The sequence below is a fragment of the Rhodoferax ferrireducens genome (assembly GCF_003347515.1).
GTDB lineage: Bacteria > Pseudomonadota > Gammaproteobacteria > Burkholderiales > Burkholderiaceae_C > Rhodoferax.
The window spans coordinates 1-114154 of the sequence record NZ_QEII01000298.1; the positions used below are offsets into that span (position 1 = coordinate 1).

The 114154-nt window shown below is 60.4% G+C and carries 113 protein-coding genes and 1 pseudogene (1 of these 114 cut by a window edge); 86 read left to right on the forward strand and 28 right to left on the reverse strand.

Features of this window, described 5'->3' with window-relative positions; genetic code table 11:
• The coding region (locus C5P05_RS20440; protein ID WP_157979406.1) for a putative bifunctional diguanylate cyclase/phosphodiesterase at nt 1-695 on the forward strand (695 nt) is incomplete at its 5' end.
• Nucleotides 696-850: 155 nt separating this feature from the next.
• Nucleotides 851-1066 (forward strand): hypothetical protein, encoded by a 216-nt coding sequence (locus C5P05_RS20445; protein ID WP_114971690.1) that lies wholly within the window; start codon nt 851-853, stop codon nt 1064-1066.
• Between the two features lie 38 nt (nt 1067-1104).
• Here the strand turns inward: C5P05_RS20445 and C5P05_RS20450 are convergent, their stop codons facing one another.
• From C5P05_RS20450 to C5P05_RS20460, 3 genes are read right to left on the reverse strand one after another with little or no spacing between them, the layout of a single operon-like run.
• Complete coding sequence (locus C5P05_RS20450; RefSeq protein ID WP_232834597.1) at nt 1105-2478, reverse strand: sensor histidine kinase; 1374 nt, start codon at nt 2476-2478, stop codon at nt 1105-1107.
• Nucleotides 2459-3127, reverse strand: a complete 669-nt coding sequence (locus C5P05_RS20455) for a response regulator transcription factor (RefSeq protein WP_114971692.1) — start codon at nt 3125-3127, stop codon at nt 2459-2461. Before C5P05_RS20455 ends, C5P05_RS20450 begins: the two co-directional genes overlap by 20 nt.
• An 11-nt stretch (nt 3128-3138) precedes the next feature.
• Nucleotides 3139-3777 (reverse strand): MipA/OmpV family protein, encoded by a 639-nt coding sequence (locus C5P05_RS20460; protein WP_114971693.1) that lies wholly within the window; start codon nt 3775-3777, stop codon nt 3139-3141.
• Nucleotides 3778-4052: 275 nt separating this feature from the next.
• Here C5P05_RS20460 and C5P05_RS20465 point away from each other — a divergent pair, with 275 nt between their 5' ends.
• From C5P05_RS20465 to C5P05_RS20490, 6 genes are all read left to right on the forward strand, one after another.
• Nucleotides 4053-4904 carry a VacJ family lipoprotein gene (locus C5P05_RS20465; RefSeq protein ID WP_114971694.1) on the forward strand — a complete coding sequence of 284 codons (852 nt, stop codon included), beginning with the start codon at nt 4053-4055 and terminating at the stop codon, nt 4902-4904.
• A 297-nt stretch (nt 4905-5201) separates the two neighbouring features.
• Nucleotides 5202-5819: a DDE-type integrase/transposase/recombinase gene (locus C5P05_RS20470; RefSeq protein ID WP_114971695.1), complete on the forward strand. Its 618-nt coding sequence runs from the start codon at nt 5202-5204 to the stop codon at nt 5817-5819.
• 319 nt (nt 5820-6138) lie between these two features.
• Entirely contained in the window at nt 6139-7581 is a 1443-nt protein-coding gene (locus tag C5P05_RS20475) for an efflux transporter outer membrane subunit (protein WP_198674805.1), read from the forward strand.
• A 13-nt stretch (nt 7582-7594) separates the two neighbouring features.
• Nucleotides 7595-8680 carry an HlyD family secretion protein gene (locus tag C5P05_RS20480; RefSeq protein WP_114971696.1) on the forward strand — a complete coding sequence of 362 codons (1086 nt, stop codon included), beginning with the start codon at nt 7595-7597 and terminating at the stop codon, nt 8678-8680.
• A 3-nt stretch (nt 8681-8683) separates the two neighbouring features.
• Nucleotides 8684-11443: a ribosome-associated ATPase/putative transporter RbbA gene (gene rbbA, locus C5P05_RS20485; RefSeq protein ID WP_114971697.1), complete on the forward strand. Its 2760-nt coding sequence runs from the start codon at nt 8684-8686 to the stop codon at nt 11441-11443.
• A gap of 1 nt (nt 11444) precedes the next feature.
• Complete coding sequence (locus tag C5P05_RS20490) at nt 11445-12569, forward strand: ABC transporter permease (RefSeq protein WP_114971698.1); 1125 nt, start codon at nt 11445-11447, stop codon at nt 12567-12569.
• A gap of 61 nt (nt 12570-12630) precedes the next feature.
• Here the strand turns inward: C5P05_RS20490 and C5P05_RS35140 are convergent.
• Nucleotides 12631-12738: pseudogene (locus tag C5P05_RS35140) on the reverse strand (hypothetical protein); the annotation flags it as partial.
• 407 nt (nt 12739-13145) lie between these two features.
• Entirely contained in the window at nt 13146-15011 is a 1866-nt protein-coding gene (gene glmS, locus C5P05_RS20495; protein WP_114971699.1) for a glutamine--fructose-6-phosphate transaminase (isomerizing), read from the reverse strand.
• Nucleotides 15012-15309: 298 nt separating this feature from the next.
• Here glmS and C5P05_RS20500 point away from each other — a divergent pair, with 298 nt between their 5' ends.
• The 6 genes from C5P05_RS20500 (at nt 15310) to C5P05_RS20525 (ending at nt 20487) form a co-directional block, all read left to right on the forward strand.
• Complete coding sequence (locus C5P05_RS20500; RefSeq protein ID WP_114971700.1) at nt 15310-16083, forward strand: ABC transporter ATP-binding protein; 774 nt, start codon at nt 15310-15312, stop codon at nt 16081-16083.
• Nucleotides 16083-16787, forward strand: a complete 705-nt coding sequence (locus tag C5P05_RS20505; RefSeq protein ID WP_114971701.1) for an ABC transporter ATP-binding protein — start codon at nt 16083-16085, stop codon at nt 16785-16787. Before C5P05_RS20500 ends, C5P05_RS20505 begins: the two co-directional genes overlap by 1 nt.
• 74 nt (nt 16788-16861) lie before the next feature.
• Entirely contained in the window at nt 16862-18055 is a 1194-nt protein-coding gene (locus tag C5P05_RS20510) for an ABC transporter substrate-binding protein (protein ID WP_114971702.1), read from the forward strand.
• Between the two features lie 77 nt (nt 18056-18132).
• The gene (locus C5P05_RS20515) at nt 18133-19017 is read left to right on the forward strand and encodes a branched-chain amino acid ABC transporter permease (RefSeq protein WP_114971949.1); all 885 of its coding nucleotides are present in this window, start codon (nt 18133-18135) and stop codon (nt 19015-19017) included.
• A 3-nt stretch (nt 19018-19020) separates the two neighbouring features.
• Nucleotides 19021-19974, forward strand: coding sequence for a branched-chain amino acid ABC transporter permease (locus tag C5P05_RS20520; protein WP_114971703.1), 954 nt, complete (start codon nt 19021-19023; stop codon nt 19972-19974).
• Between the two features lie 27 nt (nt 19975-20001).
• Nucleotides 20002-20487, forward strand: a complete 486-nt coding sequence (locus C5P05_RS20525; RefSeq protein WP_114971704.1) for an Lrp/AsnC family transcriptional regulator — start codon at nt 20002-20004, stop codon at nt 20485-20487.
• A gap of 53 nt (nt 20488-20540) precedes the next feature.
• On the opposite strand, the gene C5P05_RS20530 is transcribed toward C5P05_RS20525, so the two are convergent.
• Complete coding sequence (locus C5P05_RS20530; protein ID WP_114971705.1) at nt 20541-21284, reverse strand: sensor histidine kinase; 744 nt, start codon at nt 21282-21284, stop codon at nt 20541-20543.
• Nucleotides 21281-22714, reverse strand: a complete 1434-nt coding sequence (glmU, locus tag C5P05_RS20535) for a bifunctional UDP-N-acetylglucosamine diphosphorylase/glucosamine-1-phosphate N-acetyltransferase GlmU (RefSeq protein WP_114971706.1) — start codon at nt 22712-22714, stop codon at nt 21281-21283. The genes C5P05_RS20530 and glmU overlap by 4 nt, the downstream gene beginning before the upstream one ends.
• On the opposite strand from glmU, the gene C5P05_RS20540 reads away from it, so the two are divergent.
• On the forward strand, nt 22713-23612 hold the full coding sequence (locus C5P05_RS20540; protein ID WP_114971707.1) for a DUF6279 family lipoprotein: 900 nt from the start codon (nt 22713-22715) through the stop codon (nt 23610-23612). The genes glmU and C5P05_RS20540 overlap by 2 nt on opposite strands.
• Nucleotides 23613-23660: 48 nt before the next feature.
• The gene (locus C5P05_RS20545) at nt 23661-24074 is read left to right on the forward strand and encodes a TfoX/Sxy family protein (protein WP_114971708.1); all 414 of its coding nucleotides are present in this window, start codon (nt 23661-23663) and stop codon (nt 24072-24074) included.
• Here C5P05_RS20545 and C5P05_RS20550 read toward each other — a convergent pair.
• Nucleotides 24061-24546 carry a DUF2917 domain-containing protein gene (locus tag C5P05_RS20550; protein ID WP_114971709.1) on the reverse strand — a complete coding sequence of 162 codons (486 nt, stop codon included), beginning with the start codon at nt 24544-24546 and terminating at the stop codon, nt 24061-24063. The genes C5P05_RS20545 and C5P05_RS20550 overlap by 14 nt on opposite strands.
• Nucleotides 24547-24674: 128 nt before the next feature.
• Here C5P05_RS20550 and C5P05_RS20555 point away from each other — a divergent pair, with 128 nt between their 5' ends.
• Nucleotides 24675-25661, forward strand: a complete 987-nt coding sequence (locus tag C5P05_RS20555; RefSeq protein ID WP_114971710.1) for a LysR substrate-binding domain-containing protein — start codon at nt 24675-24677, stop codon at nt 25659-25661.
• Between the two features lie 13 nt (nt 25662-25674).
• On the opposite strand, the gene C5P05_RS20560 is transcribed toward C5P05_RS20555, so the two are convergent.
• Nucleotides 25675-26274 (reverse strand): 5-formyltetrahydrofolate cyclo-ligase, encoded by a 600-nt coding sequence (locus C5P05_RS20560; RefSeq protein WP_114971711.1) that lies wholly within the window; start codon nt 26272-26274, stop codon nt 25675-25677.
• Nucleotides 26275-26283: 9 nt separating this feature from the next.
• On the opposite strand from C5P05_RS20560, the gene C5P05_RS20565 reads away from it, so the two are divergent.
• From C5P05_RS20565 to C5P05_RS20590, 6 genes are all read left to right on the forward strand, one after another.
• The gene (locus C5P05_RS20565; protein WP_114971712.1) at nt 26284-28290 is read left to right on the forward strand and encodes a lytic transglycosylase domain-containing protein; all 2007 of its coding nucleotides are present in this window, start codon (nt 26284-26286) and stop codon (nt 28288-28290) included.
• Between the two features lie 131 nt (nt 28291-28421).
• Entirely contained in the window at nt 28422-29111 is a 690-nt protein-coding gene (locus C5P05_RS20570) for a glutathione S-transferase family protein (RefSeq protein WP_114971950.1), read from the forward strand.
• 9 nt (nt 29112-29120) lie between these two features.
• Nucleotides 29121-30407, forward strand: coding sequence for a multifunctional CCA addition/repair protein (locus tag C5P05_RS20575; protein ID WP_114971713.1), 1287 nt, complete (start codon nt 29121-29123; stop codon nt 30405-30407).
• A 40-nt stretch (nt 30408-30447) separates the two neighbouring features.
• Complete coding sequence (locus C5P05_RS20580) at nt 30448-31173, forward strand: response regulator (RefSeq protein ID WP_114971714.1); 726 nt, start codon at nt 30448-30450, stop codon at nt 31171-31173.
• Nucleotides 31170-32597 carry a sensor histidine kinase gene (locus C5P05_RS20585; RefSeq protein WP_114971715.1) on the forward strand — a complete coding sequence of 476 codons (1428 nt, stop codon included), beginning with the start codon at nt 31170-31172 and terminating at the stop codon, nt 32595-32597. The genes C5P05_RS20580 and C5P05_RS20585 overlap by 4 nt, the downstream gene beginning before the upstream one ends.
• Before the next feature lie 59 nt (nt 32598-32656).
• Nucleotides 32657-35200 (forward strand): EAL and GGDEF domain-containing protein, encoded by a 2544-nt coding sequence (locus C5P05_RS20590; RefSeq protein WP_198674806.1) that lies wholly within the window; start codon nt 32657-32659, stop codon nt 35198-35200.
• A gap of 12 nt (nt 35201-35212) precedes the next feature.
• Here C5P05_RS20590 and C5P05_RS20595 read toward each other — a convergent pair whose 3' ends face one another.
• The 7 genes from C5P05_RS20595 to trxC all read right to left on the reverse strand — a co-directional run bounded on the left by C5P05_RS20595 (nt 35213) and on the right by trxC (nt 41516).
• Nucleotides 35213-36283, reverse strand: a complete 1071-nt coding sequence (locus C5P05_RS20595) for an ABC transporter ATP-binding protein (RefSeq protein WP_114971717.1) — start codon at nt 36281-36283, stop codon at nt 35213-35215.
• Between the two features lie 4 nt (nt 36284-36287).
• Nucleotides 36288-37142 carry a carbohydrate ABC transporter permease gene (locus tag C5P05_RS20600; protein WP_114971718.1) on the reverse strand — a complete coding sequence of 285 codons (855 nt, stop codon included), beginning with the start codon at nt 37140-37142 and terminating at the stop codon, nt 36288-36290.
• Nucleotides 37132-38010, reverse strand: coding sequence for a carbohydrate ABC transporter permease (locus tag C5P05_RS20605; RefSeq protein WP_114971719.1), 879 nt, complete (start codon nt 38008-38010; stop codon nt 37132-37134). Before C5P05_RS20605 ends, C5P05_RS20600 begins: the two co-directional genes overlap by 11 nt.
• 182 nt (nt 38011-38192) lie before the next feature.
• Entirely contained in the window at nt 38193-39443 is a 1251-nt protein-coding gene (locus C5P05_RS20610) for an ABC transporter substrate-binding protein (RefSeq protein WP_114971720.1), read from the reverse strand.
• A 160-nt stretch (nt 39444-39603) separates the two neighbouring features.
• Nucleotides 39604-40596 (reverse strand): ROK family protein, encoded by a 993-nt coding sequence (locus C5P05_RS20615; RefSeq protein ID WP_114971951.1) that lies wholly within the window; start codon nt 40594-40596, stop codon nt 39604-39606.
• A 29-nt stretch (nt 40597-40625) separates the two neighbouring features.
• The gene (locus tag C5P05_RS20620) at nt 40626-40994 is read right to left on the reverse strand and encodes a phosphomannose isomerase type II C-terminal cupin domain (protein ID WP_114971721.1); all 369 of its coding nucleotides are present in this window, start codon (nt 40992-40994) and stop codon (nt 40626-40628) included.
• An 84-nt stretch (nt 40995-41078) separates the two neighbouring features.
• Nucleotides 41079-41516 carry a thioredoxin TrxC gene (trxC, locus tag C5P05_RS20625; RefSeq protein ID WP_114971722.1) on the reverse strand — a complete coding sequence of 146 codons (438 nt, stop codon included), beginning with the start codon at nt 41514-41516 and terminating at the stop codon, nt 41079-41081.
• A gap of 277 nt (nt 41517-41793) precedes the next feature.
• Between trxC and C5P05_RS20630 the strand changes: the two genes are divergently transcribed.
• From C5P05_RS20630 to C5P05_RS20720, 19 genes are all read left to right on the forward strand, one after another.
• Complete coding sequence (locus tag C5P05_RS20630) at nt 41794-43467, forward strand: sensor histidine kinase (RefSeq protein ID WP_114971723.1); 1674 nt, start codon at nt 41794-41796, stop codon at nt 43465-43467.
• A 144-nt stretch (nt 43468-43611) separates the two neighbouring features.
• Nucleotides 43612-44352, forward strand: a complete 741-nt coding sequence (locus C5P05_RS20635) for a response regulator transcription factor (RefSeq protein ID WP_114971952.1) — start codon at nt 43612-43614, stop codon at nt 44350-44352.
• Nucleotides 44353-44583: 231 nt separating this feature from the next.
• Nucleotides 44584-45225 (forward strand): methyltransferase family protein, encoded by a 642-nt coding sequence (locus C5P05_RS20640; protein WP_114971724.1) that lies wholly within the window; start codon nt 44584-44586, stop codon nt 45223-45225.
• A 97-nt stretch (nt 45226-45322) separates the two neighbouring features.
• On the forward strand, nt 45323-45829 hold the full coding sequence (locus C5P05_RS20645) for a response regulator (RefSeq protein ID WP_157979407.1): 507 nt from the start codon (nt 45323-45325) through the stop codon (nt 45827-45829).
• Nucleotides 45830-45839: 10 nt separating this feature from the next.
• Nucleotides 45840-46022, forward strand: a complete 183-nt coding sequence (locus C5P05_RS20650; RefSeq protein ID WP_114971726.1) for a Flp family type IVb pilin — start codon at nt 45840-45842, stop codon at nt 46020-46022.
• Nucleotides 46023-46145: 123 nt separating this feature from the next.
• Entirely contained in the window at nt 46146-46337 is a 192-nt protein-coding gene (locus C5P05_RS20655; protein WP_114971727.1) for a Flp family type IVb pilin, read from the forward strand.
• Between the two features lie 63 nt (nt 46338-46400).
• Complete coding sequence (locus C5P05_RS20660) at nt 46401-46973, forward strand: A24 family peptidase (RefSeq protein ID WP_114971728.1); 573 nt, start codon at nt 46401-46403, stop codon at nt 46971-46973.
• Between the two features lie 55 nt (nt 46974-47028).
• Nucleotides 47029-48387 (forward strand): ATP-binding protein, encoded by a 1359-nt coding sequence (locus C5P05_RS20665; RefSeq protein WP_114971729.1) that lies wholly within the window; start codon nt 47029-47031, stop codon nt 48385-48387.
• Nucleotides 48384-49256 (forward strand): Flp pilus assembly protein CpaB, encoded by an 873-nt coding sequence (gene cpaB, locus C5P05_RS20670; protein ID WP_114971730.1) that lies wholly within the window; start codon nt 48384-48386, stop codon nt 49254-49256. Before C5P05_RS20665 ends, cpaB begins: the two co-directional genes overlap by 4 nt.
• A 38-nt stretch (nt 49257-49294) precedes the next feature.
• The gene (locus C5P05_RS20675) at nt 49295-50836 is read left to right on the forward strand and encodes a type II and III secretion system protein family protein (RefSeq protein ID WP_114971953.1); all 1542 of its coding nucleotides are present in this window, start codon (nt 49295-49297) and stop codon (nt 50834-50836) included.
• On the forward strand, nt 50836-51108 hold the full coding sequence (locus tag C5P05_RS20680) for a hypothetical protein (protein WP_198674808.1): 273 nt from the start codon (nt 50836-50838) through the stop codon (nt 51106-51108). The genes C5P05_RS20675 and C5P05_RS20680 overlap by 1 nt, the downstream gene beginning before the upstream one ends.
• An 8-nt stretch (nt 51109-51116) precedes the next feature.
• Complete coding sequence (locus C5P05_RS20685; protein WP_114971732.1) at nt 51117-52481, forward strand: pilus assembly protein TadG-related protein; 1365 nt, start codon at nt 51117-51119, stop codon at nt 52479-52481.
• Between the two features lie 61 nt (nt 52482-52542).
• Nucleotides 52543-52959: a TadE/TadG family type IV pilus assembly protein gene (locus C5P05_RS20690; protein WP_420130765.1), complete on the forward strand. Its 417-nt coding sequence runs from the start codon at nt 52543-52545 to the stop codon at nt 52957-52959.
• Nucleotides 52956-53411 (forward strand): TadE family protein, encoded by a 456-nt coding sequence (locus C5P05_RS20695; RefSeq protein ID WP_198674809.1) that lies wholly within the window; start codon nt 52956-52958, stop codon nt 53409-53411. The genes C5P05_RS20690 and C5P05_RS20695 overlap by 4 nt, the downstream gene beginning before the upstream one ends.
• Nucleotides 53408-54598 (forward strand): AAA family ATPase, encoded by a 1191-nt coding sequence (locus C5P05_RS20700; protein ID WP_157979408.1) that lies wholly within the window; start codon nt 53408-53410, stop codon nt 54596-54598. Before C5P05_RS20695 ends, C5P05_RS20700 begins: the two co-directional genes overlap by 4 nt.
• Nucleotides 54595-55953: a CpaF family protein gene (locus C5P05_RS20705; RefSeq protein WP_114971734.1), complete on the forward strand. Its 1359-nt coding sequence runs from the start codon at nt 54595-54597 to the stop codon at nt 55951-55953. The genes C5P05_RS20700 and C5P05_RS20705 overlap by 4 nt, the downstream gene beginning before the upstream one ends.
• A 12-nt stretch (nt 55954-55965) precedes the next feature.
• Entirely contained in the window at nt 55966-56934 is a 969-nt protein-coding gene (locus tag C5P05_RS20710) for a type II secretion system F family protein (protein WP_114971735.1), read from the forward strand.
• A gap of 13 nt (nt 56935-56947) precedes the next feature.
• Entirely contained in the window at nt 56948-57886 is a 939-nt protein-coding gene (locus C5P05_RS20715) for a type II secretion system F family protein (protein WP_114971736.1), read from the forward strand.
• 12 nt (nt 57887-57898) lie between these two features.
• A complete protein-coding gene (locus C5P05_RS20720; RefSeq protein ID WP_114971737.1) occupies nt 57899-59002 on the forward strand; it encodes a tetratricopeptide repeat protein in 1104 nt (367 codons plus the stop codon).
• Here C5P05_RS20720 and C5P05_RS20725 read toward each other — a convergent pair.
• Both C5P05_RS20725 and C5P05_RS20730 read right to left on the reverse strand, forming a co-directional pair.
• The gene (locus C5P05_RS20725; RefSeq protein ID WP_114971738.1) at nt 58965-59159 is read right to left on the reverse strand and encodes a DUF2905 domain-containing protein; all 195 of its coding nucleotides are present in this window, start codon (nt 59157-59159) and stop codon (nt 58965-58967) included. The genes C5P05_RS20720 and C5P05_RS20725 overlap by 38 nt on opposite strands.
• 20 nt (nt 59160-59179) lie before the next feature.
• Nucleotides 59180-60322 (reverse strand): class I SAM-dependent methyltransferase, encoded by a 1143-nt coding sequence (locus C5P05_RS20730; protein WP_114971739.1) that lies wholly within the window; start codon nt 60320-60322, stop codon nt 59180-59182.
• Between the two features lie 20 nt (nt 60323-60342).
• Between C5P05_RS20730 and C5P05_RS20735 the strand changes: the two genes are divergently transcribed.
• Genes C5P05_RS20735 through C5P05_RS20755 form a run of 5 tightly spaced genes read left to right on the forward strand, consistent with a single transcriptional unit; the run spans nt 60343 to nt 63804 of the window.
• Complete coding sequence (locus tag C5P05_RS20735) at nt 60343-61137, forward strand: SDR family oxidoreductase (protein ID WP_114971740.1); 795 nt, start codon at nt 60343-60345, stop codon at nt 61135-61137.
• Nucleotides 61138-61165: 28 nt separating this feature from the next.
• Nucleotides 61166-61537, forward strand: coding sequence for a dihydroneopterin aldolase (locus C5P05_RS20740; RefSeq protein ID WP_114971741.1), 372 nt, complete (start codon nt 61166-61168; stop codon nt 61535-61537).
• Between the two features lie 13 nt (nt 61538-61550).
• Nucleotides 61551-62498: a tRNA 2-thiocytidine(32) synthetase TtcA gene (ttcA, locus tag C5P05_RS20745; RefSeq protein WP_114971742.1), complete on the forward strand. Its 948-nt coding sequence runs from the start codon at nt 61551-61553 to the stop codon at nt 62496-62498.
• A gap of 31 nt (nt 62499-62529) precedes the next feature.
• A complete protein-coding gene (locus C5P05_RS20750; RefSeq protein ID WP_114971743.1) occupies nt 62530-63147 on the forward strand; it encodes a DUF4136 domain-containing protein in 618 nt (205 codons plus the stop codon).
• Nucleotides 63148-63162: 15 nt separating this feature from the next.
• Entirely contained in the window at nt 63163-63804 is a 642-nt protein-coding gene (locus C5P05_RS20755; protein ID WP_114971744.1) for a histidine phosphatase family protein, read from the forward strand.
• Between the two features lie 23 nt (nt 63805-63827).
• Here C5P05_RS20755 and ruvB read toward each other — a convergent pair whose 3' ends face one another.
• On the reverse strand, nt 63828-64886 hold the full coding sequence (gene ruvB, locus C5P05_RS20760; protein WP_114971745.1) for a Holliday junction branch migration DNA helicase RuvB: 1059 nt from the start codon (nt 64884-64886) through the stop codon (nt 63828-63830).
• A gap of 252 nt (nt 64887-65138) precedes the next feature.
• On the opposite strand from ruvB, the gene C5P05_RS20765 reads away from it, so the two are divergent.
• Nucleotides 65139-66275: a carbonic anhydrase gene (locus tag C5P05_RS20765; RefSeq protein ID WP_157979409.1), complete on the forward strand. Its 1137-nt coding sequence runs from the start codon at nt 65139-65141 to the stop codon at nt 66273-66275.
• Between the two features lie 25 nt (nt 66276-66300).
• Here C5P05_RS20765 and ruvA read toward each other — a convergent pair whose 3' ends face one another.
• Nucleotides 66301-66876 carry a Holliday junction branch migration protein RuvA gene (gene ruvA, locus C5P05_RS20770; protein WP_114971747.1) on the reverse strand — a complete coding sequence of 192 codons (576 nt, stop codon included), beginning with the start codon at nt 66874-66876 and terminating at the stop codon, nt 66301-66303.
• Nucleotides 66877-66917: 41 nt separating this feature from the next.
• Here ruvA and C5P05_RS20775 point away from each other — a divergent pair, with 41 nt between their 5' ends.
• Together C5P05_RS20775 and ybeY are read left to right on the forward strand one after the other, a co-directional pair.
• Nucleotides 66918-67925, forward strand: coding sequence for a PhoH family protein (locus C5P05_RS20775; protein ID WP_114971748.1), 1008 nt, complete (start codon nt 66918-66920; stop codon nt 67923-67925).
• A gap of 78 nt (nt 67926-68003) precedes the next feature.
• Nucleotides 68004-68453, forward strand: coding sequence for an rRNA maturation RNase YbeY (gene ybeY, locus C5P05_RS20780; protein ID WP_114971749.1), 450 nt, complete (start codon nt 68004-68006; stop codon nt 68451-68453).
• A gap of 74 nt (nt 68454-68527) precedes the next feature.
• Here the strand turns inward: ybeY and dtd are convergent, their stop codons facing one another.
• On the reverse strand, nt 68528-68995 hold the full coding sequence (gene dtd, locus C5P05_RS20785) for a D-aminoacyl-tRNA deacylase (RefSeq protein WP_114971750.1): 468 nt from the start codon (nt 68993-68995) through the stop codon (nt 68528-68530).
• 16 nt (nt 68996-69011) lie between these two features.
• On the reverse strand, nt 69012-70256 hold the full coding sequence (gene tyrS, locus C5P05_RS20790) for a tyrosine--tRNA ligase (protein WP_114971751.1): 1245 nt from the start codon (nt 70254-70256) through the stop codon (nt 69012-69014).
• Between the two features lie 141 nt (nt 70257-70397).
• On the opposite strand from tyrS, the gene C5P05_RS20795 reads away from it, so the two are divergent.
• Together C5P05_RS20795 and C5P05_RS20800 are read left to right on the forward strand one after the other, a co-directional pair.
• Nucleotides 70398-71795, forward strand: a complete 1398-nt coding sequence (locus tag C5P05_RS20795; RefSeq protein ID WP_232834598.1) for a M23 family metallopeptidase — start codon at nt 70398-70400, stop codon at nt 71793-71795.
• Between the two features lie 23 nt (nt 71796-71818).
• Nucleotides 71819-72934: an anhydro-N-acetylmuramic acid kinase gene (locus tag C5P05_RS20800; RefSeq protein WP_114971752.1), complete on the forward strand. Its 1116-nt coding sequence runs from the start codon at nt 71819-71821 to the stop codon at nt 72932-72934.
• Nucleotides 72935-72949: 15 nt separating this feature from the next.
• Here the strand turns inward: C5P05_RS20800 and erpA are convergent, their stop codons facing one another.
• From erpA to rplM, 5 genes are all read right to left on the reverse strand, one after another.
• The gene (erpA, locus tag C5P05_RS20805) at nt 72950-73315 is read right to left on the reverse strand and encodes an iron-sulfur cluster insertion protein ErpA (RefSeq protein ID WP_114971753.1); all 366 of its coding nucleotides are present in this window, start codon (nt 73313-73315) and stop codon (nt 72950-72952) included.
• Nucleotides 73316-73427: 112 nt separating this feature from the next.
• The gene (locus C5P05_RS20810; protein WP_114971754.1) at nt 73428-73823 is read right to left on the reverse strand and encodes a bactofilin family protein; all 396 of its coding nucleotides are present in this window, start codon (nt 73821-73823) and stop codon (nt 73428-73430) included.
• 36 nt (nt 73824-73859) lie between these two features.
• Nucleotides 73860-74588, reverse strand: coding sequence for a DUF6776 family protein (locus C5P05_RS20815; RefSeq protein ID WP_114971755.1), 729 nt, complete (start codon nt 74586-74588; stop codon nt 73860-73862).
• A gap of 100 nt (nt 74589-74688) precedes the next feature.
• The gene (gene rpsI / locus C5P05_RS20820; RefSeq protein WP_114971756.1) at nt 74689-75081 is read right to left on the reverse strand and encodes a 30S ribosomal protein S9; all 393 of its coding nucleotides are present in this window, start codon (nt 75079-75081) and stop codon (nt 74689-74691) included.
• Nucleotides 75078-75551: a 50S ribosomal protein L13 gene (gene rplM / locus C5P05_RS20825; RefSeq protein WP_114971757.1), complete on the reverse strand. Its 474-nt coding sequence runs from the start codon at nt 75549-75551 to the stop codon at nt 75078-75080. The genes rpsI and rplM overlap by 4 nt, the downstream gene beginning before the upstream one ends.
• Before the next feature lie 162 nt (nt 75552-75713).
• Between rplM and C5P05_RS20830 the strand changes: the two genes are divergently transcribed.
• The 33 genes from C5P05_RS20830 to C5P05_RS20990 all read left to right on the forward strand — a co-directional run bounded on the left by C5P05_RS20830 (nt 75714) and on the right by C5P05_RS20990 (nt 112331).
• Nucleotides 75714-76652 carry a 23S rRNA (adenine(2030)-N(6))-methyltransferase RlmJ gene (locus C5P05_RS20830; protein WP_114971758.1) on the forward strand — a complete coding sequence of 313 codons (939 nt, stop codon included), beginning with the start codon at nt 75714-75716 and terminating at the stop codon, nt 76650-76652.
• A gap of 424 nt (nt 76653-77076) precedes the next feature.
• Entirely contained in the window at nt 77077-77607 is a 531-nt protein-coding gene (locus C5P05_RS20835; protein WP_114971759.1) for an FxDxF family PEP-CTERM protein, read from the forward strand.
• A gap of 143 nt (nt 77608-77750) precedes the next feature.
• Complete coding sequence (locus C5P05_RS20840; protein WP_114971760.1) at nt 77751-77951, forward strand: hypothetical protein; 201 nt, start codon at nt 77751-77753, stop codon at nt 77949-77951.
• On the forward strand, nt 77944-79365 hold the full coding sequence (locus C5P05_RS20845; RefSeq protein ID WP_114971761.1) for an undecaprenyl-phosphate glucose phosphotransferase: 1422 nt from the start codon (nt 77944-77946) through the stop codon (nt 79363-79365). The genes C5P05_RS20840 and C5P05_RS20845 overlap by 8 nt, the downstream gene beginning before the upstream one ends.
• Nucleotides 79366-79367: 2 nt before the next feature.
• Nucleotides 79368-80663 carry an XrtB/PEP-CTERM-associated polysaccharide biosynthesis outer membrane protein EpsL gene (gene epsL, locus C5P05_RS20850; RefSeq protein WP_114971762.1) on the forward strand — a complete coding sequence of 432 codons (1296 nt, stop codon included), beginning with the start codon at nt 79368-79370 and terminating at the stop codon, nt 80661-80663.
• Between the two features lie 12 nt (nt 80664-80675).
• On the forward strand, nt 80676-81614 hold the full coding sequence (locus C5P05_RS20855; protein ID WP_114971763.1) for an EpsD family peptidyl-prolyl cis-trans isomerase: 939 nt from the start codon (nt 80676-80678) through the stop codon (nt 81612-81614).
• A 44-nt stretch (nt 81615-81658) separates the two neighbouring features.
• Nucleotides 81659-82537, forward strand: a complete 879-nt coding sequence (gene epsE, locus C5P05_RS20860) for a polysaccharide export protein EpsE (RefSeq protein ID WP_114971764.1) — start codon at nt 81659-81661, stop codon at nt 82535-82537.
• Between the two features lie 28 nt (nt 82538-82565).
• Nucleotides 82566-83969 (forward strand): chain length determinant protein EpsF, encoded by a 1404-nt coding sequence (gene epsF, locus C5P05_RS20865; RefSeq protein WP_114971765.1) that lies wholly within the window; start codon nt 82566-82568, stop codon nt 83967-83969.
• Nucleotides 83966-84856 carry a chain length determinant protein tyrosine kinase EpsG gene (gene epsG, locus C5P05_RS20870; RefSeq protein ID WP_114971766.1) on the forward strand — a complete coding sequence of 297 codons (891 nt, stop codon included), beginning with the start codon at nt 83966-83968 and terminating at the stop codon, nt 84854-84856. The genes epsF and epsG overlap by 4 nt, the downstream gene beginning before the upstream one ends.
• A 16-nt stretch (nt 84857-84872) precedes the next feature.
• Nucleotides 84873-86054 (forward strand): O-antigen ligase family protein, encoded by a 1182-nt coding sequence (locus C5P05_RS20875; protein ID WP_114971767.1) that lies wholly within the window; start codon nt 84873-84875, stop codon nt 86052-86054.
• Between the two features lie 8 nt (nt 86055-86062).
• Nucleotides 86063-87064: an acyltransferase family protein gene (locus tag C5P05_RS20880; RefSeq protein ID WP_157979410.1), complete on the forward strand. Its 1002-nt coding sequence runs from the start codon at nt 86063-86065 to the stop codon at nt 87062-87064.
• Between the two features lies 1 nt (nt 87065).
• Nucleotides 87066-87539, forward strand: coding sequence for an acyltransferase (locus C5P05_RS35025; RefSeq protein WP_114971769.1), 474 nt, complete (start codon nt 87066-87068; stop codon nt 87537-87539).
• A gap of 5 nt (nt 87540-87544) precedes the next feature.
• A complete protein-coding gene (locus C5P05_RS20890; protein WP_157979411.1) occupies nt 87545-88462 on the forward strand; it encodes a glycosyltransferase family 2 protein in 918 nt (305 codons plus the stop codon).
• Nucleotides 88462-89538, forward strand: a complete 1077-nt coding sequence (locus C5P05_RS20895; protein ID WP_114971771.1) for an esterase-like activity of phytase family protein — start codon at nt 88462-88464, stop codon at nt 89536-89538. Before C5P05_RS20890 ends, C5P05_RS20895 begins: the two co-directional genes overlap by 1 nt.
• Nucleotides 89531-90805, forward strand: a complete 1275-nt coding sequence (locus C5P05_RS20900) for a glycosyltransferase (protein ID WP_114971772.1) — start codon at nt 89531-89533, stop codon at nt 90803-90805. Before C5P05_RS20895 ends, C5P05_RS20900 begins: the two co-directional genes overlap by 8 nt.
• A 38-nt stretch (nt 90806-90843) precedes the next feature.
• Nucleotides 90844-92295, forward strand: a complete 1452-nt coding sequence (locus tag C5P05_RS20905) for a lipopolysaccharide biosynthesis protein (RefSeq protein ID WP_114971773.1) — start codon at nt 90844-90846, stop codon at nt 92293-92295.
• Between the two features lies 1 nt (nt 92296).
• On the forward strand, nt 92297-93592 hold the full coding sequence (locus tag C5P05_RS20910; RefSeq protein WP_114971774.1) for a polysaccharide pyruvyl transferase family protein: 1296 nt from the start codon (nt 92297-92299) through the stop codon (nt 93590-93592).
• Nucleotides 93585-94766, forward strand: a complete 1182-nt coding sequence (locus tag C5P05_RS20915) for a glycosyltransferase (protein ID WP_157979412.1) — start codon at nt 93585-93587, stop codon at nt 94764-94766. The genes C5P05_RS20910 and C5P05_RS20915 overlap by 8 nt, the downstream gene beginning before the upstream one ends.
• A gap of 339 nt (nt 94767-95105) precedes the next feature.
• Nucleotides 95106-97043 carry a heparinase II/III family protein gene (locus tag C5P05_RS20920; protein WP_157979413.1) on the forward strand — a complete coding sequence of 646 codons (1938 nt, stop codon included), beginning with the start codon at nt 95106-95108 and terminating at the stop codon, nt 97041-97043.
• Nucleotides 97044-97066: 23 nt separating this feature from the next.
• Entirely contained in the window at nt 97067-97525 is a 459-nt protein-coding gene (locus C5P05_RS20925) for a UDP-N-acetylglucosamine--LPS N-acetylglucosamine transferase (RefSeq protein WP_114971777.1), read from the forward strand.
• Nucleotides 97522-98001 carry a glycosyltransferase gene (locus C5P05_RS20930; RefSeq protein WP_114971778.1) on the forward strand — a complete coding sequence of 160 codons (480 nt, stop codon included), beginning with the start codon at nt 97522-97524 and terminating at the stop codon, nt 97999-98001. The genes C5P05_RS20925 and C5P05_RS20930 overlap by 4 nt, the downstream gene beginning before the upstream one ends.
• A gap of 123 nt (nt 98002-98124) precedes the next feature.
• Complete coding sequence (locus tag C5P05_RS20935) at nt 98125-99447, forward strand: UDP-glucose dehydrogenase family protein (RefSeq protein ID WP_114971779.1); 1323 nt, start codon at nt 98125-98127, stop codon at nt 99445-99447.
• 7 nt (nt 99448-99454) lie between these two features.
• Nucleotides 99455-101461: an acyltransferase family protein gene (locus C5P05_RS20940; protein ID WP_114971780.1), complete on the forward strand. Its 2007-nt coding sequence runs from the start codon at nt 99455-99457 to the stop codon at nt 101459-101461.
• A 78-nt stretch (nt 101462-101539) separates the two neighbouring features.
• Nucleotides 101540-102430, forward strand: a complete 891-nt coding sequence (locus C5P05_RS20945; protein ID WP_114971781.1) for a D-hexose-6-phosphate mutarotase — start codon at nt 101540-101542, stop codon at nt 102428-102430.
• Between the two features lie 30 nt (nt 102431-102460).
• The gene (gene opgC, locus C5P05_RS20950; protein WP_114971782.1) at nt 102461-103591 is read left to right on the forward strand and encodes an OpgC domain-containing protein; all 1131 of its coding nucleotides are present in this window, start codon (nt 102461-102463) and stop codon (nt 103589-103591) included.
• A gap of 129 nt (nt 103592-103720) precedes the next feature.
• Entirely contained in the window at nt 103721-105016 is a 1296-nt protein-coding gene (locus C5P05_RS20955; protein WP_114971783.1) for an acetyl-CoA hydrolase/transferase family protein, read from the forward strand.
• 164 nt (nt 105017-105180) lie between these two features.
• Nucleotides 105181-106254 carry a dTDP-glucose 4,6-dehydratase gene (gene rfbB, locus C5P05_RS20960; protein WP_114971784.1) on the forward strand — a complete coding sequence of 358 codons (1074 nt, stop codon included), beginning with the start codon at nt 105181-105183 and terminating at the stop codon, nt 106252-106254.
• Nucleotides 106251-107168 carry a dTDP-4-dehydrorhamnose reductase gene (gene rfbD / locus C5P05_RS20965; RefSeq protein WP_114971785.1) on the forward strand — a complete coding sequence of 306 codons (918 nt, stop codon included), beginning with the start codon at nt 106251-106253 and terminating at the stop codon, nt 107166-107168. Before rfbB ends, rfbD begins: the two co-directional genes overlap by 4 nt.
• On the forward strand, nt 107165-108085 hold the full coding sequence (gene rfbA / locus C5P05_RS20970) for a glucose-1-phosphate thymidylyltransferase RfbA (RefSeq protein WP_114971786.1): 921 nt from the start codon (nt 107165-107167) through the stop codon (nt 108083-108085). The genes rfbD and rfbA overlap by 4 nt, the downstream gene beginning before the upstream one ends.
• Nucleotides 108085-108630, forward strand: a complete 546-nt coding sequence (gene rfbC / locus C5P05_RS20975) for a dTDP-4-dehydrorhamnose 3,5-epimerase (protein WP_114971787.1) — start codon at nt 108085-108087, stop codon at nt 108628-108630. Before rfbA ends, rfbC begins: the two co-directional genes overlap by 1 nt.
• A 27-nt stretch (nt 108631-108657) precedes the next feature.
• Complete coding sequence (gene galE, locus C5P05_RS20980) at nt 108658-109677, forward strand: UDP-glucose 4-epimerase GalE (protein ID WP_198674810.1); 1020 nt, start codon at nt 108658-108660, stop codon at nt 109675-109677.
• A gap of 66 nt (nt 109678-109743) precedes the next feature.
• Nucleotides 109744-110835: a sugar phosphate nucleotidyltransferase gene (locus tag C5P05_RS20985; RefSeq protein ID WP_198674816.1), complete on the forward strand. Its 1092-nt coding sequence runs from the start codon at nt 109744-109746 to the stop codon at nt 110833-110835.
• Nucleotides 110832-112331, forward strand: coding sequence for a mannose-1-phosphate guanylyltransferase/mannose-6-phosphate isomerase (locus tag C5P05_RS20990; RefSeq protein WP_269813954.1), 1500 nt, complete (start codon nt 110832-110834; stop codon nt 112329-112331). The genes C5P05_RS20985 and C5P05_RS20990 overlap by 4 nt, the downstream gene beginning before the upstream one ends.
• A gap of 6 nt (nt 112332-112337) precedes the next feature.
• On the opposite strand, the gene C5P05_RS20995 is transcribed toward C5P05_RS20990, so the two are convergent.
• Complete coding sequence (locus C5P05_RS20995; RefSeq protein WP_114971790.1) at nt 112338-113108, reverse strand: S1 family peptidase; 771 nt, start codon at nt 113106-113108, stop codon at nt 112338-112340.
• Nucleotides 113109-113228: 120 nt separating this feature from the next.
• On the opposite strand from C5P05_RS20995, the gene prsT reads away from it, so the two are divergent.
• Nucleotides 113229-114154, forward strand: the beginning of a protein-coding gene (prsT, locus tag C5P05_RS21000; protein ID WP_114971791.1) for an XrtA/PEP-CTERM system TPR-repeat protein PrsT. Its footprint extends 1912 nt past the window's final position; 926 of the gene's 2838 nt are visible here — the first part of the coding sequence; it begins with the start codon at nt 113229-113231; the stop codon falls past the right edge of the window.

Here is a 114154-nt window from a genome sequence, read left to right on the forward strand (position 1 = left end):
AGCCGCAGGTGGACGTGGCAACTGGTGCGATCGTGGGGGCGGAAGCCTTGCTGCGCTGGCATGACCCCGTGCTGGGCCACGTACCTCCAACAAGGTTCATACCGGTGGCTGAAGCCACCGGTTTGATTTTGCCTTTGTCGGCCTGGGTGCTGGAGACAGCCTGCGCACAGATTGCGGCCTGGGCGCAGGCTGGCTCGCCTTTGCGGGTTGCCATCAATGTTTCGGCTCAGCAGTTTCGTCAGCGCGATCTGCCGGAGCAAGTGCGCGCAGCGCTGGCGCGCACCGGTGCGAAGGCCCAATGGCTGGACATTGAAATCACCGAAACAGCGGCGATGACGCAGCCCGAGCAGGCGCGCGAACAGCTCAATGCGCTGGTGGCCTTGGGCTGTCGCGTAGCCCTGGATGACTTTGGTACCGGCTATTCGTCACTCGCCTATCTCAAGGCCTTGCCGGTGAGCCAGCTCAAAATAGACAAAAGCTTCATGGACGGCATCCCGCATGACGCCAATGACGTTGCCATTTCCCGGGCCATCATTGCCTTGGCACAAAGTCTGGGACTAACGCTGGTGGCCGAGGGTGTGGAAACCGAGGCCCAGCTGGCCTTCTTGCGCCAGTTCGGTTGTGAGGTGTACCAGGGCTGGCTGTTTGCCAAAGCGATGACGGCGAAGGATCTGACTAAACTACTACAAGCCTGACTGACTCAGAGTGGGGATTCAAATGGGTTCTGTTGCAGAAAGCATAAACGACCATCCGTGCCAGGGAAGATCACCGTCGACAAGAGTGGCGCCAACACGAACTGGATTGCGCGGTGTTGGCAAGACCGTGCGCGCTTCTGAACGAAACCGAGCGGATGGCGAAAACTGCCGGTTGTCAAACGATCCTGATTGAAGCGCATGAGGTCTTGCCGGTGCTCCCTGGTATGGCTGGCGAATCGAAGTCCTACGCCGAGCGATTGTTTAAATTCCCAGACATTGGGGCGCTGTCCGAGCTCGATGCGACCAAGGCATTGCGCGACCCTGCACGTCATGTCGGGCTTGAATTTGAGGATGATGCATCGGATGGATAGCGCCGCGGTTGGACGCCCGTTGGCCACAGAAGCCGACGCTACGGGCCGATGAAGGCGGCGAGCCTCAATCCCGGGCTCGCAGGCGCTGCGCTGAGGCGCCAGCCGTGTGCCGAGGCGATTTCCTTGCAGATGGCCAGCCCAAGTCCGGCGCCGACGTGCTGACGGTCGCGGCCGCGCCAGAAGCGATCGAAGATGAACGGCAGATCCTCCGCAGGCACTCCGGGACCCTGGTCTGTGATGGAGAACCCTGTGGCGGTAACCTCCAGCGCGATGACCCCGCCTTCGGGGCTGTGCTGGATCGCGTTCTCCAGGAGGTTCTTCAGCAGCGTGAACAGCGCCCCCCGATCTGCGTGCCAGTGATTGACGTCGTCGGCTACGCGAACGGCCAGATACACGCCGCGGCGCTCCGCGACGCGTGCCATGAACTCAAACACATCCTGCACTGTCGGTCGGGGATCGTGCGCCTCAATGCGAAAGCTCTGCAGCTCACTCACCTCTGCCAACAATAACAGCTGTTGCACCTGACGAGCCATGAGGTCGACGTCTCGCAACACGGCTGTATGATGCCCGTCCTTGGGCCCGAGCTCGATCTGTGCACGGATCAATGCAAGCGGCGTTTTCAACTCATGCGCTGCATGCGCCAGAAACTCTTGCTGAGTTTGGTATCCCTGCTCCAGCCGGTCCAATGCCTGGTTGAAGGCCTGGACCAGCGGCCGAATCTCGCGGGGCTGGGCTTCAGAATCAAGACGCGTATGCAATGTGCGCGGCGTGATGCTGCTTGCGGCCTCGGACGCGACTCGCAGGGGTTCGAGTGCCATTCGGAGCGTTAAATGCGTGGCAATCAGGAAGATCACCAGAAAGAGTGCGCAGGTCGCCGCCAAGCCCTGCGTCAGCGCAGACAGACCCACCGAGCGGCGCATCTGAAGCACCAGCCGGTCGCTCACCGCAAGCTGCACGTACCAGCGCTTGCCACCATGCTCTATGGGGACAGTCGCCGCGTGCAGGTCGACACCATCTCGTACGAACGCGAACGCCTCGACGTGCGGGTTGAAGTTGCCTTCGTCGGGCGCCAACGGGAGCGCGCCAGAGTCCTTCGGATACGCCACGCCACCTTGTGCGTCAAGAATCCGCAGGATCACCTCCTTGCCCAGGCCCGTGAAGACCCAGCCTCCGATCTCGCGCTCGTCTACGCCGATGGGAGCACCGGTGTCATCAAACGCAATGTGCGTGGCCACCGCTTCGGTGTGGTCCTTGATCCCGCTTTGCAGCATGTGCTTGCTGAATGGATTCAGCAGCAGGACGACTGTGACCGTCACCATCACGGCGCTCACGAGCATGCCCGCGATGAAAGTCGCCAGCAGACGAGCGCGCAGGCTGGACGGCCGGAGCAGCTCAGCGAAGGACATAGCCATGGTTGCGGATGTTCGAGATCTGAAGTGTCGAGCCCACTGCCTGCAGCTTTCGCCGCAACCGGTGCAACGCGACATCTAGCGCGTTGGGCGTGACGGCTTCGGACAGACCCCACGCCGCAGCCTCCAATGCGCTCCTTCGTACCGGCTGCTCAGCGCGATGAATCAAGCAAAGCAGGATCTGCAACTCTGCCGGAGCCAACGAAACTGCGGAGTGTCCGCACCGAACGGTTCCCTCGTCAGGACGCACTTGAATGTCGCCGTGTCGCGGCTGCGCAGACCGCAGGTTGGCTGGCCGCCTCATGAGCGCCCGCACCCTGGCAACCAGTTCTTCCATGGGGAAGGGCTTGGTGAGATAGTCGTCCGCACCCGACTCCAGGCCGTCGACGCGGTCGTGCAAGGCGTCCCGCGCCGTCAGCATCAGACAAGGGATTCCGTTGCCGGCCGCTCTAAGACGCTTCACGAGTGAGAGGCCGTCACCGTCGGGTAGACCTCTGTCGATGACAACCGCCCCATAGTCGATCTCGCCAAGCGCGGCCCGGGCGGCCTCCACTCTGCCGAAGACATCGACCTCAATGCCTGCGGCTTGCAGGGAAATCCGGATCAGATCGGCCAGACGATCGTGGTCCTCGATCAGTGCAATGCGGTTCATGAATGTCGATTTTAGGACCGGTAGAGATAGCCAAGCGTCACCCGCGACGTGTTGTTTCTGCCAACGATCGGTCTTTTCTTGATTTCGTCTGGAAGCGCGGTGGCGCCCAGGTCCATGAACACCGTGTTGTGTTCGGTGAGTTGGTAGTCGGGCCGAAGGCCTGCTTCGGTCGCCATCGCGGCCGCGCCCACATAGGCCGGGCGGCCCGTCGAGACCTCGGACTCGCGTACGCCGAAGCAGTAGTCGACATACTTCGCGTCCATCCAATGCGCCTGAATGCGGGGCGTGATACCAAGGCTTTCCCACTGGAATCGCCGATCAATCTGCACTTGCAGTTTTTGCCCTTTGCTGTTCCCTGAGAGGTCAGCCACCCATTCAGCGCTCAGCTTCGCAACAGGTGTCTTCCAGTCGACACCCAACCCTTCCCAAAGGCTGCTCTTGCGCTGGTCCATCCCAGCCAGGTAGGGCGAGTCGTTGGCCTCGTAGCCCGAATCCTCGTACTTCACCTTGAGGCCAGGAGAGAGCTCTCGGGAAGGCGTCAATGCAAAGTCGCCCAGTCGCAGTTCTGCGGTGGTGCCGGCAATCCGCAGCCAGCGGCTCTGATAGGAGACGATCGGGACTACATGCGCATGGGAAATGAGCGGCGGCATCGTGGACTCCGGTTTGTTGAGGGAGTCGCATTGTCCGATGTCCCGACTTACCGAAGCCTTACCGGGTTGGGTTCGTCTGGTGAGTTCCCGCAGGTCTGCAAGGCCCGGTCAGGTTGCCTTCCGGACGCCGCCGGCAAGTCGCGACAGGCTGGTGCCTGGGAAAAAAGACTGCATCGCCGCCCGGTAAGTATTCAGCAAGTCGATTGGCATCACGATGCGGGCTCGTCACTGCGCAAGCAGCGACGCTCGTCATAGTCATTTACCTGAGGTGTCACATGTCTTTACCTGTTTTTTTGATCGCTGCTGCCAGAAAGCGATTCCGGCAAGGCCGCGCTAGCGCGCCCCTATTGAACGTGGCGAACTCCGGCTTTGCTAGGAAAAAGGGGCGAACGGGCCCGTTGCTGGACGCACTGCTCCTGTCCAGCGCCTTGACCGCGGGCTGTGCGACCGTCCAGAACCCCGACCCGCTGGAGTCGGTCAACAGGAAGGTCTTTGCCGTTAACGAAGGACTGGACAAGGTCGTGCTTAAGCCAGTGGCGACGGCCTACAAGGCGGTCGTGCCGGAGCCGGCACGCAACGGCGTTTCCAACTTCTTTTCCAATCTCGGAGACCCATGGTCAGGTGTTAACTTGATGCTCCAAGGTCAGATCAAGGACGGCCTCTCCGACGTCGCACGGTTTGCAACGAATAGCACAGTCGGCCTCCTCGGCGTCATGGACGTCGCCAGTGGATGGGGCATGCCACGTCATGGTGAAAGCTTCGGCGGGACGTTGGGTGCCTGGGGGGTCGGAAGCGGAGCCTATCTCATGCTTCCGCTGATGGGTCCGTCCGATATGCGAAACCTCTTGGCATTGCCGGTCAACAGCCTTGGAAGTCCTCTGTCGAATGTCGCGGACGTTCCAGTCCGCAACAGCCTGACAGTACTCAACATGGTTAACAAGCGCGGCAAGATGCTGGAGCCTGGCAGGCTTGTCGACGACATCGCGCTAGACAAATACGTCTTCGTAAGAGATGTATATCTTCAACGGAGCAAACGCGGCGGTGCAAACGGAGAATCCAACGAAGGATCCGTGGAAAACACCGGCACGGGCAGGGGCCGCGATGCGATGGGTTCGGCGGCGCCGTGAAGAAGACGTCCCAAAGGCGAGGCTGTACCTGCGACGGCTCCCGAACGGGATCGCCGCTACGACTTGCTCGACGTTGACTGTCGCGCCAACGAAAGTGCCACGAAGTCAACAAAGGCTCGGACACGCGCGGCGGAGGGTTCTGTCGGGCTCTGTCTGGATTGGTGTTGAAAGTTTGTCTGCACTAGAGAGACCGTTCAACCTTGCCGCTGGGGAAGCAAAGATTTCAACAGCTAATCCAGACATAGCCTTCTGTTGCAATAAGCGTAAACGACAACCCAGCCCACGCTTGATTTCCGTATGAGTTCGATCAACAGCGCCTTGCCCAAGGTACTCATTCGGTTCTACTACGCCCTGGAAGTCATGCTCACCTGCGTGCGCTGGTATGCGGCCTATCCGCTAGGCTTGCGCCACATTGAGGAGATGATGCAGGAACGCGGTGTTTTCGTCGATCATGTCACGCTTCATCGCTGGGCGATCAAGGTTCTGCCGGTTCTGGCCGTCATGTTCCGCCGGCGCAAACGACCTATTGGTCTGAGCTGGCGCATGGACGAGACCTACATCAAGATTTCAGGCCAGTGGAAATATCTCTATCGCGCCATCAACCTGCACGACGTGCAAGGGAAGATCACCATCGACAAGAGTGCCGCCAACACGGCCACCATTGAAAGCGTCAAGGCCGACGCCTGTGTCGACATCCTGAGGCGCCAGAACAAGTATCTCAACCACATCGTCGAACAGGCCCCCCGGGCCATCAAGCGGATCCCCCGAGCGATGCTGCGATTCAAGTCGTTCTGCGGCGCCGGGATCATCATTGCGGGAATCGAGACCATGCACATGATTCGCAAGGGACAGTTGGATTACCCCGCTGGCCAACCCGTGTCTGCTGCCACCCAGTTCCACAGCCTCGCGGTTTGATCACAAGTCGAACCGTCCAGCTACTTTCGTCTCGACTCCACTTTCGCAACAAAACCCGCTTTCCACCCATGACATTTAGCGGGATGGCTAACCACTAATGACCTTTCGTTCGTTACATGCTACATTAACAAATGACCGATTGTTCATTTGTGACACTTTATGGTGCTAGTTGCTCCCTTGACTGGTATTGTGTACAGGCAGATATGACCACTTCCCACCCCAAAGACATCCACCACTTCGCGGCGGTGACAGCAACCAAAGTGGTTCCCCTGCTGCCCTCGCGGTGGCTGCCCCCTCGCCCATGCACGGCCGACCGCGCATGAAGGGCATGCAGCACTGGCGAGTCCCGCCTGTCATTGCCATCGCCGTCCTGCTGAGCGGATGTGCCTTGCTGGCACCAACCCACGAGCGCCCCGCGCTGCCCGTGGCCGATCGCTACCCATATGCAATCGCCGAAGGCGTCACGGCACCCGCGCTGGACTGGAAGGACTACTTTTTCGATGAGCAACTGCGTGGGTTGATCGCGCTGGCGCTGGAGCACAACCGCGACCTGCGCACTGCCGTACTACAGGTTCAGGAGGCGCGGGCACTCCATGGTATCCAGCGTGCCGAGCGCCTGCCCGGCATCAGCCTGGGCGCAGATGCGACCCGGGGCAGGACGCCCGGTGACCTGAGCCTGAGCGGCGAGCCCTCGACCGGTGGCAGTTACCAGATCGGTCTCGGCGTCAATGCCTGGGAACTGGACTTCTGGGGCCGTGTGCGCAACCTGCAGCAGGCGGTATTGCAGGACTACCTCGCCACCGACCAGGCACGCCGCATCGTGCAACTGATGCTGGTCACCAATGTCGCCGACGGCTACTACCGGCTGCGCGAACTCGACGAGCGGATCGCGCTGGCCGACCGCATGATCGCCAGCCACGAAGAGACGCTGCGCATCTTCACCCGCCGCGTCGAGGTCGGCTCCACGTCCCGTCTCGATCTGATGCAGGTGCAGACGCTGCTGAGCCAAGCCCAATCGCTGGGGACGCAGCTCCACCAGGCCCGAGCCACGCAATCCCATGCGCTGACGCTGCTGGTCGGCGCGCCCTTCGATCTCAACCCCGCGCGAGGTTCGCTCGATGGCGCCGCACCCACACGCGCGCTCCAGCCCGGCCTGCCCTCTGATCTGCTGCTCCAGCGTCCGGACATCCTCGCCGCAGAACACCGGTTGCGGGCTGCGGAGGCCAACATCGGCGCGGCCCGCGCGGCGTTCTTCCCGCGAATCACGCTCACCGGCAGCGTCGGCACCGCCAGCGCGGAGCTGGACGGTTTGTTCGCCTCCGGTAGCCGCGCCTGGAGCTTCGCACCCAGCATTTCGCTGCCCATCTTCGATGGCGGGCGTCGCCGCGCCAGCCTGAACCTGGCCGAGGTGCGCCGCGACTTGACGGTGGCCCACTACGAGAGCACCGTGCAGACCGCATTCCGGGAGGTGTCCGACGCCCTGGCGTCCAGCCGGTGGCTGGCCCTGCAGGTCAGCATTCAGCAGAACTCGCTCGACGTTCAGACCGAGCGCGCGCGGCTGGCACGGCTGCGCTACGACAACGGCGCGGCGGCCTTCCTGGAAGTGCTGGACGCGCAGCGCGAACTGCTCACCGGCGAACAGCAGCTCACCCAGACCCGCCGCGCGCTGATCTCGGCGCACATCGATCTCTACGCCGCCCTGGGCGGAGGCGCGCAGTCGCTGACTGCGGGCACTCCGGCGCCAGTGGACGCCGCCAACTGAAGGCTATTCCCCCATGACACCAACCCGCACCACGTCCCGCAAGAAGACGCTTGCCCTCATCGCCGTCATCGCCGCCGTCGGTGTGCTCGCCTACATGGGCTGGACCCGGCTCAAGCCGTCCGGCCCCGGCGAGGGCTTCGTCAGCGGCAACGGCCGCATCGAGGCCACAGAGATCGACATCGCGACCAAGCTGTCCGGCCGGCTCGAGCAGCTCCTCGTGCGCGAGGGTGATTTCGTCACCGTCGGCCAGCCGCTGGCGCGGATGCAGCTGGACACGCTGCACGCCCAGCGCGACGAAGCCGATGCCAGTCGCCAGCAGGCCGAGCATGGTGTGGCCGCGGCCGAAGCGCAGGTGGCCTTGCGCGAGGCCGATCACGCGGCGGCGCAGGCTCTGATCGCCCTGCGTGCCGCCGAGCTTGACGCGGCGCAGCGCCGACTGACGCGCTCGCAGACCCTCTCGAAAGAAGGTGCGGCCTCGGTGCAGGAGCTGGATGACGACCGTGCCAAGGTGCGCGGTGCCGAGGCCGCGCTGAACGCCGCCCGCGCACAGGCCGCCGCAGCGCAGGCCGCAGTGAGAGCCGCGCAAGCGCAGATGGTCGGTGCCCGGTCCGGCGTCAAGGCCGCCACCGCCACGGAGGCGCGTGTGGAAGCCGACATCCGTGACAGCGAACTCACGGCGCCCCGCGACGGCCGCATCCAGTTCCGTGTTGCCCAAGCAGGCGAGGTGCTTGGCGCCGGTGGGCGCGTGCTCAATCTGCTCGACCTGTCGGATGTCTACATGACCTTCTTCGTGCCCGAGACCGTGGCCGGCCGCATCGCGCTGGGTAGCGAAGTGCGCATCGTGCTCGACGCCAGTCTCGGCACAGTTGTACCCGCCAGCGTCTCCTTCGTGGCCAGCCAGGCACAGTTCACGCCCAAGACCGTGGAGACCGCCAGCGAGCGGACCAAGCTGATGTTCCGCGTGCGCGCGCAGATCGCGCCCGAACTGCTGCGCCGCAACCTGGAGCAGGTCAAGACCGGCGTGCCGGGCGTGGCGTGGATCAAGCTCGACCCAAATGCGGCCTGGCCCGCGTCGCTGTCGGCAAAGGTGGCCGAGTAAGCCATGTCCACCTCTCGCGCGTCACCCGTCGTCCGCCTCCAGGGCGTACGGCTGCATTACGGCAAAGTCGAAGCGCTGGCCGGCATCGACCTGGAGGTGCCGGCCGGGGGCATGATCGGCCTGATCGGTCCGGACGGCGTGGGCAAGTCCAGCCTGCTGTCGCTGGTCTCCGGCGCCCGCGCCGTGCAGGGCGGCACGGTTGAGACGCTCGGCGGCGACATGCGCGATCGCCTCCACCGCGAGTCTGTGTGCACGCGCATCGCCTACATGCCGCAGGGCCTGGGCAAGAACCTGTATCCGACGCTGTCGGTGGAGGAGAACCTGCAGTTCTTCGCGCGGCTGTTCGGCCACGACGCGGCTGAGCGTCGGCGGCGCATCGACGAGCTGACCCGTTCCACCGGCCTGCATCCGTTCCTCGACCGGCCGGCCGGCAAGCTGTCCGGCGGCATGAAGCAAAAGCTCGGCCTGTGCTGCTCGCTGATCCACGACCCGGACCTGCTGATCCTCGACGAGCCGACCACCGGTGTCGATCCGCTGGCACGCTCTCAGTTCTGGGACCTGATCGCGCGCATCCGCCGCCAACGCCCGGGCATGAGCGTGATCGTCGCCACCGCATACATGGACGAAGCACAGCGCTTCGACTGGCTGGTGGCAATGGACGACGGAAAGGTGCTCGACACCGGAACTCCGCAGGAGTTGCTGCAGCGCACTGGCAGCGATTCGCTGGAGACCGCCTTCATCCAACTGCTGCCCGAGGACAAGAAGCGCGGCTACGCGCCGGTGGTGATTCCACCGCTCGACGCCCACGAGGACGACATCGCGATCGAGGCGCGTGACCTGACCATGCGCTTCGGCGACTTCGTCGCGGTGGAACACGTCTCCTTCCGGATCCGCCGCGGCGAGATCTTCGGCTTCCTCGGCTCCAACGGCTGCGGCAAGTCGACCACGATGAAGATGCTGACCGGCCTGCTACCGGCCAGCGAGGGCCAGTCCTGGTTGTTCGGCCACGAAGTTGCCCCGAAGGACCTGGATACCCGTCGGCGCGTGGGTTACATGTCGCAGGCGTTCTCGCTCTACGGCGAATTGACCGTGCGCCAGAACCTGGAGCTGCACGCGCGCCTGTTTCACGTGCCTGAGGCGGAGATTCCTGCGCGCACGCGCGAGATGATCGAGCGCTTCGAGCTGCAGGCCTCGGAGGATGCGCTGCCAGACAGTCTGCCGCTCGGCATGCGCCAGCGCCTGTCCCTGGCAGTGGCGATGGTGCACAAGCCCGAGCTGCTGATCCTGGATGAGCCGACCTCGGGCGTGGACCCGATCGCGCGCGACAACTTCTGGCGCCTGCTGATCGAATTGTCGCGGCGCGACCGCGTCACAATCTTCATCTCCACCCATTTTATGAACGAGGCTGAGCGCTGCGACCGCATGTCGATGATGCATGCGGGCAAGGTCCTGGACAGCGACGCACCGGCGGCGCTGGTAACAAAGCGCGGCGCGAAATCGCTAGAAGACGCCTTCATCGGCTACCTCATCGAGGCAGGTGGAGACACGCCTGAACCGGACAAGGATCCGGAGGCGATGCCGCCGGTACAGGCAGAGACCGCAGTGAGCGCCCATGCCTCGCAGGGTCAGCGCGCCGGTTTCAGCCTGCAGCGCATGCTCAGCTACCTGTGGCGCGAGACGCTGGAGCTGCAACGCGATCGCGTGCGCGCCACGCTCGCGTTGGGCGGTTCGTTGATCCTGCTGATTGTGATCGGCTTCGGCGTCAGCAACGACGTCAACAACCTGCGCTACGCCGTGCTTGACCGTGACCAGACCACGCTCAGCCGCAATTACACGCTGGAGCTGTCCGGTTCGCGCTATTTCACAGAACGGGCACCACTCACTGACTACGCGGAGATCGACCGGCGCATGCGCAGCGGCGAGCTGGCACTGGCCATCGAGATCCCTCCCGGCTTCGCGCACGACGTGCAGCGCGGAAAATCGGTCGCCATCGGTGCCTGGTTCGACGGTGCCATGCCCCAGCGCGCCGAAACCGTACAGGGCTATATCCGCGGCATGCACCAGCACTGGCTGGCCGACCAGGCACGCATGCAGGCCAGTTCTACGGCTCGCGCAGGCGAGATTTCCGTGCAAAGCCGCTACCGCTACAACCCCGACGTCAAGAGTCTGCCGGCCATGGTGCCCGCCGTGATCCCAATGTTGCTGCTGATGCTGCCAGCCATGCTTACGGCGCTGGCGGTGGTGCGTGAGAAGGAAGTCGGCTCGATCATCAACCTCTACGTCACGCCAGTCACCCGCACTGAGTTCCTGCTCGGCAAGCAGCTGCCCTACGTGGGCCTGGCGATGATCAACTTCGCGCTGATGCTGTTGCTGACCGTGACCATCTTCGGCGTGCCCGTCACCGGCAGCGTGCTGGCGCTGACACTGGCGATGCTGATCTACTGCATCTGCGCCACCGGCATGGGGTTGCTTGCCTCGGCCGTGACCAAGAGCCAGATCGCCGCCATGCTTATCGCCATGGTCGGTACCATCATTCCGGCCACCAAGTTCTGCGGCATGACCGATCCGGTGTCCTCACTGGACGGCGTGGGCCGGATGATCGGCGAGATCCACCCGGTCAACTACATGTTCACCATCAGCCGGGGTGCCTTCAACAAGGCGCTGGCCTTTGGCGATCTGCTGCCGTCGATGTGGCCAATGCTGCTGGCGGTGCCGGTCATCCTCGGCACCGCGATCGCGCTGCTGAAGAAACAGGAGCGTTGACATGCGGATGCTGGCAAACATCTATAGGTTAGGCATCAAGGAACTCTGGAGCCTGCGGCGCGACACGATGATGCTGGCGCTGATCGTGTTCACCTTCACGCTCTCGGTGTACTCCTCGGCGTCCTCCAGCCCACCGACGCTGAACAACGCGCCGATCGCCATCGTGGACGAGGACCACTCGCAGTTGTCGCAGCGGATCGCCTCGGCCTTCTACCCCCCTAAGTTCAAGTCGCCGGCGTTGATCACGCATGCGGAGGTGGACGAGGGCATGGACAAGGGAGCCTACACCTTCGTGCTGAACATCCCTGTCAATTTCCAGCGCGACGTGCTGGCCGGACGCAGCGCCGAAATCCAGCTCAACACCGATGCCACGCGCATGAGCCAGGCTTTCCTCGGCAGCGGCTACATCCAGCAGATGGTGATGGGCGAGATCAGCGAATTCGTCAACCGTTACCGCGGACAGGTCGTGCCCGCCATCGATCTGGAGCAGCGCGCTCTGTTCAACCCGTCGCTCGACAAGTCCTGGTTCGACAGCCTGTCGCAGATCGTCAACCAGATCACGATGATCTCGATCATCCTGACGGGCGCGGCGCTCATCCGCGAGCGCGAGCATGGCACCATTGAGCATCTACTGGTAATGCCGGTCACGCCCATCGAGATCATGCTGGCCAAGATCTGGTCCATGGGATTGGTAGTCCTGCTGGCCTCGATCCTGTCGCTGAACCTCGTCGTACGCGGCCTGCTTAACGTCCCGGTGCAGGGCTCGCTAACACTGTTCTTCACCGGTGCCGCGCTGCACCTGTTCGCCACCACTTCGATGGGCATCTTCATGGCGACCGTGGCGCGCAACATGCCTCAGTTCGGCATGCTCGTCGTGCTGACGCTGCTTCCGCTGCAAATGCTGTCCGGCGGCAACTCACCGCGCGAGAGCATGCCCCAGCTGCTGCAGAACATCATGCTGGTCGCGCCCACCACGCACTTCGTCGAGCTAGGACAGTCCGTGCTGTTCCGTGGCGCCGGCATCGAAGTGGTGTGGGTGCAGCTGCTGGCCTTGGCGTTGATCGGCACCGCACTGTTCTCACTGTCGCTGATGCGCTTTCGCAGGACCATCAGCCAGATGGCTTGAAGCGGTGTGGCCCAGATCGCTCCAGTTGGCAGTTTGTCGCACGCCCAATCCATTCCAGTTCTCAGGAGGATACCCACATGCTAGGCACCGACGCTTGACCGCGAGTGGTTATCCACCGCCGATCGCGAGGCTTGCCACGCGCGTATTTGGACAGAACTGCATCGTTGGGATCGAGGGCCCAAGCCTACTGAAAAATCAATAGCCTGTCACGAGCCGCATTCAAGTCCGAAAGAATCGCAGCAAATTCTCGGCCAGTAGGACTGGTTGTTCTTCTGGGATGTAATGCCCCGAGCGCGGTATCAACACGGCGTCTGCTGCGCCACGTCGCGAACCGAATTCATCCAATCCTCCCCATAGGCGTGGGCTGCCGCAATGGTTTGAGTAGGTAGGTGTCAATTCCTCTGCATTGGGGCCGTTCAGCGGCCGCATTCACGACCTTGTTTACGACTTTACAAATTGGCATCTGAAAATCGCCTGCCCGCAAACCCGCATGGATGCTAGAGCCGTGTTTACGACTTTAATAACTTGTTTACGACTTTAATTGCTCGGAATACCACGCATCGCGTCGGCCCCACCCTACTCCACCGTCACACTTTTCGCCAAATTACGGGGTTTATCGACATCAGTCCCCTTCGCACAAGCGGTGTGATACGCCAGCAATTGCAGAGGCACCACATGCAGAAGCGGCGACAGCTCGCCGTAGTGCTCGGGCATGCGGATGACGTGCAGGCCTTCGCCCGACTCGATGCGGGTGTCGGCGTCGGCCAGCACATACAGCACGCCGCCGCGCGCCCGCACCTCGTGCATATTGCTCTTCAGCTTTTCCAGCAGCGCGTCGTTGGGCGCCACGGTCACGACCGGCATGGCGCTGGTCACCAGCGCCAGCGGGCCGTGTTTGAGTTCCCCAGCCGGATAGGCCTCAGCGTGGATGTAGCTGATTTCCTTGAGCTTGAGTGCGCCTTCCATCGCAATCGGGTAGTGCAAACCGCGGCCCAGAAATAGCGCGTTCTCCTTTTTGGCGAAGTCTTCAGACCAGGCAATCACCTGCGGCTCCAGCGCCAGCACCGCTTGCAAGGCGGTCGGCAGGTGCCGCAGGGCTTTGAGGTGGCGCGCCTCTTCAGCCTCGCTGAGGCGCCCCTTGGCTTGCATCAGCGCCAGCGTCAGCAGGAACAGGCCGGCCAACTGCGCGGTAAAGGCCTTGGTGGAGGCCACACCGATCTCGATGCCGGCGCGGGTGATGTAGGCCAACTCGCATTCACGCACCATGGCGCTGCTGGCCACGTTGCAAATGGTCAGGGTGTGGGTCATGCCCAGGCTTTGCGCATGGCGCAGTGCCGCCAGCGTGTCGGCCGTCTCGCCGGATTGGGTGATAGTGACCACCAGGGTGCGGGGATTGGGAACCGAATCCCGGTAGCGGTATTCGCTGGCCACCTCTACCTGGGTGGGGATTTTGGCAATGCTCTCCAGCCAGTATTTGGCGGTGCAACCGCTGTAGTAGCTGGTGCCGCAGGCCAGTATCAGGACCGAGTCAATGTCCTTGAACACTCGTGCTGCGCTGACGCTGCCATCAAACAGCTCGGGCACGATGCTGTCAATACCTTCCAGCGTGTCGGCAATGGCGCGCGGTTGCTCAAAAATCTCCTTTTGCATGTAATGGCGGTAAGGACCCAACTCCGCCGCGCCGCTGTGCGCCATCACGGTTTTAACCGGCCGTTCAGCGGATGCAACGGCTTTGTGGTTCTTATCCACCAGCCAGTATTTGCCCAGCTGAATGTCCACCACGTCGCCTTCTTCGAGGTACACAATTTGGTCGGTCACACCGGCCAGGGCCATGGCATCGCTGGCCAGAAAATGCTCTTGCCCATCTTTGCCCACGCCCAAAATCAGGGGCGAACCCGCCCGTGCGCCGATCAGGCGATGTGGCTCGTCTTTGCAGAACACGGCAATGGCGTATGCCCCGTGCAGCTGCTTGATCGCGGCCTTGACCGCTTCGAACAAGTCGCCGTCGTACAGGTTGTCGATCAGGTGGGCGATCACTTCCGTATCGGTTTGGCTCTGGAACACATAGCCCTTGGCCTGGAGCATGGCCCGCAGCTCATCGTGGTTTTCAATGATGCCGTTGTGCACCAGCGCCACGCGGCCGGCCCGGGTAGCGGCGTCCGCCCCCGTGCCGTTGCTGAAATGGGGGTGTGCGTTGCAGACCACCGGCGCACCGTGCGTGGCCCAGCGTGTATGGGCAATACCGGTCATGCCTTCGAGCTTGCTGGCGTTTACTTGTTCCGCCAGTTCCGCCACGCGGGAGGTACTGCGGGCTCGCTGCAAACCGTTGGCATACACCGCCACACCGCAGGAGTCATAACCACGGTATTCAAGACGCGCCAGACCCTGCACCAAGATGGGAACGATATTGCGAGTAGAAACCGCACCGACAATGCCACACATAGACTGCTCCTGAAATTAATGGCGCAATGGTAGAAGCATGAGCAAGAAATATGCAGTTGAATTTCGACTATATTTGGATTTATATTTCATAAGTAATTAAATAGTAATATTTATTTCAAAAATTAAATAAAAAAGAAATAATTAACTAAACTCACAGAAAATAGCCAACCGCTGGTGCGGCAAGTAAAACTACCTAGGTTCTAACCCGCTAACGCAGCACAGGACCGCCCCTTACCATGCAATTTCGTGTTGCGGGCTTGTTGTCCCGTCAATTCAGACTGTGTAGCGGGAGACCAATTTGTCAGCGGAGTTCATTCTTGAAACGCGTGGTTTGACCAAGGAATTCAAGGGATTCGTGGCCGTTAACCAAGTGAACCTGAAGGTTAAGCGCGGACACATTCATGCGCTGATTGGCCCCAACGGCGCAGGCAAAACCACCTTCTTCAACCTGCTGACCAAATTTCTGCACCCGACCGCCGGCACCATCACCTTCAACGACATCGACATCACCTCTGAGCAGCCCGCGCAAACGGCACGGCGCGGCATCGTCCGCTCCTTCCAGATCTCGGCGGTGTTTCCGCATATGTCGGTACTGGAGAACGTTCGCGCTGCGCTGCAGCGCAATCTGGGCACCTCGTTCCATTTCTGGAAAGCCGAACGCACCCTGACTCACTTGCACGAGCGCGTCCATGCGTTGCTGACTGAGGTTGATCTGCAGGACTTTGCCCACGAGTTGGCCGTCAACCTGCCCTATGGCCGCAAACGCGCCCTGGAACTGGCCACGACCCTGGCGCTGGAGCCCGAGCTGATGCTGCTGGACGAACCCACCCAGGGCATGGGCCACGAAGACGTGGACCGCGTCACGCAGTTGATCAAAAAAGTCTCTGCCGGTCGCACCATTTTGATGGTGGAACACAACATGAATGTGGTGTCGTCGATTGCCGACCGCATCACGGTGCTGCAGCGCGGCGCCATCATTGCGGACGGCCCGTATGCAGACGTTTCCAAAAATCCGCTGGTGATTGAAGCCTATATGGGTACCGTCAACACCGAACTGCAGGGCGCTCATTGATGAAAAAGGAGTTGCTGCGCATCGAAGACCTGCACGCCTGGTATGGCGAGTCACACATCCTGCATGGCGTGAACCTCACGGTGAACGAAGGTGAAGTTGTCACCCTGCTGGGGCGCAACGGCGCCGGGCGCACCACCACCATGCGCGCCATCGTCGGCCTGACCGGCTCGCGCAAAGGCTCCATCAAGATCAATGGCGTCGAGACCATCAAAATGGCGCCGCACAAGGTGGCCCATCTTGGCGTTGGCTATTGCCCGGAAGAGCGCGGCATTTTTGCCAGCCTGACGGCCGAAGAAAACCTGATGCTGCCACCCAGCCTGGCACCCGGCGGCATGAGCGTTGAAGAAATTTACGGCATGTTTCCCAACCTGCAGGAGCGCGCAACCAGCCCCGGCACCCGCCTCTCAGGTGGCGAGCAGCAGATGCTGGCGGTGGCGCGCATTTTGCGCACCGGCGCGCGCCTGCTTCTGCTCGATGAAATCTCGGAAGGCCTGGCGCCGGTGATTGTGCAAAAGCTGGCCGAGATGATTCTCACGCTCAAGGCCAAGGGCTACACCATCGTGCTGGTGGAACAAAACTTCCGCTTTGCCGCGCCGCTGGCCGACCGTTTTTACGTGATGGAGCACGGCGCCATCGTCAAACAGTTTGAACAAGCCGAACTGGCCCAGAACATGGGCATGCTGCAGGAATTCCTGGGCGTTTGACAACACATGCCTGGCCCGCCGATCATCCCGATTTTTCACCCCGCGCTTCGACCCTCAACTCATCAGGAAACACCATGAAACTTAACACCCTCGTTGCCGCTTTGGCCCTTGGATTTGGCGCTGGCGCTTTCGCCCAGAACACCGGCCCGGTGAAGATCGGTTTCATCACCGACATGTCCAGCCTGTATGCCGACATCGACGGCCCGGCCGGCGGTGAAATGATCAAATGGGCGGCGCAGGATTTCGGCGGCAAGGTCCTGAACCGCCCGATTGAAGTGCTGACCGCCGATCACCAGAACAAGGCTGACGTGGCCAGCTCCAAAGCCCGTGAGTGGATCGACAAGGACGGACTTTCAATGTTGATGGGTGGCACCAACTCCGGCACCGCGCTGGCCATGGCCAAGGTCGCAGAAGAAAAGAAACGCCCTTTCATCGTGATCGGCGCGGGCTCGGCCCGTCTGACCAATGAAGCCTGCTCGCCCTACACCGTTCACTACGCCTACGACACAGTGTCCCTGGCCAAAGTGGCAGGCTCAGCGCTGGTCAAGGCCGGCGCCAAGAACTGGTTCTTTCTGACCGCGGACTACGCCTTCGGCCACTCGCTCGAAGGCGATGCGGCAACGGTCGTCAAGGCGAACGGCGGTACCGTGGCGGGGACGGTGCGCCACCCGCTGAATGCTTCCGACTTCTCGTCCTTCCTGCTGCAGGCGCAGAGCTCCAAGGCTCAGATTCTAGGCTTGGCCAATGCCGGCGGTGACTTCACCAACGCGATGAAGGCCGCCAAGGAATTTGGTATCAACAAGACCATGAAGGTAGCCGGCCTGCTAGTGTTTATCAACGACGTGCACAGCCTGGGCCTGGCCAACACCGAAGGCCTGCAACTGGCCGACAGCTGGTACTGGAACCAGGACGACGCTTCACGCAAGTTTGCCAAACGCTTTTTTGACAAATACAAACGTATGCCCTCCAGCCTGCAAGCCGCAGATTACTCGGCCGCCTCAAACTACCTGAAAGCCGTACAGACCGCCGGCACAACGGACGCCGACAAGGTCATGTCCACGCTGAAGGGCATGAAGATCGACGACTTCTACAACAAGGGCCAGATCCGCCCGGACGGCCGCATGATCCACGACATGTACCTGTTCCAGGTCAAGTCGGCCAAGGAGTCCACCACGCCATGGGACTACTACAAAATGATTGCCAAGGTCCCCGGCGAGCAGGCCTTCACCACAGTGGCGGAATCCAAATGCGCGCTGAACAAAAAATAAGCTGACTCTCGGGACGGCTGGCCGCCGGTGCGGCCGGCCGTTTTTTCGCCTCACATGGCATGAACTGGCGGGACTTCATGGAAATCTTCGGCATTCCGCATCAAGCATTTCTGGGCCAGCTCTTGTTGGGCCTGGTCAATGGCGCGTTTTACGCCATGCTCAGTCTCGGACTGGCGGTCATCTTTGGCCTGCTGGGCATTGTCAATTTTGCGCATGGCGCCCTCTATATGCTGGGCGCGTTTGCGGCCTGGATCATGCTCGACAAGTTCGGCATCAATTACTGGTTTGCGCTGGTGCTGGCACCTTTGAGCGTGGGCCTGCTGGGCGTGGTGATTGAGCGGCTTTTTCTAAAACGCCTGTACAAGCTCGACCCGTTGTATGGCTTGCTGCTGACCTTTGGCCTGGCGCTGATCGCCGAGGGCGTTTTCCGCGAACTCTATGGCGTATCGGGCCAGAATTACAACGTGCCCGAACTGCTGTCCGGCGCCACCAATCTGGGCTTCATGGTGCTGCCGAACTACCGCGCCTGGGTGGTGCTGGTGTCGCTGACCGTGTGCATGGGTACCTGGTACCTGATTGAGCGCACCCGGCTCGGCGCTTACCTGCGCGCCGGCACCGAAAACGCCGCGCTGGTGCAGGCCTTTGGCATCAACGTGCCCTTGATGGTGACGCTGACCTATGGCGCTGGTGCCGCCCTGGCCGGGCTCGCCGGTGTGCTGGCCGCACCCATCATCCAGGTCAATCCGCTGATGGGCTCGAACCTGATCATCGTGGTGTTTGCGGTGGTGGTGATCGGCGGCATGGGCTCCATCATGGGCTCGATCCTGACCGGCCTCGGCCTGGGCATCGTCGAAGGGCTGACGCGGGTGTTCTACCCGGAAGCGTCCAGCATTGTGGTGTTTGTCGTCATGGTCATTGTGCTGATGATCCGGCCGGCCGGCCTGTTTGGCAAGGAGGCCTGAACCATGAACAAAGCCAATAAACTGATTGCGGTGACATATTTCGTACTGCTGGTGCTGGCGCTGCTGGCGCCCATGCTCGGGCTCTACCCAGTGTTTGTGATGAAGCTGCTGTGCTTCGCCATTTTTGCCAGCGCCTTCAACTTGCTGCTGGGTTTTACCGGCCTGCTGTCGTTCGGCCATGCGGCATTTTTCGGCTCCGCCGCTTACATCACCGGCTACGTCATCAAGTCGCAGAACTTCACGCCCGAACTGGGCCTGTTGGCCGGCGTCATCGGCTCCGGCCTGATCGGGCTGGTGGTCGGCGCCGTGGCGATCCGGCGCCAGGGCATTTATTTCGCCATGATCACGCTGGCCATTGCGCAGATGGTGTTCTTTGTTTGTCTGCAGGCGCCGTTCACCGGCGGTGAAGACGGCCTGCAGGGCGTGCCGCGCGGTGCGCTGTTTGGCCTGCTGCCGCTGGCCTCGGACACTGCCATGTATTACCTGGTGCTAGCGGTGTTCATGGCGTGTTTCCTGTTCATCTCGCGCATCGTGCATTCGCCGTTTGGCCAGGTGCTCAAGATGATCCGTGAAAACGAACCGCGCGCGATTTCGCTGGGCTACCAGGTGGACCGCTACAAACTGCTGGCCTTTGTGCTGTCAGCCGCGCTGGCCGGCCTGGCCGGCTCACTTAAAACACTGGTGATGGGTTTTGCCACCTTGTCCGATGTGCACTGGTCCATGTCGGGCGAAGTGATCTTGATGACGCTGCTGGGCGGTGTCGGCACCTTCTTCGGCCCGGTACTGGGCGCCGGCATTGTGATCTCGCTGCAAAACCTGCTCGCTGACAAGGTCGGCTCGTGGGTAACGGTGATCATTGGCGCGATTTTTGTGCTGTGCGTACTGGCTTTCCGCAAAGGCGTGGTTGGCGAGCTCCAGGCTTTCCTGGAGCGTCGGCGGCGTGTCGCCGTCAAATAACTAAAATATTCCATATTTCGTCAAAGTATGGAACAAATAACCCCGGACGCCACCGACCTTCAGTTGCTGGAGCGGCTGCAAAATGACGCGTCACTCAGCAACCAGACCCTGGCAGCTCTGGTTCACATATCACCCCCGACTTGTCTGCGTCGCGTCAAACGCTTGCGCGATGCCGGCCTGATTGAACGTGAAATTGCCGTGCTCAGTGTGGACAGATTGAGCCTGATGACGGGTCACGGCCTGTGCGCGATCGTCGAGATCACGCTGGACCGACAGGACAACGATGCACTGGAAGCCTTCGAGAAGCGCGTGGCCGATGACGACGCCGTGCAGCAGTGTTATCGCGTATCCCCCGGCCCGGACTTTTGCCTGGTGGTGCATGCGGCGCATATGCCTGACTACCTGGCGCTGGCGCAACGGCTGTTCACCAGCGACGCCAACGTGCGCAACGTCAAAACCTTCTTCAGCGTCAAGCGCAGCAAATTCGGGGCACGGGTGCCGTTGCCACTTTGACAATGGCCTGGATTGCCGCGCTACGCTCGCAATGACGAACTTGTGGAGCGCTATTAAGCCATTGGCAATGTGACGCTGACACTGCAGCCCGCATCCGGTATGCCCTTGGCCCAAACCATGCCCCCGTGACGTTCCACGATTTTCCGCGTCAGAGCCAAGCCCATGCCGAGGCCTTCAAATTCGCGAGCCCCGTGCAGGCGCTGAAACGCATGGAAGAGTTTGTCGGTGTATTGCGGGTTGAACCCGGCACCGTTGTCCGCCACGGTCAGGGCGCACTGGCCGTTATCCGTCGATTGCCAACTCACATGGATTTCGGCCACGGCGCGGGCGGCGGTGAACTTCACGGCGTTGGACAGCAGATGCGTCAACACTTGCCGCAACAGCGCCGCATCACACCGCAGTGCCGGCAAATCAGGCGCGATCTGCCATTCAATGGTTCGCGCTGCCAGCGCAGGGGCTAGAGCCGTACAGGTGTCGTCGACCAACTGCGCAACATCCACCGTGGACAGCTGCAGCTCCACCCGGGTCAGTCGCGCCAGCTCCATCAGGCCATCAATCTGCCGTCCCATCTGCCGCGCCGCCTGACTCACCGTGTCCAGGTGCGCCGCAACGGCAACCGGGGTTTGCTCGCCCAGGTCTTCCTTGATGATGTGCACATAGGCATTCACGTGGCGCAGCGAGGCCCGCAGGTCGTGCGAGACGGAATGCGTGAAGTCTTCCAGCTCCGCCCTGGCCTGACCCAGCTCGCGCCGCAGCTGCTCGTTCTCCAGCAGCAAGGCCTGGGGCGTGTCCGTCATTTGGCAGGCCGCTTCCAGTTGGGAATGCTCAGCTGTCGGCCACGCGCCACGCTCAAGGCCCCCGGCAGCGTGTCTTTGGTGATGGTCGAGCCGCCGCCCACGGTGCCGCCCGCGCCAATCGTGAGCGGTGCCACCAGCACGCAGTTGCTGCCAATATGCACATCGGCTTCAATCACCGTGCGGTGTTTGAAAGCCCCGTCGTAATTGGCGGTGATGCTGCCAGCGCCGTAGTTGACACGTTCGCCCACTGTGGCGTCGCCCAGATAGGCCAGGTGGTTGGCCTTGGCACCTTTGGCCAGTGTTGAATTCTTGACCTCGACAAAGTTGCCGATATGCACCTCGGCGCCCAGCCTGGCACCCGGTCGCAAGCGCGCAAACGGGCCGATCAGCGCCCCGGCACCGACTTCAATCGCATCCTTGCTACCGGGCTTGCCACCTTCGATATGGGTGAAGGGATGAATCACCGCGCCGGCCGCAATCGTGGCATTGGCAATCACGCAATTGGCGCCGATCTTCACGCCCTCGCCCAGGCTCACCTGACCCTCAAAAACACAGTTCACGTCGATCGACACGTCTTGCGCGCACAGCAGTTCACCGCGCACGTCCAGCCGCGCCGGGTCGGCCAGGCGCACGCCCTGCTCCATCAACTGCAAGGCGACACGCTTCTGGAACGCCCGCTCCAGTTCCGCGAGCTGCACCGGGCTGTTGACGCCGGCCACCTGCACCGCATCCGCAATCTTGTGCGCCACCACGGGCACGCCATCGGCCACGGCAAACTTCACGATGTCGGTCAGGTAGTACTCGCCTTGCACGTTCTGGTTGTCCAGACGTGCCAGCCACTTTTTCAAATGCGCCGCCGGCAAGGCCATGATGCCGCTGTAGACCTCGGTAATGGCGCGCTGCCCGGCACTGGCATCCTTGTGCTCGACGATGGCCTGCACCACCTCGCCGTGGCGAACAACGCGGCCGTAGCCGGTGGGGTCGGCCAGGTCAATCGTCAACAGGGCGAGGTGCTTGCCGGCGCAGGCCGCAATCAACTGCTGCAAGGTGTCCGTCTGCGTCAAGGGCACGTCACCCGAGAGCACGACAACAATGCCGTCATCGCGCAACACGGGCGCCGCTTGCTGCACCGCATGGCCCGTGCCGAGTTGCGGCTCCTGGCGTACGAAATTTATAGAAAATCCGGCGCTAGACCCCGTGGAATGTGCGGTAGCCGCTTCTACTTCGATAGCGCCATGGCCGGTGATCACGACCACTTGACGAGCCGACAAGTCGGCTGCCGTGTCCACCACATGCTGCAGCAAGGCACGACCCGCCAAAAGGTGCAACACTTTGGGCAGCTTGCTTTTCATGCGTGTGCCTTTGCCCGCCGCCATGATGACGACATCCACGGCGCCTGGCGTTTTGTTGTTTTCTGAAATGTTTGTCATGACTGTTTTTAATCGCCCGCCAAATCGGGTTTTTCAAGGTCTTCACATTATCGGCTCGCTGCTGGGCCTGTTTTTGGCCCTGTTGCTATCCGGCTGCAGCGCGGTGAAACTGGGCTACAACAACGCGCCCGAATTGGGATACTGGTGGTTGGACAGCTATCTGGATTTCAATGACCGGCAGTCGGTCCAGGTGCGCGCCGACCTCGCCGCGCTGCAGGCGTGGCACCGCCAAACCGAACTCCCGCTGTATGTCAGCACACTCCAGCAGTTGCAGCGGATGGCACCCTCAGACGTGACACCGGCACAGGTTTGCGAGGTATCGGCCGGGTTCAGGTCCCGTTTTCAAGCCCTGCTCGATCAGGCCGAGCCGGCCCTCTCAACCCTGGCGTCGACGCTCCACGCCGAACAGCTTGATCATCTGGCTCGCCAGTTTGACAAGCGCAACCAGAAATGGCGCGCCGAGTGGATCGACGCCAGCCCCACTGAGCGCAGCGCCCAGCGCGTCAAGCGGCGGGCTGACCGGGCCGAAATGTTCTACGGACCGCTGGAAGAGCCACAACGGGCCGTGGTTCGTGACAGCACAGCCGTGAGCGCATTCGACGCCCGTTTGAATGACCGGGAAGCCGTGCGCCGCCAGCAGGACACGCTGCAAACGCTGCGCCAAATCCAGACCAACACACTCACCGGCGCGCAGATCAGAACGGCAGTGCACGCCCTGCTGGCGCGCGCCACGGATTCTCCCGATGCGGCCTACCAAACCTACATGGAAAAAACAGGCCAGGAAAACTGCCTGACCATGGCCAAGCTGCACAATAGCACCACGCCGGCCCAGCGGCTCAAGGTCATGGAAACCTTGAAAGCCTACGAGACCGATGCACTGGCGCTGATGGTGCCCTGAGCCGCGCCACGCCCCACGGCCAACCGTTTGAAATACAAGGATTCCTGCATGGCTGCTCCGCCCAATGAATTTGCCCAGTACTGCTGCGACCTGTTGAGCGAGGTCGGCCCCTGCGTGGCACGCCGCATGTTTGGCGGCTATGGCATCAGCACGGACGGTTTGACCCTGGCCATTCTGGCCGACCTGGGGACTGGCGAGAAACTGTGGCTGAAGGCCGACGACATGTCCCGCCCTCTTTTCGAGTCCGCCGGCTGCGAACGTTTTGCCTACCTGGCCAAGGGCAAGTCCATGAGCATGAACTACTACAGTGCGCCGGACGAGGCCATGGAATCCCCGGCGCTGATGGCACCTTGGGGCCGACTGGCGCTGGAGGCGGCTTTGAAAGCGCGCCAATCCAAACCAGCCGGCAGGCCCAAACCAAAGACCCCATCAAAAACCAAGACCAGGGTCAAGGCTGGTTAGTCTCCAGCTTCGGCAAAACACGACCGCGCCCGGCCGCCAGATAGTCGCTGTAGCAGGCCAGTCCCGTGACCAGTCGCCCCAGCGCATGGCCAGCCATCAACAAAGAGCGGCCCAAATCGCGCAAGGGCTGGACCACACTCACATGCCAGCAGGACGCACTGACCGTGACGGCCGCAGCCTCCGGCGTCCACTCAAAGTAAACCGGCGACTCCTGCGCGCCACCCCAGGGTTCGAAAACCAGGCGCTGCCCGGCGCCAACCGCCATCTCTTGTCCGGCCCGCAAAAATTGGTCACCCGACTCATTGCCGTGTCCGGTGCGAGGACCGTCGACCGTGGCCCACACCTGTCCATGTGCGATGCGCAGCACGCCCGCTTCGCGCGGCAGCAGGCTGACCGCCCGCCCCGGCATCAGTTGCCAGCAACCCGACACGGCGGGGCATACATTGGATTGATGCAATTCCAGAAAACTCATGACAGACTCCTTTCGGCTACTTAGGGTTGAATGATCGTGGCAGAGTGCTTGTTCGTCCAATGAATTCGAGATAAGCTATTCATTCCGTTTACGCATTAATCGCCAAATTCAACCCGTCATCGCAGACCATGCAACATTCCGAAAATTCGCTACGCACACGCCCCATCTCGGTCGGGCACTTACGCGCGTTTGAGGCGGTGGCACGCCACCTCAACTTCCGGGCCGCATCAGAAGAACTGTCGCTCACCCAAAGCGCCGTGAGCCGCCAGATTCAGGCCATGGAAGACGAGGTCGGGGTCAGCCTGTTTTTGCGCCACACCCGCGCCGTCGAACTCACCGGTGCCGGCGCGCAATTGCTGCGCGCCGTGCTGCCCTCGCTGGAGCACATGGACAGCGCGGTGCGCTTGATCCGGCGCAGTGCCGGGCGCAAAAGCGTGGCCATCAGCACCTGGGCCTCGTTTGCGTCCATGTGGTTGATCCCGAGGCTGGAGGCCTTTCAGAGCGAGCACCCCGACATCGACATCCGCATTGACACCACCGATGTGTCGGTCGATCTGGACACCACCGACGTCGACTTGGCGCTGCGCTACACCCAGCCGGGCAACGCCCCCTCGAATGCCGTGCGTCTGTTCGGCGAACAGCTGACGCCAGTGGCCAGCCCCTGGCTGCTCAAAAGTGGACACCCGCTGCAACGCGGGGACGACCTGGCGCATTTCACCCTGATCGAGGCCGGCGACGCGCACCGCTCACAGCATATGGAGTGGTTGACCTGGCGGCGCTGGCTGGATACGCACCATTTCGGAAAAGTGGAACCCAAACGCTGGCTTTACTTCAACTACGCCCACCAGATCGCGCAGGCCGCCCTGACCGGCCAGGGCGTGGCGCTGGCGCGCATGCCGATGGTGGCGGACAGCCTGGCCAGCGGCGATCTGGTCGAGGTGTTGCCGGGCATGCGCCTGGAGTCGCCCCTGGCCTACTGGCTGATCGTCGGCCCACGCTCTGCGGCCAGGCCGGAAATTGTGGCGTTCAGCAACTGGCTGCAGGCCCAGGCGGCACTCACGCGTGTGGCCATCGGTGATACGCCCGACACCGACACGGTCGATGGCCTGGACTAGGGAAGAATCAAAGCTAAACCGGCCAGACGACGCCGTTGTCGTTCAGGATGGCGTCGAGCGGCATGTCATGCGCTTCGGGCTCGAAATCCGGCAGAAAACCCGGTGCATAGCCCAGGCCCACGGTGAAGGGCCTGGGCTCCAGGGTGGTCAGCATGCGGTCATAAAAGCCGCCACCATAACCCAGCCGGTAGCCACCGGGGGCATAACCGACACACGCCAGGAACAGCAGGGTGGGCACGATCACCTCGGTGTCCTTGGGCTTGGGAATGCCGTAGGCGTCCTCTTCCATGGGGCAGCCGGGATACCAGGCATGAAAAGTCATGGTTTTGTGAACTTTATCCACCACCGGCAGTCCAATTCTGCGAGGCTGGGGTTGATCAAGCAGTTCGCCGTCTTCCTTCCAGCGATGTAGGGCCGGCAGTGGGTCAAACTCACCCTTGATCGGCCAATAGGCCCCAATCACGGCGTCGGGGCGACCCACCAGCCAGATGCGCATGACACGTTGCAACAGGTCGGCGCGTTGCAATCGATCCGACAGGTTAAGACGTTGTTCAATGAGAAGTTTGCGAAGGGCCTTCTTGTCAAGTGCCCTTTTTTCATCAGAGTTATCCATAATCCCCACATGCAGTTTCACACCATTTTGACATCGATTGCGCTCCTGGCGTCCCTTACTTTATCCGCCACCGCCCCGGCCTACGCCCAGTCCGGCGCCGTGAGCCAAACCCGTACCGACGAGACGCTTCTGGAAATGAGCCAGGCCTTCCGGCAGGGTAACGCCCGGCGCCTGAGCGAACTGCTGCCCCAGGTACGCGGCCATGCATTGGAAGCATGGGGCGCCTACTGGGAGTTGCGCGCCCGCCTGGACACCGCGAGCCCAGGCGAAATTCAGGCCTTTCTGAACCGCTTCGCCGGCACTTACCAGGAAGATCGCCTGCGAAACGACTGGCTGCTGCAGCTCGGCAAGAACCGCGAGTGGGGCACCTTCATGGCCGAATACCCCAATTTCCGCATGAACGACGACCGCTCCGTGCAGTGTTACGCGCTGGTGACCGAATTCAATGCCAGCCGCGCAGAGGTGGTGAACCGGCTGGAAGCCTTGTGGCTGGCCCAGCGTGATGCGGATGACGGCTGTGCCACAGCGGCAGAACAGCAGCTCAAGGCCAAAACCCTGCAGCCCCATAGCGTCTGGCTGCGCGCCCGACTCGGCATGGAAAACGGCAACCAGCGCATTGCCACTCAGGCGGTTGGCCTGCTTGACGCCGAATGGGCCAACACGGTCGGCGCCATTTACGACCGGCCCGAGCAATACCTGGCAGGCAAGGTGTTGGCCCTGCGCACACGCACCAAGGAACTGGTCACCCTGGCCATGATTCGTCTGGCGGTCAAAGACCCACAAGCCGCCGCTAATGAGCTGGGCAAGCTGCGCTGGAAAACCCAGCTCACGCAGGAAGACCGCTCCTGGATCTGGGGCGTGATCGGCAAGCGCGCCGCGATGCAGATGTCGAACAGCGCCATGGCCTATTTTCAACAGGGGCAAGACGAGTTCATGCATGAGGACCACCTGGCCTGGAAGGCGCGCGCGGCGCTTCGGGCCGGCAACTGGGAACAGGTGTCAAGCACCATTGCCGCCATGCGTGACGGCCAGCGCAAGGACGTGACCTGGATCTACTGGCGCGCACGGGCACTGCTGAAACTTGCTAAAAATGAGGCAGACCGGACGGAAGCCCAACGTCTGCTGGAGAGCATTGCCAGCGTACGCGGCTTTTATGAACAATTGGCACTGGAAGATCTGGGTCAGCGCATCAGCACGCCGCCCCGCCCCGAGCCCCTGACGGCGGCGGAAAAGGACACGGCCCGCCTCAACCCCGGCCTGGCCCGCAGCCTGCTGGCGATTCAAATCGGTTTGCGCAGCGAGGGGGTGCGGGAATGGAACTACAGCACCAACCTGCATCAGAACGGCGGCATGAACGACCGTGAATTGCTGGCGGCGGCCGATCTGGCCTGCACGCGTGAGGTATGGGACCGCTGCATCAACACCAGCGATCGGACCAAAACCGTGATTGACTTTGAGCAGCGCTTTCCCATGCCGCACAAAGAGGCCGTGGTGCAGCGCGCCACCCGGATCGGCCTGGACCCGGCCTATGTGTATGGGCTGATTCGCCAGGAAAGCCGTTTCATCATGGACGCCCGCTCGGGCGTGGGCGCGGCCGGTCTGATGCAGGTCATGCCACCCACGGCGCGCTGGACCGCCAAGAAAATCGGCCTGACCGACTTCAAGCCGCACCAGATCAATGACCGGGATACCAATATTGCCATCGGCACGGGCTATCTCAAGCTGGTGCTGGACGACTTTGCCGGCTCCATGCCGATGGCCGCCGCCGCCTACAACGCCGGCCCCGGCCGGCCCCGGAGCTGGCGCGGCCAGACCGGCGGCCCCGTGCTGGAAGGGGCGATCTGGGCGGAAAATGTGCCCTTCAATGAAACCCGGGATTACGTCAAGAAAGTGTTGTCCAACACCACCAATTACGCTGCGCTCATTTCCGGCCAGTCGCAGTCGCTGAAAAACCGCCTGGGGCTGGTCGGGCCGCGGGATGCGGCAGCCCCTGATCCCAGCCTGGAACTGCCCTAGCGGGACTTGGCGGGAACGGGCCGGCGCAATATGAAGCGCGTCAGGGCTGTCGCTGCGCGCATCAAAAGTGCACCATAAATTCATCAATCGCCCGCGCGTGACGTTTTAGTATGGCGTTTTTGGAAATTTTTATGCTCAAACTCTATATCGGCAACAAAAACTATTCGTCCTGGTCCATGCGCCCCTGGGTGCTGCTCAAACAGGCCGGCATTCCATTCGACGAGGTCAAGGTCCGTTTTGATTCGTTTGACGCAGACTCCACCTTCAAGCAAACACTCAGCGCCCTGACCCCCACCGGCAAAGTGCCGGTGCTGGTGGACGGCGATCTGGTGGTGTGGGACACCCTGGCCATCGCGGAATACCTGGCGGAACAGTTTCCCGACAAGGCCTTGTGGCCGCAAGACAAGAGCGTTCGCGCCCGGGCGCGCAGCGTCTGCGCCGAGATGCATGCCGGCTTCACCGGCTTGCGCGGCAACTGTCCCATGAACATCGACGCGTCCCTGGCGGACACCGGCGCGCTGATCTGGCGTGACAAACCCGCCGTGCGCGCCGATGTCGCCCGCCTGGTGGCCATGTGGCAGGAGTTGCTGGCGCAGCATGGTGGGCCGCTGCTGTTTGGCAATTTCTCCATCGCTGACGCCTACTTCGCCCCGGTCTGCATGCGCCTGAAGACCTACGCACTCCCGGTGCCGCCGGTGATTGCGGCCTATGTCGAGCGGGTATGCGCCCTGCCGGGCGTTCAAGCCTGGGTCAATGACGCCCTGGCAGAAAAAGACTTTCTCGATTTCGAGGAGCCCTACCGTTTGACACCGGCGGGTTGACGCGCTGACATGCAGATCTACATGGTGGGTGGCGCGGTGCGTGATGCGCTACTGGGTTTGCCGGTGAAGGACCGCGACTGGGTGGTGGTGGGCGCCACGCCCGAGGCCCTGGTGGCGCAGGGTTTTTTGCCGGTGGGCAAGGACTTTCCGGTGTTCCTGCACCCCAAAACCAAAGAAGAATACGCACTGGCCCGCACCGAGCGTAAGACCGCGCCCGGCTACCACGGCTTTCAGATTCACGCCGCGCCCGACGTGACGCTGGAGGAAGACCTGGCACGCCGCGACCTTACTATCAATTCAATAGCTGTATCCGCTAATTCCACGGGGGCTAGAGGTCTATTTGACACTGAAATAGCGCTGAACCCCGGGGCCTGGCAGTCGGCCGGTGCGCTGGTGGACCCGTTCGGCGGGCAGCAGGATCTGGCGCACAAGGTGTTTCGCCACGTCACCGCCGCCTTTCGTGAAGACCCGGTCCGCATCCTGCGCGTGGCGCGCTTCGCGGCGCGATTCTCTGACTTCACGGTGGCACCAGAAACCGGGGCCCTCATGCGCGAGATGGTTCAATCGGGCGAAGTCGACCATCTGGTGCCAGAGCGGGTCTGGCAGGAGCTGGCCATCGGCCTGATGGAGAACACGCCCTCGCGCATGTTCGAGGTGCTGCGCGACTGCGGTGCGTTGGCGCGCCTGCTGCCTGAGGTGAACCGCTTGTGGGGCGTGCCGCAACGCGCCGACTACCACCCCGAAGTCGACACCGGCATCCACCTGATGATGGTGCTGGACATGAGCGCCCGGCTGCAGGCTTCCTTGCCCGTGCGCCTGGCCGGCCTGTTCCACGACATCGGCAAAGGCACGACCCCGGCCGAGGTGCTGCCGCGCCACCTCGGCCATGAGGAACGCAGCGCCCGCCTGCTCAAGGGCATTTGTGAGCGCCTGCGCATTCCCACGGAATGCCGCGAACTGGCCGACGTGGTGGCGCGTGAGCACGGCAACATCCACCGCAGCGAGACGCTGGGGCCGGCGGCGCTGGTGCGCCTGCTGGAACGCTGCGACGCCTTTCGCAAGCCACAGCGTTTTGCCGAGGTGTTGCTGGCCTGCGAATGTGATGCCCGTGGCCGGCTGGGCCTGACCGAGGTGCCCTACGCGCCCGGCCCTCGGCTCTTGGCCGCCTTGTCCACCGCGCAGGGGGTTGCTACGCATTTAATAGCTACCAACGCAATGGCAACGGGGGCCAGCGGCAAGAATATTGGTGAACTGATTCACCTGGCGCGCGTCGAGGCGGTTCGGGCACAACTGTAGGGCACCTCTGTGCTTGGGCCTGGCTTGGTATGCTCCACCCATGTCAAGTTTGCTGATTGTTGAAGACGATGAATTGCTGCGCGATGGCTTGTGCGACCAGCTGGCCCAAGCCGGCCATACGGTCACGCCTGCCGCCGATGGCGATATGGCGCAGGTATTGCTGGAATCCAGCCGCTTTGACGGCGTGATTCTGGACCTCGGTTTACCCAAAGTGAGCGGCATGGACGTGCTGGCCTGGATCAGGCGGCGCCTGCCCGCGCTGCCGGTGCTCATCCTGACGGCGCGTGATGGCGTGGAGGACCGGGTCCAGGGGCTCAACGCCGGCGCCGATGATTACCTCACCAAACCGTTCAGCATGGCGGAGCTGCAAGCCCGCCTGGCCGCCATGCTGCGGCGCGCCCGCCTGCCGGCCTTTGGCGGTTCGCTGGAGCTGGCCGCGGGTGCCAACCGGCGACTGCGTGTGGACGCCACGCTGCCGCAAGCCTGGCTGGACGATGAGCCACTGGAGTTGACGCAGCGCGAGTGGGCACTGCTGTCCCTGCTGGTGACCAACGCCGGTCAGGTGGTCAGCCGTGAGGACGTGCTGGACGTGTGGCAGTCCGAGCCCACTGACGGCATGAGTGCGGGGAGCAACGTGGCGGCGGGGGCGGGCTCCAACGCACTCGAGGTTTACATCCACCGCCTGCGCCGCAAGCTGGCCGACTCCGGGCTGAACATCCGCAACGTGCGTGGACTGGGCTACATGCTGGAGAGCGCCGCGCCATGAAATGGCGGGAGGTGGAGGCGGGCTCGGGTCCGAACCCGCCCAACCGGGGCCATGGCCTGTCGCTCAAAAGGCAGCTGCTGTTATGGCTTTTGCTGCCGCAACTGGTGCTGTTGCTGGTGGGTGGCGCGCTGAGCTACCGCATCGCATTGAGCTATGCCGAGAAAGGCATCGACCAGTCCCTCACGCAATCGGTGCTGTCACTGGCACGCCAGGTCAAACCGGTCGGCTCCGGTTTGCTGATCGACTTCCCCCGCGCCGCCCAGGACATCATCGAACAGGATCCGAAAGACCGGGTGAGTTACATGGTGTCGTCGCCGCCAGGCAGTTTTCTGCTCGGCAACGGCAAGCTGCCCGGCCCGCCGGCCAGCGCCAATCCGGTCACAGGCGAGCCCTTGCTGTACAACGTGACGGTGGACGGCAAGCCGATGCGCGTGGCGCTGCTGGACGTCAACTATGGCGAGGCAGGCTCGCCCCAGCGTTTGCGGGTGCAGGTGGCCAAAAGTCTGGCGGTCCAGAAACGCATCACCGCCGAACTGGTGGCCGACATGCTGCTGCCACTGCTCTTGCTGGGCGCTGCCCTGGGTGTGCTGGTCTACGGCGGTGTTTCGCGCGGTTTGAGCCCTTTGACACGGCTGCAGGCGCAACTGGGTGTGCGGCGCGAGCACAGCCTGGCGGCGCTATCACCGATCGAGATGACGCAGGCGCCACAGGAGGTTCACGCGCTGGCCGGTGCCGTGAACCAGTTGCTCGCTGCGGTGCGCCGTAGTCTGGGCCAGGAAAAGCGCTTCCTCAATGACGCTGCCCACCAGTTGCGCACACCGCTGGCGGGCCTGATCAGCCAGACCGAACTGGCCCTGGCGGAGTCCGACCCGCACGCGCTGCAGGAGCGATTGGCCAAGGTGCTGGCCGGCGCCCAGCGCAGCGCGCACCTGGTGCACCAGCTGCTGTCATTGGCACGCAACGAAGCCGATATCCGGCTGCAAACGATCGATGCAGCCGCGCTGGCGCGCGAGGTCGCGCGCGAGTGGACACCGCGTGCCCTCGCCGCCGGGGTTGACCTGGGTTACGAGGGGGAAAGCAGTCTTCAGGTGGAGGGCGAAAAGCTTTTGCTGCGCGAGGCGCTGGGCAATTTGTTGGACAACGCCCTCCTCTATGCTGGCACCGGCAGCGTGGTGACCTTGCGCGTCGCGCGCTCCGGCCACCAGGCCGTGATCGAAGTGGAAGACAACGGCCCCGGCTTGTCGCCGGCCAACCTGCAGCATGCGTTTGAGCGCTTCTGGCGGGCCAGCGAGTTACCCGGTGGCTGCGGCCTGGGACTGGCCATCGTGGCCGAGATCGCCCACCGCCACGGCGGCAGCGCCACCGCGCTGGCGGTCCAGCCGCAGGGCCTGCGGATCAGGCTCAGTCTGCCTCTGGCAGGATGACGTAAATGGACAACCAAAGCCCTGTTTGCCGACCGCGCAAGGCGTGGGATACTGTATTGATGAGCTCGACTTCTTCGCCTTTTGACTGTCAAGCCGCACCGGATCCAGCAGGCAAACCGTCCGCATTGAACCCATCCGGGCCGGACCGGGACGATGGCGCGAACCCCTGGAAACTGGCCCTGGAAAGCTCCGGTGACGGCGTCTGGGACTGGAACGTCGTGACCGGTGAGCAGACGCATTCCAGTCGCTGGAAAGAGATGCTGGGTTATGCGGACGATGAAATCGGCACGGGCTACCACGAATTTGTCCAGCGGGTCCATCCAGACGACCTCGCCGATGTGCAGGACGCCGCCAGGGCCTACCTGGAAGGCCGCTCGCCGGGCTACGCCGTTGACCTGCGCATGCGTTGCAAGGATGGTTCCTGGAAGTGGGTGCTGGCGCGTGGCATGGTGGTCAGCCGCGACGCCCAAGGCCAGCCCTTGCGCATGATCGGCACCCACACCGACATCACCGAGCGTAAGCAGACGGAGGCGGCACTGCACGAGAGCCACCAGCGCTTCCGCGACCTGGTCGATTGCACGGATGGCATTGTCTGGGAGGCCGACGCGGCCACTTTTGTCTTCAACTACGTCAGCGGGAACGCAGAACGCATCCTCGGCTACCCGGTAACCGATTGGCTTGAGCCCGGTTTCTGGGCCGACCATATTGATCCGCAGGACCGCGATCAGGCCATTCAGTACTGCGTAGCCTGCACCGGGCGGCTGGAAGACCACAATTTCGAATACCGTTTTATCACTCAGGACGGTCGAACGGTGTGGCTGCGCGACATTGTGAAGGTGGTCGAAGAAAACGGAAGACCCCGGTGGTTGCGTGGGCTGATGATTGACATCACCGCCAGCAAGCAAAGTGTGGCCACCCTGCGGGAAAACGAGGAGCGCTGGAAGCTGGCCCTGGAAAGTACCGGCGACGGCGTGTGGGACTGGCACATTCCAAGCGGCGAGGAATTTTTCTCGAAACGCCTGATGGAAATGTATGGCTTCGACGAGAGCGAGCTGCTCAATCGCACCGAAGAACTCGACGAGCGCACGCACCCGAGTGACCGCTCGCAGATGGACCTGGACCGGCAGGCTCACTTTGACGGCCTGACCCCGACCTACATCAACGAACACCGGGTACGCTGCAAGGACGGCAGCTGGAAATGGGTGTTGACCCGGGGCATGGTCATCAGCCGCGATGCACAGGGCCGGCCTCTGCGAATGACAGGAACCCATACCGACATCACGGAGCGAAAAAAATCAGAAGCGCTGATCTGGCAGCAAGCCCATTTCGACGCCCTCACCGGCCTGCCCAATCGCAACATGCTACGCGACCGGCTGGAGCAGGAGATCAAGAAAAGCAAGCGTGACGGCCTGCAACTCGCCCTCCTGTTCATTGACCTCGACCATTTCAAGGAAGTCAACGACACGCTCGGCCACGACAGCGGCGATCTGTTGCTGGTCGAAGCCGCCCGGCGTATCCAGCGTTGTGTACGGGAGTCCGACACCGTGGCCCGCATGGGCGGTGACGAGTTCACCGTGATCCTGACCGAGCTCACGGACGCCAGCAGCCTGGAGCGCATTCTGCAAGGACTCCTCAGCGCGCTGAAGGCCGAGTTCCAGCTGGGGTCCGAGCAGGTCTTTGTTTCTGCCAGCATTGGCATCACGATGTTTCCGCTGGATGCCACCGACATTGAAGACCTGTTCAAGAACGCGGATCAAGCGCTTTACGTCGCCAAAGGCGGCGGACGCAACCGCTTCAGCTTTTTCACGCCAGCCCTGCAAGAGGCTGCGCAAACCCGGGTGCGCCTGACCAATGACTTGCGCACCGGGCTGGTCGGTCAACAATTCAGGGTGGTGTACCAGCCCATTGTCGAGTTGGCCACGGGCGCGGTTCACAAGGCCGAAGCCCTGATCCGCTGGCTGCACCCCACTCGCGGCACCGTCAGCCCGGCCACGTTCATCCCGATCGCGGAAGCCAGTGGGCTGATTGTCGATATCGGTGAGTGGGTGTTCCAGCAAGCGGCCAACCAGGTCCGGCAGTGGCGCCAATCACTGGCGCCCCAGTTTCAGATCAGCGTCAACAAATCACCGGTTCAGTTTCACCACAGTGGCCGGACCAACCAGGCATGGTTCCAGCAGCTGCAGGCCATGGGCTTGCCGGGCGAGGCCATTGTGGTGGAAATTACGGAAGGGTTGCTGCTGGACTCCAGCGCCAGCGTGGTGGAGCAGCTAATGGAACTGCACGATGCGGGGATTCAGGTGTCACTGGACGACTTCGGCACCGGCTACTCGTCCCTGTCCTATCTGCAAAAATTTGACATCGACTTCATCAAGATCGACCAGTCCTTCGTGCGCCACCTGATCGCGGACTCCACCGATCTGGCCCTGTGCAAAGCCATCATCATGATGGCCCATGAGCTGGGGATCAAGGTCATCGCCGAGGGCGTCGAGACAACGCTGCAACGCGACCTGCTGGCGGCCGCAGGCTGCGATTACGCCCAGGGTTACCTGTTCGCGCGGCCGATGCCGGCGCCGGACTTCGAGGCCTTCATGGCCGCGAGGTAGCCCTGCGCGGGTTCACTCGATGCGCAAGCCGCTGGCGGCATTGAACCAGTTGTTGTGCTTGCTGCTCACCGTCAACCCGGTCTGATCGCCCACCTTGTAAGTCATGTTGGGGGCCACGCGTACCGTCATCAGACCGACGCCGGTCTTGACCACGACATAGGTATCGGCGCCGGTGGGCTCCACCAGCACCACCTCGCCACGCCAGGGCGCATCGGCTTGCAGGTGGATATGTTCGGGGCGCTGGCCCAGTATGAGCTCTTGCGCGGCCGGAGCGACCAGGTCGAGCGAACCACCGGCAAAGACAAACCGGCCCTGGTCCCCGGCCGTCCCCATCCGCCCGGGGATGAAGTTCATATTGGGTGAACCGATGAAACCCGCCACATAAGTATTGACGGGGCGCCGATAAATATCGTCCGGCGTGCCGATCTGCTGCAGAATGCCGTCCTTCATGACCGCAATGCGGCTGCCCAGGGTCATGGCCTCGATCTGATCGTGCGTCACGTACACGCTGGTAATGCCGCTGACGTGGTGCAAGCGCTTGATCTCGGCCCGCATCTCGACGCGCAGCTTGGCATCCAGATTGCTCAAGGGCTCATCGAACAGAAAAAGCTGGGGGTCGCGCGCTAGCGCCCGGCCCATGGCCACGCGCTGACGCTGGCCGCCGGAGAGCTGTGCCGGGCGACGGTCCAGCAGGTGCTCGATTTGCAGCATCGCCGCGACTTCGTGAATGCGCTTGGTGCGCACGTCCTTGGGCACCTTGCGCATCTCCAGCGCGAAGCCGATATTGTCAGCCACGCTCATGGTCGGGTACAAGGCGTAGCTCTGGAACACCATGGCAATGTCGCGCTGGGCGGGCGCCACGCCGATCACGTTCTTGCCGGCAATGCGCAACTCGCCTTCGGTGGGTTCTTCCAGCCCGGCGATGATGTTGAGCAGGGTGGACTTGCCGCAGCCCGAAGGCCCGACCAGGATCAGGAATTCGCCGGGTGCGACGTCGATCTCGATTTTCTTGAGCACCTCGACGGCTTTGTCGCCCTTGCCATAGACCTTGCGAATACCTGCGATGTGGAGTGAAGCTGCCATGTTTTTATCCTTTCACAGCGCCGGCTGTGAGTCCTTTCACGAAATATTGACCTGCCAGCACATACACCAGCATGGTGGGTAAACCCGCGATCACGGCCGCGGCCATGTCCACGTTGTAGCTCTTGACGCTGCTCGATGTGTTGGCCATGTTGTTCAAGCCCACCGTAATCGGCTTGCTGTCGGCACCGCTGAAGGCCACGCCAAACAGGAAGTCGTTCCAGATATTGGTGAACTGCCAGATCAGCGTCACCATCAGAATGGGCGTGGACATGGGCACCACGATGCGCCAGAAAATGCGCCAGAAACCGGCGCCGTCCATGCGGGCGGCGTTGACCAGCTCTTTGGGAATGGCGGTGTAGTAGTTGCGGAAGAACAGGGTGGTGCCAGCCAGGCCGGCAATACAGTGCACCAGCACCAGCCCACCCAGCGAGCTGGACAAGCCCAGAAAGCCCAGCACCTGACTCATGGGCAAGAGCACCACCTGAAAGGGCATGAACACACCGAACAGCATGAAGCCAAACAGCACCTCACTGCCCTTGAATTTCCACATGCTCAGCACGTAGCCATTGATGGCGCCCCAGGCGGTGGAGATCAGCACGGCCGGCACGGCCATGATCACCGAGTTCCAGAAATAGGGCTTCAAACCGCGGCAGTCCACGCCCGTGCAGGCGGTGGACCATGCCAACTGCCAGGACTCGAAATTGAGCGAGCTTGGCAAGCTCAGCAGGTTGCCAGAACGAATCTGCTCCGCGTCTTTGAAGGACGTAACGAGCATCACATAAAGTGGTGCGAGAAAGAAGAAGGCGGCGATCAGCAGGACGCTATAGATCGCGATGCGGGGAAGGTTTTTAGCGATCATGGGGTTTAGCGCGAAGCTCGCTGTAGAGGTAAGGGACCACAATGGCGGCCACCGTGGCCAGCATCATGGTGGCGCTGGCCGCACCCAGGCCGATCTGGCCTCGGGTAAAGCTCATCACATACATGAAGGTCGCCGGCACATCGGAGGCATAGCCGGGACCGCCGGCGGTCAGGGCCATCACCAGGTCGAAGCTCTTGATGGAGAGATGGGACAGCACGAGAACCGTGGAAAACACCACCGGGCGCAGGATCGGCAAAATAATGCGCCAATAGATACGCGGTAGCGAGGCACCGTCGATTTGCGCCGCCTTGATGATGCTGTCGTCAATGCCGCGCAAGCCGGCCAGTGACAGCGCCATGGCAAAGCCGGCCGACTGCCAGATGCCCGCAATCACCACGCAGTAAATGGCGGTGTCGCTCTGAACCAGCCAGTCGAAATGGAAACTGGTCCAACCCAGGTCGTGCATCAGCTTTTCCAGGCCCAGGCTCGGATTCAAAATCCATTTCCAGGCGGTGCCAGTCACGATGAACGACAGCGCCATGGGGTACAGATAGACGGTACGCAGCAAGCCCTCGGCGCGCACTTTCTGGTCCAGAAAGATGGCCAGGCCCATGCCCAGGGCCATGGAGCCCCCGACGTACAGAACGCTGAAAATACCCAGGTTTTTCAGGGCGACCAGCCAGCGGTCCAGCTCCCACAGGCGCACATACTGCTCCAGCCCGACGAATTCGTCGTAATTGGGCAGCATGCGCGAGCCGGTGACGGACAGCACGCCGTTCCAGATCATGAAGCCATAGATGAACGCGAAGCCGAGCACAAAGCCCGGCGCGATCACCAGCTTGGGCAGGATATTTTCAAAATTTTTCATAGGTAGCTACCTGAACGGTTCTAGTCGGCGAACCACCGTCGCACTGATACGCAAAGGCACTTCTGCAAATTCGTCATTGCGAGCGCAGCGCGGCAATCCATGGCTCGCTCAGCCACGATGGATCGCCACGGCCTGCGGCCTCGCGATGACGACACTGACTACTTTTTGTAGTTATCCGCCACTTACTTGGCCGCAGCCGCTTTGGCGATGTTTTTCATGCCATCGGCCACCGAGATCTTGTCGTCGTTCCAGAACTGGCTGACCGCGTCCTTGATGGCGCCTTCAGCCGCCGGACTGATGGCCATGCCGTGGGCCACGGAAGGCACCAGACCGCCGGTCTTGGCGGTGTCCACGAAGTCCTTGCTGGACAGTTTGGCGCAGTCGTCGAACTTGGCCATGTTCATGTTCAGGCGGACCGGTATGGAACCCTTGTTCAGGTTGAACACTTCCTGGAACTCAGGGCCCATGATGGCCGCGGCCAGATCGCCCTGCGCCTTCTGGGCAGCCGGGTCTTTCAGCTTGAACATGGCAAATGAGTCAACGTTGAAGGTAAAGGCATTGGCCGTGCCGGGTGCGGCAGCACACAGGAAATCTTTGCCCGGCACCTTGCCCGCAGCCAGGAATTCGCCCTTGGCCCAGTCACCCATGAACTGGAAAGCGGCTTTTTCCTGCATCACCATGGCGGTGGCCAGATTCCAGTCGCGCCCCGGTGCTGCGGGGTCGGTATAGCTCTTGACCTTGCGGAAGGTTTCCAGTGACTTCTTCATGGTGTCGCTGGTCAGGGCCTTCGGGTCCAGCTTGACCAGGGCGTCACTGTAGAACTTGGCGCCGCCCACGCCCAAGACCACGGACTCGAAAGTGGTGAAGTCCTGCCAGTTCTGGCCGCCGTGGGCCACGGGAATCAGACCGGCTTTCTTGATCTTGTCCGCCGCGGCAAAGAATTCGTCCCAGGTCTTGGGCATGCCCGCCACGCCGGCCTTCTTCAGCACGGCTGCATTGGCCCACATCCAGTTCACGCGGTGCACGTTGACGGGCGCGGCCACGTAGTTGCCTTTGTATTTCATGACGTCGGCCACGACCTTGGGCAGCAGGCTGTCCCATTTTTCGGCGGTGGCGACGCTGTCCAGATTGGCCAGCACGCCTTCCGTCGCCCATTCCTGAATGGCCGGGCCTTTGATCTGGGCGGCGGCCGGCGGGTTGCCGGACACCACGCGGCTCTTCAGCACGGTGGCGGCAGCGTCACCGCCACCACCGGCCACTGCGAAATCTTTCCAGACATGGCCCTTGGCCTGCATGATTTTCTTCAGTTCAGCGACCGATTTGGCCTCACCGCCGGAGGTCCAGTAATGCAGGACTTCGACGTCACCGGCCATGGCGCTTGTACCGGCGATCACCAAAGCTGCGGCCGTGGCCAATTTGGAAAGTTTCAACATGTTGTCTCCTGAAGGTTTGCGCTCCCCTGACGCTAAAAGGCCAGGGAGCAGGGATTGATTCGCGCTGACACCGTGTCGCCCGAATTAATTAATTGTTAATTAATTTTACCCAATCAACCATCAGGGCTTACCCTAGGCGCCGGTCTGACCGGCAAGCACTTCAGGCCACCAGCGCCAAAGCGCCGAAATCCCCCACGCGCTCACCCAGACCGGCGGGCACCAGTTCGCAGCCCTCGGTCAAGGCCGGCAGCTTGCCCCGGATGTAGGCTTGCAGCTTGGGTAACAGGAACGCGCGGTGGTGCCAGAACACACTGCCGCCGATGCTGATGCGCTGCAGATCGAGCGTCACAATCAGGTTGTACAAGGTCCGTCCCATCACCCTGCACAAGTCATCAATAATGGCTATAGCCCCCGTATCACCTGCGTGAGCCGCTGCGAAAAGCGTAGCAGAATCAGCGTATCCCAAATGCGCGAAGCGCCGGGGAATGGCATTGCCCGCCACCAGGCCTTCCACATCGCCGACATTGCCACAGCCGCACAAGGCGTCGTCGTTGTCGCTCACGAAAAGATGGCCGGCATGGCCAGCATTACCGTTCTTGCCGCGTAGCACATGGCCATCCACACACAGGCCCACACCTATGCCGGTGCTCCAGGTCAGATACGCGCAATTGGCCAATGGCTGGCCATTGAGCTGCAGCGCGCCCCAGCGTCGCTCGGCTTCCAGCGCGCCGATGCCGTCGTTTTCGACCCGTACGCCGGCGAACACCTGGCGCAAAGGCGCTTCCAGCAAGGCCGTGGTCCAGTCATTGGGCAGGCCGCGGGCTTTGCCTGCCAAGCCGCCGCAGATATTGGGCGCAGCCAATTCCACCAGCCCGTCATTCAAAACAAAGGGGCCGCATGACGCCACACCCACGGCCGACAGATTGCCCATCGCCACACCAGCTGCCTGACAGCTCTGGCCTACCAGACGGATGATTTGCTGCGCCAGCGCATCATGTGGACCGACTTTGCAGGTCGGCTCGGTGACGCGGCCGCGCACGCCCCGTTCACCGGCAATGCTGACTGCTACCTTGGTGCCGCCAATGTCCACACAGGCCACCGGCGTGGCGCCTTGGGGTAAATGAAAATCGCCAGATAAAACGTTGGGGTTCATGTCATGCATCCTGCAGGGTTGTGAGCCGATTAAACACGACCGTAGTCATCGCTCAGGCGCACGATATCGTCTTCGCTCAGGTCGTCGCCAAACTGTACTTCCACGATTTCCATGGGCTCAGACGTGAGGTTCGCGAGGCGATGCACGGTGCCCCGTGCAATATCCACATGCCCGCCGCCCCCCAGCGTCAACACCTGCTCGCCCACGGTCACACAGGCCGATCCCAACACGACCACCCAGTGCTCCGCACGTTGATGGTGTTTCTGCAGACTGATTTGCTGCCCTGGCAATACATGGATGCGCTTGATCTTGTTGCCGGGGACTTCCGAGATGGTTTCATACCAGCCCCAAGGTCGCTCGGTGCGCTCGATAGTCTCGGTTCTAAGTTGAGTTGTCATGGGGCTCGCGCGTGTTCGCAAAGCCCCGATGCTAATCCGTCACAGCGCTTCGGGTTACGGTGGCGTTACACCGTGGAGGGGCGATTAAACCCCTTGCGCCCGCGTCCAGCGCACGATGTCGGCCGCACCCATAGCCCCGGCTTGGCGCGCCACTTCCCGCCCATTGGCGAACAAGGCAAGTGTGGGAATGCTGCGGATATTGAAGCGCGCGCCCAGATTCTGGGCGGCTTCGGTATCGACTTTGACCAGCCGCACTTTGGGTTCCAGCTGCGCGGCGGCCTGCTCAAAGGCGGGTGCCATCTGGCGACAGGGCCCGCACCACGGCGCCCAGAAATCCACCAGCACCGGGATCTGGCTGCGTTGAATATGACGGTCAAAATAGGCCTCGTCCAGCGCCAGCGAATGCGCCACAAACAACGGTTTGTGACAGCTGCCGCAATCGGGCGCCTGGGCCAGATTGTCGTGACGCACACGGTTAGTCGTGTGGCAATGGGGGCAAACAATATGCAGGGAGTCAGTCATGGAAACACCTTTCAACGCATCACATTGAGGTGAAACCGGCGGGCTTCAAGACCCGTAGCCGTCCAAGGCTGCAATGGACCCATGACATCCTACGCCCCGGTCTTTCGAGCAGCGCGCCCTTTTCAGACTCTTAAACAATCGTAATCAGTTGTTTCTCATATCTATCGCGCAATCTCGTCCTCTTTACCCAGGAAGCGATAGCTGTCCCGAGAGCCTTTGATATTCATCATTAAGTTACCAACAGTTACAAAACACACTCCAACATGCATCAACCATTATGGCGACAACAATCCTGACCCTCAAAGGCATGGCAACGTCCGACCAAGGGCCGTCCGTGGAGATACGCCGTTTCTCGGCCGGCATGCGGGTCATCACCGCGCTTCTGACCACGGCTCTGCTCTTGATGCACGAAGACAGTATTGACGTCCCCACGCTCACGGTCCTGCTCACCTATTGCATGTGGTCAGCGTGGTTACTCTGGGTCGAAGCCAGTGGGCGGGCGCGCCATTCGGCGCTGTGGCCCTACTGGATCGATGCCGCCTGGTCATGTCTGATCATGAAGCTATGGAGCGCCGGTGCCATGATGATGGTCATCACGCTGGTGTACCCGGTGGCACTCGCCACCATTGGTTACGGCGTGGGACAAGGCTTGCTCCTCACGCTGTTCGCGCTACTGCTGACGATAGGCCTGATAGTGGACAACAGCAGCGAGTTGATGCGCCGCCTTGGATGGCGTGAATACATGCAGGTCCTGCTCATTTTGTCCTTGGTGCCGGCAGCCGCGTTAGTCGCGCGGCCCATGGGTCTGCGACTTCGCTGGTTGGCGATGCTGGGCGAACTGGAGGGCCAGCTGGATCCACGCCGCGGCCTCGATTCAACCTGCGCCGAGCTGGGAGAACACCTGCGCAATGCCACGCAGGCCGACGTCGTGGCGCTCGTGCTACCGAGCAGCCTGGGCGCACCCGCGATGATCGTCAGCCGCGAAGACGGCTGCTTTCGCGCTACAACAGAGGTGCACGCGCGCCTCGAACACTTGTTGGTGCAGGCGCCGGTCTGCCCGATGAGCTACGTCAAACGTCCGTGGTGGGATCTGCGGTCGAGTACGCGGCTGCACGCCGACCTGCCCTTACCCGACGGTCTCTCGACCCATCTAGCCGAACTGGCGCTGACACTTGACGTGCGCAACCTCCACATCGTGCCCTTGACCCGCTATGCCCGTCAGCACGGTCACTTCCTGGCCGGCTATCACGGCAAGCGCGCACCCGTATACGACGTCGTGGCCTTGGCCGACGCGGCGCCCGACTTGTTGCGCGTGATCGAGCGGGCAACGCTGGTCGACCAGTTGCAGGAAGAAAGCGCTGGCCACGAACGCGCACGCATTGGCCGGGACCTGCACGACAGCGCGATCCAGCCCTACCTCGGGCTGAAGTACGCCGTCGAATCCGTGGCGCTGCGCATTCCGCTCGACAACCCGGCCCGTGCCGAGGTCGACTCACTGGCGGAATTGGTAAACGGCGAAGTAGCCGCACTGCGCGAGCTGATCTCGGGCCTGCGCACCGGGAACGAACACGGGGACAGTACCCTCGTGCCTGCCGTTCGGCGCCAGGTGAGGCGCTTTTCGGTGCTCTTTGGCATCGACGTGGAAATCGACTGCCCCGACACCCTTGCCACCACGCGCGCCATGGCCAGTTCGATCTTCCACATGGTTAACGAGGTGCTCAACAACATCCGCAAGCACACCGCTGCGCGCCGTGTCTGGGTCAGCCTGTCGGTCGACGCATCCATGATCCACCTGGTTGTTCGAGACGATGCCGGCAGCATGAACGGCCGCCGGGTGAACGATTTCCGTCCGACCTCGCTCATCGAACGCGTCGCCGAATTACATGGCACCCTGCACATCAGCTATCCGGACAGTCTGAACACCGAACTCGTCATTCAGATTCCTCTATAGCGGAACTCAAGTGTTGAGAAAGTGGTTTATTCGCATGAGTCTCCCCCACGCAGGACCACATTTGATTTTCGTCAATTAACAAGTATCAATTTGTAACTCTACTCAGTACGTATGAAGTTCGATTTTGATGGAGAAGGAAAGACCATGAACTATGTCGATACCCGAAGCGCCGCACTCAATGCCCCGGCGCGGGCAATCCGGGTGTTCGTGGCTGAGGACCACCAGATCACACTCTGGGGTCTGCACCGGTTGATCGACGCGTCGAGCGTGCGCATGGAGGTGGTCGGTACCGCCAGTTCACGCAACGAACTACTGAACCACGACGCCGCCGCCACGGCAGACGTCATCCTGCTTGATCTTGATCTCGGGGGTGAAGACGCGGCCTCCTCGCTCGCCTGCCTGCGCCAGCGCTGCCCCGGTCGGATACTCATCCTGACCGCCTCTGACAACCCGGAACAGCATCGCGCCGCCATGATCAAGGGTGCCAGCGGCGTGATCCACAAGTCGGCACCGGCGGAAACCATTCTGCGGGCCATCGAGAAAGTCAACAACGGTGAAGTCTGGCTGGACCGCGCGTTGTTGGGCGAAGTGCTCGGTATGCTGACCAACGACAGCCCCACTGCCGCGCCGCGCCAGGCCGACCCCGATGCGCAGCGCATTGCCAGCCTGACGGCCCGCGAACGGGAAATCGTGGTGACCATGGTGCACCGCGCCGGTGCCAAACAGCTCGCGGTGGCCGACGAGCTCAACATGAGCGAACACACACTGCGCAACCATCTGACCACCATTTACAGCAAGCTCGGCGTGCGCGGGCGGCTGGAGTTACACGTGTTTTCTACGACGCATGGCTTGGGCGCGGCGACGGGCAGGCGGGAGAATACGTGAAAAAAGCGTGATAAATCTCCTAACCGGGGCGGGACAAACTACCCGTTGCGGATCGCGTAACCTCACTGGCATCTGATCCCACGTCTTCCTACCATGGAATCCTAAATTCACGGAGGATTCCCATGCGCATTGACTTCCAGTACGTTCGCACTGGCATGCTCCCTGGCACGATTGGGACGAGACCCGTTACCCTGACCATGAAATCACGATAAGCCCATCAACCGGCAATTGATGATCATGAGTGCAATATCATCCCGAGCCGAAGGCCGGCTAACTGAAGGTTTACTGCGCGCCTTCGCGTTGCTTCTCATGGTGTATGTCGTGGCACGCTGGGGCTACGCATGGTGGATCGACCCGGCGCGCTGGACCGCGTTGCTGCTACTCGTTTCTGAAGGCTATACGCTGATGCTGGTGCTATTGGCACGACGCGCCACTCATCGTGACCTGTCTCTCCTGGCGATGGTGGCGACTATTTATGCGGTGTGTTACGTTGCGCTGCTAGACCCGCTAGGGACGTCACACCTCGTGCCTGAGTGGGTTGGCGCCACGTTGCTACTGACCAGCATGGCGTTGCAGTTCACCGCGAAAATATTTCTAGGCCGATCGTTCGGCTTGCTACCTGCCCAGCGCGGCCTCGTGATGGTAGGGCCTTATCGCATCGTGCGCCATCCCATCTATTTCGGCTACCTGATCGGTCATATCGGTTTTCTGCTGACCAATTTCTCGTGGCGCAACGCCGCGGTGCTGACGTTGCTGTATATCGCGCAAATGCTCCGCATCCAGCGCGAGGAGGCAATGCTGGCCGCCAGTGATGCCGACTACCGGGGGTATCAGCGGCGGGTGCGCTGGCGCCTGCTGCCCTTCGTGTACTGAACAACGGCCTGCGCTTTGTTGCCCCGGGAGCAATCTCCCACACTCAACTGCCCGTTCCTCCCATGTGCGAAAGCCACAGCCAACCTACTATGCCAACATGTCGTCCCAGCCCATTGCCAGCACCGAATTCTCCCGACCCATCACGCCCATAGGCGTGCTTGTAGTCGACGATCAATTTGCAGTACGTGAGGGGCTTGCGCGACTGATCGCGTGTGCGCCAATGGCACTGCGATATGTGATCACTGCCGCCACAGCTGGCGAAGCCTTGAGCGCCGCCGCGCGACTACATCCCGACATCGTGGTGCTGGACGTTGACCTCGCCGGCGACGACGGACTGGCCCTCATTCCGAAGCTCGCATTGACCTCCGGCGTACTGGTACTCACCAGTCATGGCGATGCCGCCACGCGGGCGCGCGCCAAGCGACTCGGAGCACGCGCATTCATTGAGAAACACCAACCGGCTGCCGACTTGCTTGGCTCCATTGCCGAAATCTGCCGCCTGCCGACGCGGAGCGAGGGGGAGGAAACTCCCGGTAGGCCCGGGACAAGCTCCCCACTGCCGATGGCGCCATCCTCCGATGAAAAAGCATTGCGCCACTCCTAAAGTAGGAACCATGAACACCAGCAAGCAAAGTTTCACCCAAAAGCTCGCCGACGAGTCGGGTGTCACCGCCATCGAATATGGCCTGCTGGCGGCATTGATCGCGGTGACGATTGTTGGTGGAATCAGCGCGACCGGCACGTCACTCTTAGCACTTTACGACTACTGGAGCACGGCCGTGATCGCCGCGCTCTAGACAGGAAAACGCGAATCGCTGGCCGGCGTTACAGCAACAGGCCAGCAGGGTATTGATCCGACCCTTTCGGATCGCGGGCAGTCGTCGCAGAGCGTCGATTGATTTCTAAGCCTCAAGGAGTTCATCATGCAAATCGTTCAATTCATCCAGAAGTTTGTCCGCGACGAAGAAGGCGTCACGGCCATTGAGTACGGTCTGATTGCCGCGTTAATCGCAGTCACGATCATTGCTGCCGCGACGGTCGTCGGCGATCGGGTATGCGCCACTTTCAACACGATCGCGGTCGCGCTCGGTGGCGCTGCAGCAGCCTGCTAGAAGCAGAAGCTACTGCAAAAGCACATTTCATTCACATCGACGGCAAGCCAAAAAGGGGCAAGCATGTTTAACTGGAAGATTCAGTGTCTGCTCTGCTTGGCCGCCATTCTTGGTGTTGCCGTCGTCAGCGATCTCCGATCTCGTCGCATACCCAATGCCTTGGTTCTATCCGGCCTCGCGTTGGGTTTCTTCTTTCAATCCGTTGCTCCCGAAGGCAACGGCCTCTTTCACCGATCATGGGGAGCGATAGGTTCGTTACAGGGCTTTTATGGCATGGGGATTGGGCTTGCGATTTTTCTGCCCTTTTACCTCCTACGCACACTTGGCGCAGGCGACGTGAAGCTGCTCGCGATGCTGGGCGTGTGGTTCGGACCTCATCCAATGATCGGTATTGCTTTGCTAACCAGTTTATGCGGCGGCATCCTTGCGCTCGCCGTGGCATTGTGGACCAAATCACTGCGCCAGGCGCTCGAAAACATCCACTTTATGCTGACTGACACATTGGTGCGCGTAAGCGCGGAGGGACGCGCGACCGTGCCGACTCCAGCAAGGACTACGGGGCGCTTGCCTTATGCAATTGCCATCGCGACAGGAGTGGCATTCGAAGTGGTTCTGCTTAAGGGCTGGTACCGGTAAGCACCAACAGTCACATGCGAACCCACAGTCAACGACACAAAGCTGGAAGTTATCCATGAACCTGCTTCAGTTCCCCGCCGCTCTGCCGCGCACCGCGCTGAACATCCGGGCCGCTCTGCCACGCGCACCGCAGACGCCGGAAGAAACCGGCCTGTCCAGCACCTTCCTCGTCGAGCTGGTCGCTAAGACCATGTTCCAGCTCGGCCTGACCCGGCTCAACGAACTCAGCGCCCAGCTGTGTCTGTCCGGCACGGTGGTCGAAGCGGTGTGCCTGTTTATGCGCCGCGAATCGCTGCTGGAGGTCACGCGCCGCGGCCAGCACGAGGCCGATGTTCAGTTTGATCTCACGCAGGCCGGTCGGGCGCGCGCCGCCGACTGGCTCGCCCGCAGTTCCTACGTCGGCGCCGCGCCGGTGCCACTTGAGGTCTATACCGAACGGGTTGTGGCCCAGTCCGTCACCCAGCAGACCATCACGGCCAAACAGGTGCATGCTGTATTCGCGGACCTGGTGGTGCCTGAGCGCCTGGTGGACTTGCTGGGCACAGCCGTCAACTCAGGGCGACCCATTTTGTTGCACGGCCCGGCGGGTTCGGGTAAGACTTATCTGGCGGAGCAATTACACCGTCTGATCACCGGCGCCGTGGCCATCCCCTACGCCATCTGCGTCCATGGCGAGGTAATTCGCGTGTTTGATGCCCAGTGCCATCGCCCGCTGGCGCTGGACACCACGCCGCGTACGGCACTCGACAACCGGGACCGCCCTGACGCGCGCTGGATCTTGTGCGAGCGGCCCTGCATCGTCTCGGGCGGTGAACTCACACTCGAAATGCTCGACCTCAGTTTCGACGGCCGCGCCGGCTACTACGAGGCGCCGCCGCACTTCAAGGCCAACAACGGTCTGTTCATCGTGGATGACCTGGGCCGCCAGGTGATCTCACCGCGCGAACTGATGAACCGTTGGGTAGTGCCGATGGAACGGCGCCACGACCACCTGATGCTGCGCAATGGCGGCAAGTTCACCATTCCGTTCGACATGGTGCTGGTGTTTTCGTCAAATTTGCGCCCCGCCCAATTGGAAGACGCGGCGTTCCTGCGCCGCCTGGGCCACAAAATTTCGATCGAAGCAGTGTCACCAGCGGACTACGCGCTGATTTTCGAGCGCGCCTGCGCGGCCGAGGGCGTCGCTCACGACCCAAAAGCTTTTCAAGCTCTGGTGGACGGCTATCACAAGCAATCCGGCCGCCCGCGGCTGGCCTGCTACCCGCGCGACTTGCTGCACCTGATCGCCAGCCGCGCCCACTATCTGGAGGTGCCGGCGGAGCTCTCCGTTGAACTGCTCGACTGGGCATGGCAAGCATATTTTGGAAACGAGGCGCTGATCGAAGCGGCGTCTGAACCTGGGAGTCCGACATGAGATCACGTGGCCTACTGATGCTTTTCATTGCGTTCATCGCGGGTTTGGCTGCGGTGTTTCTGGCGACTCGCTGGATGCAGGGCCAGGGCGGAAGCGAGGGCCGCATAGCGGTGGCGAACACCGACATCGAACTCGGCGGGCGTATCTCTCCCGAGATGATTCGCATGGCCGACTGGCCCATGGGCAGCGTGCCCGCAGGCGCATACAACGAAGCCGCAAAGCTCGAAGGCCGCGTCGTCACGGTGTCGATGCAACGTGGTGAGCCTCTCATCGAAGGACGGCTGGCGCCAATTGGCACCAAAGGCGGCCTGTCCGCCGTCGTGCCCCAGGGCAAACGGGCCATGACCGTGCGCGTGAACGACGTGGTGGGCGTCGCCGGCTTCGCGCTGCCCGGCACGTATGTGGATGTGATGGTCAACACACAGGATGAAGGTGGCCAGCGCAACGATCGCGATCACTCGATCTCAAAAATCGTGCTCGAACGCATTCTGGTGCTCGCCGTGGCGCAAGAGGCTGACCGCGATTCCACCAAGCCCAAAGTAGTCAACGCTGTCACGCTTGAACTCACGCCCAGGGACGCGGAAATGCTCGACCTGGCGCGTAGCGTGGGCACGCTGTCCCTGGTATTGCGCAACCAGACCGACCCGAAGGCAGTTGACGTCACCAATGGGGCCACCAAGGCCGAATTGCTCGGCTTGGCCAAGCCCGAACCCGTCAAACCGGCCGCATCGGCAGTGACCGCAGCGGCTGCGCCCAAACGCCGTGCCGAGCCACGCGCCGCAACGCCTGTCCTTGCAGCGGCGCCGGCCGCGTCACGAAATTGCGTTGAGGTCATTCGTGGCCTGAGCAAGGTGACCGAATGTTTCTGAGCTGTCACCCACGAAAACACCAAACCGGGAGAATGCTGATGTCCTCGCCCTCACGCGCAATCGCCATCACCTGCATGGCACTGGCAGCGGCCCAGGCCGGAGAAGCCGCGCCGGCGAAGGCGCCCGCGCCTGTCGCTGCGTCGGCCCGCCCGGCGGCGCCCTCCACCACGGGGTTGTGCTCGCGCGTCAACATTGCGCCGGCCATACAGATCCCGGTCGGCAAGTCGACTATTCTGCGACCAAGCGCACCCGTCACACGCATCCTGCTGGGCAACCCCGAGAACGCGCGTGCCGCGCGCCCCGCCGAGAAGCCCGATACCAAGAAGGACGACGGTGTCACGACTCCAGCCATCAACACGCGTCCCGGCGTTGCCGAGGTGGATGTGCTGCTGCTCGCGCCCACCGAGGTTTATCTGCTCGGCAAGACCATCGGATCAACCAATGTCGTGATGCTGGACCGTGACGGCACCTGCACCGCCTTTGACGTCGTGGTCGCCATGGACACCACGGCGTTGCTGACGGTGATCGGCCAGCTCATGCCCGCGGAGAAAGAGATCAAAGTCACGTCAGCGTTTGATTCGATCGTGCTGTCGGGGGTGGTTTCCGACGGCGAGGCGCTGACACGGGTGACCGACCTCGCAAACGCCTATGTGCGCGGCCAGGAAAGCAGTGGCCAGAGCAACCAGCGCGTCGTCAACATGCTGGAGGTTGCCGCAGCGCAGCAGGTGATGCTTGAGGTCAAGGTGGCGGAAGTGTCGAAGGCGCTAATCGACAAGTTGGGGGTGCAATTCAGGGGAACGCAAACCAACGGCAACTGGACCTACAGCCTCCTTGCCGACTTCTTGACCGGTGGCAACGCGGTGGCGACGGCTATCAAGTCCGTTGGCGGCAATTCCTTGGCTCTGGATGCCCAGAAGGACGACAGTCTGGTAAAGATCCTTGCCGAACCCACGATCATGGCGATCAGCGGGCAGACCGGCAGCTTCCTGGCTGGCGGCAAGATATTCATCCCGGTGTCGCAAGACAGCAGTACTGGCGGTGGGCGCACGATCACACTGGAGGAAAAGGAATTCGGCGTCTCGGTCAAGTTCACGCCCACGGTGCTCGGCAACGGTCGCATCAACCTGCGCGTGCGTCCAGAGGTTTCGGAGCTGAACCGTGAAGGAGTGGGCATCGTAGCCTCGGGCGTCACTGGCACTGCGGTGCTGCCATCCTTCACTTCACGCAAGGCCGAAACCACGGTGCAACTGATGGATGGTCAAAGCTTCGCCATCGGTGGCTTGATAAAAAACAACACCACGACCAACATCAAGGCCTTCCCGTTCCTCGGTGAGCTGCCCGTGGTCGGTGCGCTGTTTCGCAGCACCGAGTTCCAGAGCGACCGATCGGAGTTGGTCTTCGTGATTACGCCCCGCCTCGTGAAACCGCTGCCAGTGGGCTACCGGTTGCCCACCGACGGCTACGTGCCACCGACGCGCAGTGAGCTGATGCTGGGCGGCAAGCTTGAGGGCCAGCGCAGCGAGGATTCGGCCGGCGGCGACAACCCCGCTCAAGGCGGCTTCGACAAGGAGAAAAAATAATGCGCACTTCGAACCTCATTGGCGCCGCAGTCTCCCTGCTCGCGCTCGGCGGCTGCGCGGCCACAGCTTCGCCAGACTGGGATGCCCGTTTCGGCGACAGCGTGCGAATCCTGAAGGCGCAGCAACTGATTGCACCGGAAGCACCCGCGCGAAATGCGCAGGCGACCCCCCGCACCGACGGTCGCACCGCTCGCGAGGCGATGAATCGCCACGTCGAGAGCTACCGTAGCCCGCCGCCCACAACCGTGATTAACATCGGCACGGGTCGCTAAGCGTCATCATGAATCGCTTGCATTACCGTCGTTTCACAACTCTCAGCCGGCGTGCGCATCAACGCGGTGCGGTGGCGATTGTGGTCGGACTGTCGATCGCGGTGCTGATGGGCTTCATTGGACTGGCACTTGACGGCGGACACCTCTATCTCACCAAGACCGAACTGCAGAACAGCGCCGATTCCTGCGCGCTCGCAGCGAGCTATGAACTCACAGGGGCACCGAGCATCTCGGCCGCTGCCTTCGATCGGGCCGAAGCCGCCGGCAAAGCCGTGGGAGTGAAAAACAATGTCGATTTCCAGGGTTCGGCCATCGCTGCCAGCGCCATCAGTGTGAGCTTCGGCACTGCGTTAAGCAGCGGCAGCTCTTGGGTTAGCGCCGCAGCGGCCTCGCCCAGCTCGAAGTATGTGCGCTGCACGCTCACGCGCGGCGGCATCGCGCCCTGGTTCATGCAGGTGCTCGGCTTTGGTAACCAGACCGTCAGTTCGCTTGCAACCGCGACGCTTGCGCCGGCGCAGAGCAATTGCGCCGTGCCGATGGCGCTGTGCGTGCAGCCTGGCAGCAGCGCGCCCGACTACGGCTACGTGGTGGGCAACTGGTACAGCATGGACTTCAGCGACACCGGCGGCGCTGCCAACTACACCGGCAACTTCCGCTGGATCGACTTCGACCCCAGTTCGACCACACCCGGCTGCTCCGGCGGCGGCGCCAACGAACTGGCCTGCTTGCTCGCCGGTGTCGGCCAGTGCAGCCTGCCGCCGCCGATCACGGGCAGCTGCGGCACCAGCGGCAGTGCCAACCCGACGCCCGGCTGTGTCGGCCAGAACGGCTCCATCAATTCAATGCGGCAGGCCTTCAATTCCCGCTTCGGCCTGTATGGACCGGGCACCCTCAACGTGAGCTCGGCGCCGCCCGACTTCACCGGTTATAGCTACAGCACCGAGAACTGGCCGCTCGGGCGCGATGCCTACAGCGGTAGCGGGGGGGGCGTGCCCAACTTCAAGTCCGCGCGCATTGGCCACCTGCAGGCCAACGACGGCACCGAAGTGACGCCCAAGGTCGATCCGCTCTTCTACAAAAACCCCTACAACCCCTCGTCGATGGCCCAGCACACCACCAACGGCGCCGACCGCCGGCTGGTGGTGATGCCCATCGTCGACTGCGGTGGCTTCGCCGCTGGCCAGCATGCACCGGTGCGCGCCTACGCCTGCGTGCTGCTGCTCGACCCCTACCGCCTAGACCCGGGCAATGTGGTCAAGTCGCGGCTCGAATACCTTGGGCGTTCCGACATCCCGGGTAGCCCCTGCGCCACCTCCGGCATCGCCGGCGACGCCAGCTCGCTGGGTCCCATGGTGCCTGCCCTGGTGCAGTAGCGAAATGTCCAATATGAAGACTCGGACTTTTATTCATTCATGCCAGCGGGGCGTGGCCGCCGTGGAATTCGCACTGCTGCTCACGCCACTGATATTGATGATCTTTGGCACCACTGAACTGGGGCGCGCGATCTACAGCTACAACACGCTGGACAAGACAGTGCGCGACGCGAGCCGTCACCTGTCGCAGCATGGACCGGGCGACGCGATCATCGCCGCCGAGGCAAGATGCCTGGCTGTTCATGGCACCACCGACTGTTCGGGGTCGCCCCTCGCACCCGGGCTGACAACCGCCATGGTGACAATTTGCGACGCGTCGCTTTGCCCTATCACGCATGCGAACCAGTTGACTGGTCTCGGCTCAATCAATCTGGTTACGGTCAGCATCCAGAACTACGCCTTCGACTCGGTGGTCGAGTTCGTGATTCCAGACATGACCTTCAATAATATTTCAACCACACTGAGGGCGCAGCTGTGAACAAGATCCGCCACTCTTCGCGCCAGCGAGGCGTCGCGACGGTCGAATTTGCAATCGTCTCGTCGCTACTCTTCACCATACTGTTCGGCGTAATGGAAATGGGGCGACTGCTCTGGACATGGAACGCCGCCACCGAGGCCACCCGACTGGGCGCACGCCTGGCCGTCGTCTGCGATGTCAATCGAAGCATGAATGCACCGATCAAGTCACGCATGCACGAGATGCTGCCGGCACTCACGAACGCAAACATCACGATCAGTTACCTGAACCCTCCGAATACTGTTGATCCTTCTTGTACCAACGCAACGTGCAAAGCCGCCCGCGTGAGCTTGTCTGGCTTCACCCATACCACCGTCATTCCCTTCGTACCCTTGTCGCTGACGCTGCCGCCTTTCAGCACAACGCTGCGCAAGGAGTTCATGAGTAGTACTGCCAATGAGGTATGTCCGTGAAGATCAAACTGATTACTCCCAACCCTGTCAACGCAGAGACGTGGACCAAGGCGCTGCGCGCCGAGCCCGCGTTTCATGTCACACCCATCGTGCGGGCGCTATGCGACGTGAGCGTAATCGTCAATGGCAGCCGTCCCGACCTCGTGCTGGTGGAGACCACCACACCGCAAGACTTCGATGCGCTTGAGCGGCTGGCGAATGGCAACCCGGAAATCGACTATGTGCTGATCGACAACGAGCTCAGCCCCGCATTCCTGCTGCGGGCCATGCGCGCGGGCGTGCGCGAGGTGCTGGCGTCGCCGGCGACGCCGGATGCGGTACTGGCGGCGCTGCGCCGCCAGTTGCGCAAGCGCGCACCGGCCGCCACCCTGCCCGCTACGCGCCATGGTGAAGTGCTCGCCCTGGTGTCGTGCAAGGGAGGCAGCGGGGCCACCTTCATTGCCGCCAACCTGGCCCATCTGTTGGCCTCGGGTGGCCAGCGTCAAGTCGCATTGATCGACATGAACCTGCAGTTTGGCGACGCCGCGCTGTTTGTCAGCAGCGAAACGCCCGTCAGCAACGTGGCAGATGTGGCCCGCAACATCAGCCGGCTTGACGCGGACCTGCTGCGATCATCGATGAGTGAGGTGGCACCTGGCCTGTGGGTACTGGCAGCCCCGGACGACCCGGCCCAGGCGACCGACGTGACGCCGCAACACGTGCGGCAGATTATCGAACTGGCACGCGAGATGTTTGACTTTGTGATCATTGATGTCGGGCGATCCTTAAGCTCGGTGACGCTGCAGGCGCTGGATCTGGCCGACCGCGTTTACGCCGTTCTTCAGCTGACACTGCCTTTTATCCGAGACGGCAAACGCCTGCGCAATGTTTTTCAGTCGCTGGACTACCCGGCGCACAAGATTCAATGGATCGTCAATCGCCACCATAAGGGCGACCAATTCACCGTCGATGACTTGAAGAGAACGCTGGCGATTGAGCATGTGATCACGCTGCCCAACCACTACGAGGCGGTTGCTGCGTCGGTCAACCAGGGGGTGCCGGTCGATCGGATCGCACCGAACAGCTCAATCGCCAAGGGCCTGCGCGAGCTCGCCGAGAACATCGCGCCACCTCCCCTCAACCAGGCCCGTTCAGGCTGGTTGGCGGGCCTACTGCGGGGTACTCCCGCCATGAGAGGAATGCCATGAGTTTGCGTGACAGATTAGGAGCGGCGACCCAGGGGTTTCCGCCACCGGGCGACGTGGTGCCCGAAGACGCGGGAGCCCCGACCCGCGCCTACCAGGAAACCAAGGCACACATTCATCAAGTACTGCTGGGCCGCCTCGACCTGGAGGCGATGGAAAACCTGTCGCCCGAGAGTCTGAAAGAAGAGCTGCGCCAGATGGTCGAGCGCCTGTTGCTGGAGGAGAACCTGGTTCTCAATACCGGTGAACGTCGCAACCTGGTGCGTGATATCCAGTACGAGATGCTCGGCTTCGGGCCGCTCGAACCGCTGCTGGCCGACCCCACGGTGTCGGACATTCTGGTCAACACCCACAAACAAGTTTATGTTGAGCGCCGCGGACGGCTTGAGTTGACCGACATTAAATTCAGCGATGACGATCACCTGATGAAGATCATCGACAAGATTGTCTCCCGGGTCGGGCGCCGCATTGACGAATCCAGCCCGATGGTGGACGCCCGCCTGCCCGATGGTTCGCGCGTGAATGCGATCATTCCGCCGCTGGCCATCGACGGTCCTATCCTGTCGATTCGTCGCTTCTCAACCGTGCCGCTGAAAATCACGAACCTGACGGAATACCGGTCCATGTCGGATGAGATGGCGCAGTTCATCGGTGCGCTGGCACAGGCCAAGATCAACATCCTGATCTCGGGCGGCACGGGTTCGGGCAAGACCACGCTGCTCAACATCCTGAGCGGCTTCATCGGCGCGACTGAGCGCATCGTGACCATCGAGGACGCTGCCGAGCTGCAACTGCAGCAGCCCCATGTGGTGCGCCTGGAGACGCGCCCGCCGAACATCGAAGGCCGCGGCGAGGTACCCCAGCGCGCGCTGTTGCGCAACGCGCTGCGCATGCGGCCTGACCGCATCATCCTCGGTGAAACGCGTGGCGCCGAGGCGCTGGACATGCTGCAGGCCATGAACACCGGCCACGAGGGCTCGATGACCACGGTGCATGCCAACACAGCGCGCGATGCGCTGGCGCGGCTGGAAAGCATGATTGCGATGGCCGGCGTGGACTTGCCCGCCAAGGCGGCGCGCGCCCAGGTGGCCTCGGCGATTGGCGTCATCATCCAGGCCAACCGCCTGAGCGACGGCACACGCAAGCTGACCAGCATTCAGGAAATCACAGGCATGGAAGGTGAGACGGTAACGCTGCAGGAAATCTTCATCTTCAAGCAGACGGGTGTCGGCCCCACCGGCGCGGTGGAGGGCTACTTCACCGCGACTGGAGTGCGGCCGCGCTGCTGGGACCGCCTGGCAACACATGGCATTCATCTGTCGCAAACCCTGTTCGAGCCGCTGCGGCGCGAAGTCTGAAGGAGAGCTGCCATGGACCTGTCCCTGATTCTCTTCGCGGTGGTGGCCTTTCTGGCGGTGGTGCTGTCGCTCGAAGGCGCGTACAACGTCTGGGCCTCGCGCAGCAGCCCCGAAGCCAAGCGCATTGCCGCGCGGCTTGAGGCGCTGGCCGGCGAGACACTGGCACAGGCGAGCATCGAGCGGGCGCGGCAGCAGTCGCGCATGCCGCGCCTCAACGCCTTGTTGGGTGGCTTGTGCACAGGCCAACGCATGCAGCGTTTTGTCGCGGCTTCGGCGGTGGAGACCTCGCCGGCTGAGCTGCTCGTCACGTCGTTTGCGCTGGGCGCCTTCGGCCTGTTCCTGCCGGGGTGGTTCGGCAAGCCACCTATCTTTGGCGCTGTGCTGGGGCTGATCCTGGCCCTGCTGCCCTGGTGGCGTGTGGCAAGGCGGCGCAGCGCCAGGATAGAGCGCATCGAGCGTCAATTTCCCGAGGCGCTGGACTTGATGAGCCGCGCGATGCGGGCCGGCCATGCATTCCCCTCCGCGGTCAAGATGGTCGCCGACGAGATGAGCGATCCCATGGGGCGCGATTTCCGCATCCTATTCGACGAGATGAACTACGGCGTGTCCACGAACGATGCGCTGGCGCATCTGGCCGCGCGCGTGCCGGTGCCGGATGTGAGCTACTTCGTGGTTGCCGTGATGATCCAGCGCGAATCGGGGGGGAATCTTGCGGAACTGCTGGACAAGATCGCAACCATCGTGCGCGAGCGCCTGAAACTGCTCGGTGAGGTCCGAACCCTGTCCGCCGAAGGCAAGCTGTCGGCCATCATCCTCACCGCCTTGCCGTTCTGCGTGGGACTGGTGGTGAACCTCGTCAACCCCAAATTCATGGCCGTTCTCTGGACCGACCCGACCGGTTTGCGCATGGTCGGCGTAGCGCTTTTCATGATGTTGATGGGCATTCTGTGGATGCGCAGCATCATCCGCATCCGGGTGTGAAGGAGACACGTCTATGAACCTGATCCAGTTGGCTTTTCTTGCGCTCGTTTTTGTCGTGATGGTCGCGGGCTTTCTCGGCGTCTTTGCTTTGATGCAGCCCAATACGGCGCGCCAGCGCCTCATGGGGTTGGAAACTGACGCGCCGGAACAGTCTCTAATCAAGGACCGCTGGTTGCACCGGGTGGCCAAGCTGACGCGCCCCATCAGCAAGCTCTCGATGCCCGAGGAGGGTTTCGAGAAATCGCCCATTAGGTTGCGCTTTGCCCATGCCGGCATCCGCAACGCTGCGGCCCCCTCCGCTTTCTTCGGCATCAAGACGCTGCTGACCGTGGGCCTGCCACTGATCGGGTTCGTGCTGCTCACCCTGGCGGGCTCACCCCTGAAGGGCAACAACTTGCTGCTGGCAATGCTGGCGTTGGCGGCACTGGGCTACTACGGACCCAACCTGGTTTTGTCGCATCTGGTCATGGTGCGACAACGCGAAATTTTCGAATCCTTTCCCGATGCGCTGGACCTGATGACGGTATGCGTGGAAGCCGGCCTGGGCACGGAGGCCGCGATGATGCGCGTGGCCGAGGATCTGCAATTCAAGAGCCCGGCGCTGGCGGACGAGATGCGCATCGTTAACCTGGAACTGCGTGCGGGTGCCGTGCGGGAGCGGGCCTTGCGCAACTTGGCGATACGGACCGGCGTCGAGGAAGTGGACGGTTTCGTCACCATGATCAGCCAGGCGGAGCGTTTCGGGACCAGCATCGCCGCGTCGTTGCGCGTGCACGCCGAGATGCTGCGCACGCGGCGGCGCCAGCGTGCCGAGGAGGCCGCCGCCAAGATCGCGCTGAAGCTGCTGTTTCCGCTGATTTTCTGCATTTTTCCTTCGCTGATGGTCGTTCTCATGGGGCCGGCGATGATCCAGATTTACCGCGTGCTGCTGCCCACAATGGGCGGGCACTGAATCGGAGAACACATGATGAACCCACACTTTCGGCGTTCACAACGCAGAACATTCACCGTGGTGGCCGCTGCGGTGCTTCTCGCGGGGTGCGCTGGGCTGACCCCGGCGCCCAAAACCTGGCGCGTGGCAGCAAACTACCGCATCGACAACGCAGGCACGAGCACCGAACTTGGCTACAAGGCCTTGGCACGCCAATTTGAGGGCGAACGTCGCTGGCGCGAAGCGCGAGACGCCTGGCGCAAGGCCGCGCTCGCGGCACCCGAGGACGCCGACATTCTGAACGCCCTCGGCCTTGCCGAAACCAGCCAGGGGCAGTACAGCAACGCCGTTGCGGCTTTGCGCCGTGCGGTGGCGGCGGACCCGCAGCGGGCTCAGTTGCTGAACAACCTCGGCTATGCCCTGCTGCTTGACGGCCAGAGCGTTGAAGCGAAAAGGGTGCTGCAAGAGGCACTGACTCGCAGCCCGGATCATCGTCTGGCGCGTGTCAACCTCGACCGCATTGACCAGGTCGCGGGCGGCGCGAGCCCGCGCAGCGTCGCTGATAGCTCGCCGCAGCCATCGGGCGAAGCTTCGATCCGTGCACCTGCATCCCACTTGCAAACGTTGCCCAACGTGGAGCCACTGCAGCTGAGGCAAGCCGGTTTGACCGAGGCGTCGGAGTTGCCCGCAACGGCAACGGCAGTTGCTGCGCCGAACAACCTTGCCACCGAGACGCAGCTGTCGGCGCCGCCTATGCTGCCGGCGACGGTGAGTGCCGCGACAACACTGCCACTACGCATCGAAATCGTCAACGGCAACGGCGTCACCGGTATGGCCACCTGGCTTGGCGGATGGCTGCGCGCGCGCGGTTTGGCACAGAACACCCTGCTCAGCAACGCGCAGCCATTCAACACGATGACGACCGTGATGCACTACCGGACGGGATATTTCACCGTCGCCAAGGAACTTGCCGAGCGCTTGCCGTATCGCGTCGAGGTCGCAACCGAGCCGGGTGGTGCAGCCAACGCCGATGTCAGGGTCGTGCTGGGGCGCGACCTGCGTACCGCTGGCGAGCCTGTAAAGCGCACGCCTGTGCAGGCTAAATCAACTTTGAAACCAGGCTGGCCAGCAGGCTGAGCACGATCGTGCTGGCCAGCGGAATGTTCCATTCGCGGCCCCGCAATTTGAAGCGGAAGTCGCCCGGCAACTTGCCAAAGCCCAGCTTGTGCAGCCAGGGCGTGAGCGCATTGATCAGCACCAAAGCGAGAAAGATGACGATAAACCAGCGGATCATGGCGTTCAGCAGATCGTGATTTAGAGCGTGTGGGTCCGGTCGCCCTGTGCGAAGCCCATGGCATCCCACGGTTCGCCCTTGTACAGGCCGATGACTTTGAACAACTCGCCCATTTCATGCTCCATGATCAGTCGTTGCGCCTGCACCCGAACAGTCAAGGGCGATGCGTCCAACCGGGGGCCGAGGCCGCAATTGATCAAGAACCGGGCCTGCGTACAGTAGCCCAGCACATTCAAACCCGCCTCTTGCGCCGCCAGGGCGATGCCGGTGAAATTGACGTGGGCGGTGATGTCTTTCAAGCCCACATCACTCAAAGGATCGGGGTCCGAGCGATGGCGCAGGTGGCACATCACCGTGCCCATGTGGCGCTGCGGGTGGTAGTACTCATGCTCCGGGAAACCATAGTCAATCAAAAAGGCGGCGCCCACGCTGAGCTTGTCGGCCAGGGTGCGGATAAAGGACTCGCCCTGGGGATGAATTTCGGTCAGGTAATCGTGATCGCCTTCAATCTCCACCGGAGGCCGAAGCTCGGTGAGGCGGTCCTGCCAGACCCACTCAGGCGCGACGCCGGCCGGCTGCGCGTCCGCAACTGGATCCCGAACCGGCCCCGAGGCCACGCCGCGCTCGTACCAGACGCCGCTGACCCGCGCCAGCAGCTTGACCGGCATGGCATCCAGCACCTCGTTGCCGATCACCACGCCTTGCAGGGTGTCGGGCAGTTCACTGACCCAACGCACGGTGCCGGCGTACTTTTCCAGTGTTTGCTGCTGGCGCGCACGCAAGCTGCCGGACAAATCAACAATGCTGTAGCACGGCAAGGGGTGCCCGAGCGCCTCCAGTGTTTCCAGCAGCTGCAGCGCCAGCGCGCCCGAGCCGGCGCCAAACTCCCAGACCTCGCCGGTTTGCGTCACCTGCAAGGCCTGCGCCACCTGCGCCGCCAATGTCTGGCCAAACAAAGGCGTCATCTCGGGGGCGGTCACAAAGTCGCTGCCGGCCGTGGGCAGGGTGCCGAACTTGGTGCTGTCATTGGCGTAGTAACCCAGGCCGGGCGTGTACAGCGCCAAGGCCATGAACTCGTCAAAGCCGATCCAGCCGCCGCGTGCAGCAATGGCCTGCGCCATATGGGCCGAGAGGGCGCTCGTTAAACTGTAGGGTGTTGTCATCACCGCTGAATTGTCTCCGAATGTCCGCACCCACTCCCACCCGCACGGTTCTCGTCACCGGTGCCGCCAAACGTTTAGGCCGTGAAATTGCCCTCGCGCTGGCGAAGGACGGCTGGCGGGTGGCGGTCCATTACCGGGATTCACTCGAAGACGCTACAAAAACAGTAGCTGACTGCGCACAGCTGACGAGGGGTAGCGCCGCTTTTCGTGCAAATTTAACGAATGAGACGGCGGTGCGGCATTTGCTGCCACAGGTAATTGCCCAATTTGGCCGGGTCGACGCGGTGGTCAACAGCGCCTCGACCTTTGAGCACGACACGGCGTCGACCTTCAGCTTTGCCGCCATGGACAAGCACATGCGCAGCAACACCGGCGCCGCCATTCTTCTGGCGCAAGCGCTGCATGCGCATGTGCTCGCGCGCGATGGCTCGGCCAGCGCGCAAGCGCGCCGACCCCTGGGCGTGGTGGTGAACCTGCTGGACCAGAAACTGTGGAACCAGAACCCGGATTTTTTCAGCTACACCCTGTCCAAAGCCGCGCTGGAAGCCGCCACCACCATGCTGGCGATGGCCTTGAGCCCCCAGATTCGCGTGGTCGGTGTGGCGCCCGGCCTGACCTTGACCAGCAAGCTGATCACCCCGGAAAAGTTTGAGGCGCTGCACCAGCTCTCGCCGCTGGGCCGCTCGTCAACGCCGGCCGATGTGGCTGCCACCGTGAAATTCGCACTCGACAACCAATCCATCACCGGCACCACCATCCTGGTCGACGGTGGCCAGCATCTGATGAAATTCGAGCGCGATTTTTCCATGCTGTGATGCCCCGCAGCCAACCCAACCATTCACCATGCCCCACACTCTTGGTCACCAGACCCTCACGCTCACCGGTTTGCGTTTTGATGCCAATTTGGGCATTCTGGAGCTTGAAAAAACCGCGCCGCAACCGATCCAGGTCGATGCCGAACTCAGTCTGGGCGCGCAGCCGCTGCTGCCGCACGACGACGACATCCACCATGTGCTGGACTACCGCAAGGTGCGCCAGATCATCATCAACGAATGCACCGCAGAGCACGTGAATTTGCTGGAGACCCTGATTGGCAAGCTCGCCAACCGCCTGATGCAGTTGCCCGGCGTGCTGGGGGTGCGGGTCAAAATCGCCAAGCTGGAAATTTTTGACGACTGCGAAGTCGCCATCCGTATTGAAACAGGTCAGTGGTGACAGGAGAAACAACATGAATGCCGTCTGGATTGACAACGAAACAAGCACTGAGGCGCCCGCGCCCAGCCTCCCCCTCGCCAAAGGGCTCAAAATCGAGCGTGAAATCCACAAGCTGGAAAAACGCCTGTGCCACCAGGTTGGCAAAGCCATCATCGACTTCAACATGATCGAAGAAGGCGACCGCGTGATGGTGTGCGTCTCGGGCGGCAAGGACAGCTTCGGGCTGCTGGATATCCTGCTTAAGCTGCAGGCCCGCGCGCCCATCAAGTTCGAGCTGATTGCCGTCAACCTGGACCAGAAGCAACCGGGCTTTCCGGCGCACATCCTGCCCAAGTACCTGGAAAAACTGGGCGTGCCGTTTCACATCGAAACGCAGGACACCTACAGCATCGTGAAAAAGGTGATTCCCGAAGGCAAGACCATGTGCAGCCTGTGCAGCCGGCTGCGTCGGGGCATTTTGTACCGCGTGGCCGATGAGCTAAAAATCACCAAGATTGCGCTCGGTCACCACCGCGATGACATGCTGCAAACATTCTTTCTCAACATGTTTTTCGGCGGCAAGCTCAAGGGCATGCCACCGAAACTGGTGAGCGACGACGGCGGCCACATCGTGATCCGGCCGCTGGCCAACGTGGCTGAAAAAGACCTGATCCGCTGGGCCGCGCACCGCCAGTTCCCCATCATCCCGTGTAGCTTGTGCGGCAGCCAGGAGAACCTGCAGCGCAAACAGATCGGCAACATGCTGCGCGAGTGGGAAAGACAATACCCCGGTCGCACAGAAACCATGTTCACCGCACTGCAAAACGTGGTGCCCTCGCACCTGATGGATGTCAAGGCCCATAATTTCAAGGACATCAAGACCACCGGCCTGCCCTGCGCGGATGGCGACAAGGTGTTCGACGAGGAGGAATTCCCGGTGGCCTCCTTGCCCAGCCTGCAGGTGCTCAGTATCCAATCCTGACGGGTTTGGCGCTATTTTTTTCGGGGGTTCCATGTTCAGATCATTGATTGCTACTTTCCTGATAGCACTGGGTTTGACAGGCTGTGCCACCACGCGGCTGGTGGACAGCGACGTGCGCAGCTATGCAACCCCACCCTCAGTGCCCGTCGGCGCCCATTACCGGTTTGAACGCCTGCCATCGCAGCAGGCCAATGCCGCACAACAGGCCCGGCTGGAAGCCATGGCTCAGCAGGCGCTGGCCAAGGTCGGCCTGCAGCGCGATGACGCGAGTGCCAGCTACAGCGTGCAGGTTTCGGTCGGCGTGAAAGTTGACCCGTATTCGCCGGGGGACGGGCCTTACGACGGAGGGTGGCCGGGCTGGAACTTTGGCTTTGGGCTGCACAGCGGCCACATGATGATCGGTGGCAGCCACCTGATGCACGGCTTTCCCGGCTTTGGTGTACCCGATCGACCTTATTACTGGCGCCAGGTCAGCTTGATCATCCGCAGCGTGAGCACCCATCAGGTGGTGTACGAGACCCAAGCCGCCCACGATGGCCCCTGGTCCGACAGCGATACGATTCTGTCCGCCATGTTTGATGCCGCCCTGAAAGACTTTCCCACCCCGCCCCAAGGGGTTCGCCGTGTCAATATCGAAATCCCCCGCTGAACCCGCCTCACGACCATGCACGCCACCCGCATCATTGCCATTCGCCATGGCGAAACCGCCTGGAATGTGGACACCCGCATCCAGGGTCAACTCGACATCGGCCTGAATGAGACCGGTCGTCAGCAAGCGCGACGCGTGGCGCGCGCCTTGGCGGACGAGTCGATTCAAGCCATCTACGCCAGCGATCTGCGACGGGCCTGGGACACGGCGCACGCCATCGCCAGCGCCACCGGCGGGGCGCTGCACGCCCACAAGGGCTTGCGCGAACGTGGTTTTGGCGTATTTCAAGGCAAGACCTTTACCGAGATCGAAGCCGCCTGGCCCGATCAGGCCCAGCGCTGGCGCAGGCGCGACCCGCAGTGGGCGCCCGAAGGCGGCGAGTCATTGGCGGCTTTGCACCACCGCATCACCCGAACCGCCGCTGAGTTGGCGGCCCGCCATCTGGGCGAGCAGATTGTGCTGGTGGCCCATGGCGGCGTGATGGACATGCTGTACCGCGCTGCCACAGGGCAGGATTTGCAGGCCCCGCGCAGCTGGGAGGTGGGTAACGCCGCCATTAACCGCCTGCTGTGGACGCCCGACGGACTCACGCTGGTCGGCTGGTCGGACAAGCGTCATCTGGACGACGATGAGTCGCTTGACGAAACCACCGCCTGATTGAACCCATCAGACCCGATTCGTCAGGCGCCAAACAGATCCACATCACTGTTGGGCGGTGTGACGCCCAGATGCCGGTACGCCGCCAGCGTGGCAATGCGTCCGCGCGGTGTGCGTTGCAGATAGCCTTGCTGGATCAGATAAGGCTCGATCACGTCTTCAATCGTTTCGCGCTCTTCGCCAATGCTGGCGGCGATGTTGTCCAGTCCGACCGGGCCGCCGTCAAAGCGGTGGATCACCGCCTCCAGCAGCTTGCGGTCCATCAAATCAAAGCCCTGCGGATCGACATCGAGCATGGCCAGCGCACGGTTGGCGATGTCCAGCGTGATCTCGCCCGCACCCTTGACGTCGGCGTAGTCGCGCACCCGGCGCAACAGCCGGTTGGCGATGCGCGGCGTGCCACGCGAGCGCCGGGCAATCTCGAAGCCGCCCTTGTCGTCGGTGGGCACCTTGAGCAGGCCGGCGCTGCGCCGCACAATCAGCGCCAACTCCTCGGCGCTGTAGAACTCCAGCCGCGCCACGATGCCGAAGCGGTCGCGCAGCGGGTTGGTCAGCATGCCGGCGCGGGTGGTGGCACCGACCAGGGTGAAGGGCTGCAGATCGAGCTTGATGGAACGCGCCGCCGGCCCCTCTCCGATCATGATGTCGATCTTGTAATCTTCCAGCGCGGGATAGAGGATTTCCTCCACCACCGGGCTGAGGCGGTGAATCTCGTCGATGAAGAGAACATCGTTCTTCTCCAGATTCGTCAGCAGGGCCGCCAGGTCTTTCGGCTTTTCCAGCACCGGGCCGCTGGTCTGGCGCAAATTGACGCCAAGTTCGTGCGCGATGATGTGCGATAGCGTGGTTTTACCCAAGCCGGGCGGGCCGAACAGCAGCACATGGTCCAGCGCCTCGTCGCGCATCTTGGCGGCGCTGATGAAGATCTCCAGCTGCTCGCGCACCTTGGCCTGGCCCACGTACTCGTCCAGCAGCTTGGGCCGCAGGGCGCGTTCAATTGCCTCCTCGTTGGGTGAGGCCGGAGCGGCGGACAGCATGCGCTTGGGCGGAGGGGGGGCGAAATCGTCGGTCTGAATGCTCACGGGGGATGGGGATGCGAAGTGGAGCTTCACTATAGCGTGCAGCGGACGCCACAGCTCAAGTACCGTCTTGAATCGGCCGATAACAAGCTACAACCCCGTCTTTGCAAAAAGCGGCCTGATCATCGTGAATATCCTCTGGGTCCACCCGACATGACTACGACTCGCCTGAAACCCCAGCCCCCAAGTTCCCGTTTTCAGCGCCCTATTTTGTCCTCATGGACGCATTCCTGGCGCCTCTGGCACGCAGGGGGCATGTCCTCTTGCCTGGCCATCGCCCTGGTGACGGGGCAGCCAGCCCCGGCCCGGGCCGCCGACCCTGCCGCAGCGCATGAAGTGACCCCTGCCGTAGCGGCCAAAAAGCACGTCGCGCCGGCCTCCGCAGGCAAAAGCGTGACGGAGCAGCTGAACGAGGCGGTTGAAAGCGGTGCGCTGATCAAGAAGCGCATCACCCTGGTGGTCAACGGCAAAGAAAAAAAATTCATCACGATTCCCGCCAAAGAGCCGAGCGCGCCAGCCGATGCGCCTGCCAAGCCAGCAGCGAGCGAACACCCTGCCGAGTCCGCACACGCAGCAGCCTCCAAGCGGGCTCCGGCCGCCGTCAACCCGCAGGCCAGCCGCCAGTACATCCGCGCCAAGGCCGCGGCGCTGACCGGCCATGAGGCGCCCGAGGCTGCCCCCCTGACCGGGGCTGCCCACCATGAAGGCGAAGTGCACTGGGCTTACACCGGCGACAACGGCCCCCAAGCCTGGGGCAAACTCAAACCCGACTTCAACGTGTGTGCCCTGGGCAAGCGCCAATCGCCCATCAACATCGAAGAGACCGGCACGCTGCAGGGCCCGGCCGAGCCCCTGCGCTTCAATTACCAGCCCAGCAGCGGCAGCGTGGTGAACAATGGCCACACGATTCAGGTCGACCTGTACGGCGACAACTCGTTGACGGTGCGCGACTCCACCTACAAGCTGGTGCAGTTTCATTTTCATCACCCCTCGGAGGAGCAGGTCAACTACCGGGGTTTTGCCATGGTGGCGCACCTGGTCCACAAGAATGCCGAGGGCCAGCTGGCCGTGGTGGCGGTGTTGCTGGACCCCGGTGTCGCCAACGCCCTGGTGAACAAGGTCTGGACCTATATGCCGCTGGACGCGGGCGACCGCGTGCGCATGCCCACCGGCCTGATCGACATGAACGAGTTACTGCCCAAGGATCAGCGCTATTACCAGTTCATGGGCTCCCTCACGACGCCGCCCTGTACCGAAGGCGTGCTGTGGCTGGTGCTCAAACAGCCCACCCCGGTGAGCCGGGAGCAGATCAAGCTGTTCTCCCAGTTGTTTCCCCTCAATGCGCGCCCGGTGCAAGCCGTGAATGGCCGGCCGATTCGGGACGCGCAGTAGGTTTTTTCAGGCTTTGGTGGGCCGGTCAGGCTCTTGACAGCGCCCGCAACGCCAGCTTGATGCCGTCGCTCACGCCCACATCGACCGGCAGGGCCTTGAGTGACACCGCCGCTTCCTTGTCGCTGTAACCCAAGGCCAGCAAGGCCTGCAGGATATCGGCTTGGGCGTCGTTGGCCACGCTGGCAGCCACACCAATATCCGGCCCCAGCTTGCCTTTGAGTTCCAGCAACAAACGTTCCGCCGTCTTCTTGCCAATCCCGGGCACCTTGATCAGCCGCCCGGCTTCCTGCAGCGTCACCGCCTGCGCCAGCTCCCCCACGCTCATGCCCGACAGCACCGACAAGGCGGTGCGGGGCCCGACGCCGGAAATCTTGATGAGCTGGCGAAAGGCCTCGCGCTCCTGCGCGTGCTCGAAGCCATAGAGAATCTGCGCGTCTTCGCGCACCACAAAGTGCGTCAGCAGACTGACGCGTGCGCCCAGTTCCGGCAGGTTGTAAAACGTGCTCATGGGCACATGCACCTCATAGCCCACACCGTTGCAATCCACCAGCACCTGCGGTGGATTTTTGTTGGCGAGCGTGCCTGTCAATTTGCCGATCATTTCTTGCCTATCATTGGTAACCCTTTTCAGGAATTATCAACTTGATTCTCAGACACCTGTTTTCCCCGCCCAACAACATCCGGCTCGGTCATCTGTGCGGCCCCATGGACGAACATCTGCGCACCATCGAAGTGGCATTGCAGGTCAAAATTGCGCACCGGCACGAGCAGTTCAAGGTCGATGGCACCAAGGCCAATGCCAAGCGCGGCATGGAGATGCTGCAAGCCTTGTATGAAATGGCGGCGCGCCCGATCGACACCGCCACCATCCAACTGATGCTGGCCGGCGACCCCGATATGGTTGACGCTGACAGCATGGCGCTGAAAACCAAGCGCAACGACCTGCGCGCCCGCACGCTCAACCAGGCCACCTACCTGGACAACATCGCCCTGCACGACATCACCTTCGGCATCGGCCCGGCCGGCACCGGCAAAACCTATCTGGCCGTGGCCATGGCGGTGGACGCCTTGCAGCGCAGCGCCGTGCAACGCATCATGCTGACGCGACCTGCCGTGGAAGCCGGCGAGCGACTCGGCTATTTACCCGGCGATCTGGCCCAGAAGATCGACCCCTACTTGCGCCCGCTGTACGACGCGCTGTACGAGCTGATGGGTTTCGAGCAGGTGCAAAAAGCGCTGGAGCGCCAGACCATCGAGGTCGCGCCGCTGGCCTTCATGCGCGGACGCACGCTGAACAACGCTTTTGTGATTCTGGACGAGGCGCAAAACACCACGCCCGAACAGATGAAGATGTTCCTGACCCGCATCGGCTTTGGCTCCAAGGCCGTGGTGACGGGTGACGTGAGCCAGATCGACCTGCCCAAAACCCAGCTCAGTGGCCTGATTGACGCCGAGCGCGTGCTCAAGCGCGTGGACGGCATCGCCATTTGCCGCTTCACCAGCGCCGACGTGGTGCGCCATCCGCTGGTGGCGCGCATCGTCGACGCCTACGACGCACCGGGACGCATCAACCTGTATCGGCGCGACGACGCCGACCCGGAGGTGCCTGCCGTCGTGGCGCGTCCCCGCAACCGGAAAAAGCTGGTTTAACAGTCTTTCTTATTGCTATTTAAATAATAGCTGCTTACGCATATCCACCAAGGGCTAGAGACCTTTTTAACCATGTTAATGCTGAATCAACTCGCTTTATCCCTGCAATTCGGCAAAATTGACGATGCCGCCCTGCACCGCGCGGCCCTGCCCCGGCACAAGGTTGCCCGCTGGATTCGCCATGCGCTGCAAAGCGACGCCGAAATCACGGTGCGCATCGTGGATGCCGAAGAAGGACTGGCGCTGAACCGCGACTACCGGAAAAAAGACTACGCCACCAACGTGCTGACTTTCGACTACACGCAAGAACCCGTGGTCACCGCCGACCTGGTGCTGTGCGCCCCGGTAGTGGCCCAGGAAGCCAAGGAACAAGGCAAAACGCTGGAAGCCCACTACGCCCACCTGCTGGTGCACGGCACGCTGCATGCGCAGGGCTGGGACCATGAAACCAGCGAGGAAGACGCCCAGGTGATGGAACTGCGCGAGGTGGAAATACTGGCCCGGCTCGGCTTCGACAGCCCATATTAATGATTAAATAGGCCTCTAGCCCTCGTCAATAGGGCGCAATATGCTATTAAATATATAGCACACCAACCGATGCACTAACGGGCGTCTGGCGCCATGCGCAGGGGAATCGTCACCGGGCCGTCGTTCACCAGATGCACCTGCATGTCGGCGCCAAACTGCCCGGTCTGCACCAGCGGATGGGCGAGCCGGGCTTGCGCCACAAAATAGTCGTACAGCCGGCGGCCTTCGTCGGGCAGGGCAGCGCCGGTGAAACCCGGCCGGTTGCCGCCCGACACATCGGCCGCCAGCGTGAACTGGCTCACCACCAGCAGGCCGCCCGCCCAACCCTGGCCGTCCATGTCTTGCACGCTGTGGTTCATCTTGCCCGCATCGTCACTGAAAATGCGCAGTTTCAGCAGCTTCACCAGCAGCTTGTCGCTCTGGACCTCCGTGTCACCGCGCTCGGCGCACAGCAGCACCAGCAAGCCCGGCCCAATTTCACCAGCCACCTGACCCTCGATCAAGACGCGCGCCTCGCTGACACGCTGCAAAACGGCAATCACGTCGGTTGGGCGCCGCTTAGCCGAGCGTGACCTTGGCAAACTTGCGTTTGCCGACCTGAACCACATAGGTGCCCGTCCCCAGCTTCAGCCCCTTGTCGCTCACCACGCTGGAGTCCACGCGCACGCCGCCACCGTCAATCAGGCGGTTGCCCTCGCCGCTGGACGCCGCCAGCCCGGCCAGCTTGAGCAAGGCGCCGATGCCCAGTGGCGCGCCACCCTCACCCAACGGCAAAGAAAGCTCATCAATCTCGTCCGGCACGCCGCCCTTGCTGCGGTTGATGAAATCCTGCTCGGCCGCGTCGGCTGCGGCGGGCGAGTGGAAACGGGCCGTGATCTCCTTCGCCAGCGCCACCTTGGCGTCTTTCGGGTTGCGCCCGGCCGCCACTTCGGCGCGAAGGACCGCGATATCAGCCTCGCTCCTGAAACTCAGCAAGGTGTACCAGCGCCACATCAGCACGTCCGAGATGCTCAACACCTTGGCAAACATGGTGTTCGCGTCTTCCGAAATGCCGATGTAGTTGTTCTTGCTTTTGGACATTTTCTCAATGCCGTCCAGCCCCTCAAGCAGCGGCATGGTCAAGATGCATTGCGGCTCCTGGCCGTATTCGGCCTGCAGGTGACGCCCCATCAGCAAATTGAATTTCTGGTCGGTGCCGCCCAGCTCCAAGTCGCTTTTCAGGGCCACCGAGTCGTAGCCCTGCATCAGCGGATACAAAAACTCGTGCACGCTGATCGGCGTACCGGACTTGAAGCGGTCATGAAAGTCATTGCGCTCCATCATCCGGGCCACCGTGTATTTGGCCGCCAGCTCGATCATGCCGCGCGACCCCAGGCTGTCGCCCCATTCGCTGTTGTAGCGAATCTCGGTTTTGGCCGGGTCCAACACCATTGAGGCCTGGCGGTAATAGGTCTGGGCATTGACCTCAATTTGTTCGCGGGTCAGTGGCGGGCGCGTGGTGTTGCGACCCGACGGGTCGCCAATCAGGGTGGTGAAGTCGCCAATCAAGAAAATGACGGTATGGCCCAAATCCTGCAATTGGCGCATCTTGTTGAGCACCACCGTGTGGCCGATATGGATGTCCGGGGCGGTCGGATCGAGGCCCAGCTTGATGCGCAGCGGCGTACCGGTGGCTTCAGCACGGGCCAGCTTCTTGACCCAATCGTCTTGCGGAATCAACTCTTCACAGCCCCGCAAGGTCACCGCGAGCGCCTCCCGGACACGATCTGTTACAGGAAAACGGGGAGATAAGGCTTGATTCATAAGGGTTTTTCTTGGTGCATTCGGGTGGAGCGAAGTTATACTCTGCGTTCGCTCAAGCGCCTGATTTTAATTCCTCAAGCATGAGCACCCTCTTTTGTCCGTTCGGTTACACACAAACCAACCTCACCTGGAACGCTTGTTTTGATTAACAGCCTTGCTAACGCAAAAAATGCTTTTCTGACTTTAGCCAGTCAAACCATCACACAACACCCCAAACGCATCACGGCCGTCATTGCGGCCTTGATGCTCGGCGGCGGTGGCGGGGCCTTCGCCGTGGCCTCCTTCGCGCCGGACCCGTCAGATTTACCGGTGCGGGAAATCCTGGAATCGGTCCAAGCACTGCCTTTGAATGCTGCGTCCGATGACCTGAACATCCAGTCCTTCAATCTGTACAGATCCGACGTCACCCGCTCCAGTGACACGGCGGACACCCTGCTCAAGCGGCTGGGCGTTGACGACACGGCCGCCGCCACCTTCCTGCGTACCGACGCCACGGCCCGCCAGTTGCTGGGCCGAAGCGGTCGCAACGTGACTGCGGAAACCAGCGACAACAATCGCCTGCAAAAGCTCAGCGCCCGCTGGAGCGCTGACAACGGCGGCAACTTCCAACGCCTGGTGCTGGAGAAAACACCCAAAGGCTTTCAGTCACGCATAGAGTCAGCACCGCTGACCGCATCCACCCAGCTGGCCAGCGGCACGATCCAGACCTCCCTGTTCGCCGCCACCGACGAGGCCAGAATTCCCGATGCGGTCGCGACTCAGCTGGCGGAGATTTTTTCGAGCAATATTGATTTTCATCGCGCGCTGCGCAAGGGCGATCGCTTCTCCATCGTCTACGAAACCCTCGAAGGCGATGGCGAACCCCTTCGTACCGGGCGCGTGTTGAGCGCCGAATTTGTCAACGCGGGCAAGAGCTTCCAGGCCATGTGGTTCCAGGAACCCGTGGCCGCGGGCAGCCAGACCGCCAATGCGTCAGGCGCCACGGATTCCCGTAGCAAAGGCGGCTACTTCACCCTGGACGGTCAGAGCCTGCGCCGGTCCTTTCTGGCATCCCCCGTCGAATTTTCGCGCGTGAGCAGTGGCTTCAAAATGCGTTTTCATCCAATTTTGCAGATGTGGAAAGCACATTTGGGCACGGATTACGCGGCCCCGACCGGCACAGCGGTGCGCAGCGTTGGCGATGGCGTGGTTGAATTTGCCGGTGTTCAAAATGGTTTCGGCAATGTGATTTATGTGAATCACGGCAAGCAGAACACCACGGTTTATGCACACCTGAGCCGCATCAATGTTCACAAAGGCGAGACCGTCAGCCAAAACCAGAATATCGGCGCCGTGGGCTCTACTGGCTGGGCAACCGGTCCGCACCTGCATTTTGAGTTCCGCGTCAACGGGATACACCAGGACCCTTTGACGATTGCACGCCAAAGCGAGGCGGTGGCCGTGACGGCTTTAGCCAAGCCTTTGTTCAACCGTTTGTCATCGGAAGCACGGCTTGCGCTCTCGGCCGCTGCTTCCATACAACAAACCAGCGCCCAGTAGACGCTCGGGTCAGAAACACGACCGTGTCTGAACTTTTTGTAGGTCTGATGTCTGGCACTTCGCTGGACGGTGTGGATGGTGTTTTGGCGGATATTTCCGGCACCCGCCTGGCCGTTCTGGCCTATGGCAGTGCACCTCTGTCGCAGGCCTTGACCGAGGAACTGCTGGCCCTCAACAGCCCCGGACCCAATGAATTGCACCGGGCCGCCTTGGCGGCCAACGCACTGGTTCGCGTGTACGCCCACCTGGTTGCCAATTTGCTGGATCAGGCTGGCATTAAACACACCGAAGTCAACGCCATTGGCGCGCATGGTCAGACCGTGCGGCACCAGCCCCAAGCCTTTGACGGCACCGGATATACCCTGCAACTCAACAATCCGGCTCTGCTGGCCGAGCTGACCGGGATTGAAGTCGTTGCCGACTTCCGCAGCCGCGATGTGGCGGCCGGTGGACAAGGTGCCCCGCTGGTGCCGGCCTTTCACCAATCCGTGTTTGGGCGCCTTGGCGAGACGGTGGCAACGCTCAATATTGGCGGCATTTCAAACCTCACGGTGCTGGGTCCGAAAATGACGGACGATGTGCTCGGCTTTGATTGCGGGCCCGGCAATGCCCTGATGGACGCCTGGTGCAGGCAACATCTTGGCCAGGCTTTTGACGCCGACGGTACCTGGGCGGCCGCTGGACGGGTGCACGTCGACTTGCTGGCTGCGCTGCTGGAAGAACCCTACTTTGACCAACCGGCGCCCAAAAGCACCGGGCGCGACCTGTTCAATCCCATCTGGTTGGCCAGGAAACTTGAAAGATTCACCTCGGTGGCACCGGTTGATGTGCAAGCAACATTGACAGAATTGACCGCTAGCGCTTGTGCAGTCTGCGTGAAGCGCTATGGATTCGAGAGCAAAAACCTCATTGTCTGCGGAGGGGGCGCTTTCAACACCCACCTGATGAATCGGCTGCAGGCGCATTTGCCATCGCTGCAAGTCGACTCTTCCCAAGCCCACGGACTCCACCCCCTGCAGGTGGAAGCGGCGGCCTTCGCCTGGCTGGCACGCAAGACGGTCAGGCGCGAAACATCAAGTCTAGAAGCAGTAACGGGCGCCCAAGGCGCCCGTGTACTGGGTGGAATCTACCCGGCCTGAGCCAAGAGACTCCCCTCAGGTCGAGAAACTCGATCCGCAGCCGCAGGTAGACTGGGCGTTGGGGTTTTTGATCACAAACTGCGCGCCCTGCAGATCTTCCTTGTAATCAATTTCAGCGCCCAGCAGGTATTGGTAGCTCATGGCGTCAATCAACAGGGACACGCCATTCTTGGTCATCGTGGTGTCGTCTTCGTTGGTGATTTCATCAAAAGTGAAACCATACTGAAAGCCTGAGCACCCGCCCCCTTGCACAAAAACGCGCAATTTCAGGTCCGGGTTGCCCTCTTCAGCAATCAGGTCGGCCACCTTGGCGGCAGCGCTGTCGGTGAAGAGAATCGGGCTTGGCATTTCAGTTTGGATGTTTTCTGCGACGGCACTCATGGGTACTCCTAAATAGTGGAGGACAGAACTTGCCACTGTGTGACTGCGGCCTGACCCCACAAGTTTTCAATATTACTTTGAGAATAGTACAGCAAATTGGTCAGGAATTCAGTCAGGCGTTATTTGCCGCCAACTTGAGTGTGGGCTTTTCATCGGCCCCGAGAATGGGGCGCAGTTGCCCGGCGATGATGGCTCCTTGATGCATCTCCAGCGCCGTGTAGTGCACATCCCCCGTAATGCGAGCCTTGGGCTGCAACTCCAGCATCAGACGCGCATGCACGGGCCCATTCACCGTGCCATTGATGATAATGTGATCGGCATGGACTTCACCTGTCACCATGGCCGTCTCCGAGATCACCAGAATGCTCGCCTGATCCGGTTTGCCACTGATGCTCCCGACCACCGCGCCATCAACGCGCAGACCGTCAGAAAACCTGAAATTCCCGTCAATCTGACTGCCCTCGGCAATCAAACTCTTAATGGGAGGCTGTTTTTTCTTGTTAAACACGTCAGTATCCTTGCATGCGTTGAACTGTGAACTTGACTAAAGCGTGACGGATTGCACCGTTTTGGTGAGGGAACCATCCAGGATTTTGGCAGTAAGGCTCCTGACAACGGCTTGAGGTGGCAGCTCAAACGTGCCTTCAAGTCGACCATACTGTCTCAGCTTGAAGGCCTGCGCTCCGCCGGGCAACGCCGCCGACCAAGGCTTGCCATGGAGCACACCGGTAAAAGTCAGCTCCAAGCGTCCATTGAACTCCGGCGGGCTCTTGAGCGCCTGAATGACCAGCACCTGCCATTTGATCTCGCGCCCGTTATGGAGCTCAGCCTGCAAGCCACGTATTGCAATGCTGTCGGCACCCGCCGTGGGTATCAGTTTTTCAAAAAATCCCAAATCATCGCGCAGGCTCTGGTTATCGACTTCAAGCTGTTTGTTTTGAGCCAGCAATCGTTCCTGCGCCACTTTTTCCGAGGTCAGCAAAGTGTCAACGGTGTTGGCGATCGACTGCGCCCTGTCACGTTCCTGCCTCAGGGTCAGCACTTCTGCACGCAAAGCCCCAAGTTGGGATTGCGACTGTTGCAGTTCCGCCTTGCTGCCTTTCTCAAGCCCGGCAATGCCTTTGCCAAACTCGAAGGCCCACAACGCGATGGCGGCACAAAAGCCAAAGACGATAGCCACCACAGCCCAGCGAAACGGCCAGGGCAAAGCACTGCGCACAGCCATGCGCGGGGCGCTGACAGTCAGGCGGCGAAGGATCAAACGAAGTCGCATGGGGCGTGAAGTCTAGCAGCCAGAATGCAAACAGCCGCCGGAATCTGCATTCTGGCGGCTGCTTTTGCACAACATTTCGTTGGCGTAACTTCTTCTGAAATTAACGCTTGCTGAACTGCTTGCGACGACGTGCGCCGTGGAAGCCGACCTTCTTACGTTCGACTTCACGGGCATCGCGCGTGACGAAACCAGCTTTGCTCAGCTCGGACTTGAGCGTGGCATCGTAGTCAATCAGGGCACGGGTAATACCGTGACGCACAGCGCCAGCTTGGCCAGACTCGCCGCCGCCAGCCACGTTGACCATGATGTCAAACGTTTCAGCGTGGTTGGTCAACAGCAGAGGCTGTTTGCAAATCATGATGGAAGTACCACGACCAAAGAATTTGGAAATGTCTTTGCCGTTAACCACGATTTGGCCGGAGCCTTTTTTCAGGAAGACACGAGCGACGCTGGATTTGCGACGGCCGGTACCATTGTTCCATTCACCGATCATTTCGCGGACTCCCTTTTGATTGCATTGGCAGAGATGCCTGCAATATCCAACACTTTGGGCTGCTGGGCTGTGTGGGGATGCTCAGCACCACCGTAAACCTTGAGCTTCTTGATCATGGCATAGCCCAACGGGCCTTTAGGCAACATACCCTTGACGGCTTTTTCCAAAGCGCGGCCAGGGAACTTGGCTTGCATGTCACGGAAGTTGATGGCGGAAATGCCACCTGGGTAGCCGGAGTGGCTGTAATACACTTTGTCAATGGGCTTGGCGCCAGTGACACGCAATTGGGATGCGTTGATGATGACGATGAAGTCACCGGTATCGACGTGAGGCGTGTAAATGGCCTTGTGTTTGCCGCGCAAACGGAGAGCAACTTCGCTGGCTACTCGTCCGAGGACCTTATCGGTCGCGTCAACCACAAACCACTCGTGCACCACGTCAGCGGATTTGGCGCTGAAAGTTTTGGTCATGAGATTTCTCTTATTGAAGAGGGTTTGTCGGGCTCTTTTCCACGGTCGGCGTTCCTCTGATGGGAATCTCTTAGGTGGGGATCTAGCTCCGCCGCGGAGCCACAAAAGCGCTGCGAAGCCCAAGATTATACAAAATTAGGCACGGGGCGGTTAAAATTCACCATGTTTAGTTATCGCCACGCCTTTCATGCCGGCAACCACGCCGACGTTCTGAAACACACCACACTCATTGCCATGCTGCGGCATTTGCTGCAAAAGGACACGGCGCTCACGGTGTTTGACACCCATGCCGGCGCCGGTCTGTACCGGCTCGACGGCGAGTATGCCGAAACCAGTGGAGAAGCGGCCAACGGCTTCTTGAAGTTGCTCACCTTCATCAATACGCCGCCAGCCCCCGCCAAAAAACCGTCAGCTGCGGCCAAATCCATAGCGGAGGGCTTGGCGCCGGTGATCAAGGACTATATGGACTTGGTCGCCAGTTTCAACAACAAAGGCAGCCACAAGGTCTATCCGGGCTCGCCCTTCATCATCCAGCGCCTGCTGGGTGAGCGCGACAAGCTCAAGCTGTTTGAGATCCACCCCACCGACACCAAAACACTGGCTGCCAACATCGCCCAGCTTGAAGCCGGGCGTCAAGTTGCTGTGTTACGCGAGGATGGTTTTGAAGGTATCAAGAAATTCCTGCCGCCCCCCGCACGCCGGGCTTTGGTCTTGAGTGACCCCAGTTATGAGATCAAGAATGATTACGCCCGCGTCGTGGCCATGGTTGCTGATTCACTGGTTCGATTTGCCACCGGCACCTACGCCGTCTGGTACCCCATCATTCCACGACCCGAGGCGCACGACGTGCCGCGCAAACTGAAGACTCTGGCGACGAAATCGGGCAAAAAATGGCTCAACGCGACCTTGACCGTAAAGTCAAGCAAGTTGACGGCCGATGAAGCCGGTGATGTCATTCGCCCCGGCCTGCCTGCCAGCGGCATGTTCATCATCAATCCGCCCCACACCTTGAAGGCAGCGCTTCAGCTGGCACTGCCGCAATTGGCGGAAATACTGGGCCAAGACCAGCACGCCACCTCGACGGTTGAGTCCGGGGGCTGAGGCCTCCGGCGGAGGCGGTACTGCCTGGCGGAACTCCGCCGGCAAGTTTGGCCGCACATTGAGCGCCATACTCTCGTGCTTACGCACTGGCGTATGGATCTTTTGGCGAGCGCCGACAGGAAACCCAAGTTCAAGGTGGGTTGCACCTGCCTTCGTCTAATCGCACGCCCTTACACGGGGCATGGAAGCATCACAAAACAGCGCCTAGTCCGGCTTGCCGGTCCCAACAGGCGGCTTTTGGCGCCAAACAGGTACACCCAGACGCACCAGAATTGCTTGTTTTATCCAAATGACAGGTATATGACGGCAAGTAACGTTAAGCCACTTCAAGTTACTTCAAGTTACTCAGAACTTTCGCATTCGGGATAACCCTCGTGTTAGCCTGACGACACGCTTAGTTTTTCCAGCGTGAGAGGGTAAATTCATGAAACTTAAGACAAAAATCGCCGTCATCGCCATTGCAGCGCTCAGCGCCGCCAGCAGTTTTGCTTACGCGAACGGCGGGGCCGTGGGGACCTTAGTTCCAAGTGCGCCCTTTGCCAGCACCGTTTCTGGTGAATTTACTGACGCCTGGGGTTTCAGTCCAAGATCGTCATCCACCTTTGATGCCTCCGTCACGAATGTGGCGATCGCATTCAGCTCATTGAGCTTCGGTGCAATGAAAGAATTGTCGGCAACCTTTAACGGCGTTTCTCGCTTTGTCTCGCCCGTCCCAGTCAGCAACTCGTCTTACACAGTTACGAACCCTATTTTTGCGGGTAGAACGACATTGCCCGCCGCCGGGTCATTTGAACTGAAAGCTGCCGGCACCGGAATTAGCAGCGGTCAGGCCTCCTATGTTGGCGACATGGCTGCTTCCCGGATTCCCGAATCGGGTCCCTTGGGCATGCTGCTGGCCAGCCTGGGATTGATGGGCACGATTGCAGTGCGGCGCATCAAGGCCAACGCGGGCTGACCTGCGCAAGAGGCTCTCGCCTCCGCAAAAAGGATAGCGCCGAAAGCCCACATGGGCTGCGTATCTTTCGTGAATGCTTCCATGGACAAGTCGCTGCCGTGAGGCCCCCCCGTTTTCGGGATACCTTTATCAATGGGACGACCTTGAACTCCTCCAACAATTTCAGGTTTCGCGCGCAGTCGGTTTGCCGCAAGGCGATGCGCCGGCATTCGGCGACGGTGCGCAACCAATTCGATGTGCTCGGGTGGGTGCAGGGAAATTTCACGCGCGTCTTCCGGACGCTTGCAGACAGCAACGGCTTGCCGGCTGTCCATCCGTACAAGGTATTCACCAAAGATGTCTGAAATCCAAAATACCCTCTCCGCGGCAGCCCTGAACAAGCAGCCCGAACAAGCCTCGCTCGGCAAAGACAATCTGCTCAGCCTGTTCGAGTCCGCCACCGGCCCCTGCGCCTTTGTCTTCTCCCTGTGGGGCCTCGCTTATTTGTTCGACGGCGAAATCCTTCCCCATTACGTCGTTTTATCGATTTTGGTTTTTGCCCTGACCTTTCCGGGCCAGGTTCGGCTGCAATCTCCGGTCTTCTCCGAAGCGCTGGACATTGCCGTGAACTGGTTTTGGATTGCGGGCCTGCTGCTGATCGGGGCCTTCGCCTCGGGCTACATCAACGAAATTTCCCAGCCCGTCTTCTACACATGGCTATTGGTGGCCCCGCTGGCCAAGCTCGGGGCCTGCCTTGCGCTGCGCCGTGCAGCGCCCATGCTGCTCAAATTGCAGGGACCCAAGAAGCGTGCATTGATTGTGGGCATGAACGAGCAGGGGCTGGCACTCGCCAACAAAATCAGCGCGTCGCCCTTCTCCACGGTGGAACTGGTCGGTTTTGTGGACAGCCGCAGCACCGAGCGCCTGGACACGACCTCCCCGCACATGTTGCTGGCCAAGCTCGACCAACTGGCCGACCAGATCAAGACCCAAAACATCCAGCTGATCTACCTGTCGCTGCCCATGGCGTCGCAGCCACGCATCCTGCAGATTCTGGACGACCTCAAGGACACCACTGCGTCAATCTATTTTGTGCCTGATATGTTTGTCACCGACCTGATTCAGGGCCAATCCAGTTCAGTGTGCGGCACGCCGGTCATCTCGGTCTGTGAAACGCCCTTCAAAGCCACCAATGGCGTGGTGAAACGGCTGGCGGACATCGTTTTTTCAATATTGATCCTGATCATGATCTTTCCCGTATTGCTTGTGATTGCCGCGGCCGTCAAGCTCGGGTCACCAGGACCCATCGTTTTCAAGCAGCGCCGTTACGGACTGGATGGCGAAGAAATTCTGGTCTACAAATTCCGTTCCATGACGGTCACGGAAGACGGTGGGGCCATCAAGCAGGCGCAGAAAAATGACAAACGCATCACCCCGCTGGGCTCATTTTTACGCCGGTCATCACTCGACGAGCTGCCTCAATTCGTTAACGTGCTGCAGGGCCGCATGAGCATTGTCGGTCCGCGTCCGCACGCGGTCGCGCACAACGAGCTCTACCGCAAGCTCATCAAAGGCTACATGGTGCGCCACAAAGTCAAGCCCGGCATCACGGGCTGGGCGCAGGTCAATGGCTACCGCGGCGAAACCGACACCCTGGACAAGATGCAGGGCCGTATCGACTTTGACCTCGACTACCTGCGCAACTGGTCACTGCAACTGGACGCCCACATTATTCTCAAAACCATCCGTCTGGTACTTAAAGATCAAAAGGCCTACTGAACATGTTGATGCACCACCGTTACTGGCTTGCGCCATCCACCCTGCTGCTTCTATGGAGCGCCGCGCCTGCGTGGGCGCAAACAAAAACAGAAGAGCCGCCTTTCAAGCTCAATGCCGGCTATTCGCGCCTCAGTGACAGCAATCCGCTTCGCCTGCCAGGTGGCACTTCAGACCAGATTGGTACCACTACGCTGGGTTTTAGTTTCAACACCCGGCAAAGCCTGCAGCAGTTTGAACTTGACTTCAACCTGATCGATCACCAGTATCAGCATTTCACTGACCGCAATTTCACCGCGCACAATTACAACGCCGCCTGGCGCTGGGCCCTGACCCCTCGTCTGCACGGCAACTTCACGACCGATCGCAAGGAATCGCTCAACACCGATCTCATTACCTCCGAGGGCAATGACTCGCTCAACACCGAGCGCAAAGATTCACCCAGCAGTTTGGTAAACGCCCAGGGCGTGCCGCGCACCAACACCAATACCCGTTTTGACGCCTTGTATGAAATCGACGGTGTCTGGCGTGTGCTCGGTGGCGTGTCGAAATCGACCCAAACCAACCTTTTGACCCAGGGGCAGACGCCGGTGCAGACCCAAGTCATTGGGGAAGACTACCGCTCATCATCTGCCGACGCGGGCCTGCGTTACGCCTTCACATCAGGCAGCTCACTGACTTACACGGCCAGAACCACCGAGGGCAATTACCTCAATCACCTGCCATCCACCGATGGTTTGTATGACGGCGGCTTCCGCCAACTGGACAATGAGTTACGCCTTCACTGGATTCTCACCGGCAACACCACCGCAGACATCAGCGCAGCCCACGTCAACCGCACCCACCCGCATTTCACCCAGCTCGACTACAGCGGCCTGAACACCGGCGTCAAACTCAACTGGAACATCACCGGAAAAACCGCGCTGGCTGCCAGTTGGATGCGCGAGTTGGCGAGCGATCAGCATGACGCGAACTCCCCCAACGACGACTTCAACTACAACTCCACCCACAGCCAGACCAACCGTTTGTCCCTCGGCCCGGTCTGGAAAGCCAGCGCCAAAACAGTGGTTCGCCTGAACTACGAATTTGCACAGCGCGACTACCAGGGCTCGCCCACCGGCGTCGACGCCGCAGCCCAGCGCAGCGACACCCTGCACAACACCATGCTTGCAGTGGCGTGGCAGCCTTACAAATACGTCACGCTCGGCGCCTCGCTGCAAAGAGCAACCCGGACCTCCAACCTGCCCAATCTTGACTACGACAGCAACATGGCCACGCTGTCGGCCAAGTTCAGCTACTGAGTTCACTGCACCATGACCGCATCTAGTACCCGCTTTACCCTGACTCTACTGGCCGCAGCCCTTGTATTGGGTCTGTCCGCCTGCGGAAAAAAAGACGACAAGAAGGTGGTCTCACAGGTTGCTGCCAAGGTTGATTCCGAAGAAATCTCGGTGCAACAGATCAACCAGGTGCTCAGCCAAACCAACACCTCGGGCACCACGCCCGAGGCGACACAAGCCATCAACCGCGAAGTGCTTGAGAAACTCATTGACCAGCAACTCGCCGTCGACCGGGCCATTGAGAGCAAGCTCCACCGTTCCCCCGAGGTGCTGGCGCAAATAGAAGCCGCGCGCCGTGAAATTCTGGCCCGCGCCTACATGCAGAAAGTGGCTGCAGCGCTGTCCAAACCCACAGCAGAAGAAATCCAGCAATACTATGTTGAGAACCCCCAGCTGTTTTCGGAGCGGCGCATTTTCAACGTGCAAGAAATTGTGGTGCCCGTGGCCGCAGATGTAGCCGACAAGCTGCGCAGCTTTGCCTCAGTTGGAAAACCCATCGAGACGGCTGCGGCGTGGCTCAAAATCAAAGGCATCAAGTTCGGCAGCAGCAGTGCCACCCGCGCCGCAGAGCAAATTCCGATGGAGCTGCTGGCGCAAATCCATGCGATCAAGGACGGGCGCAGCATAGTTATCGCAGCGCCCCAAACCAACACGCTGTTGCACGTCGTTTCATCACAGCGCTCGCCCGTGGATGAAGCCACGGCACTGCCGCGCATTGAGAAGTTCTTAAGCAACCAACGCGCTGGCGAAGCCGTGACTGCCAATTTCAAGCAATTGCGAGCCAACGCCAAGATCACTTACAACGAAGCCTTTGCCCAGGGCGAAGGTACAGCGCCCACGGCAGAACAGACCTCCGCTGCAGATGACCCAAGCAAGAGCAGCATCAAAAAAGGCGTGGCCTGGCTCAAATGACGCCAGCACTTCCCATTCACCCGTTTAACAACCCGGAACTCCCCATGAAACAGCAGCTCAATCGCAATCCGCATCTTCTGGTGGCCGCCATTCTGGCTTTTTCCGGCCTCACCGCCCATGCTCAGGCGCCAGCACCAGTAACGGCAGCCGTGGCCTCAACACCGACGCCGACGCCGACGCCACCGTCCCAGGTCAAGCCGGACTATCCGCTGGGCGTTGGTGACGCCATTCGGATACAAGTGTTTCAAAACCCTGACCTCACCATTGAAACCCGCGTCTCTGAAAACGGCTCTATTACCTACCCCCTGATTGGTGCCGTCGAAATCGGTGGCCTGTCCATTGCCGCGGCCGAAAAGAAAATTGCCGATGCCCTGCAAAAAGGCGGCTTCATCCAGAAACCCCAGGTCAACATTGCGCTCACTCAGATCCGCGGCAACCAGGTGGCGGTGCTCGGACAGGTTCTACGTCCGGGGCGCTTTCCACTGGAGTCCGCCAGCACCCGCCTGAGCGACATGCTGGCCAACGCAGGCGGCGCCACCCCGACGGGTGACGACATCGCCATCGTCACCGGTTTGCGGGACGGCCAGCCGTTTCGCAAGCAAATCAATATCGCATCCATCTTTCTGGGCGAGAAACTGCAGGACGACATCGTGCTGCAAGCCGGTGACAGCATCTATGTGCACCGCGCCCCGGTGTTTTATATCTACGGTGAAGCCCAACGGCCCGGTTCATTCCGTGTTGAACGCAACATGACCGTCATGCAGGCCCTGGCCCTGGGCGGGGGACCCACCACCCGCGGCAGTGAAAAACGCCTGCGCCTGCACCGCAAAGCGACGGACGGCAGTATTCAACAAGTCGAACCCAAGCTAACCGATCCGGTGCTTCCCAATGACGTCATTTACGTCAAAGAAAGCATTTTCTAAACCAAGCACCGGCACAAATACCACTTCCATGACACTCCAAAAACTCCTGCTCAGCCTGCGCGCCCGCTACAAAGTGGCGCTGTTCACCCTGCTGGTAACCGTTACCGCAGCCATCATCGTGAGCCTGATACTGCCCAAACAATACACGGCGAGCGCCGCCGTGGTGGTGGACATCAAGTCGCCCGACCAGATGGGCGGCCTGATGCTGCAAGGCGTGGTAGCCCCAGGTTACATGGCCACGCAAATGGACATCATCAATAGCGAGCGCGTGGCCAAAGCGGTGGTCAAGCTGCTTCGCATGGAAGAAAGCGCCCCCCTTCGGGAACAATGGCAGGAGGCGACGCTGGGCCAAGGTCAGATGGTCGACTGGCTTGCATCCTTGCTACAACGAAAGCTGGATGTGAAGCCCTCGCGCGAGAGCAACGTCATCAGTATCGACTTCACAGATCCCGACCCCGAGCGTGCCGCTGCTGTGGCCAACGGCTTTGCCCAGGCCTACATCAACGTCAACCTCGACTTGCGGGTGGGTCCGGCCCGCCAGTACGCTGCGTTTTTTGAAGAGCAGACCAAGACCGCACGCGAAAATTTGGAGAAGGCCCAGCTGACCCTGACCACCTACCAGCAGAAAAGCGGTCTCACCGCTTCCGACGAAGCGCTTGACTTTGAAATCGCCAAGCTCAATGAAGCCTCCAGCCAGCTCACAGTCGTGCAAGGCCAGACCACCGACAGCCAAAGCAAACGCCAAAACGGCAAGTCGGACACGGTAGCCGAGGTCATGCAAAGCCCCTTGCTCAACGGCCTGAAAGCCGATATCGCCCGGCTTGAAGCCAAGCTGAACGAGACCAACATCAACCTTGGCAAGAATCACCCGCAAACCCAACGGACGGAGGCCGAACTGGCCGCGCTCAAAGCCCAGCTTGGCGCCGAAACAGGGAAAATCACCAGCTCGATCGAGACCACCTACCAGGTCAGCAAACAGCGCGAGCAGCAATTGCAGGGCGCGCTGGGCGCCCAAAAGTCCCGCGTGTTGGGACTTAACAAGCAACGCGACCAGCTGAATGTGATGCGCCGCGACCTGGAGTCTGCGCAACGGGTTTTTGAGGCTGTGAGCCAGCGCGCGTCACAAACCAACATCGAAAGCCAGACCAAGCAGACCAATATCGCAGTCCTCAACGCTGCCACCGTGCCAACCAGTCCGTCCAAACCCCGCGTACTGCTGAACATACTGGCCGCCATCTTTTTAGGCGCCCTGTTGGGCATCGGCCTGGCGCTGCTGCTGGAGCTGACGAACCGGCGCGTGCGCTCGGCACAAGACCTGATGGAAGCGCTAGGCCTGCCCGTATTGGGCTCAGTCGGCTCGGCCTCACGCTTGCGCAGGCCCGTCACAAAACATCTTTTGAACAACACTGCAACCACCGGGGCACGCGCATGAACACAGTTACCGGCATCACCCCACTGCGAAACGCCACCCGGGCATCTCCACGGTCGATTGGCGACATACTGGTCGCCACCGGCCGCCTAAGCGCCGAAGATGCCGCCCGCATCCTGGAGCGGCAGCGGCAAGACAACAGCCAGTTCGGCGATGCCGCCCTGGCCATGAAACTACTCACCAAAGACGACATTGACTTTGCGCTGAGCCAGCAATTCGGCTACGCGTACCTGGGCGAACAGGACACCAGCCTCAGTCCCGATCTGGTCGCCGCCTACAAACCGTTTAGCCACGTGGGAGAAAACCTGCGCGCCGTGCGCAGCCAGCTCATCCTGCGCTGGTTTGACACCGACCGCACCCACAAAATGCTGGCCGTGGTGAGCGCCGACAAAGGCGAGGGCCGCAGCTTTATCGCCGCCAACCTGGCCATTGTGTTCGCGCAACAGGGTGAGCGCACCTTGCTGATTGATGGCGACCTGCGCGCCTCACCCGGCAAGGGCCAGCACGCCCTGTTCAAGCTGGGCAAAGGCGCGGGCCTGTCTGGCATATTGGCAAACCGTGCGGGCCTGGAGGCCGCTCAACTTGTCCCCGGCTTGCCGGGCCTGGCGGTTCTCCCCGCAGGCGCTGTGCCGCCTAACCCGCAAGAACTACTGGGCCGCGCCGCGTATAGCGACTTGATGCAAATCGCCGCTCACAAGTTCGATGTGATCATCATCGACACCCCTGCCGGTGGCGACTATGCCGACGCAGAAATCATTGCATCCCGCGCGGGTGCCGCGCTGATGGTCGCCCGCAAAAACAAGAGCCTGGTGAACAACACGGCCCAGCTGGCCCGTCGCCTGCAAGACAGTGGCGTAGCCCTCGTGGGATCCGTGCTAAACGATGCCTAGTCGAACCGCATCCGTTATGCCCGAGGTGCATCTGAACAAAGGGAATGCACTCGCCAATTTGTTCAGCATGGCCTGGTTGGTGGCCCTCCTGTTGCTGGTACTCAATCTGGGCGTGGTCGCGGGGCTCGGCAATATTAACGCGCTGGAAAAATCGCTATTTTTGGCCGCAGGACTGATTTACCTCGCGAACAAGCCCAAAAACTGGGGTGCCAGCATCACGGCATTGGTCATTTTGCTGACCATTTTTCTCGGCGCGGTGTTCACTGAATTCTTTGCCTTCTCCTGGGGCCGCGCCGCTTCAGCAGCGACGGCATTGTTCGCCCTCGTTCCATTCTTTTTGGCAAGGCCGAGCGAGCGCGAGCGTAATTTGGCGCTTAAAAGTATTGCCGTCCTTCCGTTTATTCTCGTGAGTTACTCGCTGGTGCTTTGGGTGGCCATGGGGATCCCCATTATTTTTCGCGACCATACCGGCGCGCAACGCCTGGGGGGTGCGCTGCATCCCGCCTTTCTGGCGGCAGCGTGTTATGCGGGCGCCCTGAGCAGTGCGTTCCTCTATTCCCAGCACAAGTCTTTTCGCTATCTCGCCTTGTGCACGGCCAGCCTCGTTATCTGTCTCTTGTCCGGCACGCGAATGCCATCCGTCTGCGCGGCCGCAAGTTGTGCGCTGGTCATCGTCGGCGCTACGCGGGGCGGAGCCTCCCGGATCGGTTTTATTGGGCTTGGCTTGACGGCGATCGTGATTTTTCTGTTGACCTTCGGCGATCAGATCCTGGTAAGGTTCATGTCGGGCTCGACCAGTGGACGGGAAGACATGTGGGCCGCCCTTGGCGAATGGATTGCGCGCTATCCCTTGGCAGGCGTCGGATTTGGTCACCATGGACTACTGATACCGGAATCGATTACCAAAATTACACGCACTTCGGCGGCTCACAATGAGTATCTGCGTTCACTGGTTGAACTCGGTTATCTGGGTGCCCCGGTTTTCCTGGGCAGTCTGTTTCTTCTCTTCGTCCAGTCTTCCGCCAACGCTTTGTCCAAAATTACCCTCCAGACACTGGCTCTCGTCTTGCTCTTGTTTGTTTACGCATCAACCGACAATGTTTTCTTTCTCAGTTACTGCCTGCTGATTCCTCTGGTCATATCCTGGGGTCCATCAGCCGCTATTCCGTCACGCGGGCAGTCGGTCGCCAGCAGATGAGCACACCCTTGCAACAACAACCGAATGCAAGAATTGCACTGATCGAGGCGGTAAAAGGTTTAGGGATCATTCTTGTGGTAGCGGCGCACTTGGTCAAGTTTGGCACGCCCGGGGTTCCGGATTGGTACACCATTTTCAAGTTCAAGGTTTACCTTTTCCACATGCCGCTATTGATGTTCATGAGCGGTTATGTTTTTCGCCATGCCAATCACCATGTGCGCGGACTGGCGGATTTTTCTGGTTTCGCAGGTCGACGTGCCAACCGCTTGCTGGTACCTTTTATCTTCATTGGTGTTGTCACCATCCTTGGCAAATGGCTCTCTGCCATGTGGTTTTCAATCGATGAGGCGCCATTGAGTCTGGCTTCTGGCTTGACATCGATCTTCATTGATACCGAATCCAGTCCCGTCTTGACGATTTGGTATCTTTTTGTCCTGTTTGTGTATTGCCTCGTGACGCCCGCGCTGTTCGTGCTGTTTCGAAGTCGATGGACCTGGTTGGGGTTATTCGCGTTGGTCCTTTACTTCATTCGGTTGGATGACATCTTGTACGCCAACCGCGTTGCACAGTATTACGTCTTCTTTGTGGCCGGATGCATCGCCGCAGACAGGGAATTCCTGCCGCGCTTGTCGGGATCGAGGTTGAGAATCGCAGCGATTGCCGGTTTCATGCTGGTGCTGATGGCCCCGTGGAATCGTGATTACGGTCTGTTGATCTGCGGTCTGATCTCTTGCCTGGCCGTGCCTGCCCTCGTGGACGTGCTGCCCGAGCGCTTGAGAAACATGCTGGGCTATTTTGGCAGCCTCTCCATGACGATCTATCTGTTGAACGTGATCTTCATTGGCGTGGCCAAAGTAGGCTATGAAAAGGTTGTTCCACTGCCTCAGCAGGACTTTGGGCTTCTCTTGCTGGTTACTTTTGTCACCGGCTTATGGGGCCCCATTCTTCTGAAAAAAACTGTTGCCGCGGTCCCCGCTTTGAACAAAACCATTGGAAAGTACTTGAGCTGATATGGCACTACGTCTCGCGCATCTTTCATCGTTGCGAAAACTGATCATCTCGCTTGTTCGCCTGACTTACGTTCAGTTGTTCAAGATGGATTTGCATCCCACCTGCAATTTCTCCCTGTCTGCAAAATTCGACAAGACCAACCCGCGCGGCGTACATGTCGGGGAATACAGCTACGTGGCGTTTGATGCCGCCATTCTGACCCATGACCTGACCCGAGGTTTGCGCTTGCACACGCGCATTGGCAAGAACTGCTTTGTGGGCGCACGCAGCATCGTCCTGCCCGGCGTGCTCGTGGGCGACGGTTCCATCATTGGCGCCGGCTCAGTGGTGGTACGGGACGTGCCACCCCATTGCATTGTGGCGGGCAACCCCGCCAAGGTCCTGCGCGAAGGCATTGAAACCGGTCGCTATGGCCGCCTGAGCAACGCCGATGAAACTCAAAACCGGCAATCTCTCGAAAACAACCTGGATTGATCCCCATGCAAAGCACTGCCCTGACACCCCCCAAGCTTGACGCCCTGCTGCTCACAACCTGTGATGTGCAGGGTGGCCGTACCGACGAACTGCTGCGCCTGCTCAACAGTGTCAGCCAGCAAGTGCAAGAAGACGATGTCCGTGTCATTCACTATGTGCTGCTGCAGCGCTCAGAACAAGCGGCTGCCGCACTCAAGACCGACTGGGTCCGGCACGATGTTCGTTTCCTGCAGTTGCCGGGCCGGGTTTCACTCTCGCGTGCGCGCAACCTCATGCTCAACGAGGTCGAGAAAGACGGGTTGTTGAGCAACGCCCTTTGGCTTGCATTTCCGGATGACGATGCCTGGTATCCCCCAGGCTTTATCCGACGCATGACCACCCTATTTTTCAGTGCTCCCCAAGTGGGCATGGCGACCTGCCAGTACTCGTCTGCTCCGAAAGCCGTTGCCGATACGTCCAATTCAGGGGCCTTTGAGGTGCTGACAAGCAGTGGTCAATTTGTGCGGACAGTGTCGTCCAACACACTTTTCCTGCGGGCCGATATGGCCAGGTCAGTCGGCTTTTTCGATGAGCGCCTGGGCGTGGGTGCGCCCATCAACGGGGGGGAAGATCTCGATTTTGCATTGCGCGCCTTCACCCTCAACACCGGAAAAACGCTCATCAGTCGCTTGCCCCTGGTGGGCCACCGGGACCGACAGGTCTGGGTTCGTTCCACCTACTTTGGCGGCAGCCTTTTTGCATTGGCGAGAGCCGCCAGAGGCGACGTCCGGCTGTGGTGGTCATTTGTCAGGAAAAGCCTGGTTGGCATCTATCTGTTTGCCAATGGCGAGTTAAAGCCCAAACAGTTGTGGGCCAGTATTCGCTGCGCCTTGAAGGGATTCGCCACCCGTACGCCACTCGTTGAAAAGATCACCACACCCTGATGCTGCGCCGAATTCTTTTGCTGGCGGGTTTCCTGGCTGCGGCCCTGGCTTTGGGGATTTTCCTGCTCAAAGGAAAACCGCATACGGATCTGGTCGCTGAAGACCGCGTGCATATCAAGTCAAGCCCCATCAAGACACTTGATCGATTCCCGTCCATCAAGCATGCCGAACTTGCACAACAACTTCGTTTCGAACATGGCATCACACTGACAAGCCCGTCAGAAGCCTTCGGCGGACTGTCTGCGCTGCACCTGTCCAAAGACCGTGACGTTCTGCTGGCCATCACGGACACAGGGCATTGGGTACGAGCCACACCCGTTTGGCGAGATAAGCAGCTGGTTGGATTGGAGCACGCCGTGATGGCACCGGTACAAGCTGCCGGAGGACGCTCCTTACGCGCCACCGGGCATGGTGACATCGAGGCGCTGGCCGTGGGCAACAACGGTGCCTACCTGGCCGATGAGAGCTTTGGTTCAAGCATTTTCTTTGCGCCCAACGTGCCGGGCTCACTCGCCGCGCCGGTTCAACCGTTCAAGCGACGGGCCGCCCTGAAGCGAATGCCCAAAGGTCGGGGAATAGAGGCGCTGGCTTTCGTGGAGACGACGGGTCAGGCGCCCCAACTGCTGGCCATTGCCGAGCGCAGTCCAGATTCAGACACGGCATCGCTGCCCGCCTGGTTGCTTCCCATAAACCGTGACAGCACGGATATACAAGCCCTGCAATATGAAGCCACGTCCGGATTCGATGTTTCCGATGCTGCTTTTTCAAAGACATGCGGGCTTTTGGTTCTGGAGCGCAAACTAAATTGGTTGGGTTTCTTTGAAATCCGTTTGAAGCTGGTTCAGTCAACCAATATCAAGGCCGGGAGCACCCTGAAAGGACTGACCCTTCTGGCGACTAATTCATGGGCCAGTTACGTGGACAACATGGAGGGGGTTTCCGTCGTTGACATGCCCGATGGATCATGTGAGGTTTTCATGACTTCTGACGATAACTATTTGCCCGTGCAGTCAACGAATCTACTGCAATTCAGATTGTCAAATAACAATATTAAGTTATCACCCTCAGATGAATAATAAAAAACAAAATAGCGATAAGATTTTCATGGTTGTCGAAGAACTGCCATGCAGAGGGCATAACGGCTACTCAACCTACAACCGTGCATTCCTGGATTATTTTCTGACATCCGGAAAAGAAGTCCATCTCTGCGTCACCGGGCCACGGCTTCCCGGTCTGGTTTTCAGGCCAGGCCAGCAGTTGGGATCGAACAAACCCATCTTTCATTACCTGCATGCGTTTGAGTTGGGTGGATTCTGCTTTCCTTCAACACGCGCCGCCATGCTGCGCGGTGTCTATGCAAGTTTGCCCACCGCACTGCGGGTACGGTTGCAGAATTTGATGTCATTTCGGTCATCGCGCAAGCGCCAGAGCGGTCCTCCAGCGGCTGTTATCGGCCGTCGACTCGATCCAGCGGAGTCCGCTTCCATCGCTCGCCGAATCGATTCGATAGCACCCGACTGGGTATTTGTCGACACAATCTTTCGCGCCGGTTTCATTCCCTTCCTGCAGTCATCGCCAAAGCTGGCACTGATCGCGCACGATGTTTTTTACCAACGTTGCCAGTCCATCGCCGCGCAAGGAATCCCGGTGACACCCTGGGTCAGCGCGGAGGATGAAGCGGCAAGTTTGAATTACTTTGACCGGATTGTTGCCATCAGCGACGACGATGCCACGCTGCTGCAGGCTCTCACCCCATCCTCCACCCCTTCGGCGCTGATGTCACCGCTGGACGTCGCGGTGCCGGGCATACCCACCCCGAATCCTGGCCGGCGCGTGCTCTACCTGGGTAGCCGTGCGCACCACAATATCCAGGGTCTTCAGTGGTTTCTGGATGAAATCTGGCCCCAGGTCCTGGCGACCGTCCCCGATGCCGCACTGGATGTCGTCGGTTCGGTCTGCGACGGCCTTCAACCCAGCCCGAATGTCATGCTCCATGGGCGTGTCGATAATATTGCGGCCATTGCGTGCAACACCGGCTTTGCGATTAACCCGGTGCTTGCCGGCAGCGGATTGAAGATAAAAATGCTGGACTATTTCGCCCATAGTTTGCCCTGCATTACCACCGACGTGGGAGCCATTGGGTTTCCCCGTGTCTCACCCTCCCCGATCCGCATCAGCAGCGATGCTGATTCGTATGCGACTGCCGTCATTGAATGGCTTCAAAACGATGCGCTGCGGGAGCGCGCCCGTTCAATATTGCCAAGCTATGTAACTTACTTTTCGCGAGAAAACTTCGATCGCCAACTCGCATCCTTGATGCGCCTTGATTTCGCGGCCTGTTGAGCATTAAAAATCAAATAAAAACTATTTTCTTTATCTAAATGCCAAATAGTCTCAGTTCAAAAGTTTCATCAGGATTGCTCTGGTCCGCCGTGCGCAGCTGGGGAAGCAGACTGTCTTCCCTGGCCGTATTTCTTGTCCTGTCACGCTTGTTGACGCCCTATGAATTCGGCCTGTTTGCAGCGGCAACCGTTATCTTTCTGTTTTTTGAGCTGTTTGTGGATCAGGGACTTAGTGATGCCTTGGTTCAAACCAATGAGCTGAACGACGAACTGGTCAATGCCGTCTTCTGGTTAAATATAGTTTTCTCTTTTATTGTATTTTTCACGGTCTACCTGTCTGCGCCTTACCTGGCGCAGAAGATGAAAATGCCGGATTTGTCACAAATTATCCGGTACGGCTCCCTTTCAATCCTGATAAATTCAACGGCTTTATGCCAGCAGGCACTTTATCGGCGTGAATTCAAATACAAGATGCTGGCCGTTCGAAGTTTAATAGCTTCTTTGGTGAGCGGCATTTTTGGTTGTGTTTTTGCTTTTTACGGATTTGGAGCCTACAGCCTGTTGATTCAGTTTTTGATACTGAGCACGATTAATGCAACCTATGTCTGGTACTACCCCATCTGGCGCCCGACGCTCCATCTCGATGTCAAACCAGCATTCAAGTTACTGGGTTTCAGCATCAGCGTTTTTCTTACCAAATTGCTGGATTTCATATCTCAAAAATCCATTGATATTTTTATTGGTTACGCTCTGGGTGCCGTGAGCTTGGGCTTGTATTCGGTGGGCGCACGGCTGTATCTCATACTCATGCAGATGTTAAGTTCAGTTGTTCTCGATGTTGCTCTGTCCGGATTTTCCAGACTTTCATCACAGCTCGACAAATTAGCCAGCGCCTATGTCTCAGCACTGAAAATTTCAAGTGCCGTGGCCTTCCCCATTTTTGTATTCCTCTCCGCAACAGCAAGCCTTGTTATTCCCCTATTTTTTGGAGACAAATGGTCAGAAAGTTCATATGTCTTCAGTGCCCTTTCCTTGCTGGGGGCGGTTCAAGTTTTGCAGTTTTACAATGGATCGTGCTTGAATGCGTTGGGCAAGAGCAATCTCACGTTGGTGACGGTCTGTTTTAAAATATTATTCGCGTTTATTTCCCTGTTTTTCTTTTCCAGCGCCGGTCTGGAAAAATTGATAATGGCTTTCGTTATTGGCCAATTATTGGCGGCGCCCATCAGTTTTTATTTTGGACTGTCCAGGCTAAAGCTGAAACTCTTGTTGGTCGTAAAAACCATATTTCCCTTCATGCTTGCGTCGGCGCTCATGTGGTTGGGATGCTATTTTATCGTCAAGCATTTTGAAACGACCCACAAAATACTCGTTCTTCTGCTGACCATGGTGACATCTTTTATTATTTACTTCACATCACTGTTTACTCTGTTCAATAAAGACTTTCACTATTTATTGTTTCTATTAAAAAATAAGTTTAAGGTCGCTTGACATGCAAAAACTCCCCTTTAAATCCAGACTGCGTGAATATATTCGTTTTCCATTGCTGATGCGGGAGTGGAAAAATGTCATTGATGAAATGGGAATTAACCCACCGGTGCCACACGGTCCTATTGAGAAATTCCTGATCATTCCTTGTGATCAAAGAACCGTCATCGGCTCGCGCGGTGACGAGGCCATGATGCTGGCCATGATCCAATCCATACGGGCAAAGAATCCGGACGCCATCATCAGCCTTTTGACTTACGCAGATTTTCAGCACCCGATTTTGCTGGAGTATGAAATTAAAGTTATTCCACAGTGGGCCAATCCGTCATGGTCGCTGGCAGATATATTGGAGGTCTGCTCTCATTTTGATTCCATCATGATTGTCGGTGCCGACACCATGGATGGACATTACTCTCTCTTGAACTCATCCCGGCTCTGGGTTGTCGCGGATTCGGTGGCTCGACTCGGAAAAAAATCAACCATATTGGGATTTTCTTTCAACTCGACGCCCGCCTTGAAAATCATCAATCTCATCAAGAAAGTGTCGCCGCATGTGACGGTATTGTTGCGCGACCCTGTTTCGCATCAACGTTTTGAAAAAATGACCGGCAGACAGGCGAAATGCGCCGCCGATGCCGCGTTTCAGCTGCATGAATCAGAGGCTATACCTCAGATGGATCGGTTGTTGAGCTGGATTGACGAGACGAAAGCAAGCGGCTCGAAAGTCATTGGATTCAATGTTCATCCCATGCTGTTCGACATGTCTGATCCGGCAGTGAAAACCCAATTCATCCAGGACTGCGCCAAGGCACTGCTCCGCGCGATGGGTGAACATTCAATTTCGGTTCTGCTTATTTCCCATGATTTCAGAGGCTCAGATGAGGCCGATCTGGGATTGCTGGAGCGCATCTACGCCACTGTAAAAAATGAGGCCGGCGACAGGATTTATCTGGACAGACATCCCTACAGCGCCACCGAGCTTAAATTCATCGCTGGAAATATGGATGCCGTTTTTTCGGCACGGATGCATCTTTGCATCGCGACACTGGGCATGAAGAAGCCGGTCAGCGTGCTGACCTACCAGGGAAAATTCGAAGGTTTATTCAGTTATTTCAAGTTACCCGCCGAATTAATGCTGGATCCCCAGTCGATGAGTCTGGAGGAAGACATATTTCTCGCGATTTCATTTCTGGTTGACAACTTACCCCTGCTGACAAAGGTGGTCAATGACTCCTGGGCAGGCGTCAAGCGATTGGCGGCACTTAATACATTGGCGGCAACAGAGATTAACATTGAATAGTATTGTCATCATCGCAAATGAATTCCCCTATCCACCGACGCACGGTGGCAAAGTGGATGTGTGGCGCCGAATTTGCGCGCTGAAAGAACTCGGTGCGAGGGTGTGTCTTATTGCCTGGGCTGATCCACAAGTGAGCCAGGACACAGCTTCAATCGATGCCGTGCGCGCGGTGGTGGACGAGTTGATTCTTCTCCCCTACCACGATGGATTTCTCCATAAATGTCATCAACTGTACAGGTCGCTATTCCTGCCACGCTCGGTCAGCAATCGATCGCTGACCAACCAACATTTTGCTTCCGTGGTGTCCAAGATCAAGAATTTTGGGCCCGATATTATCTTTCTTGATTCAGTTTATGGCTACCTGCTGGCTGAAAAACTGGTGAAGTCATTGCATATCAAGCTTTATTATCGAAGTCATAATATTGAATATGCTTATCTAAAAAAACAGTTTCTGCTGGCCAAGAAACTGCCGGAAAAAATAAAATGGTTTTTCAATGCCCGCGGCATGGAAGCTATTGAATATAAAACCATCAAGCTGGCAAGCCAGTTTTACGATATTTCCTTTGAAGATCTTGTTTTCTGGCAAAACAAGGGATTTAATCACGGCCACTGGCTCCCGCCTGTCGTGGACATCGAGCTATCTCGGCAACTTTCCAACAATAACAATTACGCACCAAAATATGACGTTGGCTATTTGGGAAATCTGTTCATGCCGAATAACGTCAATGGCCTGGTCTGGTTTTTGAAAGAAGTTGTTCCGCTGGTGCGGTCAAAATCTCCTGGCGTCAAAATTTTTATTGCGGGCAGCAAACCGGCTCCGGAGTTGCTGGATCTGGCGAAGTTATCTGGCGTTGATGTTCTGGCCAATCCACCTGATATTGTTCCGGTACTGCGCAATGCCAAGGTGTTGGTTAATCCGGTATTTGCCGGCAGCGGTGTCAACGTGAAATCTGTTGAGATGCTGTTCACCCCGTGCCAGCTTGTGGCCACCCCCATCGGGCTGGGCGGATTACCCGAACAGGTAAAAAAATGTTTTTGGCAAGCGGAAACTCCGCAAGAGTTTGCCAACGTTGTGCTTGCGGCTATTGATGATTTTAAATCGATCAACATGAATGAACGCAACACCGCACGCACTCATTTTTTACCCGAGGCAGTGGGTCTCATCCTTCACTAATTAATGAGAATTTTGTTACACATATTTTAATGAGCACAGATCATCATGTGCTTAAATATTAAGACTCTCGCAGTGACCTGAATTCACCGCCTCAATAGCAGCCGCGTATCGCTGGTTTTATTGGCGCCGATTTTATGAAGGATTTCATATTGCGAAGCTGTGACACAGTTCGTATTTTTTCTGCCGGCGCAGATGATCGATGAGGCCGCTGATTCCGTAGGCACGGTGATTGGCCAATGGCTTAAAAGGCCTCAAGAGTTCACCAAAACGTGGTTACCCCGCTGCAATATGTTTTGCAGCGGTTTAGCAGAATCTTTCGAAACCTGGATCCACTTTTCCATGAAACTCTTTTCTTGTTGGCAAAATATCCTGATCGTTACGGGTCTGGCCTTCTCATGCGCGGGCCAGGGGTCGGCGTCGGAGCTTGCGGAAACAGCCAACCGGGTGGCCGTTGAGCGATTCGCGGAGGCGAGCCAGTTGGCCACCCAGCCGCCGTGGAATGCCTGGGTCACACAAGAATCAGAGACTTTGCGCGGCTGGATGACGGCCCCCCGCGACAACCCCCGATGGAGTGCGGGATGGGCGCACGACCTGGCGGACCCACGCACCGGCGCCTTCCTGAGCTGGGCGCCCAGTATGAACTGCCAGCAATTCGGAGCCGAGGCCACTCGAACCTTCAAGGCCTGCATTTTCATGCAACGCCAGCACAACATCGCCATGATGCTCACAGCGGCGCGCTTGTACCGCCTCACCGGCAAGGTGGAGTTTGCCGAGTGGGCTGCCGCCCAACTCGATGTGTACCAATCGATTTATGCGTCGCCCAGCACCGACAAGTCCGCACCTTCGGGCAAGCTTTTCTTGCAGCCGCTGGATGAAAGCACCGTGGCCGCGTCACTGGCGGACACCGCACGGCTGTTGCGCGGCCACGTCCCGGCGGAACGCGTCGAGGGTTGGTGCAGGAATCTGTTACTGCCCATGGGACGGGCCATGCTGGGGGCGCAGCGTGAAGTGCATAACGTGGCCGTCTGGTACGGTGCTGGCGCCTCCATCATGGCCATGGAGTGTGCCGACGCGGCCATGCTGGAGTCCGCAACAGCGGGCAAATTTGGCTTGCTCAACTTGCTGAAGACTGGTGTCAGCCAGGACGGCTTCTGGTTTGAGCTGTCGCCGCAATACCAGTCTTATGTGGCTACAGCGCTGACCGATCTGCTGATTTCAGCCTCGCTCAGAGGCGAGGCCAGCCGCTTCGAAGAGGTGGGCGCCTATCTGCAGCGGCTGATGATGGCGCCGTCCCAGGTCGCCTTCGGTGGCGGCGATGGCCCCATCATCAACGACATGAATCGACCGGTCCAGATTCCCGATCTGGCACTCGCCAAACGCGCCAGGCGCGTGATCCCGACCGATGTGGGCATCGCCGAATCGCAAAAATCACCGGGATGGAGCGAATTGCTCGACCCGGTCACCGATGTGCCCCACCCGCTCAAATTCCCGGTTTTCGATGCGTCTGCAAAGTCATACACCTGGGTTGGCGGCCTGCGGTCGCTTTATCTCAAGGACGAGGGCTGGGTTGCCTTACTGCGGGCAGGACAGGCTGAGCGTTTTCACGCCCATCAGGACGCCTTGTCGGTCGAGTTGAAGTTCGGCAATACCTGGGTCCTGCGGAACTCCGTTTCGCCCGCCTATGGATCGGAGCTGCACCGCGCCTTTTACAAGCTGGCCGCGTCCTATAGCGGTCCGTTGGTGGATGGCAACGGCAGCAGCAACTGGTTCAAACCGGTGAGTCGGACACGAACAGATGGCAAGGGCGTGTCGGCTGAATTCGACGGATTTGCCAAAGACATCAGCGTCTCGCGTGCGCTCTCGGTTGACGGCAATCGACGCTTCACGGATGCGGTGACCTTCAAGAACATAACGCCCGCCAACGCCACCGCCGCTGCTTCCGCCGCTGTCGCCAGATCAACCGGCGTGCTCTACCACAGCGACTGCACCCTGCCCGCGCCGGCGCTGGACAAACCAGACGAGGTCCTGGCACCGCTCAAGCTGTCGCCGCATATCAAGGGCTGGTCATTGATCCACATGAATGCTGCGCTGAAGAGCTTCACGCTGCAGTGTGGGCAGCAGCAGTTCTTGTTCGCTGTCTCAGGCTCGCGCCCGTTCAGGATATGGCGCGGCGAGTCGCCTGCGCTGGCCCCGGCCAGGCAAAGAACCGCCCTCTACATCGAGCTGGAAGCCGGTCAGGGCGGTTGGCTATCGACCGCCCTCTCACCCAGCAATTGATTTCTTTTAACCACGAGTGACGGATGAATACCTTGAAACGAAAAAAAGTACTGGCAGTGGCCTCGGGTGGCGGGCACTGGGTGCAGCTGCTGCGCCTGCGCCCCGCCTATTTGCACCACGACGTCACCTTCATGACCACCAACGCGGCTTACGCCAAGGACGTGGATTCAGCGCTGGTCACCGTCACGGACGCCAATATCTGGGACAAACTGGGCTTGCTGCGCATGTTTTTTGAGGTGTTCATGCACCTGCTGCGCATCCGGCCCGACATCGTGATCACCACCGGCGCCGCGCCCGGTTTTGCCGCCATCGTGCTGTCGCGCCTGTTTGGCGCCAGGACGATCTGGGTCGACAGCATCGCCAACTCCGAAGAACTCTCCAACTCGGGCAAACAAGCCGGGCGTTTTGCCCATGTCTGGCTGACGCAGTGGGAGCATCTGGCCAAGCCGCAAGGCCCGCAATTCTGGGGGGCGGTTTTATGATTTTCGTCACCGTAGGCACGCAGCTCGCCTTTGACCGGCTGATTGAAGCGGTTGATGTCTGGGCCGGCAAGCATCCCGGCGAAACCGTTTTTGCGCAAATTGGTCCTGGCCACTACAAGCCCAAAAACTGCACTTTTGCCGATTTCGTGCCGCCCGACAAAGCCAATGAGCTGATCCGCACGGCCGACCTGATCATCTCGCACGCCGGCATGGGCTCGATCCTGACCGCGCTCAAATACCAGAAGCCGATTCTGGTCCTGCCGCGCAAAGCCTCGCTGGGCGAGCACCGCAATGAGCATCAACTCGCCACCGCCAAATGGCTGGGCCAGAAGTCGGGCATTTTCGTGGCCGAGGAAGCGGGCGACATCGCCACCATTCTGGGCATCCGGAGCCAGCTCAAGTCAGGCGACAGCATCAGTGAATACGGGCAACCGGCCTTCACGGACCGCCTGAAAAACTGCATCGATCTCGCTTGAGCCCGCCGGGCAAGTCCATCAGGCGCGCGCACATTACTATTTAAACAATAGCTATATGCGCTTGATGGACAAGGGCCAGAGGCCTATTTCTTATAAATTTTGGGTATTAAGGGGTAAATCTTCATGAAAATTACTGTAATTGGCACGGGGTATGTGGGCCTGGTGTCGGGCACCTGCCTGGCCGAAGTGGGCAACGATGTTTTGTGTCTGGACGTGGACCCGGCCAAGATCAAGACGCTGGAAGAAGGCGGCATCCCGATTTTTGAGCCCGGCCTGCAGGAGATGGTGCGCCGCAACGTGGCGGCCGGGCGCCTGCACTTCAGCACCGACCTGGAGCGCGCCGCGCACTTTGGCACCATCATGTTCATCGCCGTGGGCACGCCGCCCGGTGAAGACGGCTCGGCCGACATGAAATACGTGACCGCGGCGGCACGCAACATCGGCAAATACATGACCGACTACAAGGTCATCGTGGACAAGAGCACGGTGCCGGTGGGCACGGCCGATATCGTCAAGGCGGCGGTGGCCGAGGAGCTTAAAAAACGCGGCGTGGACACGCCCTACAGCGTGGTCTCCAACCCCGAGTTCCTGAAAGAAGGCGCGGCGGTGGAGGACTTCATGCGACCCGACCGCATCATTGTGGGCTGCGACGACGAGCAGGCCGTGCTCTACATGCGGGCGCTGTACGCGCCGTTTCAGCGCAACCACGACCGCTTGATCGTGATGGACATCCGCAGCGCCGAACTCACCAAATACGCCGCCAACGCCATGCTGGCCACGCGCATCAGCTTCATGAACGAGCTGGCCAACCTGGCCGAAAAGCTGGGCGCCGACATCGAGAGCGTGCGCAAAGGCATTGGCAGCGACCCGCGCATCGGCTACGACTTTTTGTACTCGGGCGCCGGTTATGGCGGCTCGTGTTTTCCCAAGGACGTGAAGGCGCTGATCAAGACCGCAGCGATGGACGCCGGCATGGAACTGCAGGTGCTGACCGCCGTGGAAGCCGCCAACGACGCGCAAAAACATGTGCTGGGCACCAAGATCAAGGCACGTTTTGGCGAGGACCTGGCCGGCAAGCACTTTGCGCTGTGGGGATTGGCCTTCAAGGCCAACACCGACGACATGCGCGAGGCCACCAGCCGCGAGGTGATCAAGGACTTGCTGGCCGCTGGCGCCACCGTCACCGCCTTCGACCCGGAAGCCATGCCCGAGGCCAAACACTGCTTTCCGGACCTAAAGGGCCTGAGCTACGCCAAGAACCAGACCGCCGCGCTGCAAGACGCCGATGCGCTGGTGATCGTGACCGAGTGGAAAGAGTTCCGCAGCCCCGACTTCGCCACCCTCAAAGCCAAACTCAAGACGCCGGTGATCTTCGATGGCCGCAATATGTACGACCCCAAGCTGGTGCGCGGTCTGGGCTTCGAGTACCTGGCGATCGGACGCTGACATTCACATGACGCAACACGCCAAAACTGCACCCGGCTTTCGCAACGACATCAACGGCCTGCGCGCCTGGGCCGTCGTGGCCGTCATCCTCTACCACTTTGGTGTCCCGGGCATCAGCGGTGGTTTTATCGGGGTCGACGTGTTTTTCGTGATCTCCGGCTTGTTGATGACCGGCATCGTGGTCGGTGGTCTGGAGCGCGAAGGCCGGTTTTCGGTCTGGGCGTTTTACATGGCCCGGGCGCGCCGCATTCTGCCGGCCTTGATGGTGCTGTGTGCCGTGCTGATGACGCTCGGCTGGTGGCTGCTGCTGCCGCTGGACTACAAGATGCTGGGCAAACATGCGCTGGCCGCCCTCAGCTTTCTCTCCAACATCCTGTTCCAGCGCGAGGCCGGCTATTTCGACGCGGCATCGCACGAAAAATGGCTGCTGCACACCTGGTCACTGGCAGTGGAGTGGCAGTTTTACATGCTGCTGCCCCTGGTCTTGCTCGGAGTGTGGAAGTGGCGCCCGGGCCGCCGGCCCCTGGTGGTCGTGATGACGCTCGCCCTGCTCGGCTCGCTGGCTCTGTCGATCGTCTTGACGCCGCGCCTGCCCACGCCGGCCTTTTACCTGCTGCCCACCCGGGCCTGGGAAATGCTGGCCGGCGGTCTGGTGTACCTGCTGGCGCACCGCCTGGTGTTGACGCCGCGCCAGCGTATGGCCCTGGAGTTTTGCGGCTTTGGCCTGGTGATCGCGGCCCTGGTGGCCTTCGACGCCAGCTCCGCCTGGCCGGGCTGGCGGGCGCTCGTGCCCGTGCTGGGCGCGGTGCTGGTGCTGCTGGCGGCGCGCTCCAACACTTTTTGGACCGGCCACCGCGTAGCCCAATGGCTGGGCACACGCTCGTATTCGCTGTATTTGTGGCACTGGCCGGTGGTGGTGGCAACGGTTTATGCCGAGTGGCAGGGCGAACCGCTGGCGATGGTCGGCGGTCTGCTGCTGACGCTGCTGCTGGGCCATCTGTCTTATATCTGGGTCGAGACACCGGCGCGCCAGCAGCTGGTCAAGCTGCGCCGCGGCTGGGGCGTGGCCGCTCTGGTCTGTGGGACCGCAGTAGTCGCGGCGCCGGGCGCCCTGGCGCAATGGAAACAGGGCATACCCGGGCGCTTTCCGTCCAAGCTGGAGCTGATCAGCCAGGAGGCACTGAACCGAAACCCGCGCCACAAGAACTGCCATCCCGCCACCGGCATCGCGTCGCCGTCCTGCATGATGGGCGGCAATACGCGTCGCGCCATCCTGCTGGGCGACAGCCATGCCAATGCCGTCGTGTCTTCGCTGGCGGCGGCCGCGCCGCTGTCCGACGATGGCGTGATGGAATGGTCGTACACCGCATGTCCCACCCTGTTTGGCGTGTTGCCCGCCCCACACAGGATGCTTGCCGCGGAGTCCCAATGTGGCCGCTTTCTCGACTGGGCCAAGAATGAGTTGCTCACTGTGCCCAAGGAGATTCCGCTGGTGATTGTCAACCGGACCAGCCTGTACGCGATGGGCCATAACATGCCCGGCAGCAAGGATCTCCACAGGCCGTTGGTGTATTTCACGCAGCCGTCGGATACCGCCAGCCCGGCTTTTCTGGCGGAATTCTCCCAGCGCCTGACCGACTCGGCCTGCCAGCTGGCCAAACAGCGTCAGGTTTACCTGGTGCGGCCGTTTCCAGAAATGGACGTTGATGTGCCTCACACCGCCCGGACCCTGGTTTTTCGGGGCCAGCGTGAAGAAGTCTCCATTTCTCTCGCGGAGTATCACCAACGCCACGATGTCGTCTGGGCCGCACAGGACGCCGCACGCGACCAATGCGGGGTGAAAATCCTCGACCCCCTGCCCTATCTATGCTGGGATGGCCGCTGTCACGGCTCTAAAGACGGGCGACCCTTGTATTTCGATGACAACCATCTGAGCGAGTTCGGCAATCGACTGCTCGTGCCCATGTTCGCCCCCGTTTTCGAGCCACGTTCGACACCAGCCAGCAACCTATGAAAGCGGCTTGCTGGCAGACTCAATATGCTATTAATAAAGAAGCTACCTGCGCACTATCCACGGGGGCTATAGGCCTAAATGATCAATAAAAACTTAGCCAGTGATTGCCATGAAACCGCGCCCCGGCTGACGCACCGGGACGTGGGCGCGCAGGTCTTGCAGGCCAGCCTTGCCAATACCGCCGGCATTTTTTATCTGAGTCCCTTGTCCGTGGGTCTGCCCGGCGCCGGTTCAGCCCCGGCGCCCGCGCGCGGTGGCGTGCCGGTGCTGTTCCCGCAGTTTGCGGACGGGCCTATTTCCGGGCCACCCGCGTTAGCGGGCTTGCCGGCCTTGCTGAGGCGACCCGCATTGCCCAAGCATGGCCTAGTGCGCAGCGCGCACTGGCATCTGTTGGAGGACACAGCCGCGCCGGGGAGACACCGGCTGGGCTACGGCCTGGACATTGCAACGGATGACTACCCCGCCTGGCCGCACGCCGTCCGGCTGAGACTGCAGGCGCAGGCCCAAACCGATACGCTGGTATTCAGCCTGCAGGTGAGCAACACCGGTCGCGAGGCGTTCAGCTGGACCGGCGGCCTGCATCCTTATTTTGCGGTGCCGGATGTGCTGCGCAGCAGTCTCTTCGGCCTGGCCGGGCTGGCGCTGCAGGACCGCTACGACACGGCGCTGCGCACCCAGCCGTCCGGCGACCTGGGCTGGAACGAACAACCTTTTGAGCGCCTGTTTGATGCTTGCCCCCCAGTGATACTGGATGCCGGCGCCTATTCACTGCGGCTCAGCGCCACCGGCTTTGACCAATGGATGGTCTGGAACCCGGGCGAAGCCGGCGCGACAGCACTGGCCGATTTGCCGGCCGGCGACTGGCGCCGATTTGTGTGCGTGGAGCCGGTCTGCGTGGCCAGGCCAATCAAACTGGAACCGGGCGAAACCTTTGAGGGAACATTGTGTATTCAGGTCTGCAGGCACTGATATGGGTTGCCTGGTGATTCTGCATTGACTATGAATAAAAATGTCAATGGTGCTGCACGACAGCCAAGAGATCGGCGATTGGATTTCATTCGAGGGGTGGCAATAATTACTATTGCCTTGAATCATCTATCTTGGCTAACCAATGAATTGGGACGGGTGGGTCAATCATTTCCCACATTGACTGCATTTGGATACTCGTCGTCAGCTGAAATTTTCTTCCTCTTGTCTGGTTATTTAGTTGGTCGGCTTTATGTGCCCTGTGAGCGAGTGGTGGACATTAGAAATCTGATTAAACGTAGTTTTGATCGGGCCATCAAGCTGTACATATTCAATGTTGTCATTTTTGTTGTGCTCGCCGCATTCTCTGGCGTCGTGGGCATTAAGCTCCTGACGTTGACTGGCTTCATTTATGTTGGCGATGAGCCGTTTGATGCGATGTGGAAATTCTTGACATTGCAGGGACACCCAGCATTGTTGGGGATACTTCAATACTATTTTGTTTTCTTGATTGGCGTTCCACTATTTGCGTTTGTGCTTGTCCGTTCTGTGACGATGGCACTTTTGGCGAGTGTCTTGCTTTATGCAGCGGTTCAATTTTTTCCTGATCTGAATATCGACGGAGGAACTTTTGGACGGGAAAATGGCTGGGCTTTTAATCCGATGGCATGGCAGCTTATTTTTTACTTTGGACTTGCTGGTGGTCGTTTTAATATTTTTGATAAGTCAGTTTGGAAAATAGATTATTACAAGTGGGCGGTTGCATTTTCTGCACTGATTTTTTTTGGATTAACACTTGTCTATGTCATTCAAAAAATGAATGGCGGAATGATTGAAGCTTATAGTTTAGTTTTGGCCTCAAAGCAGAATTTAGGCGTATTTCGACTAATGCATGTGACTGCGCTGTTATTTGGGCTGCTTGTACTTCTTGATCGGTTTAACTCAGTATTAACGTGGCGTCCTTCTCGCTGGATTGAGACTGTTGGATCTATTTCGTTGTATAGTTTTTTATTAACGATTCTCTTGAATTATGTTGGCGCTCACATTTGGGTCACGAACCCAGGAAAACTGTCTTATTGGTTGATAGCGGTGGCGACCGTGCTGGGGTTAATTGTATTTTCAGTTAATTTTCAGCGCTGGATGAAATACCGGCCAACAGCCTGACGACTAATAATTCCGACTGCATCGAGGCATAAAAAGCATAAATACCGCGCCTGACATTGGTCATCAACTACCATTCCGGGCATGCCACACGCGCATCAACACACCAGCAATCAGGGAACGTAATACACCATGTCAGTTCAGGATCTGTATCTCAAAAAACTCGGCACCGCAGAAGATGCCATCGATCAGGTGAAAAACGGTGACTTCATCATCGTCCCGACCGGCGTCGGTGAGCCGCCCACCCTGCTGACCGCACTCTCGGCGCAGCGGCGCCGCTTCCATGATGTCAAGGTCGGGCAGATCCTGGCGGTGCGCAAGTTTGGCTACATCGACCCGGAAACGGTCGAGCATGTGCGCCATGTGGCGTTTTTCTTCGGCACCGCCACGCGGGTGGGCGGCCAGAGCGGCTGGATCGATTTCATCCCGAGCTATTTCTCCGAAATGCCCAGCCTGATCGAGCGCGGCCAGATTCCGGCGGACGTGGTGTTTTCAATGGCCTCGCCCATGGACCAGCACGGCTATTTCTCGCTCAGTCTGGGCGCCGACTACACCATGGCCGCCGTGGCCAAGGCGCGCGCCGTGGTGCTGGAGGTGAACCCGAATGTGCCGTTCGCCAATGGCAATTGCCATGTGCATATTTCGCAGGTGACCGCGCTGGTGGAGAGCAGCGAGCCGGTGATGGAAGTGGGCTTGCCGAAAATCGGCCCGGTGCAGGTCGCGATCGGCAAGTATGTGGCCGACATGATCGAGGACGGCTCGACGCTGCAGATCGGCTACGGCGGCATCCCGGATGCGGTGGTGATGCAGCTGACGCACAAACACGACCTGGGCATTCATACCGAGATGATTGGCGACGGCATTCTGACGCTGATCGAAAGTGGCGTCGTCACCAACCGGAAAAAAACCTATCTGCCGGGCAAGTCGGTGGCGACCTTTGCGCTGGGTTCCAAAAAACTGTACCAGTTCATGGAGCGCAATCCGGCGCTGGAAATACACCCGGTTGACTTCACCAACGACCCCTACCTTGCGGCCAGGAATGACAAGCTGATGGCGATCAACGCCACGCTGCAGATCGACCTGCTCGGCCAGTGCGGCTCGGAGAGTCTGGGCCATGTGCCTTATTCCGGCACTGGTGGCCAGGCCGATTTTGTGCGCGCCGCCAACCGTTCGCGCGGTGGCAAGGCCTTCATCGTGCTACCGTCCACGGCCCAGAACGACCGGATCACCCGCATCGTGCCGACGCTGGCGCCCGGCACCCACATGAGCACCAGCAAGAACGATATCAATTACGTGGTCACCGAATTCGGGGTCGCGCAGCTGCGGGGCAAGTCCGCCAAGCAGCGCGCCCAGGAAATGATCACGATTGCCCACCCGGATTTCCGCGCCGAATTGACTGCGGCGGCCAAACAGATGCACATTCTTTAAGCGCTGATGGGCGCGTTCACCCCATAACCGTGCACTGTTTGTCCAATATCAGCTTGGGCCAGAAGCCATTTTTTAAAATCGATCGGGCTGCGCCGACAAGCGGTCGCAGGAGATGCATTGGCCATAATTGAGTCCGTTTTTATGTTTTCAGGGACGCAAATCACATGACTATTCTCGTCACCGGCGGCGCCGGCTTTATTGGCAGCAACTTTGTGCTCGACTGGCTCAGCGCCTCTGACGAGCCCGTCATCAATCTCGACAAACTCACCTACGCCGGCAACCTGCAAAACCTGGCCTCGCTCGCCAATGATGCGCGCCATGTGTTTGTGCAGGGCGACTTTGGTGACACGGCGCTGGTCAATGGCCTGTTGGCGCAGTACCAGCCGCGGGCCGTGCTCAACTTTGCCGCCGAGTCGCATGTGGACCGCTCCATCACTGGGCCGGGCGAATTCATCCAGACCAATATTGTGGGCACCTTCAATCTGCTGGAGTCGGTACGCGCATACTGGGGCGCGCTGGACGCCGCGCCCAAAACCGCTTTCCGGCTGCTGCACGTGTCCACCGACGAGGTGTACGGCTCACTGGCCAAGACCGACCCGGCCTTTACCGAGACCCACCGCTACGAGCCCAACAGCCCGTATTCGGCCTCCAAGGCGGCCAGTGACCATCTGGTGCGGGCCTACTTTCATACCTACGGCCTGCCGGTGCTCACCACCAACTGCTCCAACAACTACGGGCCGTTCCACTTTCCCGAGAAGCTGATCCCGCTGATGATCGTGAACGCCCAGGCGGGCAAGCCGCTGCCGGTGTATGGCGATGGCCAGCAGATTCGCGACTGGCTGTACGTCAGCGACCATTGCAGTGCCATCCGCCGGGTGTTGCAGGCCGGCCAGCCGGGCGAAACCTACAACGTGGGCGGCTGGAACGAAAAACCCAACCTCGACATCGTGCACACCGTGTGCGCCCTGCTCGACGAACTCAAGCCACGGGCCGACGGCAAGCCCTACAAAGAGCAGATCACCTACGTCACCGACCGCCCCGGCCACGACCGGCGTTATGCGATCGACGCGCGCAAGATCGAGCAGCAACTGGGCTGGAAGCCGGCCGAGACCTTCGAGACCGGCATCCGCAAGACGGTGCAGTGGTACCTGGACCACCCGGACTGGGTGGCCAATGTGCAAAGCGGTGGCTACCGCGACTGGATCGCCCAGCAATACGGCGCAGGTATTCCGGCATGAAGATTTTGTTATTCGGCAGCAGCGGCCAGGTCGGTTGGGAGCTGCAGCGCAGCCTGGCCGTGCTGGGCGAGCTGGTGGCCCTCGGCCGTGACCCTGCCCACAACCCGGAACAGCTGTGCGGCGACTTGGCCAATCTGACCGGTCTGGCCGAGACGGTGCGCCGGGTAGCCCCCGACGTGATCGTGAACGCAGCTGCCCACACCGCTGTCGACAAGGCCGAGGCCGAGCCGGAACTGACCCGCACCCTGAATGCGCTGGCGCCGGCTGTGCTGGCGAGCGAGGCCGCCAAACTGGGCGCCTGGCTGGTGCACTACTCCACCGACTACGTGTTCGATGGCCGCGGCGAGCAGCCTTGGCGCGAGCTTGACGCCACCGGGCCCTTGAGCGTGTATGGCCAGACCAAGCTGGAGGGCGAGCAGCTGGCGGCAGCCGCCAACCCCAGGCACCTGATTTTCAGAACCAGCTGGGTGTATGGCGCACGCGGCGGCAACTTCGCCAAGACCATGTTGCGACTGGCCGGCGAGCGCGAAACATTAAGCGTGATTGACGACCAATTCGGCGCGCCGACCTCGGCCGAACTGCTGGCCGACGTGACGGCCCATGCACTGGTGGCGGCCATGAATAAACCCGAACTGGCCGGGCTGTACCACTGCGTGGCGGCGGGCGAGACCAGCTGGCACGGCTACGCCCGCTTCGTGCTAGCGCAGGCGCAAGCGCTGGGCTGGATACTCAAGGCCGGCCCGGCACAAGTCGCGCCCACGACCACCGCCAACTACCCGACACCGGCCCAACGGCCCTTGAATTCACGTCTGGACACTACCCGGCTGCAAAACGCATTCGGGCTGGTGCTACCGCCATGGCAAGTGCAGGTCGCACGCATGCTGCAAGAGATCACAGGGAGAAACCAGGAATGACAAGCACATCTACCAGCCAGCCAGGCAGCGCCGCTGTGCGCCGCAAAGGCATTATTCTGGCCGGCGGCTCGGGCACGCGCCTGTACCCGGCCACCCAGGTGGTGAGCAAACAGCTGCTGCCGATTTACGACAAACCGATGATTTATTACCCGCTGAGCGTCTTGCTGCTGGCGGGTATTCGCGAGGTACTGGTAATCTCCACGCCGCAGGACACGCCGCGCTTCGAGCAGCTGCTGGGCGACGGCAGCCAGTGGGGCATTCAGATCAGCTATGCGGTGCAAGCCTCGCCCGACGGGCTGGCGCAGGCGTTTCTGATTGGCGAAGCCTTTCTGGATGGCGCGCCGAGTGCGCTGGTGCTGGGCGACAATATTTTCTACGGCCACGATTTTGCCGGGCTGCTGGACAGCGCCAGCCGCCAGACGCGTGGCGCCACCGTGTTTGCCTATGCGGTGCAAGACCCCGAGCGCTACGGCGTGGTGGAGTTTGATGCAGCTGGCCGCGCCATCAGCCTGGAAGAAAAACCGCAAAACCCCAAGTCACGCTACGCGGTGACCGGCCTGTATTTTTACGACAACCAGGTGGTGGAGTTGGCCAAAAGCATCAAGCCGTCAGCGCGCGGCGAACTGGAAATCACCGACCTGAACCGGCTGTATCTGGAGCAAGGCTCGCTGGACGTGCAAACCATGGGCCGCGGCTACGCCTGGCTAGACACGGGCACGCATGAGTCCATGCTGGAGGCCAGCCAGTTCATCTACACCATCGAGAAACGCCAGGGCCTCAAGGTGGCCGCGCCCGAGGAAATCGTGTGGCGCCACGGCTGGGTTGACGACGAGCAGTTGCACAAGCTGGCGCTGCCCCTGGCCAAGTCGGGCTATGGGCAATACCTGTTGCGCTTGCTGAAAGAGAAGGTGTATTGATGAAGATCACCCCTTGCGCCATTGCCGATGTGCTGCTGATTGAACCCCGGGTGTTTGGCGATGAGCGCGGTTTTTTCTACGAGAGCTTTAACCAGCGGGCCTTTTACGCAGCCACCGGGGTGAAGCTGCCGTTTGTGCAGGACAACCACTCCAAATCGGCGAAAGGCGTGCTGCGCGGCCTGCACTATCAGTTGCACCACCCGCAGGGCAAGCTGGTGCGCGTGGTGGCCGGCGCGGTGTTTGACGTGGCGGTGGACATCCGCCCTGACTCGCCCACCTTTGGCCAGTGGGCGGGTGAGGTTTTGTCGGCCGACAACAAGCGCCAGTTGTGGGTGCCACCCGGTCTGGCCCACGGCTTCCTGGTGCTCTCGGATAGCGCCGAATTTTTGTACAAAACCACCGACTATTACGCGCCGGAACACGAGCGCTGCATCGCCTGGAACGACCCGACGCTGGCCATTCAATGGCCCGAACTGGACGAGCCACCCCAGCTCTCGGCCAAAGACGCGGCAGGCCTGTCGTTTCTGGACGCTTGCTCCGATTAACCTGAATCCCACTGCAGCAGCACACCCATGACCATGATTTTTGTAACAGGCGGTGCCGGCTATATCGGCTCGCACACCTGCGTTGAACTGCTTAACGCGGGGCATGACGTCACCGTGTTTGACAACTTTTGCAACAGCCAGCCCGAGGCGCTGGCGCGGGTGCAACGTATCACCGGCAAGACACCCACGCTGATTCAGGGCGACATTCGCGACGGTGCGGCGCTGGCGGCCGCGTTGCGCCAGAGCCAGGCCACCGCCGTGATTCATTTCGCGGGTCTCAAGGCGGTGGGCGAGTCGGTGCAAAAGCCGCTGGCCTACTACGACAACAACGTGGTGGGAACGCTGCAACTGCTGCGGGCCATGACGGCGTGCGATGTCAAGACGCTGGTGTTCAGTTCATCGGCCACGGTGTATGGCGACCCCCAACAGTTGCCGCTGACGGAAGACCATCCCCTGTCAACCACCAATCCGTATGGTCAGACCAAGCTGGTGATCGAAGAGATGCTGCGCGATCTATACCGTAGCGACCCCAGTTGGCATATTGGCATCCTGCGCTACTTCAACCCGGTGGGAGCGCATGCCAGCGGCCTGATCGGGGAAGACCCGCAGGGCACGCCCAACAACCTGCTGCCCTTTGTCGCGCAGGTCGCCGTGGGGCGGCGTGAATTCCTGAATGTGTGGGGCGACGACTACGCCACGCCCGATGGCACCGGCGTGCGCGACTATATCCATGTGGTGGACCTGGCGCTGGGGCATCTCAAGGCGCTCGAACGGTTGCAGAAACAGCCGGAGTGCCTGACCGTCAACCTGGGCACAGGCATTGGCTACAGCGTACTGGACATGGTGCGTGCTTTCGAGAAAGCCAGCGGCAAAGCCGTACCGTACCAAGTCGCACCGCGCCGCGCGGGTGATATTGCATCCTGTTACGCGGATCCAGCTCAAGCTCTGACACTATTGGGTTGGCGTGCGCAACGCGGGCTGGACACCATGTGCTCGGACGCGTGGCGCTGGCAAAGCGGCAACCCAAAAGGGTATTCGTCGATTTGAATTTCAACAATCTTCAGGGAGTGATCTAGATGAGCAACAGGAACGGAGTCCAGCATGGCTAAGGGAATGATTTTGGCAGCCGGGCAAGGCACCCGCGTGCGGCCGTTGACGAAAGACCTGCCCAAGCCGATGGTGCCGATTTTGGACAAACCCTTGATGGAGTACCAGATCGAACACCTGGCGCGCCACGGCATCACCGAGATCATGGTCAATGTGGCCTACCACCATCAGGAAATTGAACGCTATTTTGGCGATGGCAACCGTTGGGGTGTGCAAATTGGCTACTCGTACGAGGGGGTTCTTGACCATGGCGACATCCTGCCCCGCCCCATGGGCTCGGCGGGCGGCATGCGGCGTATTCAGGACTTCAGCGGCTTCTTTGACACCACGACGCTGGTGCTGTGTGGCGATGCGCTGATCGACCTGGACATTGGCGCGGCCCTGCATGAGCACAAAGCCAAGGGCGCCATCGCCAGCGTGGTGGCACTGGATGTACCGCTGGCGGAGGTGCAAAGCTACGGCATTGTTGTGGCTGGATCGGATGGCAAGATCCAGTCGTTCCAGGAAAAACCCAGTCCGGCTGAGGCGAAATCGACGCTGGCCAGCACCGGCATCTATATTTTTGAACCTGCGGCCTTGGAGCTGATCCCCTCGGGCAAAGTCTATGACATTGGTTCAAATTTATTCCCCCAACTGGTTGAAAAAGAGCTGCCGTTCTATGTGCAGAATCGATTTTTCAATTGGATCGATATCGGCCGGGTGAGCGACTACTGGTCGGTCTTGCAGCGCGTACTGCGCGGTGAAGTGGCCGAAGTGAATATGCCCGGGCGCCAGATCAAGCCCGGCATCTGGGTCGGCCTCAACATCTCCGTTCCGTGGGACAAGGTCACGATTGAAGGACCTGTGTACATCGGTTCCAGCGTCCGTATCGAGCCCGGCGCCACCATCACGGGGCCGGCCTGGATCGGTCACGGTAGCCACATCCGCACCGGGGCCAAGGTGGTGCGCAGCATTTTGTTCGACTACACCCGCATTGCCGCTGACATGCGCTTCAGCGAAATGATTGTCTCGCCCGACTACTGTGTCGACCGCCACGGCGACACCCTGTACCGCGGTGACGACACTTCGCAACTGCGTTGGGGCGATGCCCGAGCATGAACAATAAGACGACACAAAACATGGTGATTCAACCCGTTATTCTCTCGGGCGGCTCCGGCACCCGCCTGTGGCCCTTGTCCCGCGAGAAATATCCCAAGCAGCTACTGCCACTGATTGGCGACGACTCTTTGCTGCAGGCCACCGTGCGCCGGGTGGAGGGCATTGCCGGCGTCGAGCTGGCACCGCCCATGGTGGTGTGCGGTGAGGAATACCGCTTTGTCATCGCCGAGCAACTGCGTCTGTTGGGCCAGCCGGGCACCATCGTGCTCGAACCTATAGGCAGAAATACGGCTCCAGCCCTCACCATTGCTGCGCTTGCAGCTATTAAAAATGGAGCAAACCCCATTCTACTGGTGATGCCGGCCGACCACGTCATCACCGACATCGCGGCATTTCAGAGCGTGGTGAGCCAGGGTTCGCTGCTGGCCGCCGAGGGCGCCATCGTCACGTTTGGCATCACACCTGATGCGCCCGAGACCGGCTACGGTTACATCCAGGCCGGTGCGACCTTCGCCGGCCAAGCCGACCCGGCCAAGCCCACATCGGCCCGGCTGATTGCCCGGTTTGTGGAAAAACCAGATGCGGCCACGGCACAGACCTATCTGGATGCGGGCTCCTATCTTTGGAACAGCGGCCTGTTCATGTTGCGTGCCTCGGTCTGGCTGGCGGCCATTGGCGCCTGCCGGCCTGACATTCTGGCGGCCTGCCAGACGGCCTGGGATCAGGGTTCAGCCGATGGCGAGTTTGTTCGAGTGAACAAGGAAGCATTTGCCAACTGCCCGCCTGACTCCATCGATTACGCCGTCATGGAACGCATCGCCGGCGCCACGGGTTCCGACGCCGTTGCACGCGCCCTCCCCTCAGGGGTGGTGATTCCGCTCACGGCCGGTTGGTCTGACGTGGGGGCCTGGGACGCACTGTGGCAGGTATTGCCCAAAGACAGCCAAGGCAACGTCGCCCAAGGCGATGTTCTATTGGAAGACTGCCGCAACACGCTGGCGCTCTCGGAAGGCCGGTTGATCGCCTGTGTAGGCGTGAGCGATCTGGTGGTGGTGGAAACCGCGGACGCCATTTTGGTCGCGCACAAGGACAAGACCCAGGACGTCAAGAAAATTGTCGACAGCCTCAAGAAACAGGGTCGAACCGAAGGCTCTATCCATCGCAAGGTCTTCCGCCCCTGGGGCTGGTACGACAGCGTGGATGCCGGCGAGCGCTTTCAGGTCAAACGCATTGTGGTCAAGCCGGGCGGCACACTGTCGCTGCAAATGCACCATCACCGGGCTGAACACTGGATTGTGGTCAGTGGCACGGCCAAGGTGACCAAGGGTGACGAGATCTTCCTGGTGTCGGAAAACGAATCAACCTATATTCCCTTGGGCACGACGCACCGTCTGGAAAACCCGGGCCGCGTGTCGCTGGAGATGATCGAGGTGCAATCCGGCTCCTATCTGGGCGAGGACGACATCGTCCGATTTGAAGACGTGTATGGGCGATAGCAAGGTCTAGTTGACTTTGCCGCGTTGCAGCAACTGCAGGATATGCGCGGATGGAATGGCATAGGTGATCCCGGACGGGTTGGTTAAGGCCGATTCCCGGGTCCCCTTGATGAACACCATGTTGATGACGCCCAGCACGTCGCCCGTCTCGGGGTCAAACAAGGGCCCCCCACTGTTTCCCGGATAAGCCGTGCCATCCAGTTGAAAGATGTCGAACCTGCCGTCTCCACGCAGACTTCGTATGGCTTGTTGATTGAGCTGCCGGGCTGAGGGGGTGGGCAAAGCCGCCGGGGTAATGGAAGACACCATGCCGCGGTGCGTCACAGGCGAAAACCCGAGCGCCCCCCCAATCGGGAAGCCCATGAAGGCAATGGCTTGCCCTTCCTGAACCGCGCCCGAATCACGTACGGTGACCGCTGGTGCCGCAGGTCCTTGAAAACGTAACAGGGCCAGGTCATGAATCTTGTCCCCTTCAAGCAGCGTTGCGGGTCGCATCTGCCATTCATTTTGGCCGTCCCTGATCTGGATCACCAGGCCCGCCTCGACGTCTTCTTCCGCCGATTGCGGAAGCACATGGGCGTTGGTGATGACCAGATTGCCATCGCCGACAACAAAGCCCGTGCCGCGCAAGCTAAAACGCGGGCTGTTGGTGCTCTTGAATGTGCCGACAAGGACCACCGACGGTTTGACTTTGGCGATCGCGCTGACGATGTCAGCACGCAGGGGAGCGGCGAGAAAGAAGCCAGCAAGTACCCAAAAAACCAACCTGAACTTCATTGGTAATCCTCCGCCTTTCCGCAACGCAAGGCATTTGGTTCACACATTGCGCTTACGCAATGGACTCACGAAACACTTCGTTACGATTTGTTTCATTATCCATTCCTTTCCGAGCCAACCATGCCTGAAAACACCCCCCCCCGGTCACCCCGTCACGCCAAATTCTGCGCCCTCACGCTGACTTTGGCGACCTTGCTTGGTGTGTTTGGGCCGCATCAATCCCTGGCAGCTGACGCCAAGGCATCCAAATATTATGAAGACGCCTTGACCCGGTACGACAAGAAAGATCTGGATGGGGCGATCATTCAGCTAAAAAACGCACTGCAAATTGACAAAAACATGCTGTCAGTTCAAATGCTGCTCGGCAAGGCCTTGTTGCAAAACGGTGATGTGGTGGCCGCCGAGGTTGCCTTGACGGAAGCCCTGCGCCTGGGCGTCAATCGCGCCGAAGTCGTGATCCCACTCGGGCAGGCCTACCTGGCACAAGGCAAACAAAAGCTCATTCTTGGGCAGCCGCAGTTCAGCCTGGCTGGTCTGCCCGCCGCGGTACAACGGGAACTCCTGTTGCTTCGCTCCGCTGCGAGTGCCGATCTGGGCGACCTGCGAGGCGCATTGAAGGCGATTGATGAGGCACGCGCCATTGATTCAACATTGCCATCGGTGTGGCTGGCCGAAGTGCCGATACGCATCCGCGCTCGCCAGTTTCGCGAAGCCACAGAGGCGGCACAGCGGGCACTGGCTCTTGCACCAGACTCGGCCGAAGCCTGGTACCAGAAAGGATCGATTTTGCATGTCTCGGGCGATCTGGCGGCGACGCTGGCAGCCTATGACAAGGCACTCACACTGGAGGCCGGGCATGTGGAAGCACGCGTAGCACGCGCCGGGCTGTACCTGGATCTGGGTCGCCAGCCCGAGGCCGCCAGTGATGTCGGCGAACTCAAACGCATTGCCCCGAAGGAGCCGCGTGCGGCCTACCTGCGTGCGCTGCTGGCCGAGCGGGACAACAAACCCGAGCTTGCTCGCTCGGCGCTGAAAGACCTGGTCGG

Excerpts from the sequence above, each read along its gene's own strand:
- C5P05_RS20445 (WP_114971690.1), top strand. The coding sequence starts at position 851 with ATGGCGAAAACTGCCGGTTGTCAAACGATCCTGATTGAAGCGCATGAG.
- C5P05_RS20450 (WP_232834597.1), bottom strand. The coding sequence starts at position 2,478 with ATGGCTATGTCCTTCGCTGAGCTGCTCCGGCCGTCCAGCCTGCGCGCT.
- C5P05_RS20455 (WP_114971692.1), bottom strand. The coding sequence starts at position 3,127 with ATGAACCGCATTGCACTGATCGAGGACCACGATCGTCTGGCCGATCTG.
- C5P05_RS20460 (WP_114971693.1), bottom strand. The coding sequence starts at position 3,777 with ATGCCGCCGCTCATTTCCCATGCGCATGTAGTCCCGATCGTCTCCTAT.
- C5P05_RS20465 (WP_114971694.1), top strand. The coding sequence starts at position 4,053 with ATGTCTTTACCTGTTTTTTTGATCGCTGCTGCCAGAAAGCGATTCCGG.
- C5P05_RS20470 (WP_114971695.1), top strand. The coding sequence starts at position 5,202 with ATGAGTTCGATCAACAGCGCCTTGCCCAAGGTACTCATTCGGTTCTAC.
- C5P05_RS20475 (WP_198674805.1), top strand. The coding sequence starts at position 6,139 with ATGAAGGGCATGCAGCACTGGCGAGTCCCGCCTGTCATTGCCATCGCC.
- C5P05_RS20480 (WP_114971696.1), top strand. The coding sequence starts at position 7,595 with ATGACACCAACCCGCACCACGTCCCGCAAGAAGACGCTTGCCCTCATC.
- rbbA (WP_114971697.1), top strand. The coding sequence starts at position 8,684 with ATGTCCACCTCTCGCGCGTCACCCGTCGTCCGCCTCCAGGGCGTACGG.
- C5P05_RS20490 (WP_114971698.1), top strand. The coding sequence starts at position 11,445 with ATGCGGATGCTGGCAAACATCTATAGGTTAGGCATCAAGGAACTCTGG.
- glmS (WP_114971699.1), bottom strand. The coding sequence starts at position 15,011 with ATGTGTGGCATTGTCGGTGCGGTTTCTACTCGCAATATCGTTCCCATC.
- C5P05_RS20505 (WP_114971701.1), top strand. The coding sequence starts at position 16,083 with ATGAAAAAGGAGTTGCTGCGCATCGAAGACCTGCACGCCTGGTATGGC.
- C5P05_RS20510 (WP_114971702.1), top strand. The coding sequence starts at position 16,862 with ATGAAACTTAACACCCTCGTTGCCGCTTTGGCCCTTGGATTTGGCGCT.
- C5P05_RS20515 (WP_114971949.1), top strand. The coding sequence starts at position 18,133 with ATGGAAATCTTCGGCATTCCGCATCAAGCATTTCTGGGCCAGCTCTTG.
- C5P05_RS20520 (WP_114971703.1), top strand. The coding sequence starts at position 19,021 with ATGAACAAAGCCAATAAACTGATTGCGGTGACATATTTCGTACTGCTG.
- C5P05_RS20525 (WP_114971704.1), top strand. The coding sequence starts at position 20,002 with ATGGAACAAATAACCCCGGACGCCACCGACCTTCAGTTGCTGGAGCGG.
- C5P05_RS20530 (WP_114971705.1), bottom strand. The coding sequence starts at position 21,284 with ATGACGGACACGCCCCAGGCCTTGCTGCTGGAGAACGAGCAGCTGCGG.
- C5P05_RS20540 (WP_114971707.1), top strand. The coding sequence starts at position 22,713 with ATGACTGTTTTTAATCGCCCGCCAAATCGGGTTTTTCAAGGTCTTCAC.
- glmU (WP_114971706.1), bottom strand. The coding sequence starts at position 22,714 with ATGACAAACATTTCAGAAAACAACAAAACGCCAGGCGCCGTGGATGTC.
- C5P05_RS20545 (WP_114971708.1), top strand. The coding sequence starts at position 23,661 with ATGGCTGCTCCGCCCAATGAATTTGCCCAGTACTGCTGCGACCTGTTG.
- C5P05_RS20550 (WP_114971709.1), bottom strand. The coding sequence starts at position 24,546 with ATGAGTTTTCTGGAATTGCATCAATCCAATGTATGCCCCGCCGTGTCG.
- C5P05_RS20555 (WP_114971710.1), top strand. The coding sequence starts at position 24,675 with ATGCAACATTCCGAAAATTCGCTACGCACACGCCCCATCTCGGTCGGG.
- C5P05_RS20560 (WP_114971711.1), bottom strand. The coding sequence starts at position 26,274 with ATGGATAACTCTGATGAAAAAAGGGCACTTGACAAGAAGGCCCTTCGC.
- C5P05_RS20565 (WP_114971712.1), top strand. The coding sequence starts at position 26,284 with ATGCAGTTTCACACCATTTTGACATCGATTGCGCTCCTGGCGTCCCTT.
- C5P05_RS20570 (WP_114971950.1), top strand. The coding sequence starts at position 28,422 with ATGCTCAAACTCTATATCGGCAACAAAAACTATTCGTCCTGGTCCATG.
- C5P05_RS20575 (WP_114971713.1), top strand. The coding sequence starts at position 29,121 with ATGCAGATCTACATGGTGGGTGGCGCGGTGCGTGATGCGCTACTGGGT.
- C5P05_RS20580 (WP_114971714.1), top strand. The coding sequence starts at position 30,448 with ATGTCAAGTTTGCTGATTGTTGAAGACGATGAATTGCTGCGCGATGGC.
- C5P05_RS20585 (WP_114971715.1), top strand. The coding sequence starts at position 31,170 with ATGAAATGGCGGGAGGTGGAGGCGGGCTCGGGTCCGAACCCGCCCAAC.
- C5P05_RS20590 (WP_198674806.1), top strand. The coding sequence starts at position 32,657 with ATGAGCTCGACTTCTTCGCCTTTTGACTGTCAAGCCGCACCGGATCCA.
- C5P05_RS20595 (WP_114971717.1), bottom strand. The coding sequence starts at position 36,283 with ATGGCAGCTTCACTCCACATCGCAGGTATTCGCAAGGTCTATGGCAAG.
- C5P05_RS20600 (WP_114971718.1), bottom strand. The coding sequence starts at position 37,142 with ATGATCGCTAAAAACCTTCCCCGCATCGCGATCTATAGCGTCCTGCTG.
- C5P05_RS20605 (WP_114971719.1), bottom strand. The coding sequence starts at position 38,010 with ATGAAAAATTTTGAAAATATCCTGCCCAAGCTGGTGATCGCGCCGGGC.
- C5P05_RS20610 (WP_114971720.1), bottom strand. The coding sequence starts at position 39,443 with ATGTTGAAACTTTCCAAATTGGCCACGGCCGCAGCTTTGGTGATCGCC.
- C5P05_RS20615 (WP_114971951.1), bottom strand. The coding sequence starts at position 40,596 with ATGAACCCCAACGTTTTATCTGGCGATTTTCATTTACCCCAAGGCGCC.
- C5P05_RS20620 (WP_114971721.1), bottom strand. The coding sequence starts at position 40,994 with ATGACAACTCAACTTAGAACCGAGACTATCGAGCGCACCGAGCGACCT.
- trxC (WP_114971722.1), bottom strand. The coding sequence starts at position 41,516 with ATGACTGACTCCCTGCATATTGTTTGCCCCCATTGCCACACGACTAAC.
- C5P05_RS20630 (WP_114971723.1), top strand. The coding sequence starts at position 41,794 with ATGGCGACAACAATCCTGACCCTCAAAGGCATGGCAACGTCCGACCAA.
- C5P05_RS20635 (WP_114971952.1), top strand. The coding sequence starts at position 43,612 with ATGAACTATGTCGATACCCGAAGCGCCGCACTCAATGCCCCGGCGCGG.
- C5P05_RS20640 (WP_114971724.1), top strand. The coding sequence starts at position 44,584 with ATGATCATGAGTGCAATATCATCCCGAGCCGAAGGCCGGCTAACTGAA.
- C5P05_RS20645 (WP_157979407.1), top strand. The coding sequence starts at position 45,323 with ATGTCGTCCCAGCCCATTGCCAGCACCGAATTCTCCCGACCCATCACG.
- C5P05_RS20650 (WP_114971726.1), top strand. The coding sequence starts at position 45,840 with ATGAACACCAGCAAGCAAAGTTTCACCCAAAAGCTCGCCGACGAGTCG.
- C5P05_RS20660 (WP_114971728.1), top strand. The coding sequence starts at position 46,401 with ATGTTTAACTGGAAGATTCAGTGTCTGCTCTGCTTGGCCGCCATTCTT.
- C5P05_RS20665 (WP_114971729.1), top strand. The coding sequence starts at position 47,029 with ATGAACCTGCTTCAGTTCCCCGCCGCTCTGCCGCGCACCGCGCTGAAC.
- cpaB (WP_114971730.1), top strand. The coding sequence starts at position 48,384 with ATGAGATCACGTGGCCTACTGATGCTTTTCATTGCGTTCATCGCGGGT.
- C5P05_RS20675 (WP_114971953.1), top strand. The coding sequence starts at position 49,295 with ATGTCCTCGCCCTCACGCGCAATCGCCATCACCTGCATGGCACTGGCA.
- C5P05_RS20680 (WP_198674808.1), top strand. The coding sequence starts at position 50,836 with ATGCGCACTTCGAACCTCATTGGCGCCGCAGTCTCCCTGCTCGCGCTC.
- C5P05_RS20685 (WP_114971732.1), top strand. The coding sequence starts at position 51,117 with ATGAATCGCTTGCATTACCGTCGTTTCACAACTCTCAGCCGGCGTGCG.
- C5P05_RS20705 (WP_114971734.1), top strand. The coding sequence starts at position 54,595 with ATGAGTTTGCGTGACAGATTAGGAGCGGCGACCCAGGGGTTTCCGCCA.
- C5P05_RS20710 (WP_114971735.1), top strand. The coding sequence starts at position 55,966 with ATGGACCTGTCCCTGATTCTCTTCGCGGTGGTGGCCTTTCTGGCGGTG.
- C5P05_RS20715 (WP_114971736.1), top strand. The coding sequence starts at position 56,948 with ATGAACCTGATCCAGTTGGCTTTTCTTGCGCTCGTTTTTGTCGTGATG.
- C5P05_RS20720 (WP_114971737.1), top strand. The coding sequence starts at position 57,899 with ATGATGAACCCACACTTTCGGCGTTCACAACGCAGAACATTCACCGTG.
- C5P05_RS20725 (WP_114971738.1), bottom strand. The coding sequence starts at position 59,159 with ATGATCCGCTGGTTTATCGTCATCTTTCTCGCTTTGGTGCTGATCAAT.
- C5P05_RS20730 (WP_114971739.1), bottom strand. The coding sequence starts at position 60,322 with ATGACAACACCCTACAGTTTAACGAGCGCCCTCTCGGCCCATATGGCG.
- C5P05_RS20735 (WP_114971740.1), top strand. The coding sequence starts at position 60,343 with ATGTCCGCACCCACTCCCACCCGCACGGTTCTCGTCACCGGTGCCGCC.
- C5P05_RS20740 (WP_114971741.1), top strand. The coding sequence starts at position 61,166 with ATGCCCCACACTCTTGGTCACCAGACCCTCACGCTCACCGGTTTGCGT.
- ttcA (WP_114971742.1), top strand. The coding sequence starts at position 61,551 with ATGAATGCCGTCTGGATTGACAACGAAACAAGCACTGAGGCGCCCGCG.
- C5P05_RS20750 (WP_114971743.1), top strand. The coding sequence starts at position 62,530 with ATGTTCAGATCATTGATTGCTACTTTCCTGATAGCACTGGGTTTGACA.
- C5P05_RS20755 (WP_114971744.1), top strand. The coding sequence starts at position 63,163 with ATGCACGCCACCCGCATCATTGCCATTCGCCATGGCGAAACCGCCTGG.
- C5P05_RS20765 (WP_157979409.1), top strand. The coding sequence starts at position 65,139 with ATGTCCTCTTGCCTGGCCATCGCCCTGGTGACGGGGCAGCCAGCCCCG.
- ruvA (WP_114971747.1), bottom strand. The coding sequence starts at position 66,876 with ATGATCGGCAAATTGACAGGCACGCTCGCCAACAAAAATCCACCGCAG.
- ybeY (WP_114971749.1), top strand. The coding sequence starts at position 68,004 with ATGCTGAATCAACTCGCTTTATCCCTGCAATTCGGCAAAATTGACGAT.
- tyrS (WP_114971751.1), bottom strand. The coding sequence starts at position 70,256 with ATGAATCAAGCCTTATCTCCCCGTTTTCCTGTAACAGATCGTGTCCGG.
- erpA (WP_114971753.1), bottom strand. The coding sequence starts at position 73,315 with ATGAGTGCCGTCGCAGAAAACATCCAAACTGAAATGCCAAGCCCGATT.
- C5P05_RS20815 (WP_114971755.1), bottom strand. The coding sequence starts at position 74,588 with ATGCGACTTCGTTTGATCCTTCGCCGCCTGACTGTCAGCGCCCCGCGC.
- rpsI (WP_114971756.1), bottom strand. The coding sequence starts at position 75,081 with ATGATCGGTGAATGGAACAATGGTACCGGCCGTCGCAAATCCAGCGTC.
- rplM (WP_114971757.1), bottom strand. The coding sequence starts at position 75,551 with ATGACCAAAACTTTCAGCGCCAAATCCGCTGACGTGGTGCACGAGTGG.
- C5P05_RS20830 (WP_114971758.1), top strand. The coding sequence starts at position 75,714 with ATGTTTAGTTATCGCCACGCCTTTCATGCCGGCAACCACGCCGACGTT.
- C5P05_RS20835 (WP_114971759.1), top strand. The coding sequence starts at position 77,077 with ATGAAACTTAAGACAAAAATCGCCGTCATCGCCATTGCAGCGCTCAGC.
- C5P05_RS20845 (WP_114971761.1), top strand. The coding sequence starts at position 77,944 with ATGTCTGAAATCCAAAATACCCTCTCCGCGGCAGCCCTGAACAAGCAG.
- epsL (WP_114971762.1), top strand. The coding sequence starts at position 79,368 with ATGTTGATGCACCACCGTTACTGGCTTGCGCCATCCACCCTGCTGCTT.
- C5P05_RS20855 (WP_114971763.1), top strand. The coding sequence starts at position 80,676 with ATGACCGCATCTAGTACCCGCTTTACCCTGACTCTACTGGCCGCAGCC.
- epsE (WP_114971764.1), top strand. The coding sequence starts at position 81,659 with ATGAAACAGCAGCTCAATCGCAATCCGCATCTTCTGGTGGCCGCCATT.
- epsF (WP_114971765.1), top strand. The coding sequence starts at position 82,566 with ATGACACTCCAAAAACTCCTGCTCAGCCTGCGCGCCCGCTACAAAGTG.
- epsG (WP_114971766.1), top strand. The coding sequence starts at position 83,966 with ATGAACACAGTTACCGGCATCACCCCACTGCGAAACGCCACCCGGGCA.
- C5P05_RS20875 (WP_114971767.1), top strand. The coding sequence starts at position 84,873 with ATGCCCGAGGTGCATCTGAACAAAGGGAATGCACTCGCCAATTTGTTC.
- C5P05_RS35025 (WP_114971769.1), top strand. The coding sequence starts at position 87,066 with ATGGCACTACGTCTCGCGCATCTTTCATCGTTGCGAAAACTGATCATC.
- C5P05_RS20890 (WP_157979411.1), top strand. The coding sequence starts at position 87,545 with ATGCAAAGCACTGCCCTGACACCCCCCAAGCTTGACGCCCTGCTGCTC.
- C5P05_RS20895 (WP_114971771.1), top strand. The coding sequence starts at position 88,462 with ATGCTGCGCCGAATTCTTTTGCTGGCGGGTTTCCTGGCTGCGGCCCTG.
- C5P05_RS20900 (WP_114971772.1), top strand. The coding sequence starts at position 89,531 with ATGAATAATAAAAAACAAAATAGCGATAAGATTTTCATGGTTGTCGAA.
- C5P05_RS20905 (WP_114971773.1), top strand. The coding sequence starts at position 90,844 with ATGCCAAATAGTCTCAGTTCAAAAGTTTCATCAGGATTGCTCTGGTCC.
- C5P05_RS20910 (WP_114971774.1), top strand. The coding sequence starts at position 92,297 with ATGCAAAAACTCCCCTTTAAATCCAGACTGCGTGAATATATTCGTTTT.
- C5P05_RS20920 (WP_157979413.1), top strand. The coding sequence starts at position 95,106 with ATGAAACTCTTTTCTTGTTGGCAAAATATCCTGATCGTTACGGGTCTG.
- C5P05_RS20925 (WP_114971777.1), top strand. The coding sequence starts at position 97,067 with ATGAATACCTTGAAACGAAAAAAAGTACTGGCAGTGGCCTCGGGTGGC.
- C5P05_RS20930 (WP_114971778.1), top strand. The coding sequence starts at position 97,522 with ATGATTTTCGTCACCGTAGGCACGCAGCTCGCCTTTGACCGGCTGATT.
- C5P05_RS20935 (WP_114971779.1), top strand. The coding sequence starts at position 98,125 with ATGAAAATTACTGTAATTGGCACGGGGTATGTGGGCCTGGTGTCGGGC.
- C5P05_RS20940 (WP_114971780.1), top strand. The coding sequence starts at position 99,455 with ATGACGCAACACGCCAAAACTGCACCCGGCTTTCGCAACGACATCAAC.
- C5P05_RS20945 (WP_114971781.1), top strand. The coding sequence starts at position 101,540 with ATGATCAATAAAAACTTAGCCAGTGATTGCCATGAAACCGCGCCCCGG.
- opgC (WP_114971782.1), top strand. The coding sequence starts at position 102,461 with ATGAATAAAAATGTCAATGGTGCTGCACGACAGCCAAGAGATCGGCGA.
- C5P05_RS20955 (WP_114971783.1), top strand. The coding sequence starts at position 103,721 with ATGTCAGTTCAGGATCTGTATCTCAAAAAACTCGGCACCGCAGAAGAT.
- rfbB (WP_114971784.1), top strand. The coding sequence starts at position 105,181 with ATGACTATTCTCGTCACCGGCGGCGCCGGCTTTATTGGCAGCAACTTT.
- rfbD (WP_114971785.1), top strand. The coding sequence starts at position 106,251 with ATGAAGATTTTGTTATTCGGCAGCAGCGGCCAGGTCGGTTGGGAGCTG.
- rfbA (WP_114971786.1), top strand. The coding sequence starts at position 107,165 with ATGACAAGCACATCTACCAGCCAGCCAGGCAGCGCCGCTGTGCGCCGC.
- rfbC (WP_114971787.1), top strand. The coding sequence starts at position 108,085 with ATGAAGATCACCCCTTGCGCCATTGCCGATGTGCTGCTGATTGAACCC.
- galE (WP_198674810.1), top strand. The coding sequence starts at position 108,658 with ATGACCATGATTTTTGTAACAGGCGGTGCCGGCTATATCGGCTCGCAC.
- C5P05_RS20985 (WP_198674816.1), top strand. The coding sequence starts at position 109,744 with ATGATTTTGGCAGCCGGGCAAGGCACCCGCGTGCGGCCGTTGACGAAA.
- C5P05_RS20990 (WP_269813954.1), top strand. The coding sequence starts at position 110,832 with ATGAACAATAAGACGACACAAAACATGGTGATTCAACCCGTTATTCTC.
- C5P05_RS20995 (WP_114971790.1), bottom strand. The coding sequence starts at position 113,108 with ATGAAGTTCAGGTTGGTTTTTTGGGTACTTGCTGGCTTCTTTCTCGCC.